An 85,800-nucleotide genomic window follows, 5' to 3' on the forward strand; every position below is an offset into this window, starting at 1 on the left:
ACTTCGCGCGGGATCTGCTGGTCGCGGCGGATGACGCCTTCAGCGCGGCCTAGGTTGACGACGACATGGCCGAATTCGACCGACTTGACGACGCCGGTGATGATCTCACCCACGCGGTCCTTATATTCCTCATATTGACGCTCGCGCTCGGCATCGCGGACCTTCTGGAAGATCACCTGCTTGGCCGACTGGGCGTCGATGCGGCCGAGATCGATCGGCGGCAGCGGATCGACGATGAAGTCGCCGATCACGGCGTCCTTCTTCAGCTTCTGCGCCTGCTTGAGGTCGACCTGCTTGAAATAATCCTCGACCGTGCCGACCACTTCCACGACGCGCCACAGGCGCAGGTCGCCGCTGTCGGGATCGAGCTTGGCGCGGATGTCGTTTTCCGCGCCGTAGCGGGCGCGCGCCGCACGCTGGATCGCATCTTCCATCGCCTCGATGACGATGGCCTTGTCGATCATCTTTTCGCTCGCCACGGAATTGGCGATGGCGATCAGCTCGGCCTTGTTGGCGGAAATGGCGTTGGCCATGACGTTATGAACCCTTATTCCTCGGTTTCAAATTCATCCGCCCCGTCGGAAGAGAGCGGCATGGTAGCAGAAATCAGTCGATCGGTCAGCACCAGCTTCGCATCATGGACGAGGCCGAAAGGGATGCGCACATCCCCCGCCTTCGCATCGGTGAAGAGGATATCCTCCCCATCGACGCCGTTCAGCAGGCCGCGAAAGCTCTTGCGCCCCTCCACCAGTTCGGTCGCGGCGATCTTCGCCTCATGCCCCGCCCATTCACGATAGTCATGCAGGCGGGTGAGCGGACGATCGATGCCCGGCGAGCTGACCTCCAGCCGATAGGCTTCCTCGATCGGGTCGGCTTCGTCCAGCACGTCCGACAGGCGGCGCGATATGGTGGCGCAATCCTCGATCACGAGCTGCTTCGTCTTGGGGTCTTCCGCCATGATCTGAAGCGTATAGTCGTCGCCCGACCCGAACAGCTTGATGCGCACGAGGTCGAAGCCAAGGGCCTTCACCTCGGGTTCGATCAGCGCGGTCAGTGCGGCGATGTCCGCCATGCAATCTCCAGATACAAATGTGCAGCTTCCTTCGTGCCGCGAGCGTTCCGCCCGCGACCCCGACATGTTTGACGATGTAAGGAAGCAAGGGCGATATAGGCGGGGCGGCATGGTTCTGCAACATTATTCGTTGCGACACATTCTAGCCGTCAGCAAAATCGTTCATCGATCCATGGGAGACACGGATGCGCCGTTTCATTTTCGCCGCGATGCCCCTCATCCTCATCGCCTGTTCGGCCGAGAATGCGACGGGCCAGAACAGCGCGGCTTCGGCCGAAAAGCCGTTCAAGATGTCGGTCATCGCCGATTTCGATTCGCCCTGGGCGATGACTTTCCTGCCGGACGGTCGCGCGCTGGTGACAGAAAAGGCGGGCGAGATGATCCTGTTCGATCCGAAGAACGGGACGAAGATTCCCGTGGCCGGCATTCCCGCAGTCGACAGCGCCGGTCAGGGCGCGCTGATGGACGTGGTCCCCTCCCCCACCTTCGCACAGGACAAGGCTGTCTATTTCAGCTTCTCCGAGGCGCGCGGCGGGGAGAAGGGCGTGGCGCTCGCCCGGGGCATTTTCAACCAGGCGAGCGACGGGACGACGAAGCTCGACAAGGTGCAGGTGATCTTCCGCGCCAGCCCCTATGTCGAGGGGAACGGCCATTATTCGGGGCGCATCGCCTTTTCGCCCGACGGCAGATATCTGTTCTTCACCAATGGCGAGCGCCAGAAATTCGATCCGGCGCAAGACTCGAAGGCGACGCTTGGCAAGGTGTTGCGGCTGAACCTGGACGGCACGCCAGCGGCGGGCAATCCGCTGGCGGCGAAGGGCTTTGACCCCGCCATCTGGTCCTATGGCCATCGCAATCTGTTGGGGCTGGCGTTCGATAAGGACGGGCGGCTGTGGGAGCAGGAAATGGGCCCCAAGGGCGGCGACGAGGTGAACCTCATCAAGCCCGGCCTCAACTATGGCTATCCGCTGGCGTCCAACGGCAGCCATTATGACGGGCGGGACATTCCCGACCACAAGGCGGGCGACGGGTTCGAGGCGCCCAAGGTCTGGTGGAACCCGGTGATTTCGCCGGCCGGGCTGGCCTATTATTCGGGTGATCTTTTCCCGCAGTGGAAGAACAGCCTGTTCATCGGCGGCCTGTCCAGTCAGAGCCTGGTGCGCGTGAAGCTGAACGGCGACGCCGCGTCCAAGGCGGACCAGTGGGACATGGGCGCCCGCATCCGCGAGGTGGAGCAAGGGCCGGACGGCGCGCTATGGCTGCTGGAGGATGGCAGGGACGGATCGCAGGGCAGGCTGCTGAAGCTGACGCCGTCAGAGTAATGCGAAAACGGGGCCTGATTGGCCCCGATTCTCTTAAACCAGCCGGCTCTGCTTGACGGCCGCCTCGATGAAGCTGGCGAAGAGCGGATGCGGATCGAAGGGCTTGGATTTCAGTTCCGGGTGGAACTGAACCCCCACGAACCAGGGGTGGTCCGGCCGCTCGACGATTTCGGGCAGCGTGCCATCGGGCGACATGCCGGAGAAGATAAGGCCGCCCTTTTCCAGCGCGTCGCGGTAGCCGGCGTTCACTTCGTAGCGGTGGCGGTGGCGTTCGCTGATGTCGGTCACGCCATAGATGCCCGCGACAACGCTGTTGCCGTCGAGCTTGGCGGGATAGGCGCCCAGGCGCATCGTGCCGCCAAGGTCGGTTTCGGCCGTGCGCTTCTGCAAGCCTTCGGCGCTCATCCATTCGGTGATGAGGCCGACGACCGGCTCCGACGTTTCGCCGAATTCGGTGGTGGAGGCTTCGGCTATGCCGGCCGTGTTCCGCGCGCCTTCGATACAGGCCATCTGCATGCCGAGGCAGATGCCGAAGAAGGGGACGTTGCGTTCGCGCGCGAATTTGACGGAGGCGATCTTGCCCTCCGACCCGCGCACGCCGAAGCCGCCGGGGACGAGGATGCCGTGCATCGGTTCAAGGCTGACGGCGAGATCATCGCCCTTCTCGAACAGTTCGGCGTCGATCCACTTAATGTTGACCTTCACCCGGTTGGCGAAGCCGCCATGGGTCAGCGCTTCGTAGAGCGACTTGTAGGCATCCAGCAGGCCGACATATTTGCCGACGACGCCGATCGTGACTTCTCCCTCCGGGTTCTGCTGCCGGTCCATGATGTCGGTCCAGCGGTCGAGCCTGGGCGCGGGCGCGTCGGCGATGCCGAAGGCGCGCAGCACTTCCTCGTCCAGCCCTTCGGCATGATATTGTTCCGGCACCGCGTAGATGCTCTTGGCGTCGAGCGCCGGGATGACCGCTTCGGGGCGGACGTTGCAGAAGAGCGCGATCTTCCGCCGCTCGCTTTCGGGCAGCGGCTTTTCGCAGCGGCAGAGCAGGATGTCGGGCTGGATGCCGAGCGAGGTGAGTTCGCGGACGCTGTGCTGCGTCGGCTTGGTCTTCAGCTCGCCCGCCGCGGCGATATAAGGCACCAGCGTCACATGGACGAAGATCGACTGGCCGCGATCGAGATCGTTATGCAGCTGGCGGATCGCCTCCATGAAGGGCAGCGATTCGATGTCGCCCACCGTGCCGCCGATCTCGCACAGGACGAAGTCCAGATCCTCGGTATCGGCGGTCGCGAACGCCTTGATCTCGTCCGTGACGTGCGGGATCACCTGCACCGTCGCGCCCAGATAGTCGCCGCGCCGTTCGCGCTGGATGATCGTCTGATAGACGCGGCCCTGCGTCACATTGTCGCTCTGCCGCGCGGAAACGCCCGTGAAGCGCTCATAATGGCCGAGGTCGAGATCGGTCTCCGCCCCGTCGTCGGTCACATAGACTTCGCCATGCTGATAGGGCGACATCGTGCCGGGATCGACGTTCAGATAGGGATCGAATTTCCGGATTCGCACACGGAAACCCCGCGCCTGCAGCAGCGCTGCAAGGGATGCGGCCATCAGGCCCTTACCAAGCGAGGAGACCACGCCGCCGGTGATGAAAATATACCGCGTCATGGGAGGAGAGGCTTAGCCTTTCGGAACAACAAAGGGCAAGCGCGCGAATCCACGCGCGCCTAAAAAAAGATCGAAGGATCGATGGAGCGGTTAGTTGGCGAGCGGAACCGCACCGTTGGACGCGGGCGCGGACGCCGCGTTGCTCGCCGCACCGGCCAGCGGATCGGCGTTCGGCTGGGCCGGAGCCGATTGGGTCGCGGGCGCCTGACGCACCAGCGAGGTGTCGATGTCGGCCGGCGCGTGACGCGTCGAGGCGATCACCGCCATGACGATCGACAGCAGCACGAAGATGCTGGCGAGGATCGTCGTCGAACGCGTCAGGAAATCCGCCGCACCGCGTGCCGACATGAAGCCCGACGGGCTGCCACCCACGCCCAGACCGCCGCCTTCCGACTTCTGCATCAGGATGACGGTGACCAGCAAGGCCGCCACGATGGCCTGCACGACGAGGAGGAAGGTGAACATGCGACGTTGGTGTCCGGTAATGGGTGCGTTGGCGCGCACATAGCGACGATGGGGCGTCGGGGCAACCTGTCAGCGTCGGCCTGTTCAAGCCCACCTCTCCCGTTCGTCACCCTGAACTTGGTTCAGGGTCCATCCATCCTCTCATGCGAAGAAATCCAGAGGCGCGATGGATGCTGAAACAAGTTCAGCATGACGAATTTGGATCGGCGGCAGCTCTTTACGCCGCCGCCTTCATCCGCTTGTCGGCCGCTTCGATGATCGGCGCGAACTTCGCGGCGGAGAGGCTGGCGCCGCCCACCAGGCCGCCGTCCACATCGGCAAGCGCCATCAGGTCGGCGGCATTGTCCCCGTTCATCGATCCGCCGTAGAGGATACGGACCTTGTCCGCCTCCGCGCCGATCCGGGTGGCGAGCGCGGCGCGCAGCGCGGCGTGCATGGAGGCGACCGCCTCCATTGTTGGAATGCGGCCGGTGCCGATCGCCCAGATGGGTTCGTAGGCGACCGCCAGCCAGTCCGCCGCCGCGCCTTCGGGCAAGGAGGCGAGCAACTGCTGCGACACCACATCTTCGGCGCGGCCCGCGTCGCGCACCTCGATGGTCTCGCCGACGCACAGGATCACCTTCATGCCGACGCGATGGGCAGCGGCGGACTTGGCCGCGATATCCTCATTGGTTTCGCCCCGCGCCTCGCGCCGTTCGCTATGGCCGGTTATGACCCAGCTCGCCCCTGCCTCGCACAGCATCTCTGCCGAAAGCGAACCGGTATAGGCGCCGCTGATATCCATATGGCAGTTCTGCGCGCCGATGAAGGCCGCGCCGCGCCGTTCCGATCCCGCCATGATGAGCGTGGCGGGGAGGCACAGCCCCACCTCGACCGCCGGGTGCTGCGCCGCGACCCGGCCGATCGCCTCCACCTCGTCGAGATGCGCGCGCATCCCGTTCATCTTCCAGTTGCCGACTACCAGCTTGCGCCTGTCCATCGCCTGTATCCCTTGTCGTTATTGCTGCACGTCGCCCCCACCGCTCCGCCGCCACGGCCCCGGCCACGGCGTCTCCCCGGATCGGCGGGATGCTGTATCGAGCCGATGAACGGCCCTCACGCATTTGTCCAGCCCAAGCCTTGCCGCCGGGCGCTTCCCCGCCTAAAGCGGGCCGCCATATCGCCCGCAGTTCCGGACCCATCCATGCTCTCTGTCTTTCGCCGCATCATCCATTCCAAGTTCGGCGCGCTGATCGCGATCCTGTTCCTTGGGGTTATCGCCGCCGCCTTCATCATGGGCGACATCAGCAGCGGGAAATTCGGCAGCGGATCGATCCTGAGCGGCGGATCGGCCGCCAAGGCGAAGGGTTATACGTTAAGCGAGGGCGAACTGCAGGACCGGGTGCAGCGCGTGTTCGAAAATGCACGCAAGTCCAATCCGGGCCTGCAGATCGGAGACTTCCTGGCGCAGGGCGGCGCGGCGCAAGTCTATGACCAGCTGGTCGCGTCGCTGACGCTGAAGGCCTTTGCCGACAGCCAGGACGTCCATATCTCGAAGCGGCTGGTGGACGCGCAGATCGCGCAGATCCCCGCTTTCCAGGACGCGGCCGGCAATTTCAGCCAGGATCAGTTCCGCGCCCTTCTGACGCGCGAGCGGCTGACGGAGCAGGCGCTGCGCGACGACATCAGCCGCGAGATCCTGCAACGGCATCTGATCGCCCCGGTCGGGCTGGGCGCGAAGCTGACCGACAGCCAGGTCATGCCCTACGCCTCGCTGCTGCTGGAGACGCGGCAGGGCACGGTGGCGGCGATCCCCTCCATCGCCTTCCTGGACGAGAAGAAACCGACCGACGCGCAGCTGGCGGACTATTACAAGAAGAACAGCGCGCGCTTCACCATCCCCGAGCAGCGCCGCATCCGCTACGCCCTGATCGATGCGGAGCGTTTCGCGCAGGCGGCGCAGCCGACCGATGCCGAGATCGCCGCCAGCTACAATCAGAACAAGGCCGCCTACGCCGCCAAGGAAAGCCGCAGCGTCGAGCAGCTGGTGCTGCCGACCGAGGCAGGCGCCAAGGCGATCGCGGCGAAGGTGAAGGGCGGCACATCGCTCGCCGCCGCCGCGCAGGGCGCCGGCCTTGCGGTGGCGACGCTGGCCGACCAGAGCCGCGAGGCGCTGACCGCGTCGGCGGGCAAGGCTGCGGCCGACGCCGCGTGGGCGGCAAAGCAGGGCGACCTTGTCGGCCCGATCCGTGCGCCGCTCGGCTGGCTGCTGGTCCGCGTCACGGCGGTCAAGGAAACCCCTGCCCAACCGCTGGCGGCCGTGCGCGGGGAGATTATCGAGAAGCTGCGCGCGCAGAAGGAGAAGCAGCTGCTGACCGACTTCACCGGCAAGATCGAGGACGCCATCGCCGATGGCGGCACCTTCGAGGAAGTGGTGAAGGATAATGGGCTGAAGCTGGAGACCAGCCCGCTGGTGCTGGCGACCGGCAAGCAAGTGCGTGATGCCGCCTTCACCGCCGGGCCGGACCTGCAGCCGCTGATCGCGCCGGTGTTCGGCATGAGCGCCGACGACGACGCGCAACTGGTGCCGATCACCCCGGACAAGCGCTACGCGCTGGCCGCGCCCGGCGAGATCGTCGCCGCCGCGCCGCCGCCGCTGGCCGAGGTCAAGCAACTGGTGCTGGCGCAGTACAAGCTCAATGAAGGCAATCGCAAGGCGAAGGCACTGGCCGAGCAGATCCAGGCGAAGGTTGCCAAGGGCATGAAGCTGGCCGACGCGATCGCGCAGGCGGGCGTCAGGCTGCCCCCGCCTCAGCAGCTGGGCGGCCGCCGCGCCGACATCATGCGCGGCCAGCAGCGCCCCCCGGCGGAGGTCGCGATCATGTTCGCGATGGCGGCCAACACGGTCAAGACGCTCCCCATAGGCCAGGATCGCGGCTATTTCGTGGTGCAGCTCAACAAGATCGAGCGCGGCGACGCGAAGGGACAACCCGAGCTGCTCAATCAGGTCCGCACCCAACTCGCCGAAGTGGTGGGCCAGGAATATGGCCAGCAGTTCGAGCGCGCGGTCGAAAAGGAACTGGGCGTGACCCGCAACGCGAACGCCGTCGCCAAGGTGCGGCAGGCACTGTCCGCCACCAACAGCGGCCAGTAAGATGGCTGCGACCGGGGGAGCGGACGGCATCGAGAGCGCGCGGGCGGCGCTGGCGCGGGGCGAATCGGCGCTGGTATGGCGGCGGCAGATCGCCGACACCGACACGCCGATTTCCGCCGCGCTGAAGCTGTTCGAGCCCGACCGGGGCGACTATCTGCTGGAGTCAGTCGAGGGCGGCGCGGTGCGCGGGCGGTACAGCCTGATCGGCATCGCGCCCGACCTCGTCTTTCGCGCGCAGGGCGAACGGGCCGAGATCAACCGGCACTGGGCGACCGACCGCGACGCCTTCGTGCCCGAGGAGCGCGGTGCGCTCGATGCGCTCCGCGCGCTGGTGGCGGAATGTCGCGCCGCGATGGACCCGGCCCTACCCGCCGCGCTCGCCTGCCTCGTCGGCTATTTCGGCTATGAGACGGTGGGCTTGGTCGAGAAACTGCCCCGCCCCGCCCCCAACCCCATCGGCGTGCCCGACATGCTGTTCGTGCGGCCGACCGTCATCCTGATCTTCGACCGGCTGGCCGATCAACTCTATCTGGTCGCGCCGGTGTGGAAGGGCAGCTTCACCGACGCCGACCGCGCGATAGAGGCGGCGCTGGAGCGGATCGATGCCGCCGCAGCGAAGCTGGCCGCGCCGCTGCCCGCCCTGCTCGCAGCCGCCGAGATCGCGGATGTCGCGGTGACGCCGGTGCTGGAGCCGGGCCGTTACGCGCGCATGGTGGAGCAAGCGAAGGACTATATCGTCGCGGGCGACATATTTCAGGTGGTGCTGGCGCAGCGCTTCACCAGCCCCTTCACCTTGCCGCCCATCGCGCTCTACCGCGCGTTGCGGCGGATCAACCCGTCGCCCTTCCTCTATTATCTCGACCTGCCCGGCTTCGCGCTGATCGGGTCGAGCCCGGAGATATTGGTGCGCGCCCGCAACGGCGAAGTCACCATCCGCCCGATCGCGGGCACGAGACCGCGCGGCGCGAACGCCGTTGAGGACGCGGCCAATCGGACAAGCCTGCTTGCCGATCCCAAGGAACGGGCGGAACATCTGATGCTGCTGGACCTGGGCCGCAACGATGTCGGCCGGGTCGCCGCCGCCGGATCGGTGACGGTCACGGAAAGCTACACCGTCGAATTCTACAGCCATGTCATGCACATCGTATCGAACGTCGTGGGCCGCCTTGCCGACGACAAGGATGCGATCGACGCGCTGTTCGCTGGTTTCCCGGCCGGCACCGTGTCGGGCGCGCCGAAGGTGCGCGCCTGCGAGATCATCGCCGAACTGGAACCTGAGACGCGCGGCGCCTATGCCGGCGGGGTCGGTTATTTCGGGCCGGACGGCAATATGGACAGCTGCATCGTGCTGCGCACCGCCGTGCTGAAGGACGGCGTCATGCATGTGCAGGCGGGCGCGGGCATCGTCGCGGATTCGCAGGCGGAATATGAGCAGCGCGAGTGCGAGGCGAAGAGCGGCGCGCTGCTGGCGGCGGCGCGCGAGGCGGTGAGCGTGGCGCGGCAGGCGGGATACGGGCAGTAACCTTTCAGCGGCAGGCGCGCCAGCCGGTCGCCCCCCGTTCCGCCTGGTCGAGGTGGAGATGGTCGCGATGCGCCGCATTATAATCGGGTGACAGGACGGTCGAGAACAGGTCGCACGCGCCATCGCGCACCTCCCGCAGGAAAGCGGCGTCCTTGCCCTCGCCTTTCCAGTCCCCGACGACGCTGATCTGCCGCCCGTCCTTCAGCACGAAGGCGGCGACATCGATGGCGTCGGCGGTCGCATGTTCGCTGAAGTCGCCCGCGCTGCGCCCGTACATGCGGCGGCAGCTATAGCTGCCGAAATGGCGGATGGAGCGGACCGGCTGACCGTAGAGGCGCTGGGCCGCCGGCTGGACGACCTGCCACTCCCACAGCTTGAGCGCGGCGACGACGGGGCAGGACGGCGCGACCGACGCAGGGGCAAGCGCGACGGCGTCCCGCTCCGGCCGCAACCTTATCGCGTCGGCATAGGCGCACCGGCCTGCGCCGCCCGGCTTCATCGCGACATGATCCACGCCCGCTTGGTCGAGCAGCGCGCGGCAGCCGCTGGCGTCTCCGGTCAGCGCAGCCAGCTTTCGCCCCGTGAACATGCCGACCGGCTGCGACAGGTCGAGCGGCGTCCAGGGCAAGTCCTGCGGCCGCTGGCGCAACCAGGCATAAGCGAGGAACAACAGGAAAAGGAGGCCGCCAACGAGGAGAAGGCGGCGGAGGGTCAGATGAAGGCGGCGCATGGATCAACCACGCCGGACCTGCTCCATTGGTTCCGACGTGACCGGATAGCCCAGATGGTCAGGGATGCAGAGATGGAGCGTTCCGTCCCGCATCTCTCGCCAAGGCCGGATCATGTCGACGGGGAAGCACCCGGCATGGGCCGCGAGCGCCTCGAACGAAGGGGACAGCGCCAGCCGCTCCAGATTGCGGCGCGTGGGAAAGATGACATGGCCTTGTCCCGACTGGCACAAGGCAAGCGTGTCGGCGGCGCTGCTCCAGAACAGGCGGACATTTTCCGTGCTATCGACGCTCGCCGCCTGCCCTTCCGGCGCGCGGGCAAGGTAGAAGCGCGTATCGAAGACCCGCCGCACGGCTTCGAACGGCGCGGGATGCCAGCGGGCGAAAGGGATGAGCGCGTCCAGATTCACCGCGAGGCCATGCCGGTCCAGCAATTCGCCCAGGGTTCGGCCATCCCGCAGCCCATCGCGCAGCCGCAGTGCGGTCGACGGGTCCACCACGCCCGCAAGGCCGATCACGACCCCGGCTTCCTCGATCGTCTCGCGAATGGCGGCGATGCGCGCGGCGGCTTCATCCCTGTCCATCGCGCCGGCCACGCGCGCGGCGAGCGCATGATCGCCGGCCTCCACACCACCGCCTGGGAACACCAGCGCGCCGGCGGCGAAAGCCATCTTTGCCGATCGCTCGATCATCAATATCTCGGCCGGCCTGCCGGGCCGATCCCGCACAATGATCAGCGTGGCGGCAGGACGGCTCGTGACTGCATCATCTGTCATCAAGGAAACCTTCGGAAACAACCCCATGAGAGGGGTTGGTGGAGCCGAGGGGGATCGAACCCCTGACCTCGTCATTGCGAACGACGCGCTCTCCCAGCTGAGCTACGGCCCCGAAGGAGCGCTGCCTATAAGCGAGCGATTTCCGGCGTGCAACGGTCTTTATACAAAAATCTGCGCAGCCTGGCCGAGGCCCGTCCGGCGCTTGTCACCGCCCCGGCAAAGCGCGCCAACGACGGGACATTACCCCGCCGTAACGGCCGGAACGTTGATCCGGTCCGCACATTGTTCAGGGCGACGACGCCGATGCGCGTCGCCGACAGACGAAGGAGAAGGACGATGGGTTACCAAGGCGGACGCCGCTATGGTGGCGATGACCGATATTCGGGCAACTGGGATCGCGGAGGCGACCGGTATCGCGGATGGGGCGACTATCGGCGCGACGATCGTGGATATCGGTACGGAACGCGCGGACAGTTTGGCGGACCGGACTATCGCCGTCCCCCCAGCGACTATGATCCCGAGGAACGCGGCTTCTTCGACCGGGCGGGCGACGAGATTCGCAGCTGGTTCGGCGACGAGGAAGCGGAACGCCGCCGCGAATATGACGATTATTACAACCGCCCCTATGGCGATCCGCGCGATCAGTCGAGCCGGCTGGGCTTCGCATCGGCGGCGCGCAGCGACTATCTGCCCAATCGTGGATACGCCCCCTACACCAACGAACGCAGCGGCTTCGGCAGCGAGGACCATGGCTACCGCACCCGCGCCTATGGGCCGCAACAGGACTATGGCGCGCATCACGACAGCAATTACCATAGCTGGCGCCAGCAGCGCATCGACGAGCTGGATCGCGACTATGCCGAATATCAAAACGAGAATCGCGACCGCTTCAACAGCGAGTTCGGCGCGTGGCGCACCCGCCGCGGCGAGCAGCGGCAGGCGATCCAGCAGGTGCGCGAGCATATGGAAGTGGTCGGCAGCGACGGCGAACATGTGGGCACCGTGGACAAGCTGCGCGGCGACCGCATCATCCTGACCAAGAATGATGAGGATGCCGGCGGTGTGCATCATTCGATCCCGTCGAGCTGGATCAAGACGGTGGACGCGACACGCGTCACGCTGGAGAAGACTGCAGCGCAGGCGCAGGACGCCTGGCGGACCGAGCGCGAGCAAGGCGCGATGTTCGGCGGCCGCGACGAAGGCCGGAGTGGATGGAGCCAGGAAGGCCAGAGCGGTTCGAGCACGGCCGGGAGCCAGTCGCGCTACCGCTGATCCCGTGACTTGTAAGAAAGGCCCGATTCCAGGATCGGGCCTTTTTTCCTGCCCGCTTGCATCCCGCGCCTTTGCGATGGCAAGCATCGAATCATGCCTACTTTCCTGCTGCTGCTCTTCTCCAACATCTTCATGACCACAGCCTGGTACTGGCATTTGAAGGGCGGCATGAACAAGCCGCTGCTGGTGGTGATCCTGATCAGCTGGGGCATCGCCTTCGTCGAATATTGCCTGGCGGTGCCGGCGAACCGGATCGGCTACGCCCATGGCTGGAGCGCCGGGCAGTTGAAGGTCGCGCAGGAAGCGATCGCCCTCATCATATTCGGTGTCTTCATGGTGACGGTGCTGGGCGAGCCCTTGCACTGGCGGCATGCGGCAGCCTTTATCTGCATCATGGCGGCGGTGGCTTTCCTGTTCGTGGGGCGTACCTGACCCCGGATCAACCGCCCAGTCATGTCCCGTCTTCCGTGTCGAGCGCGTCGAGCACCGCTTCGGGCGCGACGTCGCGTTGCAGTTCGGGCAGTTCGGGATCGCGCGCGGCGTCGATGCCCAGATGACTGGCGATCGCGGCGGTCAGGCGGATCAACCGCGTCACCTCATGTTCGGCGAGCAGGCTGACCTGAAGATCGAGATTGGCGCGACGTTCCGCCGCCGCCGCAGCCCGGTTTTGACTGATCAGCACGAAGGTGGACAGGAAGATCGCTTCGACCGACGCCCAGGTCGCCAGGATCACGAAGGTCGGATCGAAACGCGGCAGGCCGGGAAGGATGCCGAGATTGATGACGATCCAGAGTCCGAACAGCAGGAGATGGATATGCACAAAGACCATGCTGCCGGTGAAGCGGGTGATCCCCTCCGCAATCCGCGTGTCGCGCCCGGCGCCCGCCTCCTCCGCCCGCTGGCGTGCCGTCAGCGCGCGGATGTTCCGCTCCATCGCCGACGCGAGGTCGGGCTGATCGGGCTGGGCCAGGGTGACCCGGTGTCGGGTCGGTTCAGTCGACCGGCTGTCTTCACTCATGCAGCGCGGCTCTCCCCGGCAGATCGAGGAACCGACGCCTCGACCGATCGATCCTTGAACGGCAGCGCTGACGGCTCGTTCCGAACCGTGACGTCCGTGGGCTAACCTAAGTGTGGGAGGGAACGTCCGATGGGAGCGAGGGAGCGAGGCAAGCGAATTTGGAATAACTGATTGGAAAAAATCACTCGACCCCGGCCCGCCATCGCGTCAATGCGTCGCATATGCAATTTCAATCTATGTGGATGATGCCTTTCTGGTTTGCGCAGCTGTTCACGGGCGCAAAATCATTTGTGGACAATCCTTTGATCGGATCGAAAACGCTGAACGGCATCGGCTTGCATGCCGGGCGGGTGCGCGCTGCCCACGCGTTGGCGGCATTCCGGCGGCGGGGCCTCGCCGCAGCGGTCACGCCGGAGGAACGCGCGGCGTTCGATCGCGACGGGGTGGTCGAAATCCGCAACTTCCTGCCGGATGCACTATTCCGCTCGATGCAGGCGGACATTCTTGCCTATCGCGGCGCGGCGCGCGAGACGGTGCAGGGCGACACCGTCACGCGGCGCATGGCGGTCGATCCCCAAGCGATCCGGGCGATCCCCGTCCTCGATCATTTCCGCAAGGACGAGCGCTGGCGCGGTCTTTCTCGCTATGTCGCAGGGTTCGACATAGAGCCGCTGCTTTACATCCAGTCGATCATGCCCAACCGGCACGACGCCGCGCGCGACCCGCAGCATGAACTTCATGCCGACACCTTCCATCCGTCCATGAAGGCCTGGCTGTTCCTGGAGGATGTACCGGCCGACGCCGGTCCCTTCTCTTATGTGCGGGGATCGCATCGGCTGACGCCGGCACGGCTGAAATGGGAACAGGCGCGCAGCCTTACCGTCCGGGACGAAAGCTGCCGGCTTTCGGCGCGCGGTTCGCTTCGCGTCAGGGCGGATGAGCTGGACGGCCTCGGCCTGCCGCAGCCCAGCGTCTTCACCGTGCCGGCCAACACGCTGGTCGTCGCCGACACGTTCGGCTTCCATTCACGCACTCCCGCCGCTGGCCCTGTGACGCGGGTCGAACTATGGGCCTATGGCCGGCGCAACCCGTTCCGCATCCGGCGCGGATGGGACATAGGCAGCCTGCCCGGCCTTGCCGAACGACGCATTCCGCTGCGCTGGTGGCTGGGAGACAGGGTCCATCCCTTCATCCGCCAGCAGTGGCGCGCCGTGGGGAAAAAATCAGCTTTCGAATAGCGGCGCGGCTAACCGGCGTGGCGCAAGGTCACCATTGCGGCAACAGCAGGCTCGAGTCGCCATAGCTGTAGAAGCGATAGCCTTGCGCGATGGCGTGGGCATAGACCGCCTGCATCCGCTCCCGCCCCATCAGGGCCGATACCAGCATGAACAAAGTCGATCGCGGCAGGTGGAAGTTGGTCATCAGGCCATCGACCGCGCGAAAACGATAACCGGGCGTGATGAAGATCCGGGTTTCGTCGGCAAAGGGATGGATGAGGCCGTCTTCTGCGGCCGCGCTTTCCAGCAGGCGCAGCGAGGTCGTGCCGACCGCGATCAAACGCCCGCCCGCCGCGCGTGCGGCGTTGAGCCTTGCGGAGGTGGCTGCGTCTATGCGGCCCCATTCGGCATGCATCCGATGGTCGTCGGTGTCGTCCGCCTTCACCGGCAGGAAGGTGCCCGCGCCGACATGCAGCGTCAGCGTTTCGGTGAGGATGCCCGCCTGCGCGATGGCGTTCATGAGGTCGGGCGTGAAGTGCAGCGCCGCCGTCGGCGCGGCGACGGCGCCGTCCTCCCGCGCGAACATGGTCTGATAATCGCTGCGGTCCCGCTCGTCCGTGGCGCGCTTGCTGGCGATATAGGGCGGCAAAGGCATACGCCCCGCCCGCTCCAGTAGCAATTCGACCGGTTCGTCACCCTCGAAGCTCAGGGTGACGCCGCCGTCCTCGTCGCGCGGCCCGGCAATGGCGCTGACGCCCGCACCGAAATCGATCCGGTCGCCGGCCCGCACCCGCTTGGCGTTGCGCAGGAAAGCCTGCCACTGCCGCAGGCCGAGCCGCTTATGCAGCGTAGCCCCAATGCGTGCCTTCCCACGCGTGCCTTCCAGCTGGGCGGGAATGACCTTCGTGTCGTTGAACACCAGCACATCGCCAGCGCGCAGCAGCGACGGCAGGTCTCGGACGATATGGTCCTGCATCGCCGCCTCTCCCGGAACGAGGAGCAGTCGTGCGCTGTCGCGCGGCGAGGCGGGGCGCAGCGCAATATTCTCCGGCGGGAGATCGAAATCGAACAGGTCTACGCGCATGAGGAGGTGACCGGACCGCCGGCTTATTTCCTGGCAGCCGGCTTCTTCGTCGCGGCGGCCTTTGGCGCCGGCTTGCGGGCCGGGGCTGGCGTGTCGACGATGGAGGGCGCGGCGGCAGCAGGCTGGGGTGCTGCCGTAACCGGCGGTTTCCCGCCGCTCTCGATCGAGGCCTGGAGGATCACGGTCGGGTTCGCCGGCGGCTCGCCGGCTGCGATGGCGTCGACATATTGCATGCCCTCGATCACGCGGCCGAAGACGGTATATTTCTTGTCGAGCTGCATCCGGGGCAGCAGAACGATGAAGAACTGGCTGTTGGCGCTGTCCTCGCTCTGGGCGCGCGCCATCGACACCGTGCCGCGCAGATGCGGCATCGGATTGAATTCGGCCTTGAGGTCCGGCAGCGTCGATCCGCCGGTGCCATCGCCCTTGGGATCGCCGCCCTGCGCCATGAAGCCGGGGATCACGCGGTGGAATTTGAGGCCGTTATAGAAGCCATGCCGGGTCAGTTCCTTGATCCGCTCGACATGGCCGGGCGCGATGTCGGGCCGCAACTGGATGCGCACGCGCCCGCCGCTCGACAGGTCGAGATCCCATATATTCTGCGGGTCGGCGGGAACGGTGGCGGGCGGCAATTGCGGCGTCACGCTGGTGCCCAGCGTCTCCAGATTCTTCTGCGCCTTCGCCGCGGTTTCGGCCTTCTTCATCTCCTCGGCCTGCCCCCGGCCACCGCCCTGCGCAAAAGCCGGGACGGACGCGGTGAGGGCGAAACCGATCGCCACGGTCTTGAGCGCGCGAGTGAAACGCATGGGAGAGACGCTTTCCTTCAAATCATCGGACCCGGCGGGTCGCCCCGCCCTGATAGCGCGCTGATCGCGATTGGCAACTGAACGCAGGCTGAAACCGTGGGTCAAACGCCCTTGCGTCCGATCCGGTCGACGCGCGCGACCACCTCATCCCGCACGGCCGGGCTGACGAATTTCTGGATTGGGCCGCCATAGAGGGCGATTTCCTTGACCAGGCGCGATGCAATCGGCTGCAAGGACACGTCCGCCATCAGGAAGACGGTTTCGACCCGGCCGTTGATCTGCTGGTTCATGCCCGCCATCTGATATTCATATTCGAAGTCCGCGACGGCTCGCAGGCCCCGGATGATGACGCTGGCGCCCTGCGATTCGGCAAAGTCCATCAGCAGCGAGTTGAAGCCTGTGACCACGATCTCCGTGTCGATGCCCGCGCATTCGCGGCGCACCATCTCCAGCCGCTCTTCATCCGAGAACATGGGCGATTTGGAGATGTTGGTGGTGACGCCGATCACCAGCTTGTCCACCAGCTTCGCGCCCCGGCGGATGATGTCCATATGGCCCAGCGTAATGGGGTCGAACGTGCCCGGATAGACGCCGATGCGCTCTTTGCTCATGGGTTAGCGGTCCCTCTCCACAATATAATCGGCAATGGCGCGGAGCAGATCGGCCTCGCAGCCATGGCTGTGTAGATGCGCCTTCGCCTGCGCCACCAGAAGATGCGCCTGTTCGCGCGCGCGCTCGACGCCCAGCAGAGACACGAAGGTTTCCTTGCCCGCCGCCGCATCCTTGCCGAGCGCCTTGCCGGCAAGAGCAGCGTCGCCCTCTACATCGAGGAGATCGTCGGCAATCTGGAAGGCAAGGCCGATGTCGCGCGCATAGCCGTGCAGCGACGTGCGCGCCTCCTGCGGCAGGCGCGCCATGATCGCGGCGGCATCGACGCAGAAGGCGATCAGCGCGCCTGTCTTGAGATTTTGCAGCCGGGTCACGGTGGCAAGGTCGAACCGGGCCTTTTCCGCCGCCAGGTCCATCATCTGTCCACCAGCCATTCCCGCCGGCCCACTGGCGAGCGCCAGCGCCCGCACCAGCTCGATCCGCACGAAGGGGTCGGGGTGCGTCTCCTCGTCCGCCAGCACTTCGAACGCCAGATCATGGAGGCAGTCGCCCGCCAGGATGGCGCTCGCCTCATCGAACGCCTTGTGGACGGTGGGCTTGCCGCGCCGCACATCGTCATCGTCCATCGCTGGCAGATCGTCATGGATCAGCGAATAGACATGGATGCACTCGACCGCGAGCCCGACCCGCAGCGCCGATTCGCGCGAGATGTTGAAGAGGTCGCTCGCCGCCTGGACCAACAGCGGCCGCAACCGCTTGCCGCCGCCGATGGCGGCGTGCCGCATCGCATCATAGAGGCGGCGGCGAGGGTCGTCCGGAGAGGCAAGCAGACGGTCGAACGCGGCGTCGATGGCGCTGGCGACTTCCGCCGCACGCGCACCGACCAAAGCAGAAGCGGAGCCCCCCCCTCCCCCTGGCATGGCCGTCAGTCCGCGCCGAACGGCTGCGCGCCGCTGACCGTGCCCCCCGCGTCGAGCGTGAGCTTCTGAATGCGCGCCTCCGCCGCCTGAAGCCGCTCGGTGCACCGCTTGCGCAATTCTTCACCGCGCGCATAAAGCGCGATCGACTCGTCGAGCGGCACGTCCCCGCTTTCAAGGCGGCGCACGATTTGCTCCAGTGCGCGCAGCGCATCCTCGAACGACAGGGTTTCAAGATCGGGGGTGGACATGTCCTCAGCCATCACCCTGCATTGACCGTGCCCAGGCAGATGGTCAAGCCCGCTACGCGACAAAGGCGGATCGTCATGAAGCCGTCATGACGTCAATTGGGGCGATGGAGGAAAATACGTCATTTTGCGTTGACGCACCATGTTGCACATGCACATAAAAGGATCGCTATGAAATATTATGTCCCCCTGATCGCCGTTGCTGGTCTGGCCTTGCTGTCTGGCTGCAACAAGAATGATGAACCCGAAGTCGTCGGCGGCCCCGCCGATCCGATGGCCGAAAAGCTGGCCAACGCCGCGCCGGTCGAACTGCCGCCGTCGGTCAAGGCCAACAAGCAGTATCGCTGCAAGGACAACAGCCTGATCTTCGTCGACTTCATGACCGACGACAAGACGGCGAACCTGCGCACCGAGAAGACCGGATCGCCCACGAAGCTGACCGCCCCCGAGGCCGGCAAGGCGTATGTCGCGGAAGGCGGCTACGAAGTGTCGGGCCAGGGCGACGACGTGACCATCACCGTCCCGGGCAAGGGCGCGCAGAGCTGCCACGTCTGATCGACGCGTCCTGCTTCCATTTTCCCAAGGCCGGCCCCTCTTGCGAGGGACTGGCCTTTTCTTTTGGCGGAGAAAGACCAGCCGACGCCGATGCACCGATTATTGGGAACGGAGGATGCCCGATCAGGCCGAGGCCTGCTCCGCCCCTTCCTCGGCCGCCTGCCTGCGATCGGTGAACCAGATGGCGACGATTGTGATTTCGTAGAGCAGCAGCAGCGGGATCGCGAGCATCAGCTGAGACACCACGTCGGGCGGGGTCAGCACCGCGGCCAATATGAACGCAGCGACGATCATATAGCGGCGCAGGCCGATGAGTTGAGCGCGGGTCACGAACCCCGCGCGGTTGAGCAGCATCAGCAGCACCGGCATCAGGAAGCTGATCCCGAACGCGAGGATGAACTGCATGACGAGGCCGAGATAGGCGTCCGCGCTGGGCAGTGCCTCGACCGACAGGCCGCTGCTGTTTCCCTGAAACTCCAGGAAGAAGTGAAAGGCGGTGGGCATCACCACGAAATAGGCAAGACTGGCACCCATGGCGAAAAGGAAGGGCGTCGCAAGGATGAAAGGCAGCAGCGCCTTCTTCTCCTTGGCATAAAGGCCCGGGGCGACGAAGGCCCAAAGCTGGTTGGCGATGATCGGGAAGGACAGGCAGAAGGCCCCGAACACCGCGATCTTCACCTGCACGAAGAAGGCCTCGTACAGCTTGGTATAGACAAGCCGACCGCCGCCGTCGCCGAACGCTTCCTTGAGGGGATGGACGAGAATGGCGAAGAGCTGCTCCGAAAAATAGAAGCAGACAGCGCCTGTGAGAAAGAGCGCGTAGACGCATTTGAGTAGGCGGCTGCGCAGCTCGATGAGATGGTCGAGCAAGGGCGCCTTGCTGTCGTCGATGTCACTGATCATGCCGCCGCGTCGCTCTTGCCAGAGGAACCCGCAAGATAGGGCGGCCCGCCGGTCGTCGGCGAGGGCGCTGGCGCGGGTTCGACGGGTGCCGACTGCGCGACGAAGGCCGGTGGGTCTTCGGGCGCGGAACGGGCGACGAAGGCGGGGGCGTCTGGCGTGCCGTCAGGGGGCGGCAAGGCGGCAGCGTCGGTTTCGGGCGGATGCTCTTCCATGATGCGCTTGTTCTGCGCCGCCCACTTCTTCTCCAGCTCCTCCAGTTCCACCTCGCGCACCATCGCGTCGATGCCAGTGCGGAAATGGCGGGCCATGCCCTGGGCCTTGCCCACGATCTGCCCCACCTTGTAGAGCGCGCGCGGCAAGTCCTTGGGGCCGATCACGATCACGGCGATGATCACGATCACCAGAAGTTCGGACGAATCGATACCAAACATGCGCGACTACCGGCCTGTGCTTGAAGGGATCAGGCCTTGCTCTTTTCTTCGGTCGCGCTCGGCGCATCCTGCTCGGGCACGCGATGGCCTTCGATCCGGGTCGCGGGCTTGGCGGGCGGCACATCGTCGTCCTCGGCCATGCCTTTCTTGAAGCTCTTGATGCCCTTGGCCACGTCACCCATCAGGCCGGAAATCCGGCCGCCACCGAACAGCAGCATGACGACCAGGAGCACGATCACCCAGTGCATCAGCGAGAAGGAACCCATTTTCAAATACTCCTGAAAGGAGGCCTATCTAGGCCTCTTCCTCGTCATTTTCCACAACGGATTGGCCAACCAGACCCTCCAGCGCCAAATCCACGGGGTCGAGCAGGCCCGCGGCGCGCAGATCGTCCAGTCCGGGCAGGTCGCGTCGGCTGCCAAGCCCGAAATGCGTCAGAAATTCTACCGTCGTCGCGTAGATGAGCGGACGACCCGGCACTTCCCGCCGGCCCGCCGGACGGACCCACCCGGCCTCCATCAGCACGTCGATCGTGCCCTTGGCCACCTGCACGCCGCGAATCGCTTCTATCTCCGCGCGGCTGACCGGCTCATGATAGGCGATGATCGCCAGCGTCTCCATCGCCGCGCGGGAGAGCTTGCGCGTCTCGTCCTTCTCGCGCCGCAGGATGTGGGCCAGGTCCGGCGCGGTCTGGAAATGCCAGCGCCCGCCCCGTTCCACCAGATTGATCCCGCGCCCGGCATAGCGATCGGCCAGCGTGGCGAGCGCCACCGGCAGGTCGCCGCCTTCCCCCACATGCAGCCTGATCTCCGCCGGCGTCAGCGGCGTTTCCGCCACGAACAGCGTGGCTTCGACAGCGCGGAGATAATCGTCTGGTTCCTGCATCACGCCGCCGCCCCCGGCATCGGCGCGCGCAGATAGATGGGCTGAAAGATGCCGTCCTGCGCCATTTCCAGCCGCCCTTGCCGCGCCAGCTCCAGCGCGGCGACGAAGCTGCTCGCCAGCGCCGACTTGGCGCGCGGCGGATCGATGTCGGGCGGCAGGAAGGCTTCGAGCCGGGTCCAGTCCAGCGCCGCGCCGACCAGCGACCCCACGCGCTGAATCGCTTCGTCCAGCGTCATGACCGGGCGCACGGCAATGCTGTGTACCACCGGCTGCGTGCGGGCGCGCACCTGCCCGTAGGCGGCGATCAGGTCGTAGAGACTGGCGCGCCATTGCGCCTTGCGGACGAGGCGCAGCCCCTCCGGCGCGCGGCGCGGGAACACGTCGCGGCCGATGCGGTCGCGCGCCATCAGCCGCGCCCCCGCGTCGCGCATGGCGTTCAACCGCTGGAGCCGCAGGTGCAGCCGCAGGGCCAGTTCCTCGGGACTGGGATCGGGCTGTTCCGCCTTAGGCAGCAGAAGCGCCGATTTGAGATAGGCGAGCCACGCCGCCATCACCAGATAGTCTGCCGCCAGTTCCAGCTTCAATTGCCGGGCGCTGTCGATGAAGGCGAGATATTGTTCGGTGAGCGCCAGGATGGAGATTTCCCGCAGATCGACCTTCTGGCCCCGCGCCAGCGTGAGCAGCAGGTCCAGCGGTCCTTCCCAACTGTCGAAGCTGACCGTCAGGATATGCGGCGACGGAACCGCCGGCGACTCGAACAGGTCGCTCAAGCGGGCACCAGCCCCAGCAGGCTGTCGCGCGTGGCGATCAACGTCTCGAATTCGGGCTGGTCGGCATCGCGCCGGATCGACGCCATCGCCCGGTCGAGCCGGGCGCGGGACATATCCGCAATGTCGGGCAGGCGATCGGCGATGCCGATCATGTCGTCCATCCGCGCCCAGCAGTTGAGCGCAAGGTCGCACCCCGCCGCGACGACGCCGGCCGCAAGTTCGGGGATCGATCCCTTGAGCGCCTTCATATCGAGATCGTCGGACATCAGCAGCCCGTCGAAGCCGATGGAGTCGCGGATGATCTCGCCGATGATGGCGGGGGACAGGCTGGCCGGCCGCTGCGCGTCCCATTCGGTGTAGACGACATGGGCGGTCATCCCGATCGGTGCGTTGCGCAGCGTGCGGAAGGGCGCGAGGTCGGTTTCCAGCGCGTTCAGATCGGCATCGACCACCGGCAGGTCGAGATGGCTGTCGACCAGCGCGCGGCCATGGCCGGGCATATGCTTGACGATGCCCACCACGCCGCCCTCGGCCAGCCCCTCCAGCGTCGCGCGGCCGAGCGCCGCGACCCGCATCGGGTCCGCACCAAGCGTCCGGTCGCCCATGATGTCGCTCGCCCCGTCCTGCCGCACGTCGAGCAAGGGGAGCGCGTCCACGGTGACGCCGACCTCCGCCAGCATCAGGGCTAGCGCCCGGCCGTTGGCGCGGGCCGCCGCGATCGCGCTGGAGGGCGCGACATCGTAGAGTCGGTCGAAGGCAGCGGAGGCTGGAAAGGCAGGCCAGTGCGGCGGCTGCATCCGCGCGACGCGTCCGCCCTCCTGATCGATCATGATGAGCAGGTCGGCGCGCCCGTGCAGCGCCCGGAGATCGTCCGTCAGCGCGCGCAACTGGTCCCGGTCGGCGCAATTGCGCTTGAACAGGATATATCCAGCCGGCTCCGCCTCCGCGAAGAAGGCGCGCTCGTCAGGGGTGAGCGACAGGCCGGCCATGCCGAAGATCACAGGCTTCATGGGGCGAATGGTAGCGCCTGCCGCTGCCGCTGTCGAAGGGCTTTATGCCCGTCAGTTCACCACGATGCAGCTTTCGCCCGCGACCTTGAGCTTGCCGCACACCAGGCTGGCCTGCTTGCCCGCGCCGGCCCGCAGGCGGTAAAGCGTGCTGCCGCCGATTTCCACCGGCTCGATCGTCATGGGCAGCGGCGCGAGATAGGCGAAACGCTTCGACAGCTTGCCCCATGCATCCTTCGCCAGCGCGGCGTTGCCATAGGCGCCAAGCTGGATGGTTCCACCGGGCACAGCCTTTGGCGCGGTGGCACGGACCGGCGCGGCCGTTTCATCGGTGACGCGGGTGGAGACGCTCTGTGCGGGCTTCGCCGGGGCAGCAGGCCGGGCGGCGGCAGGCGCCGGCGTCGTCTTCTCGATCGGCGCTTCGGGCACGCGGCTCGGATCAATGCGGCCGTCCCGCACGACGCCCTCGCTGGCGGCGAAGCTGGCATCGCCCTCGCCGTCGAACTTCTTGGCATCGGCCTCGCTCGCGGCAATCTTATAGTCTCCGGGCGGCGCGGCGATCAGCGTGCCTTCGCCCGCGGCACCCGCGCCATTGCGGTTCTGGACCAGCCACACCCCCGCCACCACCGCGCCGATCAGGATCAGGCCGAGAAGGATGAACCCCAGCAGGCGCAGCGGCGATATGCGGTCGTCATCCGCATCGTCCATCGCCGGCTCAAGCCAGGGCAGCCGATCCTCGTCGTCCAGATCCAGTCTTCCCCGCGCATAATCGCCCATGCCAGTCCTTCCGCCTGTTTGCCTCAGCCCATTTCCGTGAGAGCGGCCACGCCCATAAGGGCCAGCCCGTTGCGGATAATCTGCCCGATTCCCCGCGCGAGGAAAAGACGCGTTGCAGTGAGCGCCGGATCGTCGGCCAGAATGACGCGCGCGCGCGGATCATCATTGCCCATATTCCACCATCCGTGAAAAGCCGAAGCCAAGTCATTGAGATAAAAGGCAACACGATGCGGCTCACGCGCCTGCGCCGCGCCATCGACCACGCGGGGGAACTGGGCGGCCAGCTTGACTAGGCCAAGCTCCGCTGTCCCGAGAAGGGACAGGTCGGGCGCGGGCAGCGCGATTCCGGCTTCCTCCGCCCGCCGGCCGAGCGAAGCAATGCGCGCATGGGCATATTGCACGTAGAAGACCGGATTGTCCTTCGACGCCTCGACCACCTTGGCGAAGTCGAAATCCATCTGCGCGTCGGCCTTGCGCGTCAGCATGGTGAAGCGGACGACATCCTTGCCCACTTCACGCACGACATCCGCCAGTGTCACGAAATTGCCGGCGCGCTTGGACATCTTCACCGGCTCGCCATCGCGCAGCAGGCGGACCATCTGGATGAGCTTGACGTCGAAGCGCGCCCGCCCTTCGGTCAGGGCCGCGACGGCAGCCTGGATGCGCTTCACCGTGCCGGCATGGTCCGCGCCCCATATGTCGATAAGCTGGTCCGCGCCTTGGGCCTTCTGGAAATGATAGGCCATGTCCGCGCCGAAATAGGTCCAGCTGCCGTTCGACTTCTTGATCGGGCGATCCTGATCGTCGCCGAATTGCGTCGAGCGGAACAGCGGCAGTTCGACCGGCTCCCAATCGTCGGGCAATTCGCCCTTGGGCGCTTCCAGCGTGCCGTCATAGACAAGGTCGTGCGCGCGCAGCCAGGCTTCGGCCTCGTCGGGCTTGCCCGCCGCCTGCAACTCGGCCTCGGAAGAAAAGATGTCGTGATGGATGCCGAGCAGCGCGAGGTCGCTGCGGATCATGTCCATCATCTTCGCGACGGCGAAAGTGCGGAAGAGGACAAGCCATGCGCTTTCCGGCGCGGTCACGAAGCGGTCGCCATGCTCGACGGCGAGAGCCTGGCCGACCGGCACCAGATAGTCGCCGGGGTACAGCCCTTCCGGGATATCGCCCACATCCTCGCCCAGCGCCTCGCGATAGCGCAGGTGGGCGGAGCGGGCGAGCACATCCACCTGACCACCCGCATCGTTGATATAATATTCGCGGATCACCTTGTGCCCGGCATATTCCAGCAGGGTCGCGAGCGCGTCTCCTACCACCGCGCCCCGGCAATGGCCCATATGCATGGGGCCGGTCGGATTGGCGGACACATATTCGACATTGACCGTCACGCCCTGCCCCGCGGTCGAGCGGCCATAATCGTCGGCATCCGCATGGATCGCGGCCAGCTCGGCGCGCCAAGTGGCGTCGTTCAGCGTCAGGTTGATGAAGCCGGGGCCGGCGATCGCGGCGCTTTCGACCTCGTCGAGGGCCTGGAGTTTCGCGACGATCGCCTCCGCCAGAGCGCGGGGGTTCGTGCCGGCCGGCTTCGCCAGCACCATGGCCGCGTTGGTCGCAAGGTCGCCATGGCTCGCGTCGCGCGGCGGCTCGACGATCACGGGCTTGCGGTTGAGACCGGAAGGCAGCGTGCCATCGGCTTCCAGCGCGTCCAGCACGGCGTCGAGATGGGCGGTGAAACGGGTGTAGAGGGACACGGAGCGAAACTTTCTTGCAAGTTCCGTTCGCCCTGAGCCTGTCGAGGGGCTGCTCCTGTCTTTCAAGAAGGGCAGGGCTTCGACAAGCTCAGCCCGAACGGTGGATGGGACTGAGCCTTAACGGGTGGCGTTGTATCGGAGCTGGTCCTGGGTCAGGTTGAACCCGACCAGCAGTTCGAAGCTGGTGCGCTGCAGCGCCGCCTTGACGTCCGGCTGGGCGAAGGGGTCGATCGCGGCGTCGGCATCGCCGGCCTTGCGTTTCTGCGTGATCTTCGTCTGGATGTCGGCCGGCAGGGTCGCCGCCGCCTTGTCAACATAGGAACCCGCCTTCGCCTGTGCACTGGCGAGATACTGGCCGGGCGCGAAGGTCAGCGTCACCTGGCCGACGCGCTTGGCGACGACATTGGTTCCCGCCTGCACGACGGCCGAGAAATAGGGCAAGGTCACCTGGCGCGCGGCGGTGGCATCGGTACGGCGCGCATTCACGGTGAAGGTCGCTTCGGTATAGAATTGCGCGCCATCGGCGCAGGTGGATCGCAGGTCGGTGATATTGGCGACAACATCGATCGCCGATGCATCCGTGCTGCCGGCCGGGTTGAACAGCGTGACGTCCCCCGTCTGCGCCGGGATGGCGGCGACCGGACAGGCGGACCGAACCGCAACGATGCCGCCGCTGGCGTCGATCTCGCCCTTGCTCGAGCACCCCGCCAGAGCAAGGGCAAGCGTGGCGGCAGCGGCGAGACGGACGGTTTTCACGAGCAGACAATCCTTGGCGGGCCGGCCGGGGCCGGGAACTTTGCGCTTCCTTATCCGTCCCCCGCGGCCCGCGCAACCTCAAGGCTCTTTCTTCCGGAACCACATTGTCCTAAGCGGCTGGCATGACCCAAGCGCCCGACGTCCGCCGCCCGATGACCCTGCTGATCGCCGCGCCGCGCGGCTTTTGCGCCGGGGTCGATCGCGCCATCGTCATCGTGGAACGGGCGATCGAGAAATATGGCGCGCCGGTCTATGTCCGGCACGAAATCGTCCACAACAAATATGTGGTGGACAGCCTGAAGGCCAAGGGCGCTATTTTCGTTGAGGAACTGGACCAGGTGCCCGATGGCGTGCCGGTCGTCTTTTCCGCCCATGGCGTACCCAAGGCGGTGCCCGCCAAGGCCGAGGAACGCGGCCTGGACTATCTGGACGCGACCTGTCCCCTGGTCAGCAAGGTCCATCGCCAAGCCGAGCGGCAGGTGGATGCCGGCCGCCACATCCTGTTCGTCGGGCACAAGGGGCATCCAGAGGTGATCGGGACGTTCGGCCAGGTGCCGGCCGGCACCATGACGCTGATCGAGACGGTCGAGGAGGCCGAAACCTTCCAGGCGGCAGACCCGCACAATCTCGCCTTCCTGACGCAGACCACTTTATCCGTCGATGACACCGCGGCGATCGTCGCCACGTTGGAGCGGCGCTTCCCCGGCATCGCCGCGCCCAAGGGCGAGGACATCTGCTATGCCACATCCAACAGGCAGACGGCGGTGAAGGCGATCGCACTGCGCTGCGACGCGCTCTATGTGATCGGCGCGCCGAACAGTTCCAACTCGCTGCGGCTGGTGGAAGTGGCGGAGCGGGAAGGCACGCCCGCGCGTCTCATCCAGCGGGCAGACGAGATCGATTTAGCCTGGCTGACGGATGTCCACACGTTGGGGCTGACCGCCGGGGCCTCCGCGCCCGAAATATTGGTGCGCGAGGTGGTCGAGCGGATCGCCAGCCAGTTCGACGTCACCGAGGAACAAGTGGAAACCGCGCGTGAGAGCATCGCCTTCAAGTTGCCGCGCGGGCTGGAGGCTGCCTGATCCATGGCGGTCTATACTCATGTGCCCGCCGAAGAGATCGACGCTTTCCTGACCCGCTACGACGCCGGCCGGCTGGTGTCGGCCAAGGGCATCGCCGAAGGGGTAGAGAACAGCAATTACCTGCTGGAAACGACCGGCGGCGATGGGACAAGCCACCGCTACATCCTGACCCTCTATGAAAAGCGCGTGGACGAAGCCGACCTGCCCTTCTTCATGGACCTGCTGGATCATCTGGGCGCGCGCGGATGCGTTGTCCCGCGGTTCATCGCGGACAAAAGCGGACAGCGACTGCAACAGCTTGGTGGCCGCCCCGCCTGCCTGATCGAGTTCCTGACGGGGATCAGCGTGACCGAGCCAACCCCGGCGCAGGCGCGCGCGGCCGGCGTGGCGCTCGGCGAATTGCACAAGGCGGCGGAGGGATTTGCCGGCGAGCGGCGCAACGCGCTCGACATCGCGGGATGGCATGCGCTTGCGGCGAAATGCGGTCCCGATTTCGACAGCATCGCGCCCGGCCTTGGCGAACGGGTTGCGGGGGAACTCGCCTTTCTCGACGCGCACTGGCCGTCCGACCTCGACCGGTCGGTGATCCATGCGGACCTGTTCCCCGACAATGTGCTGATGCTGGGCGACCGGGTCACGGGCCTTATCGACTTCTATTTCAGCTGCACGGACCTTCGCGCCTATGACCTCGCCGTGACACACAGCGCCTGGTGCTTCAGCCATGACGGGGCGGCATGGTTCGGGGAGCGCGGGGCGGCGCTGGGATCGGGCTATGCGGCGGCGCATGGGCTGACGCAGCGCGAACGCGCGGCTTTTCCGATACTGTGCCGGGGCGCGGCGCTGCGCTTCCTGCTGACGCGCGCCTATGACTGGATCAACACGCCGGCCGACGCGCTGGTGACGCGCAAGGATCCGCTCGCCTATCTGCGCCGCATGGATTTCTACGCCAGCGCCGATCCGGCGGTCCTGCTCGGCGCATGAGCGAGCTTCCCCAGGTCGAGATCTTCACCGACGGCGCGTGCAAGGGCAATCCCGGCCCGGGCGGCTGGGGCGCCGTGCTGCGCTTCGGCGGGGTGGAGAAGGAGATTTCCGGCGGCGAAGCGCAGACGACCAACAACCGCATGGAGATGATGGCGGCGGTCGAAGCACTTAACATGCTCAAGAAGCCATGCCGCGTAACACTCTATACTGACAGCAAATATGTGATGGACGGCATCACCAAATGGGTGTTCGGCTGGCAGAAGCGCGGCTGGAAGACGGCGGACAACAAGCCGGTCAAGAATGTCGAAATCTGGCAGGCGCTGCTTGCCGCCGCCGCGCGTCACAAGGTGACCTGGCAATGGGTGAAGGGGCATGCCGGGCACCCGGAAAACGAGCGGGCGGACCAGCTCGCTTGCGCGGCGGCCGAGAGCTTCCGGCGCTAGGCCTCCGGGCGTTCGCTCCGCAAAATCGCCTCGATCAGGGTCATGTCCTCCGGCTTGTCGGCGTCGATGCAGGCTTCAGCCTTGTCCATCGCCACCAGCCGCGCGGCAAGGCCGAACTTGCGACCGACGCGGGCGATGCCCCCACGCAGCGTAAGGAGGCGCAGCAGTGCCCCGAACAGCGCGACCGGCCCGAAAGCGGCAAGGATTTTCCAGCCCTTCTTCCGGTCCTGCTCCACCTCCTGCCACAGGGCGATCATGCGCTTCGCCTTGTCGCTGCCGAACCAGAAGATGTTCGCGCCCGACCACCAGCCGTCGCGGAACTTGAGCCAGGTGCGGCGCGATTGCGGATAGCGGGCCAGCAAGGTGCGGCGCTCCACCAGCGCGACCGCCACATCCGCGCCCGCCGCTTCCGCGACGAACTGGTCGAGCATCGCCCCGTCCAGCAGGACATGATCGGCGGTGGTCAGCAGGACGGGGTAGGTTAGTCCCTCCCCCTCCATCAGCGCCAGCAGCGAGGACGCGATCCCCTGCCCGCCAGTTTCGAACCGGACGCGCGGATGGGTCGCCAGCCATGCGGTTGCCGGATCGGCGGCGTAGAGGTCAGGACGCTGGGTCAGGATGACGAGTTGCGCGATAGCAGCGTGATCGAGCAGCGCGCGGGCGGGATAGTCGATCATCGGCCGCCCCGCGACTGGCGCGAGCGGCTTGACCGGTACGCCCGCCGCGAGCGCCAACGGATCGGGAACCGGGCGTGCGCCCGCAAGCAGGATGGCGGTGACTGGAGCGGTCATGCGCCGCCGTTAGCGGAAGCGGCGATGGGCGGAAAGCGGCTTATTTGCCTTTGGCGGCGGGGCCTGCGCCGCCAGCCTGCGCGAAATTGTCATGCAGGCCGACGCGCAGCTGCCGATACTGCGCCAGCTTCGCGCGGAAGGCGGCCAGCTCCGCGCCGGCCAGTTGCGCCGTGGTGGTGAAGCGCACCGACAGCGGATTGACCGTCGCACCGTTGCGATACAGCTCGTAATGGAGGTGCGGTCCGGTGGAGAGGCCGGTAGAACCGACATAGCCGATCACCTGCCCGCGCCGCACGCGCTGGCCGGGGACGGCTGCGATGCGGCTCATATGGGCGTAGCCGGTGGCGAGACCGCCGCCATGCTGGATGCGGACATAATTGCCATGCCCGCCATGCCGCCCCGCATACGCGACCACGCCATCGGTCACGGCATAGATGGGCGATCCGTAGCGCGCGGCGAAATCGATGCCGGCATGCATCCGGGTATAGCCCAGGATCGGATGGCGGCGCATGCCGAAGCCCGACGACATGCGGCCGGACACGGGCGAGGACAGGACGCCGCGCCGTTCGCCCACGCCCGACGCCTCGAACCATTCGGTACGGCCGTCCTTCGTCCATTTGAGCATGTCGATCGACTTGCCGCGTCCGCGCTTGAGGCCCGCATAGAGAAGGTCTCCCACCTCGACATCGCCGGTTTCGGCGCGGCGATATTCGGTGACGATATCATAGCGGTCGCCCGCAGCGATGCCGCCAAGATCGACCTGTTGCGCGATCACGCGCAGGAAAGCCTGTACCGCGCGGGGCGGCGCACCGGCCGCGCGGGCAGAGCGATAGATGCTGTCGCCCACCACGCCCTGAATGCGGAGCGGCGTGTCGTCCACCCGGATGGGAATGCGCCGGGCGGACAGGAGGCCGCCGTTGCGCGTCAGTTCGACGCTGAGGTCAAGGCGGGCGCGGAAGGCCAGCCGGTCCAGCGGACGCGGCCGGTCGCGGGACGCGCGGCGGCCGAGGATGATGTCGAGCCGGGTGCCTGGCTTCACGCCCCCGTCGATGTCGCCGCCGACGAGGCCCATGACCGTCGAGACGTCGTTGCCGCTGACGCCCGCACGCGAAAGGGCGCGCGCCAGCGTGTCGCTGCTGCCCACCTGCGCGTTCAATTCGATCTGGGGCCGCTCGGGCGTTTCGCGCAGCGGCTGCACGGCATCGGTCGATCCCATATGCCGTCCGCTGTCCGCGCCGAGCGCCAGCGGCGTGATCATCTGGCTACGCACTTCGTCATAATGCGCGTCCGACAGGACAGGACCGGGCGCGCCGGGAACGGGCTCGAACGCCGGCGACAGATAGAGCGCCATGGCACAGAGGCCGAAGCAGGTGAAAAGGCCACGGAACCATGTGCGGCTGCCGATCCGCTGGCCCAGATCGGGCACCAGTTCGACCTCGTCGGCCCATTCCCGCAGGCGGGCGCGCCAGTCCTGCGGCTCCGGCGAGCGATTCAGCGACTCGGTCGCCCATAGCGACGCCGTGGCGCCGCCCTGCTGCAATCCGAGTTGGTGATCCTGAAACAAACCCGCGTCCCCAAGGGCTTCGCCGCCCCGCACAGCCCCCGCGCCGTGCGTGAGCGCGACCTTTGTGAACGCACAGGGTTAAAGTCAAATAAAGACCCCCGCTGGATGCGCGGAGGAACGGCGAAACGTGCGAACCGTCCGACCGGCGTCGCAATCGGGTATGGGACGGCGAATCCCCTTGCCGATCCGGACAGCCTGCCCGACATAGGAGGGACCATGGCCCAGTTCGCCCGCTCTCCCGTCACCGCGGTCCTGGGACCGACCAACACCGGCAAGACCCACCTCGCGGTCGAGCGCATGTGCGGCCATTCGAGCGGCATGATGGGCTTTCCCCTACGCCTGCTGGCGCGAGAGGTTTATGACCGGGTGGTGGCGATCAAGGGGCCGCAGTCGGTCGCGCTCATCACCGGCGAAGAGAAGATCGTGCCGCCGGGCGCGCGCTATTTCCTCTGCACGGCGGAATCGATGAGCCTCGACCGCGACTTCGCCTTCGTCGCGCTGGACGAGGCGCAGCTTGGCGCGGACCCGGAGCGCGGCCATATCTTCACTGACCGCATCCTGCGCGCGCGGGGCCGGGAGGAGACGATGATCCTGGGTTCCGCCAGCATCGCCCGCGTGGTGAAGGCTCTGGTCCCCGACATCGAGATCATCGGCCGCCCGCGCTTCTCCACTTTGTCCTATGCAGGCGCGAAGAAACTGTCCCGCCTGCCCAAGCGGTCCGCCATCGTCGCCTTCTCGGCTGAGGAGGTCTATGCCGTAGCGGAAATGCTGCCGCGGTTTCGCGGCGGCGCGGCGGTGGTGATGGGCGCGCTATCCCCTCGCACGCGCAATGCGCAGGTGCAGATGTTCCTGAATGGCGAGGTCGATTATCTGGTCGCGACCGACGCCATCGGCATGGGGCTCAACCTCGACGTCGCGCATGTCGCCTTCGCTTCGCTGCGGAAATTCGACGGCCGCCGATCGCGTCGGCTGAGCGTAAGCGAAATGGCGCAGATTGCGGGCCGCGCCGGACGACATCACAAGGACGGGACGTTCGGGAGCCTGGGCCATGAGGATGGCGACGCGGCCTTCACGCCCGAGGAGATAGAGGCGATCGAATCGCATCATTTCCCGCCGATCGACCAATTGTTCTGGCGCGACGGCGCGCCCCGCACTGACCGGCTGGACCAGTTGATCGCGGATCTGGAAGCGAAGCCCGAGCGTCCGGAACTGCGCGCGGCGCCGGAGGCGGTGGACCTGGCCGTGCTGAAGCGGCTTGCCGCCGATCCGATCGTCATCGAACGGGCGAAGGGCAAGCGTCAGGTGGAGCGGCTATGGGCCGCGTGCGGCCTGCCCGACTTCCAGAAGCTGGGAGCGGACCATCACGCCCGGCTGGTGAGCCGGATCTGGCGATTCTTGTCCGAAGGATCCGGCCACATCCCGCGCGACTGGTTTGCGCAGCAGGTCGCGCGACTCGATTCGGTCCAGGGCGATATCGACACGATTTCCGGCCGCATCGCCGCCGCGCGCACATGGGCCTATATCGCGCATCGGGCCGACTGGCTGGCGCATCCGGCCGAGATGGCGGAACGAACCCGCATGCTGGAACAGAAGCTGTCCGACGCGCTGCATAGCGCGCTGACCCAGCGTTTCGTGGACCGGCGGACGTCCGTCCTGCTGCGCGATATCGGCCAGAATGCGAGCACCCTGCCGGTCACTGTGGAGCAGGACGGGACGGTCTGCGTCGATGGCGAGACGATCGGGCGACTTGACGGCTTCCGATTCTCCGTCGATCCCGCTACGCGGCTTGCCGATCGCAAGATGTTGCTGGCGGCGGCCGACCGCCGGCTTGGAAAGGTGTTACGGGTGAAGGCTGAAGAACTGGTGGCGGCGGCGGACGCGGATTTCGTGCTGCTGGACGAGGCGGGACAGGCGCCGGGCATCGCCTGGGGCGGAACCACGGTGGCGGCGCTGCTCGCGGGTCCGAGCCTGCTGGCGCCTGAAATCCGGCTGGACCGCGCGCTGCTGGCGTTGGGGCAGGACGTGCAGAAGCAGGTCGTCGCCCGGCTTTCCACCTGGGTCGAGGCGCAGAAGCAGAAGCACCTGCTGCCGCTGGTCAAGATGGCCGAAAGCGCCGCCGACCCCGCTGTGCCGCCGGTCGTGCGGGCCGTGTTCGCCCAATTGGCCGATGCAGGCGGCGTGATGGCGCGGATCGATCTGGACGATGCGCTGGGCCATCTGGACAAGGAGCAGCGGCATCTGCTGCGCAAGGCGGGCATCGATATCGGCGTGCTCGACATCTATCATCCCGGCCTGTTGAAGCCCGGTGCGGCGCGCTGGCGGTCGGCCTTGCTGTCGGCGCGCATCGCCAAGCCCTGCCTGCCCCTGCCCGGCCCTGGCCTGACGCTGATCCCGGCCGGCGAGAAGCCAGCGCAAATGGGCGCGCGGATCGCGGGCTTCCGCGGTTTCGGCGACCAGATGCTGCGCATCGACATGGCCGAGCGGATGGCCCGCGCCGCGCATGAGGCGATAGCGAAGGACGAACCCTTCACCGCGACCAGTCCGCAGATCGTGTCCCTGGGCCTAAATGAACCATCCTTCCTGACGCTGATGCGTCTGGCCGGTTTCCGCCCGGTGGAACCGCGCGCGCCTGCGCCGGTCGCAGCGCCCGAGGCGGCTCTTGAAGGTTCCGAGCCTGTCGAAACGCCTGAAGCTGTGGAATCAGCCGAAGTCGCACCCCCCGCGGCTACCGGCGCGAACTGGGCCTTCCGTGGCCGCCAGAAACCGCGCCGCGAACGCCAGCATCAGGGAGCCAAGCCCCGCGCCGGCAAGGCAAGCGGCAAGCCGGAGGGCGACCGCCGCCCGTCGCGGGAACGCGCCCAGCGCCCCGCGTCGGCCGGCAGCACGCCAGCGCCCGCCAACAACGCCTTCGCCGGGCTTGCCGAGCTTTTGGGCCGCAATGGCTGACGCGGCGACGGTGGGGCATGGCCCCAGCCTTCGCATCGACAAATTCCTGTGGTTCGCGCGGCTGTCCAAAAGCCGCTCGAACGCGCAGGCGCTGGCGGAGGACGGTCATATCCGCCTGAATGGGCGCCGCATCGACCGCGCGCACGCGCCGGTCCGTGCGGGCGACCTCATCACCTTTCCCCATTTCGACAAGGTCCGCGTGGTGCGCGTGATGGCGCTGCCGGCACGGCGCGGTCCCGCCCCGGAAGCGCAGGCCTGTTACGAGGAACTTACCGTCGGAAGCTGACGCACCGCCAGGCCGTTCCTGTCTGTCTTCAATGACCCGCCTCGAACGGCCTGCGACGGCGTGAACTTCGCCCGTCCCATTCAAACCGGCCCTACATCCATGGCAACAATATCCTCATTGACCTTGCGCGCATGCGGGCATAGCAGGGCCGCGCTTTTCAACACCAAGAGTGCCAGCCAATGACCTATGTCGTGACCGACAACTGCATCCGGTGCAAATATATGGATTGCGTGGAGGTCTGCCCCGTCGACTGTTTCTACGAGGGCGAGAATATGCTGGTCATCAACCCCAATGAGTGCATCGACTGTGGCGTGTGCGAACCGGAATGCCCGGCCGAGGCGATCCTGCCGGATACCGAAAACGGGCTGGAGCCATGGCTGGAGCTGAACGCCAAATATTCGGCGGAATGGCCCAACATCACGGTCAAGGGTGATGCGCCCGCTGACGCTGACGCGATGAGCGGCATCGAGAACAAGCTGGAAAAATTCTTCTCGCCAGAGCCCGGCTCGGGCAGCTGACGCCGTCTTCGTTTCGTGCAGTTTTCGCGCCACCCCCAGACATTGTGTCCGGGGGTGGTAATTTTGTTACGAATCTGCTAAATAGGCGATCGTTGTCCGGATGTCCCCCTGTCCGGCCCTGGAGAATGATCTTCATGTCATGACGGTGGCGCCGTGGACCTCCCGGCATTTGTCTCTGGCACATCTGCCCCCGCGTTCGTCCCGTTCCCCGGTTGAATTGGAAAGGTATCAAATGGCTGCCAAGGCGCTGTCCTTTGACGTTGGTGATTATGTCGTTTACCCCAAGCATGGCGTTGGCCGTGTGATCGAACTGCAGAAGGAGCAGATCGCGGGCATGGAGCTGGAGCTGTACGTGCTCCGCTTCGAAAAGGAGCGCATGACGCTGCGCGTGCCGACCAACAAGGCCGAAGGCGTGGGCATGCGCAAGCTGTCCAGCAACAAGACGCTGGAGGAGGCCATGGAAACGCTGAAGGGCAAGCCCAAGGTAAAGCGCACCATGTGGTCGCGCCGCGCGCAGGAATATGAAGCCAAGATCAACTCGGGCGACCTGGTGTCGATCGCCGAAGTGACCCGCGACCTGTTCCGCGCCGACGACCAGCCCGAGCAGAGCTATTCCGAACGGCAGATTTTCGAGGCCGCGTCCAGCCGGCTGGCGCGCGAACTGGCCGCCATGGAAGAAACGGACGAGCCGAGCGCGCTCAAGAAGATCCTGCGCATCCTGAACGAGGCTGCGCCCAAGCATGTGAAGGTTGAAGCCTAAGTCAGGTCTTCATCAGGGGTTAAAAGGGCGCTCCGGTTGGTCCGGGGCGCCCTTTTTCATTCGTACGATACGTGGCGATCACTCGCTCTTGGCGGCGTCCTTGGCCGCGTCGCCGACGTCGCTGGCCGCCTGGCCGACCTGCGTCGCGGCGCTGCTGACGGCATTGTCCTTGTTCGTCTGGCTGGAAATCAGGAAAAAGGCGGCGACCGCCACCACGACGACCAGCAGCAGAACAGCGAAGGTGGTGCCGCCGCCGCGCTTTTCGATCACCGTCGTCGTTGTCATCGGCCGTTCCTGATATTCACCGCGATAATCGCTCATGTGTCTCTCCTCCTCATATGCCGCCCGCAGCAACAATGCCGCAATGAGGAAGGAGGTTCCCGCACGGACGGGTCGCGAGAAACGGTCAGCGTGCCGAGGAGCGGAGGACCGGCGTCAATCCACGCCGTTGTCGATGGGCACGAAAGCCCCCTTGGCACGGTCCTTCACCACCCTGTCGGCACGGAAGACCGATCCGCTCATCGTGATATAAACGCCCGGCTCGGCAACCTGCGCGGTGGCGAAGGCCATGCCCAGGTTGAAGCTCGCGTCGCTTTCCCCGAAGCGCGCCGGGGCGAGCGCGCCGACCAGCACGATCGTCTTGCGGGGAATATCGCGCAGCAGCCGGGCCGTATCCGTCATCGTGTCCGTGCCATGGGTGATGACGACATGATTTTCCGGCGCCGCCGCGACCCGCGCGTAGATCAGCGCGCGATCATGATCGTCCAGCTCCAGGCTGTCCTTGCGGGTCACTTCCTCGATACGGAAGGGACGCTTGACCCGCGCGATATCGAGCAGCTTCGCCATCACCGTTTCGCCCACTTGATAGTCGGACAGCGCGTCGAAATAGATTTTGTCGATCGTCCCGCCGGTGGTCAGCAGCAGGATGGGCGTTTCAGGTGACAGCATGGGATATCCTTGTCGAAAGCTATGCGCCGCGGGCCATCGCTTCGCCGCGGTTGCGGGCGGCGGCCAGCGTATCGGTCAGAAGCGCCAACAGCCGCTGGTCGGCATCGAGTACATTGAGCCCTTCGCGCGTCATCCCACCCGGCGAGGCGACCTGATCGGCAAGCGCTGCCGGGCTGACCGCCGCTTCGGCCGCCATGTTGGCGGAACCCTGCACCGTGGCGAGGGCCATGCGCGCTGCCTGCTCCGCGGGAATGCCGATGGCTTCGCCTGCGCGCGCCAAGGCGTCGACGAAGCGGAAGAGGAAGGCGGGACCGCAGCCTGACAACGCAGTGATCCGGTTGAACAGCGCCTCATCATCAATCCATTCGGCGAGGCCCAGCGGCTGGATCAGCGCGTCGACGGCTGCTTTCGCCTCTACGTCTGTGCGTTCGTCAGTGAACAAGGCTGTGACGCCCTCGCCCAGTCCGACGGGGAGATTGGGCATCGCGCGGACGATAGCGCGGACATGGGGGAAGTGCGCGCGCAGGGTGGCGAGCGTGGTGCCGGCAAGGATCGACGCCAATCGGGTGTCGGGGGAACATCGCGGGCCAAGGGCGGCGGCCACGTCGTCGATCTGGTAAGGCTTCATGCCCAGAAGAACGGTGGTCCCCGGCGGCAGCGCATCAGGATAATCCGTGACGACAGTCACGCCATCCGCCACCGGACGCCCGCTGGGACGCAGCACGGTGACGCGCGCCGGATCGAGCCCGCAGGCAAGCCAGCGCGACAGCATCTGGCCCGCCATATTACCGCAGCCGACCATGAACAGGTGGTCGGGAAAGATCCTTGACTCGTTGGCCTCCGCCATGGCCGTCAAGCCTCGCCGCGGGTTTCGATCAGGCTGGCGGAAATGGCTTCGGACGGCGACTTGCCGCCCCACAGGACGAACTGGAACACGGGGTAGAAGCGCTCGCATTCGTCGATCGCGGTTTCGACAAGCAATTGCGCCTGATCCAGCGTCAGCGTGCCGCCCGCGCCGAGCAGCGCGCCGTGGCGGAACAGGATGATGCCGCTGGACGACCACAGCTCGAAATGGCCGATCCACAATTGTTCGTTGATGAGGCCCAGCGTTTCGTAAATGGACGCGCGCTTTTCATCCGTGACGCGGATGTCGGGCATGGCGAGCAGCTGCAGCACCTGATCCTCGTCGCGCCAGATGCCGCGCAGTTCATATTGCGCCCAACTTCCCTGCGTGTTGGCGACGATCTCATCATCGCCAACCTGGTCGAAGCTCCAACCGTGCGCCTCGAAATAGGCCGCCAGCATGTCGATGGGGGCCGCTTCCTGACCACCATGTTCAAATTCGTCACTGTCCATCATCGGCGGGCCATATCACCGCATGCGGCGAAAAGACAGGCGGATCAGTTCGCGTTTTCCGGCTTGGAACCGGCACCCTTGCCTTCGAGCGCGTCAAGCCGTGCCTTCAGCAATTCGACCTCTTCACGCGCGGCCGCAGCCATGGCCTTCACGGCGTCGAACTCCTCGCGCGACACGAATTCCATGCCGCCGATCCATTCCTTGGCGCGTTCGCGCGCGTTGGATTCAAATTCGCGCGTCATGCCCGCGAACGTGCCGGCAGCACCATTCACCAGCTTGGCCAGATCGTCGAAAAAGCGGTTCTCGCTCTGCATCTTGCTTGTCCTTCCTGCAGCGCGACCCGCGCGCCCTGTCGTCTATATCTGGGTCTTGAGCGCCGGAGCGACAAGGGTGTCGGCACCGGGATTGAGCCGGTCGATCTCATAATTGAGGAAGGAGGCAAAGGCCAGCCACGCAAGATAGGGGAGCAGCAGAACCCCGGCGAGGCGGCGAATGCGCCAGAAAAGGAACGTCGTGACAGCGACCACCACGAACAGGGCGACGAGCAGGAACAGGGCCTCGCTGACCTGGTGCGCGCGGAAGAAAAGCGGCGACCAGGCCAGATTCATCAGGAATTGGATCAGGAACAGCGTGATCGACGCACCGCGCCCGCGCGCGCCGCGCGCATGCAGGACCATGGCGAAGGCAAGCGCCATCAGCACATAGAGGATGGTCCAGGCGACCCCAAACGCCCAGCCTGGCGGCATCGCGGCGGGCTTGACCAGACCGTCGAACCAGCGATTGCCATAGCCGCTGTTGGCGAGCTTCCCTGACAGGAAACCCAGAAAGACGATGGCGGGAACCGTGACCAGCGCCCATCGCAGATAGGCGAGACGCAACTGGCCCGGAGACGCGATTTCATTCATCGACAGCAACACTCCCCACCCATGTCACTCCGCCGGATCGGGCGAATCCCTGAGGGCCGAATCCAGCTTGCGACCAACGGTTTGCGGAGAAACCGTGCGCTTGGCAACGCGCGAGTAGAAGATCGGTATCAGGTAGAGCGTGATCAGCGTGGCGAGGCTAACGCCGAACACTACCACGACGCCGATCGAATGGCGCGCCGCCGCCCCAGCCCCGCCGCGGATGACGAGCGGGACCGCGCCGATGACCGTAGCGATCGACGTCATGAGGATCGGGCGCAGGCGGCGTTTGGCGGCTTCGCGGATCGCTTCGGCGATTTCCAGGCCCTCGTCGCGCAACTGGTTGGCGAATTCCACGATCAGGATGCCATTCTTGGCCGCGAGGCCGACCAGCATGACGATGCCGATCTGGCTGTAGAGATTAACCGATCCGCCGGTCAGCGCCAGCCCGAGCGCACCACCCGCCACTGCCAGCGGCACGGTGGCGATGATGACGGCCGGGTGGATGAAGCTTTCGAACTGGGCGGCGAGCAGCAGGAATACGATCAGGATGGTAAGGCCGAACACCAGCCAGATGGACCCGCCGGTTTCGCGCAACGACTGGCTTTCGCCGCGATAGCCGATCGCCAGCACCTCGGGCGACTGGCGCGCCTGATCCTCAAGGAAGGTCAGCGCTTCGCCCAGCGAGGTTCCCGGCGCGAGCGCGGCGGTGAGAGTGATAGCGCGGAGCTTGTTGTAGCGGTTGAGCTGGCGCGGGCCGGCGACCTCACGCACCGTCACCAACGCCGACAGCGGCACCAGCGCGCCCGAGCGGCTGCGCACGTTGATCCGTTCAAGATCGGCAAGCGTCTGCCGCCCCTGCTGTTCCGCCTGCACGACGACGCGATATTCCTCGCCCCGGTCGACATAGGTCGTCACGCGGCGCGATCCCAGCAGGCTTTGCAGCGCCTGACTGATGTCGTTGGCCGACACGCCCAGATCGCCCGCTCGCGGCAGGTTCATCTCGATCCGCATCTGCGGCTTGGATTCCTTGTAATCGCTGTCGAGATTGATGAGGCCTGGATAATTGGCAGCGGCTGCCATGATCCGGTCGCGCGCGGCGAGCAGCCCTTCATAGGTCGAACCCGCCAGCACGATGTTGACCGGCAGCCCGCGCCCGCGCCCCAGGCCTGATCGGGGAGCGGCATTGCCCCGAACGCCGGGCTGTTCCGCGATCACCCGGTTGATGATGGTCGCCACCTCCGCCGTGGTGATGGTGCGATCCTCCCATGGGCGCAGGAAGGCGATGACGTTGCCGCTGTTGAAATCGTCGGTCGTGCCAAAGCTCGACGGCGTGCGGATGACGAGGTTCTGAAGCGTGCCGTCCTTGCGCAGGAAGGCAAGATCGTCCTCGATCTTCTTCATATAAGCCATCATCCGGTCGAAGCCGGTGCCTTCAGGTGCGCTGATTTGCGCTTCCACGACGCCGGTATCTTCGGCCGGAGCCAATTCCGTCGGCAGGCGCGTGAACAGGAATCCGGCGACGCCCAGAAACAGCAGGACTCCGAGCAACGGCAGCAACGGCTTGTTCAGCACCCTGTCCAACAAGCGGGCATAACCGGCTTCCAGCCGCTGGAACCGATCGTCCACCCAGCGCGCCAGGCGGCCGCGCTCGGCGGTCTTGAGCAGCTTGGAACAGAGCATCGGCGCGAGGCTGAGCGAGATGAAGCCGGAAAAGGCGATGGCGGCGATCATCGCGATCGCGAGTTCGCGGAACAGCAGGCCGGTCTGCCCGGCAAGGAACATGACCGGCACGAACACGGCGCACACAACCAGCGTGGTCGAGATGATCGCGAAGCCCACCTGCCGCGTGCCGAGATAGGCGGCGACCAGCGGATCGTCCCCCTGCTCCACGCGGTGATAGACATTTTCCAGCACAACGATGGCGTCGTCCACCACCAGGCCGATGGCGAGGACGAAGGCCAGCAAGGTCAGCAGGTTGATCGAGAGGCCCAGCAGCCACATGACGGCGCAGGTGGCGAGCAGGCAGATCGGCACCGTGACCGCCGGGATCAGCGTGGCGCGTACGGAGCCCAGAAACAGGAAGATGACGAGGATGACGAGCAGCGCGGCCTCGATCAGCGTATCGTAGACATTCTCGATCGCGCGCTCGATGAAGAGTGATTCATCGGTGCCGATCGCAATGCGCATCCCCTGCGGCAGGCTGGGCTTGATATCCTCGATCAGCGCCTTGGCCTTTTGCGCGACCTCCAGCGTGTTGGCGCCCGACTGGCGGATGATACCGATGCCGACCGCGGTGCCCTGGTTGGACCGGAAGCTGCTGTAGGGATTTTCGGCCCCTTCCTCGATCCGGGCAACGTCGCCCAGCTTCACCTGATAGCCGTCGTCCGAACGGCCCACGACCAGCTGCGCGAATTCTTCCGGCCGGGCGTAGGCCCGTTCGACACGCAGCGTCTGGTTCTGGTCCTTGGATTCGAACCGGCCTGCCGGCAGTTCGACGTTCTGGCGGCGGAGAGCCGCTTCGACATCCGCCGGTGTGAGGTTGAACGCCGCCAGCTTTTCGGCGTTGAACCAGATACGGGTCGAGGGCCGCGCCTCGCCGCCGATCGTTACGCGGGCGACGCCATCGATGGCGGCGAAACGGTCGGCCACATTGCGATCGAGATAGTCGCTGAGCCTGATCGGCGACCATCCGGGCCGCGAAAAGACGATGAACAGAATGGGGCGGGCGTCGGAATCCACCTTGCGAATTTCCGGCGCGAGAGCGTCTTCCGGCAAATCCTCCACCACGGACCCGACCCGGTCGCGCACGTCATTGGCGGCGGTGTCGATGTCGCGCGACGGATCGAATTCGATATTGATGTTGGACGTGCCGTCCTGCGACGTGGAGGTGATCGTCTCGATCCCCTGCACGCCCGCCACAGCATCTTCGACCAGCTGGGTGATGCGGGTTTCGACCACGGACGCGGCCGCGCCCGTATAGGTGGTTTCGACAGAGACGATGGGCGGATCGGTGTCAGGATATTCGCGTACCGAAAGACTGAAATAGCCGACGATGCCGACGATGCAGAGCAGCACCGCGATGACGGCGGCGAAGACGGGCCTGCGGACGGAAAGATCGGAAAGCTGCATTGCGCTTAGCCGCCGGCCTTGGCCGCGCGATCCTTGCCGCCCGACCCGACCCCGCCGGGAGCGGGCTTGTCACCCGCAAGACGGACCGTCGTGCCGTCCGTCAGCTTGACCACGCCTTCGGTAACGATCTTCTGGCCCGGTTTCACGCCGCCGGTGATTTCGACCATGCCGTTCTGGCGGATGCCGGTATCGACCTTCACCCGCTTGGCGGTGCGGCCTTCCAGCACGAACAGATAGCGGTCGTCGGCTTCCCCGACCAGGGCAAGTTCCGGCGCGGCAAGGGACTGGCGTTGCCGCGCCAGTACACTGACGGTCAGTAACATGCCCGGTTTGAGTGCGCGGTCGGGATTGGGCAGGATGGCGCGGACGCGGACGGCGCGGCTGGTGGGATCGATGACCGGATCGATGGTGGCGATGGTGCCGTTGAACGGCCGATCGGGCCAGGCGGCGGACACCGCCTTGATCGGCATGCCTTCATGGATCGTCGACAGCCGCGTTTCAGGAATGGTGAAATCAAGCTTGATGCGGCTGATGTCGCTGACCGTGGCGATGGCCGTGCCGGCGGGGATGATGGCGCCCACGGAAATGGTGCGCAGGCTGACATAGCCCGAAAAAGGCGCGCGGATCGTGCGATCGGTGATGGCGGCGCGCGCCTGATCGGCATTCGCGCGGGCGGAATTGACCAGCGCCACCTGCTGGTCGAGCGACGCCGCCGTGGCGAAGCCGCGGCTATTGAGTTGCTGGATGCGGTCAAGCTGCTGCTGCGCCTGTCGCGCCTGCGCCTGCGCGGCGGCGAGTTCGGCGCGCTCCTGCGCCACCGCCATGGTGGCGATGACCTGACCCTGGCGCACATAGCCGCCATCCGCGAAGTGAATGCTGTCCACCCGTTCCGTCACGGGGGCGGACAGCACGACCTGTTCGTTCGCCAGCGCGGTGCCCACCGCTTCCAGATCGTCGGAGAAGGAAACGCGTGCGATCGGGCGGACTTCGACCAGGGGAACGGTGCGCGGCCTCTTCTCCTTTTCACCGCTGCAACCGGCAAGACAAAGGGTCGTGAAAATGATGGGCACAAGGAGACGCATGATATTGGGCTTACAGGCCTTTTCGGGTGGGACAAGCCGTGCCTTGGTCACGGCGTGTATCATTATGTATCGAGCCGCAAGACGAATGCGGACGCGTTATCCACCAAGCCGGGCGTGCAGCAGAAATTCGACGTTGCCCTGAGGGCCAGTAATGGGGCTTTGCGTCAGGCCAGTGACGGTCCACCCCTGCGTTTGCACCCAATGCGCGACCTCTTCGCACACGCGTTGATGTACTGCGGGATCGCGCACCACGCCATTCTTGCCCACCTCCTCGCGCCGCGCCTCGAACTGCGGTTTTACGAGCGCGACGAGATGCGCGCCGGGGCGAGCGAAGCCGATCGGCCGCTCCAGCACCTTTGCCAGGCTGATGAAGCTTGCGTCGCAGACGATGATGTCGACCTGTTCGGGAACATGCGCCTCTGTCAGGATGCGGGCGCTGGTCTGTTCATGCACGATGACGCGGTCGTCGGAGCGCAATTTCCAGGCAAGCTGGTTGGTGCCGCTGTCGATGGCGTAGACGCGTGCCGCGCCGTTCGTCAGCAGCACGTCGGTAAAGCCGCCTGTGGATGACCCGACATCGATGGCGACGAAGCCGGTGACATCGATGGCGAAGGCTTCCAGCGCGTGGGCGAGCTTGATGCCGCCGCGCGAGACCCAGGGATGATCGCGGCCGCGCACGTCCAGTTCCGCGTCATCGGCCACCTGCTGTCCCGCCTTCTCGATCTTGCGGTCGCCAAGGAAGACGAGGCCGGCAAGGATCAGCGCCTGCGCGCGCGCCCTGCTTTCGGCGAGGCCATGATCGACGAGCAACTGGTCGGCGCGGACCTTGGCCATCAGCGCACCAGCGCGGTAAGCGTGGCCGGCGTCAGCAATTGCGGCAGCGTCTGCGCGTCCTTGCCCGGCGCATACCAGAGATAGAGCGGCACGCCCGAGCGTCCCTGACCTTCGAGGAAGCGAGTAATAGCGGGATCGGCATTGGTCCAGTCGCCCACCATCACGGTGACGCCCGCCTTGCGAAAGGCGTCCCGCGTTTCGGCGCGGTCGATTGCGGCCGCCTCGTTAGCCTTGCAGGTCAGGCACCAATCGGCCGTGAAGTAGAGGAAGACCGGTTTGTTCGCGGCGCGCAGGCTGGCGAGTTTCGCGACATCGAAGTGGACAGCCTCGGCGGCATTTTCGCTGGCCGCCGGAGCGCTGGTCGGCAGGGCGGAAACGGCGCCGCCAAGCACTGCCAGGGCCGCGATGAGGGCGATCCAGCCACCGGGCCTGCCGGCCCGTTGCCGGCCGCCCAGCCACCAGAGCAGCAGGGCAAGGATGAGGGCCGCGCCAAGGCCGATGGTCATGCCGGACACGCCGCGCTGCTGCCCCAGAAGCCAGGCAAGCCCGAGCGCGGTGAGGAACATCGGGATGGCGAGGATCTTCTGGAACCGGCCCATCCATGCGCCGGGCCGGGGCAGCCGCCGACGAAGTGCAGGGATATAGGCAAGCAGCAGGAACGGGAGTGCCAGCCCCAGGCCAAGGCCCGCGAACACGGTAAGCGCGGCGGCAAGCGGCAGCAGCAGCGCCGCGCCCATCGCCGCTGCCATGAAGGGGCCGGTGCAGGGCGTAGCGACGAAGGCGACCAGCGCGCCGGTCCAGAAGGCACCGGAAAGGCCGCCCTTCCCCGCCAGCCCTTCGCCGCCGCCATACGCACTGAGATCGAACAGGCCGGCCAGGTTGAAGGCGATGGCGGTCACCAGCAGCAGCAGCGCCAGGATGATGCGCGGATCCTGCAATTGAAAGGCCCAGCCGAACGCACCGCCCGCCGCCCGCAGCGCGAGCAGCAGTCCGCCCAGCGCCAGGCAGGTGAGGATGATGCCGGCCGCATAGGCCAGCGCTTCGCGCCGGACGATGCGTTCGTCGCCGCCCGCCTTTGCGAGCTTCATCGCCTTGAGGCCGAGGATCGGGAAGACGCAGGGCATGATGTTGAGCAGCAGGCCACCGAGCAGCGCGCCGCCCAGCGCCGCGAGGATCGCGCTCCATTGCCCGGCGGACGATCCTCCCGCGACTGGGCCGGGCCGTGCGGTAACCAAGAAGCCGACATGATCGCCGGTGCGCAGCACGGCCTGCACCGCGCCGCCCTTGCCACCCTGCGCCGCGTCCGTTTCGATCAGCAGACGGTCACCGTCGCGCGACACCGTCTGCGGCGCGGCATAGCGGGCGAGACCCTCCGCCAGCGGGAAGAGGTGGATGTCGCTGGCCTGCGCGCTGGCCGGGAAAGGAACCGAAAGACGCAACCGGCCGCCTTCCGTCGCATAGGTCGCTTCTGACCCGAGAGGGCGCGGCAAATGCGTCCGCCACGCGTCGAAGCGCGCCTGCGCCGCTGCCGGCACGCTTCCGTCACCGGCCACAAGATCAAGGGTCAGCTCGCCGCTTTCCGGCACGCAAACCTTGTCCGTGCAGGCAAGCCAGTTGGCCTTTGCGCGGATCGGCAGGTGCGTCCCCGCAGGCACATCGGCCGCGACCTTGAGGTCCGCCAGCACGGCATAGGGGCCTTCATAGACGTGGTTCATCAGGCCGGAGATCAGCAGCGTTTCCGGCACTGGATAGCGCAGCACGCCGACGGTCACACCCTTGGGCAGCGTCCACTGGACGGTCATGCCCAGGCCCGCATCCCCCGGATTGAGCCAGTATCCGTGCCAGCCCTTTTCCGGCGTCATCGCAAAGGCGATGGTCGTGCCGCCGCCGGGTTTCGGAACACCGCTCTCCGCCTCCAGCTGCGCAGCGATATGGGCCGGACCGCCGCCGAATGCGCCGCCCTGTGCGTGCGCCGTTGACAGGCCCGTCAGCATCGCGAGCGTCATCAATATGACTTGAAAAATGCGCATCGGGCCTCTGGTCGGGTGGATGCTAGCGGGCTAGGTCGCTCCCCAACCGCCGTCAAGGCATGAGAAGGTCAAGAGAATGTTGAAACGAGTCGCCGCCACTCTGTTGCTTGCCACCGCCGTGCCGCTGGCGGCCCAGTCTCCGGCACCCTCGCCTGCCCCGGCATCGACCGCGCCATCCATGCCCGCAACGCCGCCCAAGCTGATCGTCGCGATCAGCGTCGATCAGTTTTCGGCCGACCTGTTCAGCGAATATCGGCAATATTATAGCGCGGGGCTGAAGCGGCTGACGGAGGAAGGCGCCGTCTTCCCGCGCGGCTATCAAAGCCATGCGGCGACCGAGACCTGCCCCGGCCATTCGACCATCCTGACCGGCAGCCGCCCGTCACGCACCGGCATCATCGCCAATACATGGTTCGACCTGTCCACCGGCCTTGCGGATAAGGCGGTCTACTGCGCCGAGGATGAAAGCCGGCCGGGCACCAGCAGCGACAAATATGAGGCGTCGCCCGTCCACCTGCGCGTCCCGACGTTGGGTGGGCGGATGAAGGCGGCCAATCCCGCGACGCGCGTCGTGTCCGTATCGGGCAAGGATCGCGCCGCGATCATGATGGGCGGGCCGACCGCCGATCAGGTATGGTGGTTGGGCGGCGCTCAGGGCTATGTCAGCTACAAGGGCGTGGCGACGCCGCCGCTGGTGGCGAAGGTGAATGCAGTGATGGCGCAGCGGCTGGCGCAGGCCAATGCAGGCTTCGACCTGCCGATGCAATGCGCCGCCAAGGACTTTCCGGTGCGGGCCGGCGACAGGACCGTGGGCACCGGCCGCTTCGCCCGCGCCGCCGGCGATTACAAGGCGTTCCGCATCTCGCCCGAGCAGGATGCGATGACGCTGGCCTTCGCCGCTGCAGCGATCGAGTCCATGGACCTTGGCAAGCAGGCACAGACGGACATCATCTCCATCGGCCTGTCCGCGACGGACTATATCGGTCACACCTACGGCACGGAGGGCACCGAAAGCTGCATCCAGGTCGATCGGCTGGACAAGGAACTGGGCGCGTTCTTCGACCGGCTGGACAAGGACGGGATCGACTATGTCGTGGTGCTGACGGCCGATCATGGCGGCCATGACCTGCCCGAGCGCTATCGGCTGAACGCCATACCCATGGAACAGCGGGTCGATATGGCGCTGACGCCCAAGGCGCTGTCAGACGCCGTGGCCGCGAAGGCCGGACTGCCCGGCAAGAAGGTGATCTGGGGCGATGGCCCTTCCGGCGACCTCTATTTCGACAAGGGACTGACCGCCGCCGAGCGCGCGAAGGTGGAGGCGGAGACGCTGAAGCTGCTGCGCGCCCATCCGCAGGTCGAGACGGTGTTCACGAAAGCGCAGATCGCCGCTGCCCCCTCGCCGTCCGGGCCGCCAGAGAGCTGGACCCTGCTTCAGGAAGCGCGCGCCAGCTTCGACGCGGAAAGGTCGGGCGACTTGTTGTTGCTGCTGAAGCCGCGGGTGATGGCGATCCCCGAACAGGCGGTGATGGGCAGCGTCGCCACGCACGGATCGCCATGGGACGCGGACCGGCGCGTGCCGATCATCTTCTGGCGCAAGGGGATGCGCCATTTCGAGCAGCCGATGGGCGTCGAGACGGTCGACATCATGCCAAGCCTGGCGGCGTTGATCGGACTGCCCGTGCCGAAGGACCAGATTGACGGGCGGTGCCTGGACCTGATCGCTGGCGATGGGGACAGCTGCGCTGGAAAATAGGTCAGATATTCTCGCCGACCCCGTCCGTGCTTTCGAGCAGGGCATGGACGCGGTGCGGCGCTGACACCTCGACGCGGCTGGTGACTTCATATTGGGCCTTGGCCTGCCGGACATTGCTGTCCGCCGGCACGCTGTCCGTCAGCCGGACATTGCTGTCCGCCGGCACGCTGTCCGTCAGCCAGACATTGCCGCCGATTACCGACCGGCTGCCGACGATCACCCGGCCCAGCACCGTCGCGCCGGCGTAGATGACCACGTCATCCTCTATGATGGGGTGGCGAGGCAGCGCCTTTTCCAGCCGGCCGCTGCGATCCGAGGGGAAGCTCCGCGCGCCGAGCGTCACGCCCTGATAGAGGCGCACACGGTCGCCGACGATCGCGGTTTCTCCGATCACGACGCCCGTTCCATGGTCGATGAAGAAGCTGTGCCCGATGGTCGCGCCGGGATGAATGTCTATCCCGGTCGCGCTGTGGGCGATTTCGGAGACGATCCGCGCCACGAGCGGCGCACCCAGCACATGCAGCCGGTGCGCGAGGCGATGGTGGATGATCGCCAGCATCGACGGGTAGCAGATCAGCACCTCGTCCACGCTGCGCGCCGCCGGATCGCCCAGAAAGGCGGCATCGACGTCCGTGTCCAGCAGGTCGCGCAAGCCCGGCAGGCTTTGCGCGAAGCCCCCGATGATGCGCGCCGCCTCCGCGTCCAGAGCCGTCGCCGGTTCGTCCTTCATGGCATAGATCAGCTCCAGGCGGATCTGGCCGTAAAGGCGGCTGAGCACCGTCTGGAGGGTTTCCGCGACATAGGCGTCCTCATTGTGGAGGCGCACGAAGCTGGGGCCAAGCCGCAGGGGGAAGAGCGCGCCGCACAGCGCCTGCATGATCTTGGTCAGATTGGCCCGCGAGGGGAAGCCTTCCGCCCCATATTCGGCGTGATGCTGCTGCGACTGCCGCCAGCGGCTGCGCGCGGCACCCAGATCCGCAACCAGTTGGTCCAGATCCCAATATCCTTCCAAGCTCCGATTATCGTCGTCCGCCATGCGATGCGCCTTTGAACCATGTTTCTGTTGGCATAGCTCGGGCAAAGGCGCGTCGATAAACGAGTTTTGCTTGGGGATGGACAGTTTCTCTTTCTAAGCGCGCCGACCCTGACGCGGCAGGTCGAGGCAGATTTCCGCGCGCAGCCCACCTTCGGGGCGGTTGGCGAGGATCAGGTGTCCGCCTTCGGCAGCGACCGCCTTCTGGACGATGGCGAGCCCAAGGCCAAGGCCCCTGGTGTTGCGCTGACGGGCTTCGTCCAGGCGGGAGAAGGGGCGCATGACCTGCTCCAGGCGGTCGCGCGGGATGCCGGGGCCGTCATCGTCGACGCGGATCAGCACCTCATTGCCCTTCCGATCCACCGAGACGCGCGCGCGCTGGCCATAATGGAGGGCGTTTTCGATGAGGTTGCGCACCGCCCGCCGCAGCGACAAGGCGCGCACCTCCAGTTCGAGATGGTCCAGTCCTTCATAGGTCACGTTCTGACCATGGTCCTGAAAGGCATCCACGACCGTGGCTATGGTGACGGCGATGTCCGTGCGCACCGGCGTTTCGGGATCCTTCTCCCCGCCCAGATAAGCGAGGAGCGATTCGAGCATTGCGCCCATTTCCTCCAGGTCGCCGGCCATGGCATCCTGGACCTCGGCGTCCTTCACCGCCTCCAGCCGCAGTTGCAGACGGGCGAGCGGCGTACGCAGGTCGTGGCCGACCGCCGCCAGCGTTTCGGTGCGCTCGTCGATCAGGCGGTGGATGCGGGCCTGCATCGCGTTGAAGGCCGTGATGAGGTTGCGGACGTCGCTGGTGCCCGCTTCCGGCACGATGACTTCGGACCCGCGCCCGATCTTGTGCGTGGCATGTGTGAGGTCGCGCAGCGGCGCGAGCGTCCGTCGGATCAGGAGCCAGCCGGCCACCAGAAGCGCGAGCACCGGAATGAGCGCCAACCCCATCCGGCCGATGGTGAAAGCCCATTTCCCGCCATTATGCCGCATGCCGAAATAGAGCCAGCTTCGGTCGGGCAATTGCAGGCCGCCGTTGATTTCGGAATGGCGACCCGGGGTTATGCGCAACCAGAGGCCGGATTTCTCCAGGCTCGGTTCCCAAGTGATGATCTGACGCCGCATCCGCTCAAGGTCGGGCGACAATGGCGGCGGCGGCGGGGCGACCGGCGACCAGTGGACGTCATAGCGATCCGTCGTCAGCTGGAATCCGAGTGCGCGCCGATCGTCCTGCGGACTTTCGGCGAGCAGCTTGCGAGCGATGACCAGATGCTCGGCCAGCCGGCGGGCCTCGTCATCCTGAAGCGAAAGCTGGCTCGCCCGTTCGTAGATCAGCGTGCCAACGGCGAATTCGAGCGTCAGGGTGAGCAACAGGATCGCGAACAGGCGGCCGAGCAGCCCCAGCGATACCCTGACATGCCAGTTCAAGCGCGGCTGACCTCAGCATTGAACATATAGCCCACGCCCCTGACGGTGGTGATCGGCGCAGCCTTGTCCTGCGTGGTGAGCTTGCGACGCAACCGACTGACCAGCACGTCGATGCTGCGGTCGCTGCTGTCGCCCATGCGGGTGCGCGACAGCTCGATCAGCCGTTCGCGCGCGATGACACGCTGCGGGTGACTGAGGAAGGAGCCGAGCAGGTCGAATTCCGCGCCGGTCAGTTCCACGACCGCGCCGGTGGGCGACCGCAGTTCCCGCCGGGGGAAGCTGACGGCCCAGCCGTCGAAATGGGCTTCGCTCTCGCGATGCTCGTCCGGCCCACGCTCCACGCCGACACGGCGCAGGATGGCACGGATGCGAGCGATGAGTTCACGCGTACCGAAGGGCTTGGGCAGATAGTCGTCCGCGCCCAGTTCCAGGCCGACGATACGATCGGTCTCGCTGCCCTTCGCGCTGATGAAGATGATGGGAACGTCGCTCTTGCGGCGGATCTGGCGGCAGAGGTCTATGCCGTTGGTGCCAGGCAGCATGACGTCCAGAACGACGAGGTCTACGGGGCCAGCGTCGAACGCGACCCACATTTCCGGCCCCGACGAAGCGGGACGGACCAGATAGCCATGTTCCTGAAGCGCGCGGGTGGTGAGCGTCCGCAGCGGCGGATCGTCTTCGACCAGGATGATCGACGGCGCGGTCATGATGGCATGCGGGGCGGGATGAGCATGGCATCGGGATAAGCCCGGCCCGTTGCACGGTCAACCGGACGACCGGCCATCCTGTGCCCAAGGGCCATGCAGCAACAATTTGTCACGCTGCGGACAGGTGCAGCGCGACGATGCCGGGCCGGAAAAACCGGCCCGGCATCACGGGATCAGAAAGCGGCGGTGATGGAGAAGACCACGGTGCTGCGTGCGATCGACTTGCCGAAGTCCTTGCTGTCATTGACCATGAAGTTCGGACGGATGTAGTTTTCCTCGACCCGCGCGATGTCGGTATCGATATAGGCGATGCTGGCGGTCAGCGGCGTGCCGGGGATGGCCAGGTCCGCACCCACGAGCCAGTCGAGATATTTGCCGGTCGGCGCGACCGACGTGCCGTTCGGACCCAGGCCCGGATTGCCGTCCGACCAGCCCAGATGCGCCTTCAGCGAAACCGGGGTGTTCGGGATCGCACCGCTCACGTCAGCCCAGCTGTAGAAGTTGTCGTTCTTCTTGCCCGGACGGAAGACGGTGCAAGCGGCGTCGCTGCACCATTCGCCCAGCGCCTGCTGCTTGGGCGCGTAGGCGACGCCCACCAGGGCCTTCACCGGGCCGAACTGGTGCGAGAGCTTCACATAGGGTTCGGCGAAATCGGTTTTGTCGGCGCCCGAGGGATACATGTACCAGGTGAGGCCGACGTCGACGGTGGTGCCTTCGCCAAGCGGCGCGGCGTAACCGGCGATCAGGTCGAGCTCCATGTTGGCGCCACCGAAACGGCCCCAGCCGCCGAGGTTGGAACCCCAGGTGCCGACATAGGCGCCGCTTTCGTGCGCGATGGTGAAGCCACCCTGCACGGCCATGCCGCGGTCGCTCTGCGACACACCACGAAAACGATAGTCGGACGTGAGGCCGACAGTTCCGGTGACGGTGACGGGCTTTGCGGGTTCTTCCTGAGCGAAGGCCGGAGCACTGGAGAGAAGCGCCAGGGCGGCACAGGCGATTTGATACTTCATGAAACATTCCCCTTTACGAGTGAATGTCCCGTCCTGCTTCCGCGGCCCTGAAGTCTGTCGATGCTGCTCTGGGTGCCTGCGGATGTGCAGTGATTAAGCGGAAAGCCGTTTTTGGGGAACCCGTTTTTTCCTGCGACTGCGAAATGACCGCAGACGCTGTTGCGCGACTGCAACAATGATCACGCGCCCGTAAAACAGGGAGGCCGCCGCGCCGGATGCAGCGCGGCGGCCATATATCATGCTAAGTCAGACCGTTAAGCGACGATGTGACGCAGCCGCCCGGTAGCGCCGAACAGTTCCACCGGCGCACCCGCGCCGCGGCGGCGATCGACCCATTCCCGCAGCATTTCGGCGCAAGTATGGTCGATATGGCCAAGCCGTTCGACGTTCAGGATCACCAGGCCGGCGGCGGGGAGCGATTCCAGCTTGGCCGACAGCTTGGGCAGGCTGAGGAAGGTCGCGGTGCCGCGCAGCGCGACTTCATGCGCCTCGCCCCGGCTTTCCTCCTCAACGTTGAGACGCAGGCGGCGTGCATGCGGCAGCAGTTCGAGGACCGACAGGCCGATGCCCACCAGAACGCCGGTCAGCAGGTCTGTCGCCACCACGCAGATCAGCGTCGCTGCCCACACGATGGCCGGGAGCGGGCCATAGAGATGGAAGAGATGCTTCACATGCGCGACGCTGACCAGGCGGACGCCGGTGATGACGAGGATGCCGGCCAGGGCGGCCATCGGGATTTCCCGCAGCAGCCAGGGCAACAGGGCCACGAAGCCGAGAATCCAGATGCCGTGCAGGATCGTCGACATGCGTGTCTTCGCACCCGCCTGAACGTTGGCGGACGAACGCACGATAACCCCGGTCATCGGCAACGCGCCCGCGAAACCGCACAGCAGGTTGCCGATGCCCTGCGCGCTCAGTTCCTTGTTATAGTTGGTGCGCACGCCATTATGCATGCGGTCGACAGCCGCAGCCGACAGCAATGTTTCGGCGCTGGCGATGAAGGCGATGGCGATCGCCGTGGTGATGACCGTCGGGTTCAGCAGCTGGGCCAGCAGCCCCTGCTCGGGCAGCGTGACCGCGCCGATGATCGATTCAGGCACGACGACGCGAGCAACTGGGAGGCCGAGCGTGAAGGCGACGAGCGTCGCCGCGACTACGCCGACGAGCGCGCCGGGCACCAGCTTCATCGATGCGGGACGGAACTTCTCCCACCCCAGCATGCTGAAGATGGTGACAAGGCCGACCGCGAATGCGGTGGCGGCATCGCCATTCGACAGGCCCAATATCTGCCCCGGCATCGCGATCAGGTTATGCAGGCCGCTCGACAGCGGCTTGTCGTCGAAGAGGACATGGAACTGGCCGACGACGATCAGCACGCCGATCCCGGCCAGCATGCCGTGGACGACCGCGGGCGAGATGGCGCGGAACCAGCCGCCAACACGCAACAGGCCGGCGACGAACTGGATCGCGCCGGCAAGGATCAGGATAGGACCGAGCGCGGACATGCCCTGTTCGCGCACGATTTCAAAGACGATGACAGCCAGACCGGCCGCCGGGCCGCTGACCTGAAGCGGCGATCCCGCCAGCAGGCCGACGACGATGCCGCCGATGATGCCGGTGATGAGCCCCTTTTCCGGCGGCACGCCGGAGGCCACGGCGATACCCATGCAGAGGGGCATAGCCACCAGGAACACGACGATCGACGCCGTGAAGTCGCGGCCCAGAGCGCCGCCGGAAAGGGATTTCAACATGACTTACTCCGCCGCGACGGCAAGGGTGGTTTCACCCGCGAGACGGCGGGCCTGCGGAAGCGCCACAGGAAGGGGTTCGCCCTCACGCAGCGGCACGAAGCGATTGGTTTCGCCGTCGAGGCCCAGCACCTGTCCGGCATGGATGTCGACATACCAGCCATGCAGCGCGATCTCGCCGCGGGCGATGCCCGACGCGACCGATGGATGGGTCCGCAGGTGGGCTAGCTGGACCACGACGTTTTCGAGCGCGGTGTTGCGGAGCTTTTCCGCGTCGCTGAGGTCGCCCGGATAATTTTCTGCCACGACCTTCTGCGCAGCATGGCTGTGACGCAGCCAGGCTGCGACGTTCGGCATGGCGCTGAGGTCAGCGTTGGTGGACAGCGCCTTCATCGCGCCGCAATCGCTGTGGCCGCAAACGATGATGTCGCGCACGCCCAGCACCATCACCGCATATTCGACGGTGGCGGTGACGCCGCCCAGCTGGCTGGCATGCGGCGGCACGATGTTGCCCGCATTGCGGCAAACGAACAGGTCGCCAGGTTCCGCCTGCATGATGTGTTCAGGAACTATGCGCGAGTCGGCGCAGGAGATCATCAGCGCCTTGGGGCTCTGCCCTTCATTGGCGAGCTTGCTGTAGAGGCTGCTTTTCGTAGGATATGTGTTCTTTTCGAAGCTGAAGACGCGGCCGATAAGCTCGTTCATGGGACTATCCTCTTTATAATTGCGGAGCCGACAAGGGGATCGGCGGAGTTTGAAGAATAGGGACATGATTTTGCCGCAGCGCAGCGCGTTTGTAAGAAATCATGTCTGGACGCGAACAACTACGGATCGCGCTGGCGCGGGGTGGAAAATATGGTCTAGCGTCGTTCGACAGGGGCGCTGAACATATAGCCTGCGCTCCGAACGGTGACGATCGGCGCAGGATTGCCGCCGCGGGAAAGTTTGCGACGCAGCCGACTGACCAGCACATCGACGCTGCGATCCGACGATCCACCATCGCGAACGCCCGCCAGTTCCATCAATCGAGCCCTCGCGACGATCGTTTGTGGATGATCGACGAAAACGGCGAGCAAGGAGAACTCCGCCGCCGTGAACGATACCAGCGCACCGTCAGGTGCGATGACTTCCCGTCGACCGAAATCGACGGTCCAGCCGTCGAACAGCGCGTGGCCGAACCCGTGCGACACCAGCATCCGTTCGTTCCGCCCGCGACGCATGACCGCGCGAAGACGGGCCGCCAGTTCGCGTGCGGAATAGGGTTTCACCATATAGTCGTCGGCACCCAGTTCCAGCCCCACGACCCGGTCGACCTCGCTGATGTTTGCCCCTACCAGGATGATCGGCACGTCGCTCCGTTCGCGCACGTCGCGGCACAGGTCGAGGCCGTCCACGCCGCGCAGCGCGGCGTCCAGCACCACTGCGTCGATCGACGTTTCGTCAAGCGCATGGAATATGTCATGCGCCGACGCCGCAGCCATGGCTCGGAAGCCGCTCTGCTCCAGGAAATCGCGAACGTCGTGCCGTACCTCGCACTGGGTTTCGGCAAGAAGGATGAGGGCCGGGTTCATCGGCATGGTTCTGATGTCGGGGATGCGATGACGAGGGGCGGCATACCCTGAGCGGAGGCGCGCGCGGCGCAGGACGCTGCTACGGATGACATGGGCGCATCTCCTCTTGGTCGCAGGCGCGGCGGCGGCCGGCGGACCATGCCTGCTGTATGGGAGATGAATGTCTGCGCTATGGGCCGGCTGTAACAAAAGATTGCTGATAGCCTTATTGCGCCGCCTCCAGCAATGGAGCCGGTGCCTCACGGCCCGCGCGAGAAACATGGGCGATCACGGCGGCGAGCCAGATGGCGTCGCCCGCCGCGCGGTGCCGCACCACGCCCAACGCGTCTGCCCGCGCCACCGCAGCGGTGATGTGTTCCTCGCTCGCGGCCAATTCGTCGAAGAAAGCCGCGATATGGTCGATCTTCGGCGCGCTTCGCACACCTGCTGCCTGCGCCAGGATGGTCATCCAATATTGGTCGATCAGGCTGTCGGCGATCAGCCTGCGTCCCCACACCGCATTCTCCAGTTCCTCGAAGACCCGGTCTGCCGGCAGCCCTTCCCGCTCGACCCGGTCGCGGCTCAGGCCGTGCAGTGCCTCCGCTTCCGCCGTCCAGTCCCATCCGGCCCAGTCGTCATGCGGCCGGATCACCCAGCTACGCGCGCCCCCCTCTCCCGCTATGCCCACCTCGATCGGAAAGGATCGGCCATGGCGCGGCAGGCAGGACGCTTCGAAATCGATGGCGATGACGGACAAGATACGGCTCCCACAACGCTGGCTACCCGTCCGGATATCCACCGCGCTTGCATGCGCCCCTCTCCGCCTCAACTATGTCAGGGTGAAGTCATCCGCTACCCCCTTCAGCAAAAATCATATGAGCCGGATCAACGTCGCGACGAAACGTCATCCGTCTGCTAGGGCGCTGGACATGATGAGGAAACAATAGCCGCATGACGGTCATCGCTGCCTATCTCTACCGCGACGGCAGGCGCGTCCGCCCCGTCGCCATCGATGAGCGGATCGCCTGCGCGCGGGACAAGTCGGAATTCGTCTGGATCGGAGTCGCCGATCCGTCCGTGGATGAAATGCAGACGCTGGCGCGGACCTATGACCTGCACCCGCTGGCGGTCGAGGATGCGATCAACGCCAATCAGTTGCCCAAGGTCGATATCTATGGCGACCAGTTGTTCGTGGTCGCCCGCACCGCCCATGTCGAGGATGGCGCGATCTGCTACGGCGAAACGGCCATCTTCCTGGGCAAGGACCATATCATCACGGTCCGCCATGGGTCTGCGCGCGCACACATCATGTTGCGGACCGAGCTGGAGGCCGTGCCGGCGCGGCTGGCGCAGGGCGCCGATTATGTGGCGCATGCGGTGCTCGATTTCATCGTCGACGGCTATCTGCCGATCATCGAGGGAATAGAGGAGGAAGTGCTGACCATGGAGCAGACCATGCTCGACCATTTCCTGGGCCGGGAGGAAATCACGCGCATCTTCAACCTGCGCCGCCAGCTGATCCGCTTCACCCGCATCCTCATCCCCATGCATGAGGTCGCGACCAAGTTCGTGAAGCTGGATCTGCCGTGCATCGACGCGGAGGCGCGGCCCTATTTCAGCGATGTGCGCGACCATGTCCGACGAGTGCAGACGATGGTGGATGACCTGCGCGAAATCCTGAACAGCGTGTTCGAATCGTCCAACCTGCTGGAGCAGCAGCGCACTGGCGACATCACGCGCCAGTTGGCCGCATGGGCCGCGATCCTGGCGGTGCCCACCGCCATCGCCGGCATTTACGGCATGAATTTCGAGCATATGCCCGAATTGCGGACGCGCTACGGCTATCCGGTCGTGATCGGCGTCATCCTCTTCGTCTGTGCCCTGCTATACAACCGTTTCAAGAAGCTGAAATGGCTTTGAGGCCCTAGGCGTCGGCCCAGCGGCGCAGCAGATTATGATAGACGCCGGTCAGGCGAATGACCTCCGCATGGTCCTGGCCCAGTTCGCCGGCCACGCCCTGTACGCTGCGGTCGAGATCGAACAGCATCTGCCGCGCGGCGTCGTCGCGGACCATCGACTGGAGCCAGAAAAAGCTGGCGACGCGTCGTCCGCCCGTCACCGGTTCCACCCGATGAAGCGAGGATGAGGGGTAGAGCACCGCATGGCCGGCTGGCAGCTTGACCTGCTGGACGCCGAAATGCGTCTCGATCGTCAGTTCGCCACCGTCATAGGCGGCCGGATCTTCGAGGAAGACGGTCATCGACAGGTCAGACCGGACGCGAAAACCCGTCCCGGCCTGCAGCCGCACTGCATTGTCGACATGGACGCCGAAAGCCTGTCCGCTGGCATAGCTGTTGAACAGCGGCGGGAATATCTTGAGCGGAAGCGCGGCGGCGATGAACAGCGACGAACGGCCCAGCGCATCCATCACCACCTGCCCGGCGCGGCGCGCGGCCTCGCTGTCCTCGGGCAATTGCAGGTTGCGCTTCGCGAGCGCCGACTGGTGGCCCGACGTGACGTTGCCGTCCACCCAGACCGCGCCGTCGATGATGGCGCGAATGTCGGCGACGCCCTGCGCGTCGATCAGATCGGGAATGGCGATCAGCATGGCGGGTATCTAGTGTAAAGCGGGAGGACGGACAACCGGACCCGTCGCCCGCCCTCCCCCGATCAGCTGTCAGAAGCTGTAGAAGAGGCTGAACCGCGCCGCCCGCGCCTCGCCTGGGGTGGCCCATCCGCCCGACACCACGCCGTTGGTGGAGATATTGTTGCGGATGCCGGTATAATATGTCTTGTCGAACAGGTTCTGCACGTTGAGCTGCGCGGTCAGGCCGTTGTTGAAGTTCCACGATAGGAAGGCGCGGTGCACCCAATAATCGTCCGAGCGATATTGCGTCCGGTTGCGGAGGTTCGACTGGTTGAGCGCGAAGCTGCCCTGATAGGTGACGCCGTAACCCAGTTCGAGGCCGAACGGCAGGCGATAGCTGGTGTAGAGGCTGCCCGAATGTTTCGGCGTCTGGATAAGTTCGTCGCCCTTTGATGGGTCCGGCAGCGCGACGCTATTGTTGCAGACTTCCCGCGGGTTGACGAGGCAGCTGTTCGAAACCCCCTGTACGATCTTGCTGTCGAGATAGGTGTAGTTGGCGAAGATCAGCCATTGCGGCGTGATGTTGCCGGTCAGGCCCAGCGCGACGCCGTCCACGCGCGAATGACCGTCCAGCACTTGAAAGCTGGCGTTGGTGGCAGGGTCGTTGCTCGGGACGCGGTAGTTGGTCCGCTCGTTGCGGAACAGCGCCGCGGTCGCCAACAGCTTGCCGCCCACGAGATTGGCCTTCGCGCCGATTTCGTAGCTGCGGGCAGTTTCGGGTGCCACGCCGCAGAAGTCGACGGCTGTCGCGCCGGTTCCGCTGGTGCAGCCTGCCCGCACCGTGGCGGAGGACGGCGTCTTGCTGTTGGCATAGGCGATGTAGAGGCTGGTGTCGGGCGTCGGCTTGAACACCGCGCCAATACGGTAGGAAAAGAGATTGTCGTCGCTCCGCTGGCGCGCACCCGGCCTGGTAGCGCCACCGTCCGAGGGCAGCGCGATCGTGTCGGCGCGGAAGATGTTGCGGACATTTTCGTACCGGACGCCGCCGTTCAGTTCGAACTTGCCGAGTTCCAGCGTGTCGAAGGCATAGACTGCGACGTTGCGGCTGTCGCCGTAGCTGCGGCCCGACAGCATATAGTTGACCGGGCCGGTCCAGACGGTGTTCGGGTTGGACAGGCTGATGTCAGGCTGCACCGGCGTTCCACCAGCGGCGTCACGCATCAGGTTGGCGCTTTCGAGGCTGTAATCCTCCTGCGTGGCCGATGCGCCGATGACCAGCGTGTTGCGCAGGCCCGACGTGTCGCCGCTGACGATCCGCAAGTCGGTCTGGGTGTAGAGCAGATCGTTGATCTGGTCGCGCACCAATCCGCGCGGGCCGGACGGACGATAGGTGCCCGCCGCCATGCCCGTCGAGCAAGCGATAGCGGTCGTCAGGTTGGTCCCGGTGATTGGCTGAAGCCCGTTGGCGAGGCAGAAGGTGCCCTGCGGCGCGCTCGTCACGCTGTTCTGATGCACGCGCTGCCAGCGGCCCAACGTCCGCAGCGACACATTGTCGCTGAACTGGTGCGCGAAGATCGCGGTGAAGCGATCGATGTTGATGTTCTGCCGGTCGAGATTTTCGACGCCGAAATAGTCGCTGGAGTCCACACCCGGCAGGGGTCCGGCGTTGATGGCGTTCTTCACATAGGGAACGCCATAGACGGGGGTGTTGCGATCCTCCTGATGGAAATAGGCGAGCGTCAGGCTGGTCGGTCCTTCCATGCCCAGTTTGATCGACGGCGCGACGCCCCAGCGCTTCAGTTTCTCGACATCGCGGCCCGGCGTGTCGTTGCGATGGTACATGGCGTTGAGGCGCACGCCGATGAAGTCGGACGCGCGATAATTGCTGTCGATCGTGGCGCGATAATAATCGTCGGTGCCGACGCCGGCTTCAGCGATGGTCAGGGTGTCGCCCTGGGGCGCCTTCGTCACGAGGTTGATCGTGCCGCCGACCGAACCCGACCCGTTATAGACCGAGTTCGCGCCGTTATAGACCTCCACCTGCTGCATGTTGAAGGGGTCGGTGCGGCTATATTGCGCGCTGTCGCGCACGCCATCCAGCGTGATGTCGTTATTGGCCGAATAGCCACGCAGGTTGATGCTGTCCCCATAACCGCCGCCGCCTTCGCCCGCGCCGAAGGTGATGCCCGGCACGGTGGACAGGACATCGCGCAGCGTCAGCAGATTCTGCTTCTTGATCGTCTGGTCGGAAATGATCGTGACCGTCTGGGGCGTGTCGACGATCAGGGCCGTGTTCTTGGGATTGACCAGCTTGTCGGCATAGACATCGCCCGTAACCACGATGGAATCCTGCGGCGCGGCGGCCGGCGCGGCATCGGCTTCGGCGGCAAATGCGGGCGCGCTGGCGAGCATGCCGACGCAGCCGAGCGCCAGATAGGGAAGAGTTTTGCTGTTGATGGACATCGTGGCCCCCCGGTTGTGATCGTTGGGCCTCCCGCTATTGCGAATCGTTCTTATAGTCAATGCTATTGCGAATAATTCTTATCACTGTGATCGATGCGCTGCTCGAACAGCCAGCAACGGATGGCGCTGGCGAGATTGGGCGGGTCGGCGGCGCCCATGCGCAGCACGTCAATGCGCGCTATCAGCGCGTTCAGGGGAAGTTGCTGCGCGGACGCCGCCTGTCGCAGCGCGTCCCAGAATATGGGTTCCAGACTGATCGCGGTCTGATGACCGGCTATGGTGACGCTCCGCTTCACAGGCGGAGAAAAGGGCGACCCTTCTGGGTCTATCGGGTCGCCCGTCGTCATCAATACATATGCTGGCCGCCGTTGATCGACAGCGTACTGCCGGTCACGAAGCCCCCGTCCTCGCTGCAGAAGAAGGCGACGCCGCGCGCAATCTCGTGCGCCTGGCCCAGACGTCCCACCGGGATTTTGGCGACGATCTTCTCCAGCACGGGAGCCGGCACGGCGGCCACCATGTCGGTGTCGATATAACCGGGCGCGATGGCGTTGACGGTCACACCCGATTTCGCACCTTCCTGCGCCAGCGCCTTGGTAAAGCCATGGATGCCGGACTTGGCGGCGGCGTAGTTGACCTGCCCATATTGGCCCGCCTGTCCGTTGATCGAACCGATATTGACGATGCGGCCCCATCCACGCTCGCGCATGCCGCCGAAGGTCGCCTTGGCCATGTTGAAGCAGCCGCCAAGGTTGATGCGCATGACTTCGTTCCAGTCGTCGAAGCTCATCTTCGCGAGGACGCCGTCGCGCGTGATGCCGGCATTGTTGACGACGATGTCGATGGGGCCGAGATCCTGCGCGACCTGCGCGCATCCATCGAGGCAGGCCTGATGATCGCCCACGTCCCACTTATAGGCGGCAATACCGGTTTGGTCGGTAAAGGCCTTTGCCTTTTCCTCATTGCCGGCATAGTTGGCCGCGACCGTGTAGCCAAGATCCCTGAGCGCCAGGCTGATCGCCTCGCCGATGCCGCGCGTTCCGCCGGTCACGATCGCCACCTTCGACATATATGCATCCTCCTCCTGAAGCTGGGTCAGTCGATCCAACCCGAAAGCTCACGGCTCAGCAGCCTTTGATACAGGGTGATAGCTTCGGTCGAGGCGTTTAGACAGGGCAAATAGGCAAATTTTTCGCCGCCTTCGCGCAAAAATGCGTCCCGCGCACGCAGCGCGATTTCCTCCAGCGTTTCGAGACAGTCCGCAGCAAAACCCGGAGTCACGACTGCAATGTTGCGGACACCATCCCTTACCAGTCCGGCAAGCGTCGCCTCGGTTTCCGGCTCGAGCCATTTGGCGCGGCCGAAGCGCGACTGGAAACTCATATGCACTGGCAGAGACAGGGCTTCGCGCAGCAGTCGGACGGTCTTTACGGACTGGCAATGATAGGGATCGCCCAGATGCAATGTCCGTTCCGGCATGCCGTGGAAACTGGCGAGCAGCGCGTCGGGCGCGAAGTCCAGCGCGGCCAGGCGGCGCTCGACCGATGATTTCAATGCCGCGATGTAGGCGGGATCGTCATGATAGGGTGGCAGGGTGCGGATTGCCGGCTGCCAACGCATCGCGGCAAGAGCGGCGAAAGCGGCGTCGTTGGCGGTCGCCGTCGTGGCGGCGCTATATTGGGGGTAGAGCGGCGCGAGGAGGATGCGATCGCATCCTGCGGCCTTCATCGCCGAGAGCCGGCCGGCGATGTCGGGATTGCCATAACGCATCGCCCAGTCGACCACGACGCCATCTCCCATAGCCGCCTGCATGGCCTGTGCGGTGGCGCGGGTATGGACGGCGAGCGGCGACCCTCCCTCCGTCCAGACCTGACTGTAGGCATGGGCGGATTTTTTCGGGCGCGTCGTCAGGATCGCGCCGTGCAGGATCGGCTGCCAGACAAGCCGGGGTATCTCCACCACGCGCCGATCGGAGAGGAATTCGCGCAGGTAACGGCGCACCGACGTGGGATCGGGCGCATCCGGCGTGCCGAGGTTGACGAGCAGCACGCCGACCTTGGGCGCGGCAATGATGGGATGATCGGGGGGAAGGGTCATGCAGAAGCCAATAGAGGAAGACGCCGCAACCGCTGACCTGTCCAGGTGTACAGGGCATTGGCGATGGCAGGCGCGACGAGCGGCGCCGCAAGATCAGTGATTCTGGCTGGCGGCGCGGTGCTGCGGATCAATTCGACCGACACTTCCCCGATATCGGCAAGGCGCGGCAGGTTCATGCGACCGAGCATCGACCGAGTGGGAAGCCCGCCCTTGTAGGGCGCGGAAGCGCCGAGCGCATGGGCAAGGCCGTAGATCAGGCCGGCCTCCACCTGCTGCCGCGCGATGTCCGGATTGACCTGATCGCCTGCGTCCACCGCCGCGACGATGCGCGAGACGCTGACCGCATTGCCGCCCATCTCCGCTTCGACCATGATGGCGGCATAGGCTCCGCCTGCCATGCGCGCCGCGATGCCCTGCCCGCTGCCACTGACGCCGCCCTGCCAGCCGCCCATAGCCGCGGCGGTGGACAGGCAGTGGGCAAGGCGGGAATTGCCGCCCAGCATCTGGATGCGGAAGGACATGGCCTCGATCCCGGCAAGATGCGCCAGTTCGTCGACGAAGCTCTCGGTAAAGAAAGTGCCGTACAGTGCCGCATTGCCGGGCGCGAAGCCGAGGGCCAGGCCCACATCCGCCGGGTAATGATCCACCGCCCAGGCAGGCGCAGCATAGGGCAGCGCCATGCCGGCGATGGCGAGACGGGTGGGTTTATCCGCCATTTCGGCTGCGGCCTCGTGCGGCATGGCGCCGCGCCCTACCCGCGCCCAGGTCTGGCTCATGGCGCAGGGCGCGGCGACCTTCGCCAGCCAGCCCTCGATTGCGCCGCTGCGCCCCAGCTTCGCGGCGAGGCGCGCCTTAGCTGGCGAAGCCGGACGATCCTGCACCACATCCTCCAGCCGCGACCATAAGAGTTGCACCGGGCGGCGCATATCGCGGGCAATGAGAGCAGCCTGCGCCCCCACCTCCCAGTCCATGCGTCGCCCGAAGGAGCCACCGGCGTGCAACGGATAGAGCGTCACCGCCGCTTCCGGGAGGTCGAGCGCGCGCGCAATGGCGTCGCGGGCGAGCGCGGGCGCCTGCGTCGCCAGCCATATCTCCGCCTCCTGGTCCATTACGCGGGCGGTCGCGGCCATCGGTTCCAGCGTCAGGTGCAGACCGGCGTCGACTTGATATTCGCTGGCGAGGATGGTCGCGCCTTCGAACACCGGCAACAGGTCACCCTGCGCGTAGATGCGCCGCCCGGCGGACCCGGCGAAGGCCGCCTCCAGGGCGTCGTCGATCGTTTCGCTGCTGACCGGCTTGCCGCGCAGGGTGAAGACCGGATCGGCAAGATCGAGCGCCTTGTTCGCCGCCCACCAGTTGCTCGCAACGGCCGCGACCCAATGTTCCTGCTTCACCAGCTTCAGGAAACCGGTCACGCCGGCGGGCGAACGCTCGTCCAAACCGGCAAGCACCGCATCGCCGATCGGCCCCTGCCGGATCGACGCATAGACCATGTCGGGCAGGCGGACGTCAGCCGCGAAATTATGGCTGCCGTCAATCTTCGACGGGGCGTCGAGCCGGGGCAGATCCTGGCCTGAAAGGCGGCCGTCCTGCCCCTGTCGATAGGGAAGGATGTCGGGCACATCGAAGCGGGCGGCATCCTCCACCACGTTGCCGATCTTCATGCGCTTCGCCGCGCCATCGGAGATCACGCCGTCCTGGATATCGCAGCTTTCCCATGGAATGTCCCAGCGCGCCGCCGCCGCCTTGCACAGCAGCACCCGCGCGGCAGCGCCGGCATCGCGATAGGCGTCGTGGAACATGGGAATGGACGTGCCCGCGCCCGTCAGCATCAGGGAAGACCGGCTGGCATATTGGCCGATCGCCCAATCGCCTGCCTCGCCAAGCAGGCGGGTCCAGTCGCTCGCCAGCCATTCGCGCGCGAGGAGGGTGTTGGCGTAAAGCGGGCTGATCGGCGCGCTCTGGACCGCGACCGTGCGCCAGTCCGCGCCGAGTTCATCCGCCAATATCTGCGGCAGGACAGTAGTGACCCCCTGCCCGCTTTCCATCTGTGGCACGATGACGATGATCTGGCCGGATCGGTCGATCTTCAGGAAGGCGTTGAGGATGGTTTCGCCCGGGCCGGCATTGAGGTTGGGCCGGTAGCTGCGCGGCCACACGCCCCAGGCAAGCAGAAGGCCCGCCGCCGCGCCACCGCCTACCAGCAGCGTCCGGCGATCGATGCCCTTGCCTTTATCGGATCGCTTTCGCGGTGCGCGCGCCATGCCCAGCCTGATAGAGGCGCATGGCCCGGCTGCCTAGCGTCAATCGGCGCGGACGGGCGCCACGCCCAGGCGCGGTATCTCGATCGCGGGACAACGGTCCATGACGACCTTGAGGCCGGCGGCTTCCGCACGCGCTGCGGCGGCATCGTTGACGACGCCGATCTGCATCCAGACCGACTTCGCGCCGATGGCAATGGCGTCATCCACCGCCTCCCCGGCCGCTTCGCTGCGGCGGAAGATGTCAACCATGTCGATCGCCACGCCGATATCGGACAGCCGTGCCCAGACGAATTCGCCGTGGACATGCTCGCCAGCGATCTGCGGGTTCACGGGCAGCACGCGAAAGCCATGATCCTGAAGGAAGGCCATGACCGAATAGCTCGCGCGGTCTGGCCGGTCGGATATGCCGACAAGCGCGATGGTGCGGGTTTCGTTCAGCAGATCGGCAATGTCCTGCGAGGTGGTCAGCGGCATGGCATGTCTCCTTTTCCATGACATGGGGAGGACGCCAACCTCCGCAAGACGTTCCCTTGTCGGAGAGATCGCGATAGCGTGGCCGCATGTTCACCATTCGCCCGGCCGATCTGTCCGACCCGCAAACCACAGCGCTGCTCGCGCTTCACCTTATGGGTATGCAGGCGAACAGTCCGGCTGAGTCGGTCTTCGCACTGGATCTCAGCGGGATGCGCGCGCGCGACCTTGACGTCTGGACCGCATGGGAGGGCAAGAAGATCGCCGGCGTGGCGGCGTTGCGGACGCTCTCGCCCGACCAGGGTGAGATCAAGTCGATGCGGACCCATCCAGACCATCTGCGGCGCGGGGTCGCGGCGGTGCTGCTAGCGCATATCGTGGCGGAGGCGCGGGCGCGGGGGATGCGGCGGCTGAGCCTTGAAACGGGGAGCGGACCGGCGTTTGAACCGGCGCTCGCCCTCTACCGGCGGCATGGCTTCGGCGATGGCCCTGCCTTTGGAGATTATCAGAAGAGTGCGTTCAACCAGTTCCTGCATCTCGAGCTTTGATCAGGTGGCAGTCTTCAACCAGTCCGCCACTTTCCGCGCGATACCGACGAATACGTCGGCATGCGCGCCTTCGCCGGCCGCCGGCGGATCGCCGGCGTCGGACCGGCGGCGGATGTCAATGGCGAGCGGGATGCGGCCGAGGAAGGGCATGGACAGATGCACCGCCTCCTGCTCCGCGCCGCCCTGGCCGAAGGGATCGGACATCTCGCCGCAGTGAGGGCAGGCATAGCCCGCCATATTTTCGACCAGGCCGACCATCGGCACGCCTGCCTGCGCGAACAGGCTAACGGCGCGGGTCGCGTCGATCAGCGCCAGATCCTGCGGCGTGGACACGATCACCGCGCCGGCAGGCTTGTGCTTCTGGATCATCGACAGCTGTATGTCCCCGGTGCCAGGCGGCATATCGACGACCAGCAGTTCAGCGTCGCCCCAATGGGCATCGATCAACTGGCCGAGCGCATTGCCCGCCATCGGGCCGCGCCAGGCCAGCGCCTTCCCCGGCTCCACCAGATGCGCCATCGACAGCATCGGGATGCCATGGGGGCCGGTTACGGGCACCAGTTTCTTGTCCTGCGCGACAGGCTTCTGGTCCTCACTCGCCATCAACTTGGCTTGGGACGGGCCGTATATGTCGGCGTCCACCAGCCCGACCTTGAGACCGAGCCGGTGCAGCGCGACGGCAAGGTTGGCCGAAAGCGTCGACTTGCCGACCCCCCCCTTGCCCGATGCGACGGCGAGGATGCGTGAGGGGCGGCGCTCCGCCGTCTCTATGATGCGGACCTCGACCACATCGGACACAGTAAGACCGCCTTCCCGGATCGCGCGGGCAAGGCCTTCGCGTTGCTGCGGCGACAATCCCGCGACATCGAGCGTCAGCGTCATCACGCTGTCCTTGATGCGCGGGGTGCTGGCGCGGCCACCGGTCAGGGCGGTCAGGCGGGCGGCAAAATCGGCAAGATCGGTCATGGCCACGGCCTCTAGGAAATTATCGCGGCCATTTGCACTGTTTTTCGGACCGGAGCCTTCCTATAGAAGGGTTCATGACAAGATTATTCGGGTGGATGCCCGCAATCGCAGCGATGGTCCAAGGCCCCTGGGGCGGCAAGAATGACGGACCCGACGGGGATGATGGCAAGGGCGGCCCCGCCGGCCCCCGCAATCCGTGGACCCAGCCGGGCAAGGCGACGGGCGGCGGCCAGAAAGGCCCTTCCGCGATCGAGGAACTGCTGCGCCGCGGCCGGGAAAGTTTCGGCAATGGCGGTGGCGGTTTCGGCGGCCTGCCCCCTCGCGCGTCGGGCAAGGCGCTGTGGCCCATCGGCATCGCCCTCCTGGTGGTGTTGTGGCTGGTCCTCACCAGCTTCCACCGGGTCGGCCCGCAGGAACGGGGCGTCGTCACCCTGCTCGGCAAATATAGCCGGACGCTGACGCCGGGCATCAGCCTAACGCTGCCCGCTCCGTTTGAGGCGGTAACGACGGTCGATGTGGAGGAAATTCGCACGATCGATATCGGATCGGTGAGCGCGGAAAGCGAGAATCTGGTGCTGACGGGCGACCAGAACATCATCGATCTGGCCTATTCGGTGCGCTGGAACATCCGCAATCCCGAGCTTTACCTGTTCCAGCTTTCCGATCCCGACGCCACCGTGCGCGAGGTCGCGGAAAGCGCCATGCGCTCCGTGCTTGCGAGCGTCAGCCTGGACGATGCACTGGGCGCGGGTCGCACCACGATCGAGCAGCAGGTCGAACAGCGGATGCAGGAGATATTGGACGGCTACAAGTCGGGCATCCGCATCCAGGGCGTCGCGATCAAGCAGGCCGATCCGCCGGCCGCCGTGAACGACGCGTTCAAGGCCGTGTCCGCCGCGCAGCAGACCGCGCAGACCTACCTCAACGAAGCGCGCGCCGCCGCACAGCAGGTCACGGCCAAGGCGCAGGGCGAGGCCGCCGCCTTCGACAAGGTCTATGAGCAGTACAAGCTGTCGCCGGAGGTTACACGCCGCCGCATGTATTATGAAACCATGGAAGGCGTCCTGTCGAACGTCGACAAGACCATCGTCGAAGGGAAGAATGTGACGCCCTACCTGCCGCTGCCCGAACTCAAGAAGCGAGCGCAAGCGACCCCGGCCGACAGCGCCGCCAGCACGGGAGGGCAGTGATGCCAACCATGCGACATCCGGTCGCCCTTGCTCTGATCGCGCTGTTCGCGCTGATCATCCTGGGCAGCACCATCGCCATCGTGCCGGAAACCAAGCAGGGCGTGATCGTCCGCTTTGGCGATCCCAAGGCGATCATCAATCGCTATCGACCCAATGAAAGCTTTGGCCAGACGGGCGCGGGCGTCATCCTCCGCCTGCCGTTCGTCGACCAGATCGTCTGGATCGACAAGCGCGTACTCTCCGTGGAGATGGAGCGGCAGCAGGTGCTGTCCACCGACCAGCTGCGCTTGCAGGTCGATGCCTTCGCCCGGTATCGCATCGTCGATCCGCTGCGCATGTATATCGCAGCGGGCAGCGAGGAGCGCGTGTCCGACGCGTTGCGCCCGATCCTGGGATCGGCGCTGCGCAACGAACTGGGCAAGCGGCCCTTCGCCGCGCTGCTAAGCCCGGAGCGGGGCCAGGTGATGCAGAATATCGAGACCGGCCTCAACCGCGTCGCCCGCCAATATGGCGCGGAGATCGTGGACGTGCGGATCAAGCGCGCAGACCTGCCGGACGGCACGCCGCTGGAAAGCGCCTTCACCCGCATGCGCACCGCGCGCGAGCAGGAAGCGCTCACCATCCGCGCACAGGGCGCGAAGCAGGCGCAGATCATCCGGGCGGAGGCGGATGCCAATGCCGCGCGCATCTACGCCGAAAGCTATGGCAAGGATCCCCAATTCTACGACTTCTACCGGGCCATGCAGAGCTATCGCTATACCTTCTCGCCCGATCGCAGCGGCCAGACGAACATCATCCTGTCGCCCGACAATGAGTTCCTGCGCCAATTCCAGGGTGGACGTTGATCGCGGTGAAGATCATTACGGAACCCGCGCCATTCAAAGAGGGTTAAGGCAAGGCGGCGCATGTGAAGGACTTGTCCGAAGAGTCCCGCCTTCCCAATTCCTACGAAGATCTGAAGAGGACCGTCACGAGTGCGTTACGCTTATGCCATTACCGGCGCCCTGCTGCTCGGCGGCACCGCCATCGCCGTTACCACCAGCTCCAATGTCGGCGCGCAGGTCGCGCAGAATGAAGGGCTTCAGGCCGCTGCCCCGGCGGGCGCGCCCGCCAGTCTGGCCGACATGGTCGAAAAACTGCAGCCCGCCGTGGTCAACATTTCGACCAAGCAGCGGGTGAAGGTGCAGAATCCCTTTGCCGGCACGCCCTTCGGCGATCTGTTCGGCCAAGGCCAGGGCGGCCAGCCGCAGACCCGGCAGGCCCAGTCGCTGGGTTCGGGCTTCATCATCTCTGCCGACGGCTATATCGTCACCAACAACCATGTCGTGTCGGCCGGAGCGGAAGGCGCCAGCGTCGAGCAGATCACGGTGACGCTGACCAACAAGGAAGAATATACCGCCAAGCTGGTGGGCCGTGATCCGGCCACCGACCTTGCGGTCCTGAAGATCACTGCGAGCAAGCCCCTGCCCTTCGTCAAGTTCGGCGACAGCACCAAGGCGCGCGTGGGCGACTGGGTCGTCGCCATCGGCAATCCGTTCGCCCTGTCCGGCACAGTCACGGCGGGCATTATTTCCGCCCTGCATCGCAATACCGGCGGTACGTCTGGCTATGACAAGTTCATCCAGACCGACGCATCGATAAACCAGGGCAACAGCGGCGGCCCGATGTTCGACATGCGCGGCAATGTGATCGGCATCAACAGCCAGATCCTCTCGCCCACCGGCGGCAATGTGGGCATCGGCTTTGCGATCCCGTCCGAACAGGCGGCGCCCATCGTCCAGCAGTTGATGAAGGGCCAGTCGATCAAGCGCGGCTATCTGGGCGTGCAGATCAGCCCGCTCGGAGAAGACCTCGCCGACTCGCTCGGCCTCGCCAAGAATCGCGGCGAGTTCGTCCAGAGCGTGGAGCCGGGCAAGGGCGCGGACCAAGCTGGCATCAAGGCCGGCGACGTGATCGTCAGCGTCGCGGGGCAGGAAGTCAGCCCTGATCAGAATCTGTCCTCCATTGTCGCCAGCCAATCTATCGGCGCGCGCGTACCGATCGTGCTGATCCGCAACGGCCAACGCCAGACGGTGACGGCTGTCGTGGGCGAGCGCCCGTCCGAGGACGAGCTGAACAGTTTCGCGCAGAGCCAGGACGATGATGATTTCAGCCAGCAGGACCAGAATCCGGGTCAGGCGGCGCAGCAGTCGCTGGGCATTTCCGCGATCCCGCTGACGCCGTCCATCACGCGCCAACTTGGCATTGCCGCCGACACGCGCGGCATCGTGATCACCGGGGTGGACGGCTCCACCGACGCGGGTGCGAAGGGCCTGCGCCGTGGCGACGTGATCCTGAGCGCCAACAACCGCCCGGTGCTGAGCCAGGCGGAACTGGATGCGCAGGTCAAGGCTGTGTCCGCGCAGGGCCGCAACGCCATCCTGCTCCAGGTGCTGCGTCGCGGCCAGCCGGCGATCTTCCTACCGGTGCGTCTGCGCGACAAATAGACGGCGCTTGCCGAAGCATCCCGGTTCGTTAGGATTGGGGCAGCCTGTCAGACCCGTTCGGGCCGGTCCCTTCGCATTGTCGAGGGACCGGGGCGAGCGGGTCTTCTTTTTTCTGGAGGGAGCGGGAATGAGCGAGGGTATCTTCATCGGTCTTGGCGCGCCGGAGAAGGATGGCGGCATTCCGCAATATCTGAACCTGCGACGCGCCAACCGGCACGGCCTGATCGCGGGCGCAACCGGCACCGGCAAGACAGTGACGTTGCAGGGGATCGCGGAGAGTTTCTCAGCGCTAGGCGTGCCGGTGTTCCTGGCCGATGTGAAAGGCGATCTGGCGGGCATTTCCATGGCCGGCTCGCCCACCGCCAAGAATGCCGACAAGCTGGTCGCGCGGGCAGCGGAAGTCGGCGTGACCGACTATAGCTATGCCGACAATCCAACGATCTTCTGGGATCTTTACGGGCAGCAGGGCCATCCCGTCCGCACCACCGTCAGCGAAATGGGGCCGCTGCTGCTGTCCCGCCTCATGGGCCTCAACGAAACGCAGGAAGGCGTGCTGTCGATCGCCTTCAAATATGCCGACGAGGAAGGGCTGCTGCTGCTCGACCTGGGCGATCTCCAGGCGATGCTCGCTTACTGCGCGGAGAATGCGGACATGCTCTCGGCCCGCTACGGCAATGTGACCAAACCGAGCGTCGGCGCGATCCAGCGGCAGCTGCTGCAGCTGGAAAGCCAGGGCGGCGACCATTTCTTCGGCGAACCGGCGCTCGATATCCACGACATGCTGCAGGTGGACGATAAGGGCCGCGGCTACATCAACATCTTCGCCGCCGACAAGCTGATGCAGAGTCCCAAGCTCTATGCCACCTTCCTCCTTTGGCTGCTGTCGGAGCTGTTCGAGACGCTGCCCGAGGTGGGCGATCCGGACAAGCCCAAGCTGGTCTTCTTCTTCGACGAGGCGCACCTCCTGTTCGAGGATGCGCCAAAGGCGCTGACCGACAAGATCGAGCAGGTGGTGCGGCTGATCCGGTCGAAGGGCGTGGGCGTCTATTTCGTGACGCAGAACCCGATCGACATCCCCGAGGATGTGGCCGGGCAGCTCGGCAACCGGGTGCAGCATGCGCTGCGCGCCTTCACGCCCCGCGACCAGAAGGCGATCAAGGCCGCGGCTGAGACGTTCCGCGTCAATCCCGACCTGAATGTCGAAACGGCCATCACTGAGTTGAAAGTCGGCGAAGCGCTTGTGTCGCTGTTGCAGGAGGATGGATCGCCGGGCGTCGTCCAGCGCACGCTCATCGCCCCGCCCCGCTCCCGCCTGGGTCCGCTCGACGCCAAGGAACGCGCGATCATCCAGTCGATCTCGCCCTGCGCCGACAAATATGACGAAACCGTAGATCGGGAATCCGCCGAGGAGATCCTGGCGGCGCGGGGACAGGCAGCGGCGGCCGCCGCCCAGGCGCAAAAGGCAAAGGCGGAGGCCGACAAGGCTGCGGCGGCGCAGGCCAAGGTGGAAGCCAAGCAGCGCGAGGCGGAACTGAAGGAACAGGCCCGCCGCGACGCAGCTGCGGCGCGGGAAGCCGCCAAGCCGGGAGCGTTCGAGAAAGCCGTGCAATCGGCGACCCGCTCGGCCGCCTCGTCGGTCGGCCGCCAGGTGGCCAATGAACTGGGCCGGGCGGTATTCGGCGGATCGAGCCGCCGCCCCTCCTCCGGTGGGATCGCAGGCAAGCTGGTGCGCGGGATATTGGGCAGCCTGTTCAAATGATAGGATGATGATGCGCGCCGTCGCCCATCCGGCCGCGGCTTTCGTAGCGCGGGCGCGTCGCCCGTAGGGAGGTTTGACTGTCATCCGGCCGTCCTTGGACGACCTGAAAAGCAGCGCTTGCCTGATGCTGAGAAAAGCTCATCGATCGCAGCGGCTTGGCCGTTGCCTGATCGGTCCGCGCACGGCTAAGGCCGGGACATGACCGCGTCCTCGTCATCTCCGCACCCTTTGAGGTTCGGCAACTTCCGCGCCTATCTTGCCGGCCGTCTCGCGGCGGTGCTGGCGCAATATAGCATGATGATCGTGCTGGGCTGGCAGGCCTATAATATCGCGCGCGAAACGATGACGACCGCCGGCGCGTCGGCGCAGTTGGGACTGATCGGCCTCGCGCAGTTCGTGCCGCTCTTCTTCCTGACTCCGGTGACCGGATGGGTCGCGGACCATTATGACCGGCGGTTCATCACCCGGATCACCCTGACCATGCTGACCGCCGCGTCGGGGCTGCTGGCGTTCGCCACCTTCGAAGGATGGGTCAGCTTGCCGTTGGTGTTCGCCGTCGCCGTCGTCGTCGGCATCGCCCGCGCATTCAACGGGCCGGCCTATGGCGCGCTGGCCCCCAACCTGGTGCCCGCGACGGTCCTGCCCAACGCCATCGCCATTTCCAGCGTCTTCTGGCAGACCGGGATGATCGCCGGCCCGGCACTGGGTGGTTATGCTTATGCGGCCGCGCCCTGGGGCGCCTATGCGATGGCGTCCGGCTTGTTCGGCATCGCGCTGGTCGCAATGCTCTTCATCGGCCGTGTGCCGCAGCCGCCACGCGACACGACCCGCCATCCGTTGCGCCAGATGATCGACGGCTTCACTTATGTGAAGGGCAATCGGCTTGTGCTGGCGACGATCACACTGGACCTGTTCGCCGTATTGCTGGCCGGCGCGACGGCGCTACTGCCGGTCTATGCCCGCGACATATTGCATGTCGGATCGAGGGGCCTCGGCCATCTCGCCGCAGCGCCTGGCATCGGCGCGGGGGCGACGGCGCTCTGGTTCTCCTTCCGCCCGATGAAGACGCAGGTCGGCATCAAGATGCTGGGCGCGGTCATCCTGTTCGGCCTTGCGACCATCGCCTTTGGCTGCACCGCATTCCTGCCACGCTCCGTCGCGGTGGAGTTCGGCATTGCGTCGCTGGTGGTGCTTGGCAGCGCCGACATGGTGTCGGTATTCGTGCGCCAGTCGCTGGTGCAATTGCATACGCCCGACGCCATGCGCGGGCGCGTGTCGAGCCTGTCCCAGCTTACCATTTCTGCGTCCAACGAACTGGGCGAAGCGGAGTCGGGCTTCCTCGCAGCGCTCGTCGGACCGGTGGCGGCCGTCATCGGCGGTGGCATCGGTGCGATCCTGATCACGATTTTCTGGGCGCGCCTCTTTCCCGAATTGCGCCTTGCGCATAGTTTCGATCCACCCGACATCGGGCGAGCGCACCCCAGCCAGGAGAAGCCCCTATGAAAGCTGCCTCGATACTCGAAACCATCGGCAACACGCCGCATATCCGTGTGCAGCGCCTGTTCGGCGATGCCGAAGTGTGGATCAAGTCGGAACGGGCCAATCCCGGCGGATCGATCAAGGACCGTATCGCGCTGGCGATGATCGAGGCCGCGGAGGCTTCGGGCGAATTGCAGCCGGGCGGCACCATCATCGAACCGACATCGGGCAATACCGGCGTGGGCTTGGCCATGGTGGCGGCGGTCAAGGGATACAGGCTGGTGCTGGTCATGCCGGAGAGCATGTCGATCGAGCGGCGCCGGCTGATGCTGGCCTATGGCGCGAGCTTCGACCTGACGCCACGCGAAAAAGGCATGAAGGGCGCGATCGAGCGCGCGCTGGAGCTGGTGAGCCAGACGCCGGGCAGCTGGATGCCGCAGCAGTTCGAAAACCCGGCCAATATCGACGTGCATGTCCACTCGACCGCCGTCGAGATTTTGACGGACTTTGGCGATACGCCCATCGACGCGCTGATTACGGGCGTCGGCACCGGCGGGCACATCACCGGCACGGCCGAGGTGCTGAAGAAGGCGTGGCCCGACCTCAAGGTGTTCGCGGTGGAACCGACCCTGTCACCGGTCATCAGCGGAGGACAGCCGGGGCCGCATCCCATCCAGGGTATAGGCGCGGGCTTTGTACCGGCAAACCTGCACACCCAGCTTCTGGACGGCGTAATCCAGGTCGATCCGGTCGATGCGAAGAACTATGCCCGCCGCGCCGCGCGGGAAGAGGGCATGCTGGTCGGGATTTCGTCCGGCGCCACGCTGGCGGCCATCGCTCAGAAGCTGAAAGACCTTCCGGCGGGAAGCCGCGTTCTGGGCTTCAACTATGATACCGGCGAACGCTATCTGTCCGTGCCGGATTTCCTGCCGGAATAAGCGCACACCGTCGAGACGCATGACCGAACTGTCATCTTCCGCCCGGCCACATGCGGTCATGTGGCTGATGTGGGCGCTGATCCTGATCGGACTGCCGATGGCGGTGGCCAGCTGGGAAAGCCGTCCCCGTCCCGAAGGCCCCGCCGCGCGATTTCATGCGATCGCGCAACGCGCCCGGATGCAGGCGATCAAGGCCCCGCCTCCGCCGGTCGAGCCGGTGCGGATCTACGCCCTCGGCCCGGAAGAAGCGCGTGCATTCAACGCGAAAATCCCCTTCTCGCGCGATCCCAACCCGTCCGCGCGCCCTTTCCTGTTCCGCGGGTCCGAAACCGATCTTGCGCGGGCAACCGACTGCCTGGCCGCCGCGCAACTCTACGAGGCCGGGGACGACGCCGTCGGAGAGCAGGCGGTGGCGCAAGTCGTGCTGAACCGCGTGCGCCATCCCGCCTTTCCCAAGACGGTGTGCGGCGTGGTCTTTCAGGGGCAGGAGCGGCGGACCGGCTGTCAGTTCACTTTCACCTGCGATGGCGCGCTGGCGCGTATTCCGAGCCCGGCGGCTTGGCTGCGCGCGCGGGACATCGCGCGCTCGGCCCTGGCCGGCAAGGTGTTCAGGGCGGTGGGATATGCCACCCACTACCACACCGACTGGGTCGTGCCCTATTGGAGCGGCAGCCTGGACAAGATCACGGCGGTGGGCACGCATCTCTTCTTCCGCTGGCGCGGATGGTGGGGCACCCCGCCCGCCTTCCGCTTCGGCAGGGATGACGAAGAACCCCTCATCGGCAAGATCGCGCAGCTGTCCTTGGCGCACAGGGCTGACGATCCGGGCGCGCCCTTCCTTCCCTTGGGCGAGAATGCGGACGCGCTTGCGGCGCATCCCGAACGGGTGGGCATGGACGCGATCGGCAAGATGGTGGCAGGCGTGCGGATCATCTCCGTGACGGATGCCCACAGCTTCCTGGTCGAACTGCCGCGCGGAAGCGCGCCTGACAGCTGGCCGGCGATAGCGCAGACTTTCTGCGCTGGCCGCGCCCAATGCCGGATCATGGGCTGGGTCGCCGGGGAGGCGCCGAAGGAGGTGCCGCTGACGCTCGCCGCGATGGCCGCCATGCGCTTTTCCTATATCCATGACGCGACGACCAACCTTCAGAAGGCGCTCTGGAACTGTAGCCGCACGCCGCGCGCGGTGAAGGCCCAATGCATGCGTGATCGCATACCCATGGCCAACCCGCCCGTTGCCACCAGCGACGCAGGGCTGTCGGGGGTGCGACGGAAGATGCGGTTCGAAACGGTCAGGATCGCGTCGCCGGGCGGGACAGCGTCTTCATCCGCAGCCAGCAACGCCGCGGAGGCTCAGCCCTCCAGCCCTTAGAAGGCGCGGCGGCCGGGCAGCGCCGAGGTCAGATATTAGTTGATTTCCCTGCCCCCTTCACAAGCGGCCCTTGCGCGCCTATATGGCGATCACGAAACCGGTTGGTCGGTCCTTTCTACGGGATCGGCGGGCCGTCTCCCGGATCGCCCGGGGACCCGTTCGACTAGCGCTCGAACGTGGCGGGATTGGGCGAAATCGGCGAGTCACAGACGCTGACAGTGCGGATCGGACAGTCCCGGCCCGCACTTTTTTGCGTGGCATGATGGGTGCGAATCACCCGTCATGACGCCGCGTACGGACTGAATTTCCGCTGCGATGCGGGAAAACACGACGAACCGTTACAGGCAGGAACCGCATGGCGACCAAAGCTCTTCCCCCCATCAGCAACACCGGCGCGAAGAAGCGCATCCGCAAGGTGTTCGGCGACATCCACGAAGTGGTGCAGATGCCGAACCTGATCGAGGTTCAGAGGGAGAGCTACGAACAATTCCTGCGGTCCGATCCGTCGATCGGCTATGTATCGGGCCTAGAAAAGACGCTGCGTTCGGTGTTCCCGATCCGCGACTTCGCCGGCACCGCCGAAATGGACTTCGTCCATTATGAGCTGGAAGATCCCAAGTACGACGTCGAGGAATGCCGTCAGCGCGGCATCACCTACGCCGCGCCGATGCGCGTGACGCTGCGCCTGATCGTGTTTGAAGTGGACGCCGACACCGAAACCCGCTCCGTGCTCGATATCAAGGAGCAGGACGTCTATATGGGCGACATGCCCCTGATGACGGGCAACGGCACCTTCATCGTCAACGGCACCGAGCGCGTGATCGTCAGCCAGATGCACCGTTCTCCGGGCGTCCTGTTCGACCATGACCGTGGCAAGACCCACGCGTCGGGCAAATATCTCTTCGCCGCGCGCGTCATCCCCTATCGCGGTTCGTGGCTCGACTTTGAATTCGACGCCAAGGACATCGTGAACGTCCGCATCGACCGCAAGCGCAAGCTGCCGGTCACGGCGCTGCTGTTCGCGCTCGGTCTCACCCCCGAAGACATTCTGGGCCAGTTCTACAACAAGGTGACCTATGTCCGTGGCGAAGGCGGCTGGCAGATCCCCTTCACCGCCGAGGCATGGCGCGGCCTGAAGCCCGCCTTCGACATCGTCGACGCCAAGTCGGGCGAAGTCGTATTCGCCGCCGGTCACAAGATTTCGCCCCGCGCCGCCAACAAGGCGGAGAAGGACGGGCTCGAGACGCTGCTCATCCCGACCGAGGAAGTCTATGGCCGCTATAGCGCCTATGACCTCATCAACGAGAGCACCGGCGAAATCTACATCGAGGCGGGCGACGAAGTGTCGCCGGAAAACCTCGAAAAGCTGGACAAGGCTGGGATCGACCGCCTCGAACTGCTCGACATTGATCATGTCACCACCGGTCCCTGGATCCGCAACACGCTGAAAGCGGACAAGGCCGAGGACCGCGACCAGGCGCTGGCCGACATCTATCGCGTCATGCGCCCTGGCGAGCCGCCGACGAAGGAAACCGCCGAAGCGCTGTTCGCTGGGCTGTTCTTCGATCCGGAACGCTACGACCTGTCGGCGGTCGGCCGCGTGAAGATGAACATGCGCCTCGACCTGGATGCCGAGGACACCGTCACCACGCTGCGCACCGAGGACATCCTCGCCGTGGTCAAGGAACTGGTGAACCTCAAGGACGGCAAGGGCGAGATCGACGATATCGACAATCTCGGCAACCGCCGCGTCCGTTCGGTGGGCGAGCTGCTGGAGAACCAGTATCGCGTCGGGCTGCTTCGCATGGAGCGCGCGGTCAAGGAGCGCATGTCGAGCGTCGACGTGTCGACCGTGATGCCGAACGACCTCATCAACGCAAAGCCCGCCGTCGCCGCGGTGCGTGAATTCTTCGGCTCCTCGCAGCTGTCGCAGTTCATGGACCAGACCAACCCACTGTCGGAAGTGACGCACAAGCGCCGCGTGTCGGCGCTCGGGCCGGGCGGTCTGACGCGCGAGCGCGCGGGCTTCGAAGTCCGCGACGTTCACCCGACCCACTATGGCCGCATCTGCCCGATCGAGACGCCGGAAGGCCCGAACATCGGCCTGATCAACTCGCTCGCCACTTTCAGCCGCGTCAACAAATATGGCTTCATCGAAACGCCGTATCGCAAGGTCGTGGACAACAAGGTGACGAACGACGTCGTCTATCTTTCGGCGATGGAAGAGGCCAAGCACACGATCGCGCAGGCCAACGCCGAAGTGAATGCCGACGGCAGCTTCGTGGAAGACCTGATCTCCGCACGCGAAGCCGGCGAATTCCTGATGGCGCCCAAGGACCACATCACACTGATGGACGTCAGCCCCAAGCAGCTGGTGTCCGTCGCGGCCTCGCTCATCCCCTTCCTGGAGAATGACGACGCCAACCGCGCGCTGATGGGCTCCAACATGCAGCGTCAGGCGGTGCCTCTGGTCCGCGCCGAAGCGCCGTTCGTCGGCACCGGCATGGAAGGCACGGTCGCGCGCGACTCCGGCGCCGCCATCGCTGCGAAGCGCGCGGGCATCGTCGATCAGGTGGACGCCACCCGTATCGTCATCCGCGCGACGGGCGATGTCGAACCCGGCCAGTCGGGCGTCGACATCTACACGCTGCAGAAGTTCCAGCGCTCCAACCAGGACACCTGCATCAATCAGCGCCCGCTGGTGAAGGTCGGCGACCTGATCGAAGCCGGCGACGTGATCGCCGACGGCCCGTCGACCGAGTTCGGCGAGCTGGCGCTGGGCCGCAACACGTTGGTCGCGTTCATGCCCTGGAACGGCTACAATTATGAGGACTCCATCCTGATCTCCGAGCGGATCGTGAAGGATGACGTCTTCACCTCGATCCATATCGAGGAGTTCGAGGTCATGGCCCGCGACACCAAGCTGGGGCCGGAAGACATCACCCGCGACATCCCCAACGTCGGCGAGGAAGCGCTGCGCAACCTCGACGAGGCGGGCATTGTCTATATCGGCGCCGAGGTGGAGCCGGGCGACATCCTGGTGGGCAAGATCACGCCCAAGGGCGAAAGCCCGATGACGCCGGAAGAAAAGCTGCTCCGCGCGATCTTCGGTGAAAAGGCAAGCGACGTGCGCGACACCTCGCTCCGCCTGCCGCCCGGCGTCGCGGGAACGGTCGTGGAAGTCCGCGTCTTCAACCGCCACGGCATCGACAAGGACGAGCGCGCCATGGCGATCGAGCGGGAAGAGATCGACCGCCTCGCCAAGGACCGTGAAGACGAACGCGCGATCCTCAATCGCGCGACCTTCAACCGCTTGGCTGAAATGCTGCTGGGCCAGACCGCTTCGGCCGCGCCCAAGGGGGTGAAGAAGGGCGTCGTCATCGACGAGGCTCTGCTGGACGAGGTCGAGAAGCACGAGTGGTGGAAGTTCGCCGTGGAGGACGACCAGCGTCAGGCCGGCATCGAAGCCGTCAAGGCGCAGTATGACGAAGCGGTGAAGCTGATCGTCGAGAAGTTCGAGGATCGCGTCGACAAGCTGCAGCGCGGCGACGAGTTGCCCCCCGGCGTGCTCAAGATGGTCAAGGTGTTCGTCGCGGTGAAGCGCAAGCTGCAGCCGGGCGACAAGATGGCAGGCCGTCACGGCAACAAGGGGGTCATCAGCCGCATCCTGCCGATCGAGGACATGCCGTTCCTGGAGGACGGCACCCATGTCGACATCGTACTCAACCCGCTGGGCGTGCCTTCGCGCATGAACGTCGGTCAGATCTTCGAAACGCATCTGGGCTGGGCCGCGCGCGGCCTGGGCCAGCAGATCAAGCATGCGCTGGAGGATTGGCGCGAGGCCAATCCGAACGCGGAAGCGGGCGCGATGCCGGATGCGGTGAAGCAGCGACTGCTCGAAACCTATGGCGAGCAATATGCCGACCAGATCGAGGGCCGCGATGCCGAGCAGATCGTCGATCTGGCCGAGCATCTGGGCCGTGGTGTGCCGATGGCGACGCCAGTGTTCGACGGCGCGCGGGAAGCCGACGTGTCGAAGATGCTGGAGCTGGCCGGGCTGCACTCGTCGGGTCAGTCGGACCTGTATGACGGCCGCACGGGCGACAAGTTCGACCGCAAGGTGACGGTGGGCATCATCTATATGCTGAAGCTCCACCACCTGGTCGACGACAAGATCCACGCACGGTCCATCGGCCCCTACAGCCTCGTCACCCAGCAGCCGCTGGGCGGCAAGGCGCAGTTCGGTGGCCAGCGCTTCGGTGAAATGGAGGTGTGGGCGCTCCAGGCCTATGGCGCGGCCTACACCTTGCAGGAAATGCTGACGGTGAAGTCCGACGACGTGGTCGGCCGCACCAAGGTCTATGAGGCGATCGTCAAGGGCGACGACACGTTCGAGGCCGGCATTCCCGAGAGCTTCAACGTGCTCGTCAAGGAAATGCGCTCGCTGGGCCTCAACGTCGAACTCGCGTCCATGGAAGAGGTTGAGGACGACGACGGCTTCGCGCAGGCGGCGGAGTAGCCTTTCTGCTCCCCTCCCGCTTGCGGGAGGGGTCGGGGGAGGGCCTGTGGCGGCCCGAACCTTTCGAGACATGCCCTCCCCTAACCCCTCCCGTAAACGGGAGGGGAACTGAGGAAAAGAAAATGAACGAACTGACCAACTTTGCCAACCCGGTCGCCAAGCCGGAAACCTTCGACCAGATCCAGATCGGCCTTGCCTCGCCCGAGCGCATCCGCAGCTGGTCCTTCGGCGAGATCAAGAAGCCCGAGACGATCAACTACCGCACGTTCAAGCCCGAGCGTGACGGCCTGTTCTGCGCGCGCATCTTCGGTCCGATCAAGGACTATGAGTGCCTGTGCGGCAAGTATAAGCGCATGAAGTATAAGGGCATCGTGTGCGAAAAGTGCGGTGTCGAAGTCACCGTATCGAAGGTCCGCCGTGAGCGTATGGGCCATATCGAACTGGCCGCGCCGGTCGCGCACATCTGGTTCCTGAAGTCGCTGCCCTCGCGCATCGGCCTGCTGCTCGACATGCAGCTCAAGCAGCTGGAGCGCGTCCTCTATTTCGAATCCTACATTGTCACAGAGCCGGGCCTGACCCCGCTGGAGAAGTTCCAGCTGCTGACCGAGGACGAACTGCTCGACGCGCAGGACGAATATGGCGAGGACGCCTTCTCCGCCGGCATCGGCGCGGAAGCGGTCAAGCAGATGCTGATGGATCTCGACCTTGAGGGCGAGAAGCAGGCGCTGCTGGACGAACTGGCCGTCACCAAGTCGGAACTGAAGCCCAAGAAGATCATCAAGCGGCTGAAGGTCGTCGAGTCCTTCCTGGAATCGGGTAACCGCCCCGAATGGATGATCCTGGACGTCGTGCCGGTCATCCCGCCGGAACTGCGTCCGCTGGTTCCGCTGGACGGCGGCCGCTTCGCGACGTCGGACCTCAACGACCTGTATCGCCGCGTCATCAACCGCAACAACCGCCTGAAGCGCCTGATGGAGCTGCGCGCGCCGGACATCATCGTCCGCAACGAAAAGCGCATGTTGCAGGAAGCCGTCGACGCCCTGTTCGACAATGGCCGTCGTGGCCGCGTCATCACCGGTGCGAACAAGCGTCCGCTGAAGTCCTTGTCCGACATGCTCAAGGGCAAGCAGGGCCGCTTCCGCCAGAATCTACTCGGTAAGCGCGTCGACTATTCGGGCCGTTCGGTCATCGTGACCGGGCCGGAACTCAAGCTGCACCAGTGCGGCCTGCCCAAGAAGATGGCGCTCGAACTGTTCAAGCCCTTCATCTACGCCCGCCTCGACGCCAAGGGTTTGTCCATGACCCTCAAGCAGGCGAAGAAGTGGGTCGAGAAGGAGCGTAAGGAAGTCTGGGACATTTTGGACGAGGTGATCCGCGAGCATCCGGTGATGCTGAACCGCGCGCCGACGCTCCACCGCCTCGGCATCCAGGCGTTCGAGCCGGTGCTGATCGAGGGCAAGGCGATCCAGCTGCACCCCCTCGTCTGCTCGGCCTTCAACGCCGACTTCGACGGCGACCAGATGGCCGTCCACGTTCCACTGAGCCTCGAAGCGCAGTTGGAAGCGCGCGTGCTGATGATGTCGACCAACAACATCCTCTCGCCCGCCAACGGCAAGCCGATCATCGTGCCCTCGCAGGACATGGTGCTGGGCATCTATTATCTGTCGATGGAGCGTGAAGGCGAGCCGGGCGAAGGCATGCTGCTGGCCGACATGCAGGAAGTCCACCAGGCGCTTTATGCCAAGGCGGTGACGCTGCACTCGAAGATCATCAGCCGCGTGCCGCAGACGGACGAAGCCGGCAACCAGTATATGAAGCGGTTCGAGACCACTCCGGGCCGCATGCTGCTGGGCGAATGCCTGCCCAAGAGCCACAAGGTGCCCTTCGACGTGGTCAACCGCCTTCTCACCAAGAAGGAAATCGGCGACGTCATCGACCAGGTGTATCGCCACACCGGTCAGAAGGACACGGTGCTGTTCGCCGACGCGATCATGAGCCTCGGCTTCCGCCACGCGTTCCAGGCGGGCATCTCCTTCGGCAAGGACGACATGGTCATCCCCGACAGCAAGACGACCTTCGTCGACGAGACGAAGGCGCTGGTGGCCGACTATGAGCAGCAATATCAGGACGGCCTGATCACGCAGCAGGAAAAGTACAACAAGGTGATCGACGCCTGGAGCCGCTGCGGCGACCAGGTGGCGAACGCCATGATGGACGAAATCCGTGCGCAGCCCAAGGATCCGCAGACCGGCCGCATGGCGCAGATCAACTCGATCTACATGATGGCCCATTCGGGCGCCCGTGGTTCGCAGGCGCAGATGAAGCAGCTGGCGGGTATGCGCGGCCTGATGGCCAAGCCCTCGGGCGAGATCATCGAGACGCCGATCATCTCGAACTTCAAGGAAGGCCTCACCGTCCTTGAATATTTCAACTCCACCCACGGCGCCCGCAAGGGTCTGGCCGACACCGCGCTCAAGACGGCGAACTCGGGCTACCTGACCCGCCGTCTGGTCGACGTGTCGCAGGACTGCACAGTCGTCGAGGAGGATTGCGGCACCGAAAAGGCGCTGGAGATGAAGGCGATCGTCCAGGGCGGCTCGACCATCGCGTCGCTGGGCGAACGCATCCTGGGCCGCACCACGGCGCAGGACATCGTCGACAGCAAGGACGGCAGCGTGGTGATCCCGATCGGCACCCTGCTGGACGAAGCCATGATCGCCCAGATCGAGGCCATCGGCACGCAGGCGGTGAAGATCCGCAGCCCGCTTATCTGCGAAAGCAAGATGGGCGTGTGCGCCAAGTGCTACGGGCGTGACCTCGCTCGCGGCACCCCGGTGAACATCGGCGAAGCGGTCGGCGTCATCGCGGCGCAGTCCATCGGCGAGCCGGGTACGCAGCTCACCATGCGGACCTTCCACATCGGCGGCGCGGCGAACTTCAACGAAACGTCGAACCTCGAATCCGTGGCGGACGGCACGATCGAACTGCGCGACATGCCGACCATCACCGACAAGCAGGGCCGTCGCCTCAGCCTCGCTCGCAACGGTGAGATCGCGATCATCGACAGCGAGGGCCGCGAGCGCGCGACCCATCGCCTGCCCTATGGCGCGACCATCCTGTTTGCCGATGGCGACAAGGTGAGCCAGGGCGATCGCATTGCCGAGTGGGATCCGTTCACCATGCCGGTGATCACGGAAAAGCCCGGCGTCGTGAAGTATCAGGATCTGATCGACGGCAAGACGCTGACCGAGCAGACCGACGAAGCGACCGGTATCGCCCAGCGTGTGGTCACGGAATTCCGTGGCTCGGCCCGCTCGAAGGAAGACCTTCGGCCGCGCCTTACCCTGCTGGACGACCAGTCGGGCGAAGCCGCCCGCTACATGCTGGCGGTGGGTGCGACGCTGTCGGTGGACGATGGTGCGCAGGTGCAGGCGGGTGACGTGCTGGCGCGTGTCAGCCGCGAAGCGGCCAAGACCCGCGACATTACCGGTGGTCTGCCGCGTGTCGCGGAACTGTTCGAAGCGCGCAAGCCCAAGGACAATGCGATCATCGCCAAGGTGTCGGGCCGCGTGCAGTTCCTCAAGGATTACAAGGCGAAGCGCAAGATCGCCATTAATCCCGAGGACGGCGGCGAGCCGGTCGAATATCTGATCCCCAAGAGCAAGGTGATCGACGTTCAGGAAGGCGACTATGTGAAGCGTGGCGACAACCTGATCGGTGGTTCGCCCGACCCGCACGACATTCTGGAAGTGCTCGGCATCGAGCCGCTGGCCGAATATCTGGTCGCGGAAATCCAGGAAGTCTATCGCTTGCAGGGCGTGAAGATCAACGACAAGCATATCGAGACGATCGTTCGTCAGATGCTGCAGAAGGTCGAGATCACCGTGTCTGGCGACACCACGCTGCTGGTGGGCGAGCAGGTCGACCGCGAGGAAATGGACGAGATCAACGCCAAGCTGCCGGCCGGCTACCAGCCTGCCGAAGGCAAGCCGGTGCTGCTCGGCATCACCAAGGCCTCGTTGCAGACGCGTTCGTTCATCTCGGCGGCCTCTTTCCAGGAAACCACCCGCGTCCTCACGGAAGCGGCGGTTCAGGGCAAGAAGGACACGCTGGTTGGCCTCAAGGAAAATGTCATCGTCGGCCGCCTGATCCCGGCGGGCACCGGCGCTGGCATGAACCGCCTGCGCGTCGCCGCCTCGTCGCGTGACGCGGCGCTGCGGGCCGCTCTGCGCGGTGTCAGTCAGGTCGATCTGATCGCGCCCCGCTCCGCGGCGGAGGAACATGCGGCCGAACTGGCGCAGGGGCCGGAAGCGGCGATCGGCGACGACCCGCTGGCGATGGTCGAGGGCGAAACCCACGGCCGTGACGCGGATGCGGGCGATTACCTGCTGAATAGCGACGGCGAATAAGGAGCGGCGGGCGCTGGCGGAAACGGCAGCGCCCCCCTCTTCTCGACCACGAGGAAAAGACCCGCCGGACGTCCCTCGTCCGGCGGGTCTTTTCATGATGACAGGGCGTCGGAGCGTTTGAAAAAAGACGCCAAAGGCGCTTGACGGGACCGGCGCACCCGCCTATCTGCGGCCTCCCGAGCGGGGTTTTGCCTTGCTCTGATGCCCGATCCTCTAATGGTAAGAGAGCGGACTCTGACTCCGTCAATCAAGGTTCGAATCCTTGTCGGGCATCCACTTTCCTATTCATAGCGACACCTTTTCAACACGTTGCGGCGACTTGGTGGCTACCTTTTTGCCTAGGTTAGCCATTACCTTCGACATTGCAGCGTCAGCCCGAGCGCCGATGCTGGCGTCTCCAGCGTATCGACGATACTCCTTCACGGTCTTGTGACCCGTTATCGCCATCCCCTCATCATCGGTGCAGCCTGATTCCCGGCACCGTCTCGCGGCTGACTTTCGGAGGCCGTGCGCGGAGCAATGCGGAATGTCTGCTTGCGCGCAGGCCCGCTTTATGAGGTTGTAAAAGCCCTTGGGGGTGAACGGCTCTCCCCCCTTGTTCTCCAACAGCGTCACGCTGCCCAACGGTCCAGCCTCAAGTGCCTGGCGCAGCGGCTCGACAACCGGGACGTCGACGGCATTGTCAGTTTTGCTCTGATCGAGCCTAATGCGTCCGCCTTCGATAGACCTGTGCGTCATGAAGCGGACATCGCCACTGCGCTGCGCGCCGTAGAGCAATAAGGCGAACGCTAGTCGGGGCTTTGTTCCCAGCGGGTGCCGGGTCTCGAAAGCGGCCAGCTCTTCTTCCGTCCAGCGATGATAGCCTTCACTCTGCGCTTTAGGCGGCTTGGTGTCCTTCACGGGATCGAAGCCTTGTGGCACCAGCTTAGCCCTGCGGGCGATGATGAACAACTGTGCCAGAAGCTTGCGAAGGCGAGCGGCCGCATGGGGCTTATGCCGCATCGCATTCATCAGGCGGGATATGCGCTCTGCATCGAAGCGCTTGATCGGATCATCGCCAAAGGTGGCGCGAAAGCGCTCCAGCACCCCGCGATAAACCAGCTGCGTCGCTTGCTTGAGGTCTTGGAACGAATTGTCATCATAGTAGCGGGCGATGACGTCTGACACGCTCCCCGGCTTTATACGGTCGACGCGAAGCGGCTCTGCTTCCAGACAAGCCGCATATTCGCGCTCAAATTCCTTCGTGCCATACGGCGCTTTGAAATAGTGCGTCGAGTAACCCTTGCGCCGAAAGCGCCAGCGCCGCTTCTTATGACGATCGAGGAAGCTGGTGGCGTAAGGGTATTTCTTCACGACGATGCGAACCTCGACAGGCGGGCGTCGAAATCGTCATCGTGGTCGGCCGTAGGCTTCGGAAACGGGTCGAGGGTGATTGTCACGGAGCCATTCAGCTCGACGCGGCCCCGGATAGCCACGCCCTCCTCACGTGATACCCGCGCCCAGCGGCGAAGGTCCGCCTCTCGTATGATGGCGCGGCGCGCTGTCACAGGTGTGAATCGGCGTGCAAAAAGGACCCCGTTAGCGGGGTGATCGGCGTCTAAAAGGGACCCCTCATTTCGATAGCTTAAACAGCCGTCTGGATGTTCAGGCGGCGAGATCGGGATGTTGGTTTTGGA

Annotated in this window: 78 protein-coding genes and 2 tRNA genes (1 of these 80 cut by a window edge); 27 read left to right on the plus strand and 53 right to left on the minus strand. The window is 65.4% G+C overall.

Annotation, left to right across the window (positions count from 1 at the left end; genetic code table 11):
• Both nusA and rimP read right to left on the minus strand, forming a co-directional pair.
• Positions 1-533, minus strand: partial view of a transcription termination factor NusA gene (gene nusA / locus ACFQ24_RS00865; RefSeq protein ID WP_380908413.1) — the 5' end (the start) only. It extends 1,039 nt beyond the left edge of the window; only the first 533 of its 1,572 coding nucleotides appear in the window; it begins with the start codon at positions 531-533; its stop codon lies beyond the left edge, outside the window.
• A 14-nt stretch (positions 534-547) separates the two neighbouring features.
• Positions 548-1,072, minus strand: coding sequence for a ribosome maturation protein RimP (gene rimP, locus ACFQ24_RS00870; RefSeq protein WP_380908415.1), 525 nt, complete (start codon positions 1,070-1,072; stop codon positions 548-550).
• Positions 1,073-1,257: 185 nt separating this feature from the next.
• On the opposite strand from rimP, the gene ACFQ24_RS00875 reads away from it, so the two are divergent.
• Positions 1,258-2,394, plus strand: coding sequence for a PQQ-dependent sugar dehydrogenase (locus ACFQ24_RS00875; protein WP_380908417.1), 1,137 nt, complete (start codon positions 1,258-1,260; stop codon positions 2,392-2,394).
• Positions 2,395-2,427: 33 nt separating this feature from the next.
• Here the strand turns inward: ACFQ24_RS00875 and ACFQ24_RS00880 are convergent, their stop codons facing one another.
• The 3 genes from ACFQ24_RS00880 to tpiA form a co-directional block, all read right to left on the minus strand.
• The gene (locus tag ACFQ24_RS00880; protein ID WP_380908419.1) at positions 2,428-4,059 is read right to left on the minus strand and encodes a CTP synthase; all 1,632 of its coding nucleotides are present in this window, start codon (positions 4,057-4,059) and stop codon (positions 2,428-2,430) included.
• Between the two features lie 90 nt (positions 4,060-4,149).
• A complete protein-coding gene (gene secG, locus ACFQ24_RS00885) occupies positions 4,150-4,524 on the minus strand; it encodes a preprotein translocase subunit SecG (protein ID WP_380908421.1) in 375 nt (124 codons plus the stop codon).
• Between the two features lie 217 nt (positions 4,525-4,741).
• Complete coding sequence (tpiA, locus tag ACFQ24_RS00890; RefSeq protein WP_380908423.1) at positions 4,742-5,503, minus strand: triose-phosphate isomerase; 762 nt, start codon at positions 5,501-5,503, stop codon at positions 4,742-4,744.
• A 204-nt stretch (positions 5,504-5,707) separates the two neighbouring features.
• Between tpiA and ACFQ24_RS00895 the strand changes: the two genes are divergently transcribed.
• Both ACFQ24_RS00895 and trpE read left to right on the plus strand, forming a co-directional pair.
• Complete coding sequence (locus ACFQ24_RS00895; RefSeq protein ID WP_380908425.1) at positions 5,708-7,657, plus strand: SurA N-terminal domain-containing protein; 1,950 nt, start codon at positions 5,708-5,710, stop codon at positions 7,655-7,657.
• A 1-nt stretch (position 7,658) separates the two neighbouring features.
• Positions 7,659-9,179 (plus strand): anthranilate synthase component I, encoded by a 1,521-nt coding sequence (gene trpE / locus ACFQ24_RS00900; RefSeq protein WP_380908427.1) that lies wholly within the window; start codon positions 7,659-7,661, stop codon positions 9,177-9,179.
• A 4-nt stretch (positions 9,180-9,183) separates the two neighbouring features.
• On the opposite strand, the gene ACFQ24_RS00905 is transcribed toward trpE, so the two are convergent.
• The 3 genes from ACFQ24_RS00905 to ACFQ24_RS00915 form a co-directional block, all read right to left on the minus strand.
• Positions 9,184-9,909, minus strand: coding sequence for an extensin-like domain-containing protein (locus ACFQ24_RS00905; protein ID WP_380908429.1), 726 nt, complete (start codon positions 9,907-9,909; stop codon positions 9,184-9,186).
• Between the two features lie 3 nt (positions 9,910-9,912).
• The gene (locus ACFQ24_RS00910) at positions 9,913-10,683 is read right to left on the minus strand and encodes an NUDIX hydrolase (RefSeq protein WP_380908431.1); all 771 of its coding nucleotides are present in this window, start codon (positions 10,681-10,683) and stop codon (positions 9,913-9,915) included.
• A 36-nt stretch (positions 10,684-10,719) separates the two neighbouring features.
• A tRNA-Ala gene (locus tag ACFQ24_RS00915) sits at positions 10,720-10,795 on the minus strand.
• Between the two features lie 224 nt (positions 10,796-11,019).
• Between ACFQ24_RS00915 and ACFQ24_RS00920 the strand changes: the two genes are divergently transcribed.
• Positions 11,020-11,955, plus strand: a complete 936-nt coding sequence (locus ACFQ24_RS00920) for a DUF2171 domain-containing protein (protein ID WP_380908433.1) — start codon at positions 11,020-11,022, stop codon at positions 11,953-11,955.
• Between the two features lie 93 nt (positions 11,956-12,048).
• Positions 12,049-12,387 (plus strand): DMT family protein, encoded by a 339-nt coding sequence (locus ACFQ24_RS00925; RefSeq protein WP_380908435.1) that lies wholly within the window; start codon positions 12,049-12,051, stop codon positions 12,385-12,387.
• A 19-nt stretch (positions 12,388-12,406) separates the two neighbouring features.
• Here ACFQ24_RS00925 and ACFQ24_RS00930 read toward each other — a convergent pair whose 3' ends face one another.
• Positions 12,407-12,973: a DUF1003 domain-containing protein gene (locus ACFQ24_RS00930; RefSeq protein ID WP_380908437.1), complete on the minus strand. Its 567-nt coding sequence runs from the start codon at positions 12,971-12,973 to the stop codon at positions 12,407-12,409.
• A gap of 221 nt (positions 12,974-13,194) precedes the next feature.
• Between ACFQ24_RS00930 and ACFQ24_RS00935 the strand changes: the two genes are divergently transcribed.
• A complete protein-coding gene (locus tag ACFQ24_RS00935) occupies positions 13,195-14,211 on the plus strand; it encodes a phytanoyl-CoA dioxygenase family protein (protein ID WP_380908439.1) in 1,017 nt (338 codons plus the stop codon).
• A gap of 28 nt (positions 14,212-14,239) precedes the next feature.
• Here the strand turns inward: ACFQ24_RS00935 and queA are convergent, their stop codons facing one another.
• The 5 genes from queA to ACFQ24_RS00960 form a co-directional block, all read right to left on the minus strand.
• Entirely contained in the window at positions 14,240-15,274 is a 1,035-nt protein-coding gene (gene queA, locus ACFQ24_RS00940; RefSeq protein ID WP_380908440.1) for a tRNA preQ1(34) S-adenosylmethionine ribosyltransferase-isomerase QueA, read from the minus strand.
• Positions 15,275-15,297: 23 nt separating this feature from the next.
• Positions 15,298-16,080 (minus strand): peptidylprolyl isomerase, encoded by a 783-nt coding sequence (locus ACFQ24_RS00945; protein ID WP_380908442.1) that lies wholly within the window; start codon positions 16,078-16,080, stop codon positions 15,298-15,300.
• Positions 16,081-16,181: 101 nt separating this feature from the next.
• A complete protein-coding gene (coaD, locus tag ACFQ24_RS00950; RefSeq protein WP_380908444.1) occupies positions 16,182-16,691 on the minus strand; it encodes a pantetheine-phosphate adenylyltransferase in 510 nt (169 codons plus the stop codon).
• A gap of 3 nt (positions 16,692-16,694) precedes the next feature.
• Positions 16,695-17,609, minus strand: a complete 915-nt coding sequence (locus ACFQ24_RS00955) for a polyprenyl synthetase family protein (protein ID WP_380908446.1) — start codon at positions 17,607-17,609, stop codon at positions 16,695-16,697.
• A gap of 5 nt (positions 17,610-17,614) precedes the next feature.
• Positions 17,615-17,869, minus strand: a complete 255-nt coding sequence (locus ACFQ24_RS00960; RefSeq protein WP_380908448.1) for an exodeoxyribonuclease VII small subunit — start codon at positions 17,867-17,869, stop codon at positions 17,615-17,617.
• 156 nt (positions 17,870-18,025) lie between these two features.
• Between ACFQ24_RS00960 and ACFQ24_RS00965 the strand changes: the two genes are divergently transcribed.
• Positions 18,026-18,409, plus strand: coding sequence for a hypothetical protein (locus ACFQ24_RS00965; RefSeq protein WP_380908450.1), 384 nt, complete (start codon positions 18,026-18,028; stop codon positions 18,407-18,409).
• Positions 18,410-18,532: 123 nt separating this feature from the next.
• Here ACFQ24_RS00965 and tatC read toward each other — a convergent pair whose 3' ends face one another.
• The 9 genes from tatC to ACFQ24_RS01010 form a co-directional block, all read right to left on the minus strand.
• The gene (gene tatC, locus ACFQ24_RS00970) at positions 18,533-19,312 is read right to left on the minus strand and encodes a twin-arginine translocase subunit TatC (protein ID WP_380908452.1); all 780 of its coding nucleotides are present in this window, start codon (positions 19,310-19,312) and stop codon (positions 18,533-18,535) included.
• Positions 19,309-19,743, minus strand: a complete 435-nt coding sequence (gene tatB / locus ACFQ24_RS00975; protein ID WP_380908454.1) for a Sec-independent protein translocase protein TatB — start codon at positions 19,741-19,743, stop codon at positions 19,309-19,311. The genes tatC and tatB overlap by 4 nt, the downstream gene beginning before the upstream one ends.
• Positions 19,744-19,772: 29 nt before the next feature.
• Positions 19,773-20,009, minus strand: a complete 237-nt coding sequence (locus ACFQ24_RS00980) for a twin-arginine translocase TatA/TatE family subunit (RefSeq protein ID WP_066767714.1) — start codon at positions 20,007-20,009, stop codon at positions 19,773-19,775.
• A gap of 28 nt (positions 20,010-20,037) precedes the next feature.
• A complete protein-coding gene (gene scpB, locus ACFQ24_RS00985) occupies positions 20,038-20,631 on the minus strand; it encodes an SMC-Scp complex subunit ScpB (protein WP_380908456.1) in 594 nt (197 codons plus the stop codon).
• A complete protein-coding gene (locus ACFQ24_RS00990) occupies positions 20,628-21,398 on the minus strand; it encodes a segregation and condensation protein A (protein WP_380908458.1) in 771 nt (256 codons plus the stop codon). The genes scpB and ACFQ24_RS00990 overlap by 4 nt, the downstream gene beginning before the upstream one ends.
• A complete protein-coding gene (nagZ, locus tag ACFQ24_RS00995; protein WP_380908460.1) occupies positions 21,395-22,408 on the minus strand; it encodes a beta-N-acetylhexosaminidase in 1,014 nt (337 codons plus the stop codon). Before nagZ ends, ACFQ24_RS00990 begins: the two co-directional genes overlap by 4 nt.
• 51 nt (positions 22,409-22,459) lie before the next feature.
• Complete coding sequence (locus ACFQ24_RS01000) at positions 22,460-23,182, minus strand: SPOR domain-containing protein (RefSeq protein ID WP_380908462.1); 723 nt, start codon at positions 23,180-23,182, stop codon at positions 22,460-22,462.
• A gap of 23 nt (positions 23,183-23,205) precedes the next feature.
• A complete protein-coding gene (argS, locus tag ACFQ24_RS01005) occupies positions 23,206-24,933 on the minus strand; it encodes an arginine--tRNA ligase (RefSeq protein ID WP_380908464.1) in 1,728 nt (575 codons plus the stop codon).
• Positions 24,934-25,050: 117 nt separating this feature from the next.
• A complete protein-coding gene (locus ACFQ24_RS01010; RefSeq protein WP_380908466.1) occupies positions 25,051-25,689 on the minus strand; it encodes a hypothetical protein in 639 nt (212 codons plus the stop codon).
• Between the two features lie 122 nt (positions 25,690-25,811).
• Between ACFQ24_RS01010 and ispH the strand changes: the two genes are divergently transcribed.
• Genes ispH through rnhA form a run of 3 tightly spaced genes read left to right on the plus strand, consistent with a single transcriptional unit; the run spans position 25,812 to position 28,195 of the window.
• Positions 25,812-26,771 carry a 4-hydroxy-3-methylbut-2-enyl diphosphate reductase gene (gene ispH, locus ACFQ24_RS01015; RefSeq protein ID WP_380908468.1) on the plus strand — a complete coding sequence of 320 codons (960 nt, stop codon included), beginning with the start codon at positions 25,812-25,814 and terminating at the stop codon, positions 26,769-26,771.
• A 3-nt stretch (positions 26,772-26,774) separates the two neighbouring features.
• Positions 26,775-27,752 carry a homoserine kinase gene (gene thrB, locus ACFQ24_RS01020; RefSeq protein ID WP_380908470.1) on the plus strand — a complete coding sequence of 326 codons (978 nt, stop codon included), beginning with the start codon at positions 26,775-26,777 and terminating at the stop codon, positions 27,750-27,752.
• Positions 27,749-28,195, plus strand: coding sequence for a ribonuclease HI (gene rnhA / locus ACFQ24_RS01025; protein ID WP_380908472.1), 447 nt, complete (start codon positions 27,749-27,751; stop codon positions 28,193-28,195). Before thrB ends, rnhA begins: the two co-directional genes overlap by 4 nt.
• On the opposite strand, the gene ACFQ24_RS01030 is transcribed toward rnhA, so the two are convergent.
• Together ACFQ24_RS01030 and ACFQ24_RS01035 are read right to left on the minus strand one after the other, a co-directional pair.
• On the minus strand, positions 28,192-28,986 hold the full coding sequence (locus ACFQ24_RS01030) for a nucleotidyltransferase family protein (RefSeq protein WP_380908474.1): 795 nt from the start codon (positions 28,984-28,986) through the stop codon (positions 28,192-28,194). The two genes, rnhA and ACFQ24_RS01030, sit on opposite strands and share 4 nt — an antisense overlap.
• Before the next feature lie 40 nt (positions 28,987-29,026).
• Positions 29,027-30,550: a M23 family metallopeptidase gene (locus ACFQ24_RS01035; RefSeq protein ID WP_380908475.1), complete on the minus strand. Its 1,524-nt coding sequence runs from the start codon at positions 30,548-30,550 to the stop codon at positions 29,027-29,029.
• 216 nt (positions 30,551-30,766) lie between these two features.
• Here ACFQ24_RS01035 and ACFQ24_RS01040 point away from each other — a divergent pair, with 216 nt between their 5' ends.
• The 4 genes from ACFQ24_RS01040 to ACFQ24_RS01055 all read left to right on the plus strand — a co-directional run bounded on the left by ACFQ24_RS01040 (position 30,767) and on the right by ACFQ24_RS01055 (position 35,060).
• A complete protein-coding gene (locus ACFQ24_RS01040) occupies positions 30,767-33,496 on the plus strand; it encodes a helicase-related protein (RefSeq protein ID WP_380908477.1) in 2,730 nt (909 codons plus the stop codon).
• A complete protein-coding gene (locus ACFQ24_RS01045; RefSeq protein WP_380908478.1) occupies positions 33,489-33,782 on the plus strand; it encodes an RNA-binding S4 domain-containing protein in 294 nt (97 codons plus the stop codon). The genes ACFQ24_RS01040 and ACFQ24_RS01045 overlap by 8 nt, the downstream gene beginning before the upstream one ends.
• A 179-nt stretch (positions 33,783-33,961) precedes the next feature.
• Positions 33,962-34,300, plus strand: coding sequence for a ferredoxin FdxA (gene fdxA / locus ACFQ24_RS01050; RefSeq protein ID WP_380908480.1), 339 nt, complete (start codon positions 33,962-33,964; stop codon positions 34,298-34,300).
• A gap of 232 nt (positions 34,301-34,532) precedes the next feature.
• Positions 34,533-35,060 (plus strand): CarD family transcriptional regulator, encoded by a 528-nt coding sequence (locus tag ACFQ24_RS01055; protein ID WP_066767735.1) that lies wholly within the window; start codon positions 34,533-34,535, stop codon positions 35,058-35,060.
• Between the two features lie 78 nt (positions 35,061-35,138).
• On the opposite strand, the gene ACFQ24_RS01060 is transcribed toward ACFQ24_RS01055, so the two are convergent.
• The 10 genes from ACFQ24_RS01060 to ACFQ24_RS01105 form a co-directional block, all read right to left on the minus strand.
• Positions 35,139-35,381 (minus strand): hypothetical protein, encoded by a 243-nt coding sequence (locus ACFQ24_RS01060; protein ID WP_380908482.1) that lies wholly within the window; start codon positions 35,379-35,381, stop codon positions 35,139-35,141.
• 114 nt (positions 35,382-35,495) lie between these two features.
• Entirely contained in the window at positions 35,496-36,008 is a 513-nt protein-coding gene (locus ACFQ24_RS01065; RefSeq protein WP_380908484.1) for an asparaginase domain-containing protein, read from the minus strand.
• 19 nt (positions 36,009-36,027) lie between these two features.
• Complete coding sequence (gene proC, locus ACFQ24_RS01070) at positions 36,028-36,855, minus strand: pyrroline-5-carboxylate reductase (protein ID WP_380908486.1); 828 nt, start codon at positions 36,853-36,855, stop codon at positions 36,028-36,030.
• A 5-nt stretch (positions 36,856-36,860) separates the two neighbouring features.
• A complete protein-coding gene (locus tag ACFQ24_RS01075; protein WP_380908488.1) occupies positions 36,861-37,367 on the minus strand; it encodes a type III secretion system chaperone family protein in 507 nt (168 codons plus the stop codon).
• A gap of 41 nt (positions 37,368-37,408) precedes the next feature.
• Positions 37,409-37,678, minus strand: a complete 270-nt coding sequence (locus ACFQ24_RS01080) for an accessory factor UbiK family protein (RefSeq protein WP_380908489.1) — start codon at positions 37,676-37,678, stop codon at positions 37,409-37,411.
• A gap of 42 nt (positions 37,679-37,720) precedes the next feature.
• The gene (locus ACFQ24_RS01085) at positions 37,721-38,269 is read right to left on the minus strand and encodes a TspO/MBR family protein (RefSeq protein WP_380908491.1); all 549 of its coding nucleotides are present in this window, start codon (positions 38,267-38,269) and stop codon (positions 37,721-37,723) included.
• A gap of 24 nt (positions 38,270-38,293) precedes the next feature.
• Positions 38,294-41,398: an efflux RND transporter permease subunit gene (locus ACFQ24_RS01090; RefSeq protein ID WP_380908493.1), complete on the minus strand. Its 3,105-nt coding sequence runs from the start codon at positions 41,396-41,398 to the stop codon at positions 38,294-38,296.
• 5 nt (positions 41,399-41,403) lie between these two features.
• Positions 41,404-42,480 carry an efflux RND transporter periplasmic adaptor subunit gene (locus tag ACFQ24_RS01095; RefSeq protein ID WP_380908576.1) on the minus strand — a complete coding sequence of 359 codons (1,077 nt, stop codon included), beginning with the start codon at positions 42,478-42,480 and terminating at the stop codon, positions 41,404-41,406.
• 96 nt (positions 42,481-42,576) lie between these two features.
• Positions 42,577-43,314 (minus strand): TlyA family RNA methyltransferase, encoded by a 738-nt coding sequence (locus ACFQ24_RS01100; RefSeq protein WP_380908495.1) that lies wholly within the window; start codon positions 43,312-43,314, stop codon positions 42,577-42,579.
• On the minus strand, positions 43,314-45,344 hold the full coding sequence (locus ACFQ24_RS01105) for a protein-disulfide reductase DsbD family protein (protein ID WP_380908497.1): 2,031 nt from the start codon (positions 45,342-45,344) through the stop codon (positions 43,314-43,316). Before ACFQ24_RS01105 ends, ACFQ24_RS01100 begins: the two co-directional genes overlap by 1 nt.
• Before the next feature lie 76 nt (positions 45,345-45,420).
• Between ACFQ24_RS01105 and ACFQ24_RS01110 the strand changes: the two genes are divergently transcribed.
• Positions 45,421-47,100, plus strand: a complete 1,680-nt coding sequence (locus ACFQ24_RS01110; protein WP_380908499.1) for an alkaline phosphatase family protein — start codon at positions 45,421-45,423, stop codon at positions 47,098-47,100.
• Between the two features lies 1 nt (position 47,101).
• Here ACFQ24_RS01110 and epsC read toward each other — a convergent pair whose 3' ends face one another.
• From epsC to ACFQ24_RS01150, 8 genes are all read right to left on the minus strand, one after another.
• Positions 47,102-48,136 carry a serine O-acetyltransferase EpsC gene (gene epsC / locus ACFQ24_RS01115; RefSeq protein WP_380908501.1) on the minus strand — a complete coding sequence of 345 codons (1,035 nt, stop codon included), beginning with the start codon at positions 48,134-48,136 and terminating at the stop codon, positions 47,102-47,104.
• A 93-nt stretch (positions 48,137-48,229) separates the two neighbouring features.
• Positions 48,230-49,558 carry an ATP-binding protein gene (locus tag ACFQ24_RS01120; RefSeq protein WP_380908503.1) on the minus strand — a complete coding sequence of 443 codons (1,329 nt, stop codon included), beginning with the start codon at positions 49,556-49,558 and terminating at the stop codon, positions 48,230-48,232.
• Complete coding sequence (locus ACFQ24_RS01125) at positions 49,555-50,265, minus strand: response regulator (RefSeq protein ID WP_066762803.1); 711 nt, start codon at positions 50,263-50,265, stop codon at positions 49,555-49,557. Before ACFQ24_RS01125 ends, ACFQ24_RS01120 begins: the two co-directional genes overlap by 4 nt.
• 173 nt (positions 50,266-50,438) lie before the next feature.
• Positions 50,439-51,278: a TorF family putative porin gene (locus tag ACFQ24_RS01130; protein WP_380908505.1), complete on the minus strand. Its 840-nt coding sequence runs from the start codon at positions 51,276-51,278 to the stop codon at positions 50,439-50,441.
• Between the two features lie 254 nt (positions 51,279-51,532).
• Complete coding sequence (locus tag ACFQ24_RS01135; RefSeq protein WP_380908507.1) at positions 51,533-53,029, minus strand: SulP family inorganic anion transporter; 1,497 nt, start codon at positions 53,027-53,029, stop codon at positions 51,533-51,535.
• A 3-nt stretch (positions 53,030-53,032) separates the two neighbouring features.
• Positions 53,033-53,731: a carbonic anhydrase gene (locus ACFQ24_RS01140; protein ID WP_380908509.1), complete on the minus strand. Its 699-nt coding sequence runs from the start codon at positions 53,729-53,731 to the stop codon at positions 53,033-53,035.
• Between the two features lie 155 nt (positions 53,732-53,886).
• Positions 53,887-54,597: a response regulator transcription factor gene (locus ACFQ24_RS01145; protein WP_380908511.1), complete on the minus strand. Its 711-nt coding sequence runs from the start codon at positions 54,595-54,597 to the stop codon at positions 53,887-53,889.
• 205 nt (positions 54,598-54,802) lie between these two features.
• The gene (locus ACFQ24_RS01150; protein ID WP_380908514.1) at positions 54,803-55,333 is read right to left on the minus strand and encodes a hypothetical protein; all 531 of its coding nucleotides are present in this window, start codon (positions 55,331-55,333) and stop codon (positions 54,803-54,805) included.
• Between the two features lie 194 nt (positions 55,334-55,527).
• On the opposite strand from ACFQ24_RS01150, the gene ACFQ24_RS01155 reads away from it, so the two are divergent.
• Entirely contained in the window at positions 55,528-56,496 is a 969-nt protein-coding gene (locus tag ACFQ24_RS01155; protein WP_380908516.1) for a magnesium and cobalt transport protein CorA, read from the plus strand.
• 4 nt (positions 56,497-56,500) lie between these two features.
• On the opposite strand, the gene ACFQ24_RS01160 is transcribed toward ACFQ24_RS01155, so the two are convergent.
• The 7 genes from ACFQ24_RS01160 to ACFQ24_RS01190 form a co-directional block, all read right to left on the minus strand.
• Positions 56,501-57,184 (minus strand): Fe2+-dependent dioxygenase, encoded by a 684-nt coding sequence (locus ACFQ24_RS01160; protein ID WP_380908518.1) that lies wholly within the window; start codon positions 57,182-57,184, stop codon positions 56,501-56,503.
• 69 nt (positions 57,185-57,253) lie between these two features.
• Positions 57,254-59,626 (minus strand): TonB-dependent receptor, encoded by a 2,373-nt coding sequence (locus tag ACFQ24_RS01165; RefSeq protein ID WP_380908520.1) that lies wholly within the window; start codon positions 59,624-59,626, stop codon positions 57,254-57,256.
• Positions 59,627-59,688: 62 nt separating this feature from the next.
• Positions 59,689-59,973: a ribbon-helix-helix domain-containing protein gene (locus tag ACFQ24_RS01170; RefSeq protein ID WP_380908522.1), complete on the minus strand. Its 285-nt coding sequence runs from the start codon at positions 59,971-59,973 to the stop codon at positions 59,689-59,691.
• Positions 59,973-60,695 carry an acetoacetyl-CoA reductase gene (gene phbB, locus ACFQ24_RS01175; RefSeq protein WP_380908524.1) on the minus strand — a complete coding sequence of 241 codons (723 nt, stop codon included), beginning with the start codon at positions 60,693-60,695 and terminating at the stop codon, positions 59,973-59,975. Before phbB ends, ACFQ24_RS01170 begins: the two co-directional genes overlap by 1 nt.
• A gap of 26 nt (positions 60,696-60,721) precedes the next feature.
• Positions 60,722-61,723, minus strand: coding sequence for a ferrochelatase (gene hemH, locus ACFQ24_RS01180; protein WP_380908526.1), 1,002 nt, complete (start codon positions 61,721-61,723; stop codon positions 60,722-60,724).
• Positions 61,720-63,987, minus strand: a complete 2,268-nt coding sequence (locus ACFQ24_RS01185) for a molybdopterin cofactor-binding domain-containing protein (RefSeq protein ID WP_380908528.1) — start codon at positions 63,985-63,987, stop codon at positions 61,720-61,722. Before ACFQ24_RS01185 ends, hemH begins: the two co-directional genes overlap by 4 nt.
• A 39-nt stretch (positions 63,988-64,026) precedes the next feature.
• Positions 64,027-64,461 (minus strand): CoA-binding protein, encoded by a 435-nt coding sequence (locus ACFQ24_RS01190; protein WP_380908530.1) that lies wholly within the window; start codon positions 64,459-64,461, stop codon positions 64,027-64,029.
• 86 nt (positions 64,462-64,547) lie between these two features.
• Between ACFQ24_RS01190 and ACFQ24_RS01195 the strand changes: the two genes are divergently transcribed.
• On the plus strand, positions 64,548-65,006 hold the full coding sequence (locus tag ACFQ24_RS01195; protein ID WP_380908532.1) for a GNAT family N-acetyltransferase: 459 nt from the start codon (positions 64,548-64,550) through the stop codon (positions 65,004-65,006).
• Here the strand turns inward: ACFQ24_RS01195 and ACFQ24_RS01200 are convergent, their stop codons facing one another.
• Positions 65,007-65,972 carry an Mrp/NBP35 family ATP-binding protein gene (locus tag ACFQ24_RS01200; protein ID WP_380908534.1) on the minus strand — a complete coding sequence of 322 codons (966 nt, stop codon included), beginning with the start codon at positions 65,970-65,972 and terminating at the stop codon, positions 65,007-65,009.
• A 74-nt stretch (positions 65,973-66,046) separates the two neighbouring features.
• Here ACFQ24_RS01200 and hflK point away from each other — a divergent pair, with 74 nt between their 5' ends.
• From hflK to ACFQ24_RS01250, 10 genes are all read left to right on the plus strand, one after another.
• Positions 66,047-67,162, plus strand: a complete 1,116-nt coding sequence (gene hflK / locus ACFQ24_RS01205; RefSeq protein WP_380908536.1) for an FtsH protease activity modulator HflK — start codon at positions 66,047-66,049, stop codon at positions 67,160-67,162.
• Complete coding sequence (gene hflC, locus ACFQ24_RS01210; RefSeq protein WP_380908538.1) at positions 67,162-68,007, plus strand: protease modulator HflC; 846 nt, start codon at positions 67,162-67,164, stop codon at positions 68,005-68,007. Before hflK ends, hflC begins: the two co-directional genes overlap by 1 nt.
• A gap of 129 nt (positions 68,008-68,136) precedes the next feature.
• Positions 68,137-69,648, plus strand: a complete 1,512-nt coding sequence (locus ACFQ24_RS01215; RefSeq protein WP_380908540.1) for a Do family serine endopeptidase — start codon at positions 68,137-68,139, stop codon at positions 69,646-69,648.
• Positions 69,649-69,775: 127 nt separating this feature from the next.
• The gene (locus tag ACFQ24_RS01220) at positions 69,776-71,407 is read left to right on the plus strand and encodes a helicase HerA-like domain-containing protein (protein ID WP_380908542.1); all 1,632 of its coding nucleotides are present in this window, start codon (positions 69,776-69,778) and stop codon (positions 71,405-71,407) included.
• Between the two features lie 198 nt (positions 71,408-71,605).
• Positions 71,606-72,910 carry an MFS transporter gene (locus tag ACFQ24_RS01225; RefSeq protein WP_380908544.1) on the plus strand — a complete coding sequence of 435 codons (1,305 nt, stop codon included), beginning with the start codon at positions 71,606-71,608 and terminating at the stop codon, positions 72,908-72,910.
• The gene (gene cysK, locus ACFQ24_RS01230; RefSeq protein WP_380908546.1) at positions 72,907-73,824 is read left to right on the plus strand and encodes a cysteine synthase A; all 918 of its coding nucleotides are present in this window, start codon (positions 72,907-72,909) and stop codon (positions 73,822-73,824) included. Before ACFQ24_RS01225 ends, cysK begins: the two co-directional genes overlap by 4 nt.
• Before the next feature lie 19 nt (positions 73,825-73,843).
• Positions 73,844-75,196, plus strand: coding sequence for a cell wall hydrolase (locus ACFQ24_RS01235; protein WP_380908548.1), 1,353 nt, complete (start codon positions 73,844-73,846; stop codon positions 75,194-75,196).
• A gap of 355 nt (positions 75,197-75,551) precedes the next feature.
• Complete coding sequence (gene rpoB, locus ACFQ24_RS01240; protein ID WP_380908550.1) at positions 75,552-79,715, plus strand: DNA-directed RNA polymerase subunit beta; 4,164 nt, start codon at positions 75,552-75,554, stop codon at positions 79,713-79,715.
• Between the two features lie 122 nt (positions 79,716-79,837).
• Entirely contained in the window at positions 79,838-84,124 is a 4,287-nt protein-coding gene (rpoC, locus tag ACFQ24_RS01245) for a DNA-directed RNA polymerase subunit beta' (RefSeq protein ID WP_380908552.1), read from the plus strand.
• 202 nt (positions 84,125-84,326) lie between these two features.
• A tRNA-Gln gene (locus ACFQ24_RS01250) sits at positions 84,327-84,400 on the plus strand.
• 9 nt (positions 84,401-84,409) lie between these two features.
• On the opposite strand, the gene ACFQ24_RS01255 is transcribed toward ACFQ24_RS01250, so the two are convergent.
• The gene (locus ACFQ24_RS01255; protein ID WP_380908554.1) at positions 84,410-85,477 is read right to left on the minus strand and encodes a tyrosine-type recombinase/integrase; all 1,068 of its coding nucleotides are present in this window, start codon (positions 85,475-85,477) and stop codon (positions 84,410-84,412) included.
• Positions 85,474-85,800 (minus strand): hypothetical protein (locus ACFQ24_RS01260; RefSeq protein WP_380908556.1); only part of this gene is annotated, 327 nt, incomplete at its 5' end. The genes ACFQ24_RS01255 and ACFQ24_RS01260, both read right to left, overlap by 4 nt.

The organism is Sphingobium olei (genome assembly GCF_042678845.1).
Lineage (GTDB): Bacteria > Pseudomonadota > Alphaproteobacteria > Sphingomonadales > Sphingomonadaceae > Sphingobium > Sphingobium olei.

Coding starts and splice junctions, on each gene's coding strand:
- thrB (WP_380908470.1), top strand. CDS start 26,775: ATGGCGGTCTATACTCATGTGCCCGCCGAAGAGATCGACGCTTTCCTG.
- cysK (WP_380908546.1), top strand. CDS start 72,907: ATGAAAGCTGCCTCGATACTCGAAACCATCGGCAACACGCCGCATATC.
- ispH (WP_380908468.1), top strand. CDS start 25,812: ATGACCCAAGCGCCCGACGTCCGCCGCCCGATGACCCTGCTGATCGCC.
- ACFQ24_RS01065 (WP_380908484.1), bottom strand. CDS start 36,008: ATGCTGTCACCTGAAACGCCCATCCTGCTGCTGACCACCGGCGGGACG.
- ACFQ24_RS01220 (WP_380908542.1), top strand. CDS start 69,776: ATGAGCGAGGGTATCTTCATCGGTCTTGGCGCGCCGGAGAAGGATGGC.
- ACFQ24_RS00920 (WP_380908433.1), top strand. CDS start 11,020: ATGGGTTACCAAGGCGGACGCCGCTATGGTGGCGATGACCGATATTCG.
- ACFQ24_RS00930 (WP_380908437.1), bottom strand. CDS start 12,973: ATGAGTGAAGACAGCCGGTCGACTGAACCGACCCGACACCGGGTCACC.
- fdxA (WP_380908480.1), top strand. CDS start 33,962: ATGACCTATGTCGTGACCGACAACTGCATCCGGTGCAAATATATGGAT.
- ACFQ24_RS01090 (WP_380908493.1), bottom strand. CDS start 41,398: ATGCAGCTTTCCGATCTTTCCGTCCGCAGGCCCGTCTTCGCCGCCGTC.
- ACFQ24_RS00935 (WP_380908439.1), top strand. CDS start 13,195: ATGCAATTTCAATCTATGTGGATGATGCCTTTCTGGTTTGCGCAGCTG.
- ACFQ24_RS00895 (WP_380908425.1), top strand. CDS start 5,708: ATGCTCTCTGTCTTTCGCCGCATCATCCATTCCAAGTTCGGCGCGCTG.
- ACFQ24_RS01080 (WP_380908489.1), bottom strand. CDS start 37,678: ATGCAGAGCGAGAACCGCTTTTTCGACGATCTGGCCAAGCTGGTGAAT.
- rpoB (WP_380908550.1), top strand. CDS start 75,552: ATGGCGACCAAAGCTCTTCCCCCCATCAGCAACACCGGCGCGAAGAAG.
- ACFQ24_RS00960 (WP_380908448.1), bottom strand. CDS start 17,869: ATGGCTGAGGACATGTCCACCCCCGATCTTGAAACCCTGTCGTTCGAG.
- ACFQ24_RS00945 (WP_380908442.1), bottom strand. CDS start 16,080: ATGCGTTTCACTCGCGCGCTCAAGACCGTGGCGATCGGTTTCGCCCTC.
- ACFQ24_RS01040 (WP_380908477.1), top strand. CDS start 30,767: ATGGCCCAGTTCGCCCGCTCTCCCGTCACCGCGGTCCTGGGACCGACC.
- ACFQ24_RS00980 (WP_066767714.1), bottom strand. CDS start 20,009: ATGGGTTCCTTCTCGCTGATGCACTGGGTGATCGTGCTCCTGGTCGTC.
- ACFQ24_RS01155 (WP_380908516.1), top strand. CDS start 55,528: ATGACGGTCATCGCTGCCTATCTCTACCGCGACGGCAGGCGCGTCCGC.
- ACFQ24_RS00905 (WP_380908429.1), bottom strand. CDS start 9,909: ATGCGCCGCCTTCATCTGACCCTCCGCCGCCTTCTCCTCGTTGGCGGC.
- ACFQ24_RS01100 (WP_380908495.1), bottom strand. CDS start 43,314: ATGGCCAAGGTCCGCGCCGACCAGTTGCTCGTCGATCATGGCCTCGCC.
- ACFQ24_RS01165 (WP_380908520.1), bottom strand. CDS start 59,626: ATGTCCATCAACAGCAAAACTCTTCCCTATCTGGCGCTCGGCTGCGTC.
- ACFQ24_RS01195 (WP_380908532.1), top strand. CDS start 64,548: ATGTTCACCATTCGCCCGGCCGATCTGTCCGACCCGCAAACCACAGCG.
- ACFQ24_RS01190 (WP_380908530.1), bottom strand. CDS start 64,461: ATGCCGCTGACCACCTCGCAGGACATTGCCGATCTGCTGAACGAAACC.
- rnhA (WP_380908472.1), top strand. CDS start 27,749: ATGAGCGAGCTTCCCCAGGTCGAGATCTTCACCGACGGCGCGTGCAAG.
- ACFQ24_RS01235 (WP_380908548.1), top strand. CDS start 73,844: ATGACCGAACTGTCATCTTCCGCCCGGCCACATGCGGTCATGTGGCTG.
- ACFQ24_RS01130 (WP_380908505.1), bottom strand. CDS start 51,278: ATGAAGTATCAAATCGCCTGTGCCGCCCTGGCGCTTCTCTCCAGTGCT.
- ACFQ24_RS00955 (WP_380908446.1), bottom strand. CDS start 17,609: ATGCCAGGGGGAGGGGGGGGCTCCGCTTCTGCTTTGGTCGGTGCGCGT.
- epsC (WP_380908501.1), bottom strand. CDS start 48,136: ATGGCGGACGACGATAATCGGAGCTTGGAAGGATATTGGGATCTGGAC.
- ACFQ24_RS01110 (WP_380908499.1), top strand. CDS start 45,421: ATGTTGAAACGAGTCGCCGCCACTCTGTTGCTTGCCACCGCCGTGCCG.
- ACFQ24_RS01140 (WP_380908509.1), bottom strand. CDS start 53,731: ATGAACGAGCTTATCGGCCGCGTCTTCAGCTTCGAAAAGAACACATAT.
- ACFQ24_RS01055 (WP_066767735.1), top strand. CDS start 34,533: ATGGCTGCCAAGGCGCTGTCCTTTGACGTTGGTGATTATGTCGTTTAC.
- ACFQ24_RS00925 (WP_380908435.1), top strand. CDS start 12,049: ATGCCTACTTTCCTGCTGCTGCTCTTCTCCAACATCTTCATGACCACA.
- ACFQ24_RS01095 (WP_380908576.1), bottom strand. CDS start 42,480: ATGCGTCTCCTTGTGCCCATCATTTTCACGACCCTTTGTCTTGCCGGT.
- ACFQ24_RS01185 (WP_380908528.1), bottom strand. CDS start 63,987: ATGGCGCGCGCACCGCGAAAGCGATCCGATAAAGGCAAGGGCATCGAT.
- ACFQ24_RS01170 (WP_380908522.1), bottom strand. CDS start 59,973: ATGACGACGGGCGACCCGATAGACCCAGAAGGGTCGCCCTTTTCTCCG.
- tatC (WP_380908452.1), bottom strand. CDS start 19,312: ATGATCAGTGACATCGACGACAGCAAGGCGCCCTTGCTCGACCATCTC.
- hemH (WP_380908526.1), bottom strand. CDS start 61,723: ATGACCCTTCCCCCCGATCATCCCATCATTGCCGCGCCCAAGGTCGGC.
- ACFQ24_RS01085 (WP_380908491.1), bottom strand. CDS start 38,269: ATGAATGAAATCGCGTCTCCGGGCCAGTTGCGTCTCGCCTATCTGCGA.
- proC (WP_380908486.1), bottom strand. CDS start 36,855: ATGGCGGAGGCCAACGAGTCAAGGATCTTTCCCGACCACCTGTTCATG.
- hflK (WP_380908536.1), top strand. CDS start 66,047: ATGACAAGATTATTCGGGTGGATGCCCGCAATCGCAGCGATGGTCCAA.
- rimP (WP_380908415.1), bottom strand. CDS start 1,072: ATGGCGGACATCGCCGCACTGACCGCGCTGATCGAACCCGAGGTGAAG.
- ACFQ24_RS01145 (WP_380908511.1), bottom strand. CDS start 54,597: ATGAACCCGGCCCTCATCCTTCTTGCCGAAACCCAGTGCGAGGTACGG.
- hflC (WP_380908538.1), top strand. CDS start 67,162: ATGCCAACCATGCGACATCCGGTCGCCCTTGCTCTGATCGCGCTGTTC.
- phbB (WP_380908524.1), bottom strand. CDS start 60,695: ATGTCGAAGGTGGCGATCGTGACCGGCGGAACGCGCGGCATCGGCGAG.
- ACFQ24_RS01075 (WP_380908488.1), bottom strand. CDS start 37,367: ATGATGGACAGTGACGAATTTGAACATGGTGGTCAGGAAGCGGCCCCC.
- rpoC (WP_380908552.1), top strand. CDS start 79,838: ATGAACGAACTGACCAACTTTGCCAACCCGGTCGCCAAGCCGGAAACC.
- ACFQ24_RS01200 (WP_380908534.1), bottom strand. CDS start 65,972: ATGACCGATCTTGCCGATTTTGCCGCCCGCCTGACCGCCCTGACCGGT.
- ACFQ24_RS01125 (WP_066762803.1), bottom strand. CDS start 50,265: ATGACCGCGCCGTCGATCATCCTGGTCGAAGACGATCCGCCGCTGCGG.
- ACFQ24_RS01030 (WP_380908474.1), bottom strand. CDS start 28,986: ATGACCGCTCCAGTCACCGCCATCCTGCTTGCGGGCGCACGCCCGGTT.
- ACFQ24_RS00880 (WP_380908419.1), bottom strand. CDS start 4,059: ATGACGCGGTATATTTTCATCACCGGCGGCGTGGTCTCCTCGCTTGGT.
- ACFQ24_RS01105 (WP_380908497.1), bottom strand. CDS start 45,344: ATGCGCATTTTTCAAGTCATATTGATGACGCTCGCGATGCTGACGGGC.
- tpiA (WP_380908423.1), bottom strand. CDS start 5,503: ATGGACAGGCGCAAGCTGGTAGTCGGCAACTGGAAGATGAACGGGATG.
- ACFQ24_RS00875 (WP_380908417.1), top strand. CDS start 1,258: ATGCGCCGTTTCATTTTCGCCGCGATGCCCCTCATCCTCATCGCCTGT.
- ACFQ24_RS01060 (WP_380908482.1), bottom strand. CDS start 35,381: ATGAGCGATTATCGCGGTGAATATCAGGAACGGCCGATGACAACGACG.
- ACFQ24_RS01045 (WP_380908478.1), top strand. CDS start 33,489: ATGGCTGACGCGGCGACGGTGGGGCATGGCCCCAGCCTTCGCATCGAC.
- ACFQ24_RS01160 (WP_380908518.1), bottom strand. CDS start 57,184: ATGCTGATCGCCATTCCCGATCTGATCGACGCGCAGGGCGTCGCCGAC.
- ACFQ24_RS00910 (WP_380908431.1), bottom strand. CDS start 10,683: ATGACAGATGATGCAGTCACGAGCCGTCCTGCCGCCACGCTGATCATT.
- ACFQ24_RS01000 (WP_380908462.1), bottom strand. CDS start 23,182: ATGGGCGATTATGCGCGGGGAAGACTGGATCTGGACGACGAGGATCGG.
- trpE (WP_380908427.1), top strand. CDS start 7,659: ATGGCTGCGACCGGGGGAGCGGACGGCATCGAGAGCGCGCGGGCGGCG.
- queA (WP_380908440.1), bottom strand. CDS start 15,274: ATGCGCGTAGACCTGTTCGATTTCGATCTCCCGCCGGAGAATATTGCG.
- secG (WP_380908421.1), bottom strand. CDS start 4,524: ATGTTCACCTTCCTCCTCGTCGTGCAGGCCATCGTGGCGGCCTTGCTG.
- nagZ (WP_380908460.1), bottom strand. CDS start 22,408: ATGAAGCCTGTGATCTTCGGCATGGCCGGCCTGTCGCTCACCCCTGAC.
- coaD (WP_380908444.1), bottom strand. CDS start 16,691: ATGAGCAAAGAGCGCATCGGCGTCTATCCGGGCACGTTCGACCCCATT.
- ACFQ24_RS00965 (WP_380908450.1), top strand. CDS start 18,026: ATGAAATATTATGTCCCCCTGATCGCCGTTGCTGGTCTGGCCTTGCTG.
- ACFQ24_RS01225 (WP_380908544.1), top strand. CDS start 71,606: ATGACCGCGTCCTCGTCATCTCCGCACCCTTTGAGGTTCGGCAACTTC.
- tatB (WP_380908454.1), bottom strand. CDS start 19,743: ATGTTTGGTATCGATTCGTCCGAACTTCTGGTGATCGTGATCATCGCC.
- ACFQ24_RS01135 (WP_380908507.1), bottom strand. CDS start 53,029: ATGTTGAAATCCCTTTCCGGCGGCGCTCTGGGCCGCGACTTCACGGCG.